Here is a 113,600-nt window from a genome sequence, read left to right on the forward strand (position 1 = left end):
CAAGGAGAGTCCAATAACCGCCCAGCCAGCATCATACGCGGCGGGTGAGAGCGCGACCAAGAGCACGCTGCCCAGGCCAACCAAGAGGCAGAGCCAGAGGAAGGATTTGCCCCTTACACGGTTCGCGAATGCTTCCATGGCCGCCTAACTACGGCTTCGCCGACGTCGGCTGGGTGTTCCTGATCGGCCTGCCGATCTCGGCGATCTGGGGCCTGGCGGCGCCGTCGACGCAGGCGCTGATCACGCGCCAGGTCGGCGCGGACGTGCAGGGCCGCATCCAGGGTGCGCTGATGAGCCTGGTCAGCCTGGCCGGGATCATCGGGCCGGCGGTGTTCGCCGGCAGCTTCGGCTACTTCATCGACGACCGCGCGCCGGTTCACCTGCCGGGCGCACCGTTCCTGATCGCTTCGGGCCTGCTGTGCGTCGCGGTGGTGATCGCGTGGCGCTATGCGCGGGTTCCGGTGCAAGCCACGCCGGTGGTGGCCGCGCAGGCGCGCTGAACTTTCAGTCTTCCAGCGCCGCCAGCTGTTCGGCGGGGAACGGCAGCAGCGCCCAGAACGCGGTGTTGTTGCCGGCCCAGCGGAAGGCGCTCTCGTTGAGGATGTCGAGCAGCGTGTCGAAATCCTCGCCGTGCCCGGCACGCCAGCCATCGGCGTGCTCGACCAGCAGCAGGTAGCCGGGGGCCGGCATCCATGACAGGTCGGCAAGACTGTCGGCCAGCGCATCCCAGTTGCCGCCGAACCAGTCGGGGAACCGCGCGGCGGCTGCGAATCGCTGCATCAGCGCCGCCTTGTCGCTGCAACCGGCCAGGTCGATGCGCAGCACCGCGTAGTCCAGGGCCGCGCCGGCCTGCGCCATCGATTCGGTATCGCGCGCATCGATGAAGTAGGCGCCGCTGTGGGCCGGATCGGCCAGGATCGAACGCAGGTCGGTCGCGCTCATCGGCGTGCCTCCATCGCTGGTGGTTCGAAGCGGCGGAAGCTGCGGTAGTGGTCGTCGCTGTACCAGAACTCGGCCGGTGGATCGCCGCCGGTGATGATGCGGCGCGCGCCGCGGTCATCCGAGCCAGGAGTCTCCACCGTGTACTCGCGGTAATAGCCGCGCGGTTGCGGGGGCAGGCGCTTCTCGCGGTTCTGGAACACGCTGCCATCCTGTCGGTGCGCGTAGGGGCCGCCCTGGGCGATGCGGCCCAGGACATTGCGGGCCTCGCGCGGCAGGAAAGCGGGGTATTGGCTGGCTTCAGCGCTGGAGGGCGCAGACAACGGCGCAGGAACCGGCCCGGACACCGGCTCGGACGTCGGCGCCGACACCTGGCCAGCAGGTGCGGTCACCGGCGCGTGCAGCTCACCGTATCCGGAATGCCGGGTCCACAGCCAAAGCCCGATCAGGACGATGGCGGCGAGCAGGCCGAGGTGGCGACGCTGCATCGATCAGCCGCAACGCAGGCCGGTGATCGCGCCGCGGTCGTTGACGTCGACGTTGATGCGGTCTTCGCGGAAATCCATGGTGGCCGCCTGGCCCGGGCGCAGCACGCGCGATTCGCGGCTGCCGGTATCGCGCAGGATGCGGTTGACGATGTCGTCGTTGACGCCCTGGCCGATGGCCCAGCGCGCGGCTTCGACGTTGCACACGCCAGACGGGGGAACGGCGCCACCCGCAGCGGGCGGTGCGGACGCGCAGCCGGCCAGGGTCAATGCAATCGCGGCGAAAGTAAGGCTGCGGAACATGGGGATTCTCCGTAAGGGTCTGCGTGGGTTGGGCGCACCGTGCGCCCGGTGCCGTGTGCGGGGCGTAAACGCGATGGAGGATAGCCGGTTGGCGTGACGACGCCCCCTGACGCGCGCCTGCGCTATAAATCGGCCATGACTGAGCGCCCCTACGCCCCCGCCTGTGACCGCAACCGCGATCCGATCCTCGACGTACTGCGTGAGCAGTTCGCCGACCGTCGCGATGTACTCGAAGTCGGCAGCGGCACCGGCCAGCACGCGGTGTACTTCGCCGCGGCGATGCCGTGGCTGCGATGGCAATGCAGCGACCAGGCGGCCTCGCTGCCCGGGATTGCGATGTGGCTGGACGAGGCGGCATTGGCCAACACGCCGGCCCCGGTCGAACTGGACGTGGCGGCCGGACCGTGGCCGCGCGCCGACAACGACGACGGCCGATTCGACGCGGTGTTCAGCGCCAACACGCTGCACATCATGGCCTGGCCGGAAGTGCGCGCATTCTTCGCCGGCCTGGCCACCGTGCTCACCGCGGGCGCGGTTGTCGTGGTGTACGGGCCCTTCAACTACGACGGCCAGTACAGCAGCGACAGCAATCGCGACTTCGACGGCTGGCTGAAGGCCCGCGACCCGCGCTCGGGCATACGCGACTCCGCAGAGGTGGATGCGCTGGCCCGTGCGATCGGCCTGCGCCTGGTGGCCGACGTGGCGATGCCGGCCAACAACCGCTGCCTGGTGTGGAAGCGGGACGCCGTGGCTGTGTCGCGCTGACGACGGAGACTTTGCCGAAGCTGGCGAACGTGCGCGTCGTCACGTCATCCGTGGCCTATGGCAGGGGTGCGCAGGCGCCAACCCCCGTAACGATGCGGGGTTGGCCGTCTTCCACAGGGGTTGGTAATGCTTCTTCGTTCTTCTGCGCCGCGCCTGCGCGCACTGCCGTTGCTGGTTTCCACGCTGCTCGCCGCACCCGTCACGCAGGCGCAGACCGCGCCCCCGCAGGACGTGGTCTATCCCGGCACGCTGGCGCTGACCATCGATGCCACCGACCTCAACCACCGCGTCTTCCGCGCCAGCCAGCAGATCCCGGTGCAGCCGGGCCCGCTGACGCTGCTGTACCCGCAGTGGATTCCGGGCAACCACTCGCCCAGCGGCCCGGTCAACCGCGTCGCTGGACTGAAGATCAGCGGCAACGGCCAGCGCATCCAGTGGCGCCGCGACCCGCTCGATGTCTATGCGTTCCAGCTGGTCGTGCCCGAAGGCGTCAGCAGCCTGGATGTCAGCTTCGACGTGCTCACGCCGACCGCCGGCGAACAGGGTCGCATCACCATGACCCAGGACATGCTCAACCTGCAGTGGAACCAGGTCGCGCTGTACCCGGCCGGCCACTACACGCGCCGCATCCAGATCGCCCCGGCGCTGAAGCTGCCCAGCGGCTGGCAGGCCGGCACCGCATTGGAAGTGGCGTCGAAGGAAGGCGACACGGTGCGCTACAAGCCGGTGCCGTTCGACACGCTGCTCGATTCGCCGGTCTACGCCGGCCGCTACTTCAAGCAGGTCGACCTCGACCCCGGCGCGAAGGTGCCGGTGCGGCTGAACATCGTCGCCGACGATCCGAAATACCTGGAGGCCAAGCCGGAGCAGATCGAGGCCCATCGCAAGCTGGTCGCGCAGGCCTACAAGCTCTATGGCGCGCGTCACTACGACCACTACGATTTCCTGTTCTCGCTGTCGGACCAGATGGGCGGCAATGGCCTGGAGCATCAGCGCTCCAGCGAAAATGGCGTCGGCCCGGAATACTTCACCGACTGGGCTGCCAACGCCGCCGACCGCGACCTGCTGCCGCACGAGTTCACGCATTCCTGGAACGGCAAGTACCGTCGCCCGGCCGACCTGACCACGCCCAACTTCAACGTGCCCATGAGCGACACGCTGCTGTGGGTGTACGAGGGCCAGACGCAGTACTGGGGTTACGTGCTGGCTGCGCGCTCGGGCCTGTGGACGCAGGATCAGGCGCGCGATGCGCTGGCGCTGGTCGCTTCGACCTACAGCACCGATCGCCCGGGTTTTGCCTGGCGCAACGTCCAGGACACCACGCTCGACCCGATCATCAATTCGCGCAAGCCGCAGGCGTATCGCAGCTGGCAGATGAGCGAGGACTACTACAGTGCGGGCCAGTTGATCTGGCTGGCGGTCGACAACAAGCTGCGCGACCTGACCGGCGGCAAGCGTTCGCTGGACGATTTCGCCAAGGCGTTCTTCGGGGTCAAGGACGGCGACTGGGACGTCAACACCTACGACTTCGATGAGGTCGCGCGCACGCTCAACGGTGTGGCGGCGTATGACTGGGCGACGTTCCTGCGCGAGCGGGTCGACGCCAATGCGGCGCCGCTCGACGGTCTGGCCGCCAGTGGCTGGAAGCTGGTCTACACCGATACGCCCAGTGCGTACCACAAGGCGATCGAAGCGGATCGCAAGTCGGCCGATTTCAGTGCTTCGCTGGGCATGTCGGTGTCGAGCAAGGATGCGACGGTCAGTGGGGTGCGTTGGGATGGTCCGGCCTTCGATGCGGGTATCGCGCCGGGTGCGACGCTGCTGGCCGTCAACGGTTACGCGTTCGAGAACGATCGGTTGAAGGATGCGGTCAAGGCCAATCGCGATGGGTCCCGGCCGATCGAGCTGGTGGTCAAGCACGGTGAGGTGGTACGGACCGTGCACCTGGACTATCGCGATGGGCTGAAGTATCCGCACCTGGAGCGGATTGCCGGCACGCAGGATCGTTTGTCGAAGATCTTCGCCCCGAAGTAGTTCCGGGCTGATTGCTTCGACGCTCGGGCGCTTCATTGCCCGGTCTTCGTTCGAAGGGCCGTCATCCCCGCGAAGGCGGGGACCCAGCGACGTGCCTTCCGGCACTTATGCGGTCCAGCACAAAGGCTTCGCATGGGTGCGGCTAATCTGGGCACCTGCTCGTGACCGCGGAGACGCGACATGGTGTTTCGACTGTCGGTCGCGCTGTTGACTCTGCTCGTCCTTGCCGGCGTGATCGCGCCCGAGGCCTTTGGCCACTGGAGCCAGCAGGTGCAGGCCATCACGCTGTCCGGCGCCGGCTGGTTGTACCTGGTGATCGTGTTCGGGGTGCTGGTGTTCCTCGGCTATGTCGCCTTCAGCCGTCTCGGCACGCTGCGCATCGGTGGCGAGAATGCCGAACCGGAGTTTTCGCGCGGGTCGTGGTTCGCCATGCTGTTCTCGGCCGGCATGGGCATCGGCCTGGTGTTCTGGGGCGCGGCCGAGCCGTTGTCGCACTACAGCAAGCCGCCCGAAGGCATTGCTCCGCTCAGCAGCGAGGCCGCGCGCGCGGCCGTGCGTTATGCGTTCTTCCATTGGGGCCTGCACCCGTGGGCGATCTACGCGCTGCTGGGGCTGGCGATGGCCTGGTTCCAGTTCAATCGCGGCGCTCGTGGGCTGGTGAGCGATCTGCTCGAGCCGCTGATCGGCAAGCATGTGCACGGCGTCGCCGGGCACGCTGTCGATGTGCTGGCGGTGGTGGCCACGGCCGTGGGTGTCGCCACCACGCTGGGCCTGGGCGCGACCCAGATCAGTGCGGGCCTGAACCATGTCACTGGTATCTCCAGTGGCTTCTCCACGCAGCTGGTGGTGATCGGCGTGGCATTCGTGCTGTACATGGCGTCCAGTGCGACGGGTCTGGATCGCGGCATCAAGTGGTTGTCGAACTTCAACATGGCCGTGGCGGCGCTGTTGCTTGCGCTGGTCATCGTGCTCGGGCCGACCGGCTTCATCTTCGAGACCTTCACCACCACGCTCGGGTCGTACCTCAACCAGTTGCCGGCGATGAGCCTGCGCATGGCGCCGTTCTCCCAGAGCTCTTGGGTGGGCGAGTGGACGATCTTCTACTGGGCCTGGTGGATTTCCTGGGCGCCGTTCGTGGGTGCGTTTTTCGCGCGCATTTCCTATGGGCGCACGTTGCGTGAGTTCGTCGTCGGCGTGGTGTTCGGCCCGGCGCTGGTGAGCTTCCTGTGGTTTGCCGCGTTCGGCGGAACCGCGTTGTTCCAGCAGATCTTCGGCAGCGTCGACCTGTTGGCGGTACTCGAGCACGGCTACCAGCACGTGCTCTTCGCGATGCTCGGGCAATTGCCGATGGCGACGCTGCTGGCCTGGGTTGCGATCGTGCTGCTGCTGAGCTTCTTCGTCACCTCGGCCGACTCGGCCACGCTGGTGCTGGCCAGCATGTCCAGTGACACCGCGGGGGATCCGCCGTTGTCGCGGCGCGTGGTCTGGGGCGTCATGCAGGCCGCCATAGCGGTCGCGCTGTTGGCCGCGGGCGGGCTGGATGCGCTGCAGGCAGTGGTGATCATCGCCGCGTTGCCGTTCGCGCTGCTGCTGGTGGCAGTAATGGTGTCGCTGCATCGCGTGCTCTCGCAGGATCTGCGCCGACGCGAACGCGAAGCGCGCGAACTGCACCGCGCGGAATTGCGCTGGCTGACGCAGGAGCGCGAGCGCAGCCTGGCCGGCGGCAACGATCAGGCGCCGCCCGGCGGAACGGCTTAGACATGCACAGCACCTATGTGCGACCCTCCCCCGCAACCCAGGACCGATGCAAGCCCAATGACGGACGCCCCCGGCACTGCCTCCGATACGTCGCTACGGGGGGAAGCTGCGCTGGTGCGCTCGCTGGGCTCGTTCCAGCTGGGTGCCTCGATCATCAACATCATCGTCGGCGCCGGCATCTTCATGCTGCCGGCCCTGCTGGTCGCGCGCATGGGCAAGGCCGCGCCGCTGGCCTTCGTCGCCGGTGCGGTGGCGATCATTCCCATCGCCCTGTGTTTCGCCGCGGTCGGTAGCCGCGCCTCGGCCACCGGCGGCCCGTACACCTATGTCACCGCCTGCTTCGGGCCGTTTGCCGGTTTCCTGACCGGGGCGCTGATGTGGATCTGCAACGTCGCCTCCAGCGCCGGCGTTGCCGCGGCGCTGACCAGCCAGGTCGCGCATGCCTATCCGCAGTTCGCGCTGGCCTCGCCGCGCGCGCTGCTCATCGCCGCGGTGTACAGCGCGCTGTTCGCCCTCAACGCATTCGGCGTCAAGCTCGGCGCGCGCATGATCGTGGTGCTGGCGGCGCTGAAGCTGACTCCGTTGTTCCTGCTGGCAACGCTGGGCCTGTTCTTCGTCGACTGGCAACAGGTCAGCTTTGCCTGGGCCGATGTGCCGTCGTGGTCGGCGCTGGGTTCGTCGCTGGTGCTGGTGGTGTTCGCCTATGCCGGCATGGAGACCGCGCTGGTGCCGTCGGGCGAAGTGCGCGATCCGGCCCGGCACGTGCCGCGCGCAACCATGAGCGCAATAGTGATCGTGGTGCTGCTCTACATCGGCATCCAGGCCGTGTGCCAGGGCATGGTCGGCGACAACCTGCCTGCCAGCACCGCCCCCATCGCTGACGCCGCCCACGCGCTGTGGTCACCGGGACGCACGCTGCTGCTGGTGACGGCCTGCGTGTCGATGCTCGGCTTCCTGATGGGCAATCTGTTCTCGTCGTCGCGGCTGCTGTTCGCGCTGGGCCGCGACGGTTTCCTTCCGCGCGCCTTCGGCCTGGTCGACGTGCGCCATCGCGTGCCGATGCTGGGCCTGTTCGCCCATGCCGCCGTCGCCATCGTGCTCGCCGTGGCCGGCAGCTTCGAGACCCTGGCGCTGATTTCCGGCGGTGCCATTTGCCTGGTGTTCGCCGCGGTCGCGGTGTCGGCGTGGTGGGCGCAGCGGATCAACCTGCGTGGCCAGGGCGAACCGCTGGTGCTTCCCGGCGGTCCGCTGGTGCCGGGCCTGGCGGTGCTGACCATGGCCGCGATCCTGGCCACGCTGACCGAGAACGAATGGGTGGCGATCGCGCTGTCGTTGACGGCGCTGGTGGTGGTCTACGCGGTGCTGGCGGCGATGCGCGGCCGCGGCGCGCGCAAGTCGGCGATCTGAGCAGTGTCCCCGGCATGACCGGGTGCCGCGGCTGCGTCGATCCTCAGCCGCGATGCTCCAGCGCCAGGTACTCCGCCGATTGCATTTCGATCAGGCGCGATGCGGTGCGCTCGAAGGCGTGGGCGAGCTTGTTGCCGGCATACAGCGCGGTCGGGACCACGGCCGCGGTGCAGACCAGGTTGACGTGACGGTCGTAGAGCTCGTCGATGAGGTGGACGAAACGTCGCGCCGGGTCGTCGTTGCTGCCGTCGAACAACGGGATGCCGCCGACCAGCACCGTGTGGCACTCGGTGGCGATCTCGATGTAATCGCTGGCCGCGCGCGGACCTTCGCACAGTGCGGCGAAATCGAACCAGGCGTGGCCCTCGGCCAGCGCGCGCACCGGGATCTGGCGGCCGTCGATCACCAGCGGCCCGTCTTCACGCGGGCAGGTCGCGGTGAGCTCGTGCCAGCGCTCGCCCAGCCAGGTGTCGGAGGCGGCATCGAGCGGGGCGCGGTACACCGGTGAGCGGGTCAGCGCGCGCAGGCGGTAGTCGTGGGCGCTGTCGAGATGAAGCACCCGGCAATAGCGCTCGAGCTGCGCGATCGCGGGGACGAAGCTGGCGCGTTGCAGCCCGTCCTTGTAGAGGTTGCGCGGCTCGGTATTGGACGTGGTGACCAGCACCACCCCCTCGGCGAACAGGCGTTCGAGCAGGCGGCCAAGCAGCATCGCGTCGCCGATGTCGTTGACGAAGAACTCGTCGAGCACCAGCACGCGCAATTGCTGGCCCCATTCGCGCGCGATCGACGCCAGTGGATCGCTCTCGCCGGCGTGCGCGTGCAACTGCGCGTGGACCTCGCGCATGAAGCGGTGGAAGTGCGTGCGGCGCTTGCCGATGGCGTCGTCGCCGGCCACGGGCAGCGAATCGAAGAAGAGGTCGATCAGGAAGGTCTTGCCGCGGCCGACACCGCCCCACAGGTACAGCCCCAGCGCAGCCTGCGGCTTGCGCCCGAGCAGGCCGTCGAGCAACCCGCGCCTGCGCGGCTCGCGCAGCGCGGCATGAATACGGTCGAGCTCGCGCAGCGCGGGATGCTGGGCCGGATCGTCGTTCCAGTCGCCCCGGGCGACACCGGCGGCATAGAGCGTGGACGGCGTTCCGGTCGGGGCCGCGTCCAGGACGACCGTGCTCATGCGTCTTGAGGCGCCTGTTCCGGCGGCAGGTAAGGCTTCACGCCGTGCTTGATCACGCCGCGCAGGTCGATCAGGCGGCGGTGGAAGAAGTGGCTGGTGTCGGGCATCTTCACCAGCTCCGGCGGCTGCCGCAGTTGCTTGAGGCTGTCGAGCCAGGCGTACACGGCCTGCGGGTCGACGATCTCGTCGGCTTCGCCCTGGATCACCAGCCACGGGCACTCCGGCGGCACGATCTTGCTGAAGTCCCAGTTGCGGCCGGCGGCCGGCGGCGCGATCGAGATCACCATGCCCGGCTTGAGTTCGGCCGCGCACTTGAGGGTGATGTAGGAGCCGAAGCTGAAACCGGCCAGCCACAGCTGCGCGTCCGGGCGCCGCGCGCGCACCCATGCAGCCACCGCGCGCAGGTCGTCGGCCTCGCCGTGGCCGTGGTCGAAGCTGCCGGTGGAGGCGCCAACGCCACGGAAGTTGAAGCGCACCGTGGCCGCGCCCGACTCGCGCAGTGCGCGCGCCGTCATCGTCACCACCTTGTTGTGCATCGTGCCGCCGTCGGTCGGCAGCGGGTGGCAGATGATCGCCACGACCGGCCGGGCTGGCGCCTCGGGCGCCTCGACGGTGAGTTCGAGCGCGCCGGCCGGACCATCCAGCAGCAACGTGGTGGCGGCGTCGGTGGGGAACGCGGGAGTGTTCATGCGCTCATGATACGGGGAGGCGGGTTCAGGCTCCGTAATCCGACGGCCCCGGGACCTTCCACCAGAACCGTCATCCCGGCGAACGCCGGGATCCATTGCTCGGCTTCAGCGCCCGCGCAGGTCGAAACCCAGCAACAGCGGGTCGTGGTCGGAGCTGCGCCACGGCCCGGCGCCGCCGCCGCGATAACCGGCGCTCTCGGGTTCATCGGCATTGCTGTGCCACTCGGCGGCGCCACGCAGGCGCTTCGCCAAGTCCGCGCTGAGCAGGGCATGGTCGAGCCGGCCGAGCTTGCCGTCGTAGACGTAGCTGTAGGGGGCCTCGCTGTTGGGGGCATCACTGTTGGATGCCGCGACAGCGAACGCGTCGCGCCAGCCATCCTCCTCGAAGGCGCGCAGCGGCGATTCGCGCGCATACGCGTTGAAGTCGCCCACCAGCAGGGTCAGCGAGCGGCCGTGACCGGTCGGGTTGGCGATGGCAAAGCTGGCGAGCAGGCGCGCCGACATGGTGCGCGTGGCGTTCCAGCAGCCGGCGCCATCGCCCTGGTCGCGATCGTCTCCTTCGGCGCCGCTGCAGCCCTTCGACTTGAAGTGGTTGGCGATGACGACGAGCGTCGCGCCATCGACGCGACCGTCCTTGATCGGCACGAACGCCTGCGCCATCGGCGCGCGGCTGTGCGGCCCGAACGGACCGCCTTCCATTGTCACCGGACGGCCCTGCGCGCGAACGCGGTCGCCGCGGTAGATCAGGCCGACCCGGATCGCGTTGTCGCCCGGGCCCTGGCGGGCATCGACGAAGCGCCAGCTCGCGCCGCCGGCGCCGGCGGCGTTGAGCGCATCGACCAGCGAGGCGATGCTGGAGTCGCGGCCGTAGCCATCGTTCTCCAGTTCCATCAGGGCGACGATGTCGGCATCCAGGGCGCTGATGATGGCGACGTGCTTGGCCAGCTGCGCCGACAGTTCCGCCGGGGTGCGTGCGCCGCGCGGGGTCGGGAAACCACCGCCGTGGCCATCGCCGTTGAAGAGGTTCTCCAGGTTCAGCGCCGCCACACGGACGTCGCCGGCCACCATCGGCGGCTGTGGCCGCGGGGCGGCTACCAGGCTCGGGCGCGACGTTAGCTGCAGGCGATAACCGGCGTCGGCCTGGTCGAGGATGCCGCTGACGCCGTCGAGGCGACTGCCGCTGCGCGCCTGCGCCAGGCCCTCGGGCCATGCGACCGCCAATTCGCCGTCGCCGTCGCCGGCTTCGAGCCAGAGCTGTCGGCGCGCGTTGTCCGCAATGATCGCGCGCGCGGCCTCGGTACCCGGCTCGGCGCGCTCGGTCGGCTGCCACAGGCGCGCACCGACGCTGGCCAGGACGCGGCCGCGCTTGCCCAGGTCGCCACTGTCTGCCAGCAACACCGGCGCCTGGATCCGCACCGCCATGCCTTCCAGCCGTTCCCAGTCCGCCACCGCTTCGGCCACGGCGACCGGCGTCACCGTCCCGTGCCCGAGGCGCTGCACCTGGGCCTGTTCGAGGGCGGTGCGGCTGGCGCGGCCACGGGCCTGTTCGACCACCACGCCGCGCACCCGCACGCGGTCGCCGGGCACGATCCGGTCGCCGGCATCGTTGCCCGCGACGAAAATCGCATCGGAGCTGGCCTCGTCGCCGTCGCCGTCGTCCTGCAGGAACCAGCCGCCCCCCTTGGCGCCTGCGCTGACCACGCCCTCGACGGTGACCGTCTGCCCCAGTAGCGGACTCTGCGCACCGGTGCCCTGCACGCGGCCGATCGCGATGGCATCGGCAGGGCTGGAAAGGGTGTTGCAGCCGGCCAGCAGGCACGGCACGAGCAGCAGGGCGAAAGCGGTCGGGCGGGTCGGGGTCATGGCGCGTTGGCAGCAGGGCGGTCGCGCATTATCACGACGAATGACGGCACTGGCTCGCCAGAAACGACAACGCCGCCCGGAGGCGGCGTCGTGCAAAGCGGGCGGCGATGCCGGCGCTTACTTCAGGTTGCCCAGCATCCAGTCGACCGTGGCCATGACCTGCTCGTCGGTCAGGGCCGGGTTGCCGCCCTTGGCCGGCATCACGCCGGACGTGCCGGTGAAGCCTTCGATGGCGTGCTTGTGCAGGGTGTCCTTGCCCTTGCCGATGCGCTCGGCCCAGTGGGCCTTGTCGAGCGTCGGCGCGCCGCCGGCGCCGGAGGTGTGGCAGCCGGTACACAGGTTGTTGAAGATCACCGAGCCGTCGGTGGTGCCGCCATAGGCGACCTGCGAGGCGGCCTGGGCAGCGGCAGCGGCCGAAGCGGCGGCCTGGGCCGCGGCGCCGGTGGTGCCGGCATAGACCGAGCCGACCGGCGCGATGCGTTCGGCGGTGCGCTTGGCCACGTCGGGGTTGATCTCCGGCGGCAGCTGGTCGTGCACGAAGCTCGCAGCCACCATCAGGCCCACGGTGACCAGCATGAGGAAGCCGATCACCATCGAGAATTTCTTAAGGAACTCAAGGTCGTAATTGCGCACAAACCCACCTATGGCACGCACCCTTGCCGGGCACGCGTAGCTTCGACGAATAGTGGCCAGTATAAAGCCCGCCCCCGTGCTCCAGGCCACAGCAGGCCTGGGACATGGAAGTGGCGCGCCCGGAGGGATTCGAACCCCCGACCAATGGCTTCGGAAGCCACTACTCTATCCGGCTGAGCTACGGGCGCCTGGCTAAGATCCTGCGCGAATGGCCTGACCGGATGAATCCGATCACAGTCGCTCCGCGCGGGGCTGGCATTCTATCTGCAAATGCCCGGTCACGGGCTGCCGCGGCCGCCTTCAAGCCGCATTTCGCGCCCTCCGGGCGCCAATCGACCATCATCAGTCGCTGGAATATGAGTTACGAACGCTTCGAAACCCCGCCCGTCGAGCCGTGGAAGGCGCGCCTGGCCCTGTACTGGAAGCTGGTCCGCGGCGACCGCCCGATCGGCTGGCTGCTGCTGCTGTGGCCGACCTGGTGGGGCCTGTGGCTGGCGGCCGAGGGCATGCCACCGCTGTGGACGCTGTTCGTTTTCAGCGCCGGCGTCTGGCTGACCCGCTCGGCCGGCTGCGTGATCAACGACTACGCCGACCGCTGGCTCGACCCCCACGTCGAACGCACCCGGGACCGCCCGCTGGCGACCGGCGAGGTGCGCGGGCGCGAGGCGCTGGCGCTGTTCGCTGTGCTGATGCTGGCGGCTTTCGCCCTGGTGCTGACGATGAACCGGCTCACCATCTGGATGAGCTTCATCGGCGTGCTGCTCGCGGCCAGTTATCCCTATCTCAAGCGCTACACCCACCTGCCGCAGGTCTACCTCGGCGTGGCCTTCGGCTGGGGCATTCCAATGGGCTTCGCCGCCGTACGCGGCGAGGTGCCGGCGCTGGCCTGGCTGCTGTACGCGGCCAACATCGTCTGGTCGACCGCCTATGACACCTGGTACGCGATGGTCGATCGCGACGACGACCTGCGCATGGGCAGCCGGTCGACGGCGATCCTGTTCGGCGAGATGGACCTGGTCGCGCAAGGCGTGCTGTACGCGCTGTTCTTCGGCGCACTGGTGCTGGTCGGCCAGCGCGCGGGCATGGGCGACTACTACTGGGCCGGCGTGGCGGTTGCTTTCGCGCTGGTCGTCTACGAGTTCGTCATCGCCCGCACCCGCGAACGCGCGGCCTGCTTCCGCGCGTTCCTGCACAACCACTGGGTCGGGCTGGCGGCGTTCGCCGGCATCGCGCTCGATTACGCGATGCGCGGGCCCACGGCCTGACGTGGACGACTGACGCGCCTGCCTAGACGTATCTGGCCAGCTTGCGCAGGCGGAAGCCGGCGATGATCTGCAGCACGCCGTAGAACAGCGCGACCACGCCGATCCACAGCGCCACCGTCACCAGCCCTGCCGCCGGGCGGGCGAAGAACATCACGCCCAGTGCGATCGCCAGCACGCCGCTCAGGGCGATCAGCCATTCGCCTTCGATCTCCTTGCGCACGCGGATGGCCAGGACGATGCGCCAGATGCCGGCGATCACCAGCCACACCGCCAGCAGGAGCAGGAGGATGCCGGCCACGGCCAGCGGGTGCATCACGGCCATCAGTCCGAACGCGATCGAGGCCACGGCATACAGCGCCAGCCAGCCCTTGGACACAGTGACGTCCTTGCGGAACAGGGCGAACACGCTGATCAAGCCTTCGGCCAGCGCCATCACGCCGAACGCCCAGGCCATCGCGATCGCGGTGCTGCCGGGCCAGACGAATGCGCTGATGCCGAACAGCACGGCGATCACGCCGTACACCACCAGCACCCACCAGCTGCGTCCCAGGCTTGCCAACAATCCACTGCGGCTCATCGCGATCTCCTTTGCGTCGATGGCGGGCAGGGTGAACGCGGGGCGGTTTGGAGCGCGTGAAGCCCAAATGCACGTTCGTGACTGGCAGCGGCCGGTCAATTGCGCTGCAATCGGCGTATCCCAGTGCCGGAGTCCGCCCATGCCTCGCCTGTGCCTGTCGTTGTTGTTGATCTGTGCCGCCACGTCCAGCCAGGCCCAGCAGGCGCCGGTGCGAGAGCATCTGGCACCCGCCGGCTGGGAAGATTCGTACCACGGCCTGCACTACAGCCCGGTGGTGCGCATCGGCGATCGCGTGATCATCTCGGGGATTCCCGCGGCCGAGGGCGATACCGAAGAGGACAAGATCCGTTGGGCGTTCGAGCAGATGAAGGCACACCTTGCGACGGTCGGTGCAACGATGGCCGACATCGTCGAGCTGCAGAGTTTTCACGTCGCGCGCGACCACGACGAATTTCGCCGCCGCATCGAGCCGGTGCTGAAGGTGCACCGCGAGTTCTTCAAGGATCACTACCCGGCGTGGACGGCGGTCGGCACCACGGCGCTGTACTCGAAAGACGCGCCGATGGAGATCCGCGCTGAGGCAATCATTGGTTCGGGCGCGAAGGCGAAGGCGGATATTCCGGTGCCGACTGCACCTTAGGCGTCTAGTGTTGGGTGTTGGGCGTTGGGCGTGAGGCTTGTGGCTTCCGAAGGGCGTCGTGCGCCGGGCCGGGGATTGCTCCGCCCCTTAGTCGAACATCCTGTCCGATGCGGGGCGCGGGACATCCATGTCCCGCTGCTGCGCAATCCCCGACCCGGCGGACGACGCTCCAGCGTTTCATTACCCGGTCTTCGTTCCTCAAGCCGTCATTCCCGCGAAGGCGGGAACCGATGGACGTTGCTTCGTGCGCTCCTATCCGCCATTGCGCGACGCTTGCCGCCGCAGCAGGCGCCATCCCAGCAGCAGTTGCACGACGCCATAAAGCAGCGCACCCACCGCGACCCACAAGGCGATCGTGTTCAGGCCGATGTCGGGCTTGGCCAGGAACAGCACGCCCAGGGCGATGGCCAATGCGCCGCTCAGTGCCAGCAGCCATTCGCCGCTGACCAGCTTGCGCAGCAGCGAGGCGAACACCAGGCGGGCGATTCCGGCGACGATCAGCCACAACGCCAGCAGCCACAACATTGCTTCGGCGAGCCACAGGGGTTGGTACAGGGCGAGCGCGCCCAGTCCGATCGATGCCGCTGCGTACGCGATCAGCAACCAGTTCGGCAGCGAGATGTCCTTGCGGAACACGCTGAGCAGGCTGACCGCACCGTCGATCAGGGCGAGCAGGCCAAAGGCCATCACCATCACCTGCACGGTCCGCTGCGGCCAGCACAGCATCGCGATGCCGAACGCCAGCGCGATCACGCCGTACAGCACGAACACCCAGCCACTGCGCGCGACCGATTCGTCCTCGATCCTGCCCATCACCTGCTCCAGTCGGTGAAAGTCGCTGCATGGATACGGCGCGGCCGCGGTCAGGTCAAGTCGCCGTCTGGTTTCCAGGCCCGCAACTAGGCTCGGACGAACTCCGCCAGCAGTGCGTACTGGCCACGGTCCGCTGCACGGATCGCTTCCAGGTAGGTCCGCCTAACGCGATCGGCCGGGACGCTTCGCGCGCCCCAGGTAAACCCGACGGCGCCGTTCTGGGTCAGCGTCAGAGGCCGCGGTCCGGAACGCGAATGAATACTTATAGGTAAACAAACGTCAAAACAAAGTTACCTCCAGGTATCCAAATGCGCTTCGGCCTACTCCTTGTGTGCCGGCTTCCACTCGCTCTGGCCAGCCGCCGCAGCGTGCGCCAGCCCCGTCACCACGCCGAGCGACGCGTCGCCGGTGACGATCGCGGCGTCCGGAAAGACGTCCCGCACGGCCACCGGCACGTACGGTGAACGCGACATGCCGCCGGTGAGGTACACGACCTCCGGTTCGTAGGGCAGCTCCGCCCTGGCGCGGCGCATCAGGTCGCAAAGGTGGCGCAGGAACGGGCTGGCCGCGTCCTCCAGCCGCGCCTTGTCGAGGCGCACCTGCAGGCCGTCTTCGATGTAGTCGAGTTCGAACTCGACCCGGTCCTCGTCGCTCAGGCGGATCTTGGCCTGCTCCACGGCACGGTTCAGGCGCACCGTGTGGCCGGGCAGCTTGAGCTGTTCCAGACGGGCGCCGAAAGGGGCCTCGACATGCTTGAACGAGGCGTGCTTGAACCTGTTCTGCCGCTCCAGGTCATGCACGGTCGATGCCTCGTAGTAGCGGTGCACCGCGGTCGGCGTCACGCCCTTGCCGAACAGCGCCATGACGCCGCGCATGCTCAGCTCGATGTCGACGTCGGTGCCGCCGACCGGGTCGCCCCACGAACCGTCGATGACCGGCGCCGCAGCCGGCCCGCCGACATTGGCGAGCGCGATATCGGTGGTGCCGCCGCCGATGTCCAGGATCAGCGTCCGGCGTGGCGTGGCCACGCCGCGGTGATAGCCGAAGGCCGCCGCCGCGGGTTCCTCGAGGAAATCGACCGAATCGAATCCGGCCGCGCAGGCCGCGTCCGTCAGGATCTCCAACGCCTGCGCGCCGCCTGCTTCCTTCATGCTGCTGCGAAATCGCACCGGCCGGCCCATGAGCGCCGATCGCACCTCGGTGCCAAGCTGCGCCGATGCCGAGGTGCGGATGTGCCGCAGCAACTGCGTGGCGATCCGCAGCAGCGCCTCGCGCGCATTGCCCTCGAGCTTGTAGCCCAGCATCGACTTGGGCGAGACCACGAGATGACCGCTGCCGCTGGCCATGTACGCCTTGACGGCTTCGTCTCCGTACAGCGCGTTCTGCACGTCCGCGCCGGCATCCATCGCCTTGCGGATCTCATTGGCCGCCCATTGCCGGCGCACCGCGACCACGGCGGCACGGTGGATCTCGTGATCCGATTGCCTGCGCGCTGTTGGCACCAGGGCAAGCGCCTGTGCGCGCTGGTGCTCCGGCCGCCGCATGGCTTCATCGCGCAGGCGCTGTACGCGCGCCTGGTCCTGGGTCTGGTCGCGGCGCGCCCCGGCGACGAGCGCCCCCACCTGATCTTCCAGTTCGGGCGTCAATTCGAACTGCGCGACATCGGGCATGCGCAGCGGGAAGAACACCGTCGTTCGAAACTGCCGGTCGTCGCCGAAACGGATCAGCTGCGGCTGGCCGTCGACGACCGCACCCGCGGCTGAATAACTCGTCCCGAAGTCGATTCCAATCCGCATGGCGCTGCTCTGTGTCGTGTTCTGCCGGTGTGACCTGTCAGTTTGACGCCAACGCTTCGAGCACGCCGACTAATCGCACCGACTAATCGCACCGACTGATCGCATCGACTGATCAGGCCACCCGCGCGCACACCCAGACATCGACCCGCGCCACGCCGGCGCGTTGCAGGGCCGTGGCCGCGGCGCGCGCCGTGGCGCCGGTGGTCATGACGTCGTCGATCACGGCGACGTGCGCCGGCAGAGCGGCACCCACGCGGGCCGCGAAGGCATCGCGCACGTTGCGGCGGCGATCATCGCCATCCAGCGTCGACTGCGGTGCGGTCGCCCGCCGGCGCAACAGCAGGTCATCGCGCAGCGGCAGCTGCAGTGCGCGCGCCAGGGGACGCGCCAGTTCCAGCGCCTGGTCGTATCCGCGGCGGCGCAACCGCGAGCGGTGCAGGGGCAGCGGCACCAGCGCCTGCGGCGGCTCGGCGCGGGCCAGGCTGCGCGCCATCAGCGCCGCCAGCAGTCGGGCGCTGGCGAGGTCGCCATGGAACTTCACCCGTGGCAGCAGCCGGTCCAGCGGCGGTGCATAGAGAAAGACCGCGCGGGCCGACGCTTGCGGCGGCGGCCGGCGCAGGCATCCGCCGCAGGTGGTCGCGGCGGTCGCCAGCGGCAGGGCGCAGCGTGCGCAGGCGCCCAGGTTGAAGGGCAGGTCGGCGTGGCAGGCCCGGCACAGATCCAGCCCGTCATCGCCCGGGTCGGCGCAGAGCAGGCAGCGTGGCGGCCACAGGGCCGCGCCGAGGCGCCGCAGCCAGCCTCCCGGCGCCCCGTCAACTTGATCGCCCCCTGTTTGGTTGACAGTGCCGGCCACGCTTTCCAGACTGCCGGCCCTGTCCCGCCGCAACTGTCGGAAAAGCCATATGTCAGCTGTAAGCGCTGCGCCTTCCCCTTCCTCGACCCCCGCCGCCGACCTCACCGCCCTGCGCCACGACTGGTCGCGCGCGGAAGTACGCGCCCTGTTCGACCTGCCGTTCCCGGAGCTGCTGCACCGCGCCGGCCAGGTCCACCGCGAGACCTTCGACCCGGCCGAAATCCAGGTCAGCACGCTGCTGTCGATCAAGACCGGCGGTTGCCCCGAGGATTGCGGCTACTGCCCGCAGGCCGCCCGCTACCACACGGGCGTCGAAGCCACGAAGCTGATGAGCACCGAGGCGGTGATCGAAAAGGCCCGCCAGGCCAAGGCCGCCGGCGCCAGCCGCTTCTGCATGGGCGCGGCCTGGCGCTCGCCGAAGGACCGCGACATCCCGAAGGTCGCGGCCATGATCTCGGAAGTGAAGGCGATGGGCCTGGAGACCTGCGCGACGCTGGGGATGCTCTCGGGCACGCAGGCGCAGGCGCTGCGCGAGGCCGGCCTGGACTACTACAACCACAACCTCGACACCGCGCCGGAGTTCTACAACCAGATCATCCACACCCGCGAGATGCAGGACCGGCTCGACACCCTGTCGCACGTCCGCGACGTCGGCATGAAGACCTGCTGCGGGGGCATCGTCGGCATGGGCGAGACGCGCGAACAGCGCGCCGGCCTGCTGCAGACCCTGGCCAACCTGCCGGCGCACCCGGACTCGGTGCCGATCAACCGCCTGGTCCAGGTCGAGGGCACGCCGCTGGCCGGGTCCGAGCAGCTGGACCCGTTCGAATTCGTCCGCACCGTGGCCGTGGCCCGGATCCTGATGCCGCGCTCGATGGTCCGCCTCTCGGCCGGCCGCGAGGCCATGAGCGACGAGCTGCAGGCCCTTTGCTTCCTCGCCGGGGCAAATTCCATCTTCTACGGTGAGAAATTGCTGACGACCGGTAATCCCGACACCGAGCGGGATATGGCATTGTTTGCCCGACTGGGCCTGCGACCGATGCAGGTCACTCAACAGGGGACCACCGTGCACGCCGATATCGTCGAACAAGTCGACGTCGATCCGTCGTCTTCGTCGTTCTGCCCGACCCGGGCGGCCTAGCCATGGGCCGGGAGACGTGGCGTGAGCGTATCGAGGCAGCGCGCGAACAGCGCGTGGCGAACGCGCGCGTTCGCGTCCGGCGCACGGTCACCCAGCGCGATGGTGCGCGCTGCGTGGTCGACGGCCGCTCCCTGCTGAACTTCTGCGGCAACGACTATCTCGGCCTGTCGCAGCACTTCGCCGTGGTTGGCGCGCTGCAGGACGCGGCCTCGCGCGAGGGCGCCGGTGGCGTCGCCTCGCACCTGGTCTGCGGCCACCACGCCATCCACGACGCGCTCGAGCGCGAACTCGCCGACTGGCTCGGCGCGCCGCGCGCGCTGCTGTTCGGCAGCGGCTACATGGCCAACCTGGCGGTGATCCAGTCGCTGCTGGGCGATGACGACGTCTGCGTCCAGGACCGGCTCAACCATGCCAGCCTGATCGACGCGGCGCGCCTGGCCGGTTGCCGCCTGCGCCGCTACCCGCATGCCGATGCCGAGGGCGCCATCCGCCAGCTGCGCGGCATGCCCGAAGGCATGGCGATGATCGCCACCGACGGCGTCTTCAGCATGGACGGCGACGTCGCCCCGCTGCGCGAGCTGGCCCTGGTCGCACGCGTGCAGAAGGCGCTGCTTTATGTCGACGATGCCCATGGCATCGGCGTGGCCGGCCCGGATGGCCGGGGCACCGTCGCCGCAGCCAAGCTCGGCACTGCCGACGTACCCCTGCAACTGGCGACGCTGGGCAAGGCCCTGGGCGGCTACGGCGCGGCGATCGTCGGCGACGCCGACCTGATCGGGCACCTGTCCGAGACCGCGCGCACCTACATCTACACCACCGCCTTGCCGCCGGCCCAGGCCGCGGCGACGCTGGCCGCGGTCAAGCTGGCACGCACCGAACATTGGCGCCGCAACAAGCTCGAGGAACTGACCGGTCGCTTCCGCGAACGCGCCCAGCGCCTCGGCCTCGACCTGCTCGACTCGCAAACGCCCATCCAGCCGGTCCTGTGCGGCGAAGACGACCGCGCACTGGCCATGGCGCAGGCGCTCGAACAGGCCGGTTACTGGGTCGCGGCGATCCGCCCGCCGACCGTGCCGGAAGGCCGCGCGCGTCTGCGCGTGACGCTCTCGGCACTGCATGGCGCCGGCGATGTCGACGGCCTGGTCGATGCCATCGCCAAGGCCCGCGACCGCCTCAACCTCGGCATGACCGGCCTGCCCGAGCGCAATCTCGCCCTGGTTCGATGAGGTGGCCGGTGAACGGTCACCGGTGAGCGGCGAGCGCGACCTCGCGCGCCTGCTCGCCAGCCTGCAGGTCACCGCGCGCGACGGCGAGTTTGTCTTCGTCAGCCGGCCCGTCGCAGATCCTGGCCTGGCGGCGCTGTCGGAGGCCAGCGTCCGCGAGGACGAAGGCGTCACCTACGTGCTGCCCCGCGCCAAGGCCGATGCCCTGCGCCTGTCCTACGATTTCCGCGCCGCCTGGCTCAGCCTGGGCGTGCATTCGGCGCTCGAAGCGGTCGGACTGACCGCAGCCGTCGCCACCGCGCTGGCGCGGCACCAGATCCCCTGCAACGTCCTGGCCGGCTTCCACCACGACCACCTGCTGGTCGCGGCGGAACGACGCGAGGAGGCGCTTGCAGTGCTTTCTGCGCTTTCAGCGCTTTCGGTGCAGGCGTCGGCGCGCTGAGCACGGATAATCGGCTGCCGGGATGATTCCCGGCACGGATGCCACCCCCACGCCGCAAGGCACCTGGTTCCAAGGCAACACAACATGTACATCGAGACGCGCGGGCAAGGTCCCGCGCTGGCAATGATTCACGGCTGGGCCATGCACGGCGGTCTGTTCGCACCGTTGGCCGACCGCCTGGCCGAGCGCTACACGCTGCACCTGGTCGACCTGCCCGGGCACGGCAACTCGCGCGACGACACTACCCCGCTGCAACCGCAGGCGCTGTCGGCGCAGCTGGTCGAACGCGTGCCCGGTGCGGTCTGGCTGGGCTGGTCGCTGGGCGGGCAGTTCGCATCGCGCGCCGCGCTCGATTTCCCGCAACGCGTGCGCGGACTGATCATGATCGCGTCGTCGCCGCGGTTCGTCGCCGACAACGGCTGGCCGCATGGCGTCACGCCGCAGTTGTTCCGCGATTTCGGCGATGCGCTCAGTCGCGATTTCCGCGGCACGCTCGAGGGCTTCCTAGCGCTGGAGGCGCTCGGCTCGCCGCATGCGCAGGAAGAGCTGCGCAGCCTCAAGGTGCAGGCGTTCGAGCGCGGCGAGCCGGCCGAGCGCGCGCTGCAGGAGGGGTTGGCGCTACTCGACGGTCTGGATCTGCGCGCGGAGCTGCCGCAGTTGCAGGTGCCGAGCCTGTGGATTTCCGGGCGTCGCGATCGCCTCGTGCCGGCCGGTGCGATGCCGGCCGCGGCCGCATTGGCGCCGAACGCGCGCAGCGTGGTGATCGCGCACGCGGGGCACGCGCCATTCCTCGGTGCGACGGATCAGGTGGCGAAGGAAATCGACGCGTTCATGGCCGACGAGGCCGCGCAGGTGCCGGCATGACCGACCTGTTCGACCACCGCCAGGTCCGCCGCGCCTTCTCGCGCGCCGCGCACGGCTACGACAATGCCGCCGCGTTGCAGCGCGAAGTCGCCTCGCGCCTGATGGAACAGCTGGACTACCTCGACGATCCCGCGCTCGACCGCGCGCCGCCGCAGGTCGTGCTCGACGTCGGGTGCGGCCCCGGCCATGCCAGCATCGCGATGCAGAAGCGCTGGCCGAAGGCCCAGGTGGTCGCGCTCGACCTCGCCCAGCCCATGCTGCGCGAGACTGCCCACAACGCCGGTGGCTGGCGGCCGCGATTCCTCGGCGGCGCGCGTCCGCACGCGGTCTGCGCCGACGCGCGCGCGCTGCCGCTGCGCGATGGCAGCGTCGACGTGCTGTTCTCCAACCTGTGCCTGCAGTGGGTCGAGGACCTGCCGTCGGTGTTCGCCGGGTTCCGCCGCGTGCTCAAGCCCGACGGTCTGATGCTCGTGTCTACCTTCGGTCCCGGCACGCTGCATGAACTGCGCGGCGCCTTTGCCGAAGCCGACAACGTCCAGCACGTCAGCGCATTCGCCACGATCGCCCAGTTCGGCGACGCCCTGATCGCCGCCGGTTTCAAGAACCCGGTGCTCGATCGCGACGAGTTCGTGCTCGGCCACGCCGACCTGGGCGAGCTGATGCGCGAGCTGCGCACGCTCGGTGCCACCAATGCCAACCTCGATCGCCGCCGCAGCCTGACCGGCCGCGCCCGGTTCGCCCGCGCCGCACAGGCTTACGAGCCCTGGCGTCGCGACGGCCGCCTGCCGGCGACCTGGGAAGTCATCTACGCCCACGCCTGGGGTCCGCAGCCGGGCACGCCGATCCGCGTCGGCGGCGTCGACGAAGTGCAGGTGCCGGTGAGCCGGATCCCGATCCGGAAACGCACGTGAGCGGGCGCCGACTGGCGCTGGCGGCGGTCGCCATCGCCCTGGCCTCGGCGTTCTTCTTCACCTGCACCTACGTGCTCAACCGCGCCGCCGCGGTGGACGGCGGGCACTGGGCATGGACCGCGTGCCTGCGCTACCTGATCACGCTGCCGCTGATGCTGCCGGTCATGCGCCTGCAGGGCGGCATGGCGCCAGTGTGGCGCGCGATCCGTGCGCACCCGGGGCCGTGGCTGTTGTGGAGCGGTATCGGCTTCGTCCTGTTCTATCTGTGCCTGAGTTTTGCGGCGTCCAGCGGCCCGTCGTGGCTGGTGGCCGGCACGTTCCAGCTGACCGTGATCGCCGGGATGCTGTGCGCGCCATTCCTCTATCGCGATGCGCGCGCGCGGATCCCGCTGCCGGCATTGCTGACCGGAATGCTGGTGGTGGTCGGCGTGCTGTTGATGCAGTTCGGCCACGGTGGCGGCGCTCTCGATCGCGATGGCTGGATCGCGCTGGTGCTGGTTGCCGTGTCGGCGTTCGCTTACCCGCTCGGCAACCGCGGGCTGCTCCTGCACCTGGAGAAAGCCGGCGTCGAACTCAATGCCACCCAGCGCGTGTTCGGCATGACCCTGGCAAGCCAGCCGATGTGGCTGGTGGTGGCCGCGTTTGCGTGGGCCGGCACGGGCCTGCCTTCGTCCGGACAGGTCTGGCTGGCCGGCGGTGTCGCGCTCGGCGCCGGCGTGATCGCGACCGTGCTGTTCTTCCAGGCCACCGGCATGGTCCGCAACGACCCGACCGCACTGGCCGCGGCCGAGGCGATGCAGGCGGCGGAGATCCTGTTCGCCACCGTGATCGGCGTGCTCTGGCTCGGCGAGCAGTGGCCGCAGGGGCGTGCGCTGGGCGGCGCGGTGCTGGTGGTGGTCGGCATCGTGGTCTTCAGCCTGGTTGCCGCACGCGCGGCCGCCGGCGACCGGCGTGCAACACAGGAACTGCGCGGCGATCGCGGCGCGTAGCCGCGACGGCCGTTGGCGGCGCGCCCGTCGTTCAGGCGGCTCTGGTTAGATTCGCACCATGCCGCGCACCCCACACTTCATCCGTCGCCCACTGCTGGCCTTGGCGTTGATCTGCAGCGCGACCGCCAGCGTGCCTGCCCTTGCCCAGGACCGGTTGCTCGAGCAATGGGGCATCGACGCCGGCGCCCTGGTCGGCGATGGCCGGCAGATGCTGCTGCGCGCACCCGATGCCAGCATCGACGGCCTGTTCCAGGCGATCCACGCAGGCGCGCAGTCGCCGCAGGACGCGCGGGTCATGTGTGAGCTGTTCGATCCCGGCGCCGAGCGCACGCTCGACGGCTACAACCAGATTGCCTCGCAATTGAGCCAGGTCAGCCGCGTGCGCTTCGCCAATGCCGTCGCCGATTTCTTCGTCGCCGCCGCCCAGAGTCCGCCGCAACCCTACGACCCAGCGCTGGCGATGCAGGCATTGAAGGCCGCGGGCGTTCGCGCGGCGATCCTCAACGACGGCTTCCTGGCCGGGCTCAACGGCAACGACCACCCGGCACGATGCCGCTCCGTGGGCGCACTGCTCGACTCGCTGCAGACGCGGCCGGTGGCCGAACGCGCCTCGGTGATGCGCCTGCTGCTGAGCCAGGGACTGGACTACCTGGCAGTCGCCGGCGGCGGGCGCTGATCGGCAACGTGCTCCACCTGGAACATCACCCGTTTCTGGTAGGGCGTTCCCAGCAGGCTGGCCCGGTAGCCATAAGAGGCGATGCGCGCCTGCACGACCGGCCAGTCGGCCTGCTTGCACACCCAGACCACGCCGGCTTCGTGTTCGCCCAGTTCGACGTCGAGCGGTTCGTCGTAGGCCGGGTTGAAGCGCGGCTGCGGTAACGCCTCCAACGAGATCTTTTCGACTTCCGTGCCGGTGCCCAGGTGCAGGTGCAGGCCATATCGGGCCATGTCCTCGACGAACACCACTTCGTGCACGTCGCCAGGCGCGCGTTCGCGGATGGCATCGGCCCAGGCCGACGCGTCCTTGTGGGTCGGCCACCACGCCAGCGCCAGCTTGAGCGAGAGCAACAGCGCCACCCAGGCCAGCAGCCACGGCCAGCGTGGCAGCGCGCGACCCTCGCGCTGCCATTGCAGGGCAACGATGCAGGCCATCGGCAAGAACAACGGCAGCAGATACAGCGGCATGCGCGAACGCGAGAGGCAGAACACCACCAGCGGCAGCAGCAGCCACAGCGCCGTCAGCAGCCAGGGCGCGTCGGCCTGGCGTTGTCCGGCATCGCCCCGCCATCGACGCGCGAAGGTGGGTATCGTGCGCGCCCAGCGCCACAGTGCCGGCGTCCACGGCAGCGTTCCGAGAACGACCGTTGGCAGGTAGATCTCGAGCCAGCCGTACCACTCGCCATGGCGGCCGAACTCGCCGGTGGCCACGCGGTTCACCACCTCGTCGCCGATGAAGTAGTGGAACAGTCCGGGATTGCCGTGGAAAACCGCGAGATACCACGGCAACGCCAGCACCACGAACAGCACGATCCCCGACCACTGCAGGGTCCGGTGCAGGCGTCGGCCGGGCATCAGGAAATCGAACAGCAGCACCACCGGCAGAGGCAACAGTCCGGCCGGACCCTTGGTGATGAAGGCCAGCGCGAAGCCGACCCACATCACCGCGATCCAGCGCCGCGGATGCCGCCCGGTGCCGAAGCGCGCCTCGACGAACGCCCACATCGCCAGCGCCTCGCAGGCGGCCAGCACATAGTCGGTGGTGATCAGCTGCGATGCGCCAACCGTGAACAGCATGGAGGAATAGGCAAGCGCCGCCGCCCGTTCGCTGCCAGGCGACAGCCTTCTGGCGATGCGCCAGGCAAACCAGACGCACAGCAGATACGACAGCGCCGCCGGCAGGCGCGCGGCCCAGGGATTGGCGCCGAACACGGCCACGCTGGAGGCAATGGCCCAGTAGGTCAGTGGCGGCTTGGTCCAGTGCCCGACTTCATGGTTGCGATGCGGATTGAGCCAGTCGCCGCTGTGCAGCATGTTCAGCGCGACGTTGGTGTAGCGGCCCTCGTCGGGATCCCAGATGCCGCGCGTGCCGAGAAAACACAGCGCCAGCACCACCGACATCGCGGCGATCCAGAGCGACGGGGAACGCAGAGCGTTGTGCATGCAGACTCGAAGACAGCCTTGGCTGCGACACTCTAGTGACGGAAACGTAAAGAGACTGTCGGAACGCGTGGCGCCTGGAGCCTTCCCGCCTGCGAGTCACACACGCAATCGGTCACACAGGCGAGAGCGGAACCGGGCGGATCAGCCTCCGACCTGGGCGATCCAGTCTTCGAGATTGTAGTAGTTGCTGACGCGCTGGATGCGGCCGTCGTGCACCTCGAAGAATGCACCGCCAGGCAGTACGTACTTCTGTCCACGCGCCTGCGGCAGGCCGGAATCGCTGGCCACGTACTCGCCGTGGACAATGTATTCGGCGGCGGCGCGGGCGCCGTCGGGGGAGACCATGACGACGATGTCGTGCAGTTGCTCGCGATAACTGCGCGCCATGCGCTGCAGGAACGAAGCGAAGGCCTCGCGACCGATCTCGCGCGGGCCCTGGTTGAGATCGTGGATGATGCCGTCGCCCAGCAGTGCCAGCATCGCGTCCCAGTCGGCACGGTTGAACGCGGCGTAGTACGCCAGGATCAGCTCCGTGGCGCGGTCGTGACTGCGCGTGCCGTCGATCTTCATCATCGCGTGTCCTTGCGGGGATCTGGCGCCGTCGAGGGTGGCCGGCATGGCGATGATAGCGGTGCAGCGGGTGCCGGCGAATGTGATCCCTGCCGCCAAAGCCCGAAAGGGCGCGCCTTCGCACGGCCGCCAGACCGTGTTAACGCGGCTCCGACACGCGTGACCTGCCCCGGGTGCTCGGCCGCAGGCGCCGTCAGCCGCGCGCGAACAGCTCCGGCAGCGCATCCGGGTCGACGTTGCCCCCGGAAAGAATGATGCCCACGCGCAGGCCGGCGAACAGGTCCTTTCGGGTCAGCACCGTGGCCAGGGCCAGGGCCGAGGACGGTTCGATGGTCTGCTTGGTGCGCTGCCACAGCAGGCGCATGGCAGCGACGGTGTCGCGATCGTCCGCCGTCAGGACCTCGGCGCCGTGCCGCTTCAGCAGGGCGAAGTTGGGCTCGCCAACGAGCGTGCGCAGGCCATCGCAGATGGTGTCGGGGGTGAACTGGGCGATGCGCTCGCCGCGCTGCATCGACTCCCACGTGTCGGCCGCGCCGGCGGGCTCGGCCAGGTACAGCTTCGTCCGTGGCGACAGGGCGGCAACGCTGAGCGCCGTGCCCGATGCCAGGCCACCACCGCCGACGGGGACGATCAGCGCATCGAACGAAACATCGCCCGACAGCAACTCCAGCGCCGCCGTGCCCTGGCCGGCGATGACGCGGGCATCGGCATACGGGTGCACCAGCTCCGCGCCGGTCTCGGCCTGGATCTGCGCGCACTTGGCTTCGCGGGCCGCGGTGTTCGCCGCGCAGCGATGCAGCACCGCGCCATAGGCCTGGATCGCCGCGACCTTGGCCGCGACCGCGCCCTCGGGCACGACCACGTGGCAGGCGATGCCACGGGTACCTGCGGCCAATGCCAGTGCCGCGCCGTGGTTGCCGGAGGAATGGGTGACCACGCCGCGCGAAGCGTCGGCCTCGCTCAGCGACCAGATCGCATTGCAGGCGCCTCGAAACTTGAAGGCGCCGGCACGCTGCAGGTGTTCGGCCTTGAAATGCAGCTCACAGCCGGCGATCGCATCCAGGCTGCGCGAGCGCAGCACCGGGGTGACATGGGCGTGCGGTGCGATGCGTGCGGCGGCGGCCAGCACGGCATCGAAATCGGGCGCGACAAAAGCGCGCTGCGCGGTCTGCGCGGGGGCGGCGTTGTTCATGCGCAGATGCTAGCGCGACGACGGCCGATTGAGCAGGCTGACCGCCGCCGACCCGGCGACCACCAGGGCCGCGCCGATCCAGCCCAGCGTGGTGATCCGCTCCGGCGCCAGCCATTGCGGCCACAGCGCGTGCACCGCCGCGGCGGCGGCAATGCACAGCAGCGGCGTGGTGGCGAGGATCGCTGACACTCGCGATGCCTCCCAGTGCGCCAGCGCTTCGGCGAATGCGCCATAGGCGCCAATCGTGTTGAAGGCGCAGTACATCAGCATTGCCCAGTGCACCGCGTCCAGGCGCAGCAGGGTAGCCGGATGGGCGAACGGCAGCAGGGCCACGCTGGCGAAGGCGTAGATGAACAGCAATACCTGCATCGAGCCCAGGCGCATCAGCAACTGCTTCTGCAGCAGCGCATAGACCGCCCAGACGATCGCGCCGACCACCACCAGCGCCGAGCCCAGCACATAGCCGGGTGCCCGCGCGCTGGCGGCCAGCTGGTCGGCAAAGAACAAGCCCATGCCGGCCACGAGCAGGCCCAGGCCGAGCCACTGCGCTGCGCGGAAACGCTCGCCGAACACCCACACCCCGCCCAGCGCCATCAGCAGCGGCGCCAGCTGGATCAGCAGCTGGGCGTTGGCCGGCGTGGTGTGCTGGACGCCGAGCAGATAGAAGACGTAGTTGCCGACCAGCATCACCGCCGCCAGCGCCAGCATCGCGCCGCCACGGCGGCCGAGCTGGCCATACCCGCCAAGCTTGCCGCGAGCGCCGAGCCAGGCCGCGGTGACCACGGCCGCCACCAGGAACCGGAACCAGGTCAGGGTGATCGGGTCGAGGACCTCCAGGACCAGCTTCAGCGCAACCGGCAGCGTCGCCCAGCACAGTGCGGTGACAAGGGTGAGCAGCAGTCCCAGCCGCCACTGGCCGGACGCACGGTGCAGGGTCATCGGGCTCTCGCAGACATGGGGCTCTCGCCGAAACAAAGCGTGGCATGCTGGCAGCTGGCTGCGGGCACGGCAATGCGGTTGGATGGAATGCCGGGTTCCGCGGCGCAGCTGAACGCCGGTGCGGTCGCCGCCGTGCAGCGGAAAAAATTAAGGCCGAGTTCAATTCCGCGGCCTGATGCTGACGGCCTGCCCTGGGGGGTTCCGCATCATGATCCGCAAACTCGTTCTTCCAGTACTCGCCACGCTGCTGCTGGCGGGTTGCTATACCGACTACGCCTATCGCGGCCATGGCGGCGCGGGCGACTATTACTACGGCCAGCCCAGCGTCCAGTACCGCTACTACGGCGGCTACGGTGGCGGTTACGGCGGCTACTACGGTGGCTGGGGTGGCTACTACGGCAATCCGTATGGCTACGGCTACCCCTATCGCTACGCCTATCCGTATCGATACGGCTACGGCCCGTACGGCTACCCGGGTGGCCGCTATCCGGGCTACGGCTACGGTTACCCGGGCTACTACGGCCATGGACATGGCCACGGCAACTACCCGAACCGTCCGGGCCGACCTTCGTGGAGTGGTCAGATGCCCCAGCCGGGCACGCAGCCCGGTCCGCGTCCGGGCGGCCAGCCCGGCGTCCGCCCCGGCGGACGGCCGCCCAATGCGAGCAACGAACCGCGCCCGATGCCGCGCCAGGACGCGCCCAGGACACCGACGCGCGGTCGCGAACACGCACCGCGCCAGGAACCGTGACCACGCCACGTTTGGGCTTGCGCAAGCTAGCGGCAATTCACATTTTTCTGCTTGCGTCACGGCGCAACTGACGGCAATCTGCGGACATTGACCGATTGCGTCGCTTTTGGACGTAAATCGCAAAGCGGCTCCGCTTCTATGTCGGCGCCCGGCGAGGAACCACGGATCCCCCCTGTTCCGTCCCCGTCGGGCGTCGGCGCCTAATCCGGCCCAGCGCGCACCGCGCGGCCCTGCAAATCGCAAGCCGACACCAGGCCCGCCAACGCGGGCCTTCGTCTTGTCCGGATATCAAAGAAAGGCCCCTCGGCCCCACTGAGCCCCCACTGGAGGCCCAGCCCCCTTGGTAAGGGGGCGCGGCGGCAGCCGCAGGGATTGGTAAGGGCATCCACGGGGCCCAAGGTTTGCACAGCGAACTTTGGGTTTTTATTGCCTGCGGCAATAAAAAAAGGGGGCCGAACGTCCCCCGACATTCGGCCCCCCGGCTTCCCCCGCGAGCGCTTGGCCAGCCCCTGTTCCAATTCCGGCCGGCGATGAGCGCCTGCCCCGCTGGGTGCATTAGATACAAAGCACGAACCGTGCCAAGTTTCACGTTGGATTCAGGCTGACCGGCAGGGCAAAGCCATGTGGCCTAAAATTCACCAGCGGCCCGAGTTGCCCACCCGCATTGCCCCCAGGATTCGATGAGCCAGAACTTCTACCAGTACGACGTGATCGTGATCGGCGGCGGCCATGCCGGCACCGAGGCCGCGCTCGCGTCGGCCCGCGCCGGCGCCCGCACGCTGCTGCTGACGCACTCGGTGGAGACGGTGGGCGCGATGAGCTGCAACCCGGCCATCGGCGGCATCGGCAAAGGCCACCTGGTCAAGGAAATCGACGCACTGGGCGGCATCATGGCGCGCGCTGCCGACGCGGCCGGCATCCAGTGGCGCCGGCTCAATGCCTCCAAGGGCCCGGCCGTACGCGCCACCCGTTGCCAGGCCGACCGCTCGCTCTATCGCGCCTTCATCCGGCGCGCGGTCGAGAGCCAGCCCAACCTGACCCTGTTCCAGGCCGCGGTCGACGACATCGTCTTCGCCGGCGGCCGCGTCGCCGGTGCGGTCACCCAGACCGGGCTGCGTTTCGAAGCGCCTGCGGTCATCCTCACCGCCGGCACCTTCCTCGCCGGCAAGGTCCACGTCGGCCAGACCACCTATGCCGCCGGCCGTGCCGGCGACCCGCCCGCCGTCGCCCTGGCCGCGCGCCTGCGCGAAGGGCCGTTCGTGGTCGACCGCCTCAAGACCGGTACGCCGCCGCGCATCGACGGCCGCAGCCTCGACTACTCGGTGATGGAAGAGCAGCCCGGCGACGACCCGCGCCCGGTCATGTCCTTCATGGGCAGCCATGCCGACCAGCCGCGCCAGGTCTCGTGCTGGATCACCCATACCAGCGAGCAGACCCACGAGATCATCCGCGGCGCGCTCGACCGTTCACCGCTCTACACCGGCCAGATCGAAGGCATCGGCCCGCGCTACTGCCCCTCGATCGAGGACAAGGTGGTGCGCTTCGCCGAGAAGCCCAGCCACCAGATCTTCGTCGAGCCCGAGGGCCTGGACGTCGCCGAGATCTACCCCAATGGCATCTCGACCTCGCTGCCGTTCGACGTGCAGCTGGCGCTGGTGCGGTCGATCCGCGGTTTCGAGAACGCCCACATCACCCGCCCGGGTTACGCGATCGAGTACGACTTCTTCGATCCTCGCGGGCTCAAGTCGACGCTCGAGACCAAGGCCATGGCGGGCCTGTTCTTCGCCGGCCAGATCAACGGCACCACCGGCTACGAGGAGGCTGCCGCGCAGGGCCTGCTCGCCGGCGTCAACGCCGCGCGTTTCGTGAAAGGCCATGAGGGCTGGTCGCCGCGTCGCGACGAGGCCTATCTGGGCGTGCTCGTCGACGACCTGATCACCCACGGCACCAGCGAGCCCTACCGCATGTTCACCTCGCGCGCCGAATACCGCCTGCAGCTGCGCGAGGACAACGCCGACGCGCGCCTGACCCCGGTTGGACGCGAACTCGGCCTGGTCGACGACGCCCGCTTCGCCCGCTTCGACGCCAAGCGCGAAGCCGTGGCCCGCGAGAACACGCGCCTGGGCGCGGTCTGGGCCGCGCCGGGCAACGCGCTTGGCCGCGAGGCGATGAGCGCGCTGGGCATCGAGATCAGCCGCGAAACCAGCGCGCTGGATCTGCTCAAGCGTCCTGAACTCGATTACGCGAAGTTGATGCAGGTGCCGTCGCTCGGCCCTGCGGTGGACGACGCCGAAGTGGCCGAGCAGGTAGAGATCGGCGTGAAGTACGCCGGCTACCTCGACCGCCAGCGCGAGGAGATCGCCCGCCAGCAGCGCCACGAGACCACGGCGATCCCGCACGACTTCGACTACGCCGCCGTGCGCGGCCTGTCGGCGGAAGTGCAGGGCAAGCTCGAGCGCGTGCGTCCGCAGACCATCGGCCAGGCGCAGCGCATCCCGGGCATGACGCCGGCGGCGATCTCGTTGTTGCTGGTGCACCTGACCCGCGCCCGCCGCGCCCGCGTGGCCTGATCGCGTCGTCGCCCGGCAGTCAGTAGGTGCGCAGTCAGTAGGCGCGCAGTCAGGCCGAATGCTGGCGCCGGAACTCGCCCGGCGAACAACCGGCATCGCGCTTGAAGAACTTGATGAAGTTGGCCGCCTCGCCGAAGCCGAGCTGCTCGGCGATGGTGGCGACCGGCAGTCCGGTCTGTGCGAGCAGGCGCTTGGCCTCCAGGTTGATGCGCGCGGCGATGAAGGCCTTGGCCTGCACGCCCGCCACTTCCAGCGTGGTCCGCGTCAGGCTCCGCTCCGAGCACCCCAGCGCCTTGGCGTACGCGCTCACCTGGTGCTGACTGGCGAAGTTGCCCTCCAGCACCTGCTGGAAGCGGCGGAACCGCTGCAGGCTCACCGTCGATGCCCCCGTCTGCGATGCCTGCCGGCCGTGACTCAGGTGCAGCCGCAACAGCAGTGAATACAGCTGATGGCGAAGCAGCGGGTGCAGTGTTTCGCTGGGCCAGCCCGAGAGCGAGTCGCTGTGCATCTGCATGATCGTGTTCTGCACCGCGTACATCTCGCCGCCATCGAGCGGCGTGTGCGCCGGCAGCGCCTGCAGGCTGGTGTGGGCCCTGAGTTCGTCGATCCGAACCGTGCTCTGCAGCGGCGCCAGGAACTCGGGCCGGAAGATCACCACCCAGCCATTCCATCCGGCCTGCATGTTGAAGTGCAGCGCCTGGCCCGGCCGCAGCGCGAGCAACGATCCCGGCCTGCACGGCACCGGCGAGAAATCGACGGTGAAGTCGAACCCGCCGTCGGTCACGCAGACCAGCATGTGGAAATCGATGCGCTGGGTGGCACGGAAATGGGCATCGTCGACTCGACCGCGCAGGTCGGCCACAGAGAACACCTCCACGTCCAGCCGGTAACCGCCCGCAGGCAGGTAGGCGACGCGCATGATGCTGGCGGCTTGCCGTTTCCGCATTCCAATCTGTCCGGAACTGACTGTTGGCTGTCGCCCGTTGACCTGTGAATCATAGACCGGGTGCGGACAATGACCACCATTCCAGACCGCATGAGAGACACGATCATGACCATGTCGCCGAAAGCGCAGGTGGTGCAGCTGCTCAAGAGCATCGAGACGGGCGATGCCCATCCCGTCGCTTACATCCATCCGGGCCGCTACGTGCAGCACAACCTCGCGGTGGCCGATGGCCTGGCCGGTTTCGGCGACCTGCTGCAGCAACTGCCAAAGGGCAGTGCAAGGGTAAACACCGTGCGCGCGTTCCAGGACGGCGATTTCGTTTTCACGCACACCGACTACGACTTCTTCGGTCCCAGGATCGGCTTCGACATCTTCCGCTTCGACGAGGGCAGGATCGTCGAGCACTGGGACAACCTGCAGGACACGCCAGAGGCGCCGAATCCAGGCGGCCACAGCATGATCGACGGCACGGTGCTGGTCGCCGATCTGGACCGTACGAACGACAACAAGGCGCTGGCGGGCAGGTTCCTCGACGACATCCTCATCCACGGCCGGATGGAGCGGCTGTCGGGCTACTTCGACGGCGACCGCTACATCCAGCACAACCCGCACATCGGCGACGGCCTGGCCGCGCTTGGCAGCGCCTTGTACGCGATGGCCCAGCAGGGCAGGGCGATGAAGTACGACCGCGTCCACCGCCTTCTCGGCGAAGGCAACTTCGTCCTTTCCGTCAGCGAGGGCCACCTGGGCAGCGAGCACGTCGCCTTCTACGACCTGTGGCGGATCGACAACGGCAAGATCGCCGAGCACTGGGACACGATCGAGGCGATCCCGCCACGCGCGCAGTGGAAGAACGGCAACGGCAAGTTCTGACCACGGGTATCCCCCTCGCCGGCGCGACGGGTTAGGCTTGCGCCGATGAAACCCAGCCTGCTCCTGCCCCTGCTGTTCTTGCTGCCGGTCGCCTGCGATCGGACGGCCACGCCCGCCAACGAAACGGCCACCGCGAGCACCGCCGCGACACCAGCATCGGCGAAGCCCGAGGCGCCAAATGCGGCCATAGCCACACCGTGGACACTGCCGTCGGGCCTGACTCCGGCGGCGCAGCCCGACCTGATGCGCGCCCCCGACGGTTCGCTCGTGCTGTCCTGGATCGAGGCCGACGGCGACGCGCATGCGTTGAAGTTCGCGCGCCAGGTGAACGGCAAGTGGAGCGATACAGGGCAGATCGCGCGCGGCGACGACTGGTTCGTAAACTGGGCCGACACGCCGCATATTGCAGTGACGGCCGATGGCGCGCTGTGGGCGCATTGGTTGAAGAAATCGGGCAAGGCGCCGTATGCATACGACGTCGCACTGGTGAGGTCCGGCGACCAGGGACGCACCTGGTCGAAACCGGTGCTGGTGAACGACGACGGCATGCCCTCCGATCATGGCTTCGTATCGCTGTGGCCGGCGGGCCCCGACCGTATCGGCGTGGCCTGGCTCGACGGCCGCAACAGCGGCGGCGGCGATGGCGGACACGGAGGGCATGAAGGCCACCACGGCGGTGCGATGACGTTGCGCGTCGCGTTCTTCGACGCATTGCTGCAGCGGGCCGACGAACGCGAACTCGATGCAATGACCTGCGACTGCTGCCAGACCGACGTTGCTCTCGGCGGCCGCGGCCCGCTGCTGGTGTATCGCGACCGAACGCCCGACGAGATCCGCGACATCGCCGTCACCCGTTTGCAGGACGGCGCGTGGACACCCGCGCACGTGGTCCACGCCGACGGCTGGAAGATGCCCGCCTGCCCGGTCAACGGCCCGGCGGTCGTCGCCGACGGCGATACCGCGCTGGTCGCGTGGTACACCGCGGCCGGCGACATGCCGGCCCTGAAGATCGCGCGCAGCAACGATGCCGGCGACACCTTTGCCGCACCTGTGACGGTAGACCAGGGCGTGCCGGTGCAGGGAAGGGTCGACCTCGCACTCGACAAGAACGTCGCCTGGGTGCTCTGGATGCGCGAAGACGCCGGCGTGCAGTCGCTGCAGCTGGCGCGATACGCACCCGACCTCGGGCGCGAACTGCAGCGCGTCGAAGTGGCGCGGCTGCAGGGTCGCGGCCGCGCCACCGGTTTCGCCCAGCTCGCATTGGCCGATGATGGCGCCTATGTCGTGTGGACCGAAGTCGTTGACGGTAAGCCGCGGCTGCAGGGCCAGCGCTACCGGCTGGCACCGTGAGCCCGGTCATCCACGCCAGTTGCCATTGCCGGCGCCTGGCCGTGGAGGCCACGCTGACCCGGCCATTGCACGACTACGCCCCGCGCGCGTGCGACTGTGAGTTCTGTACCCGGCATGGCGCGGCATGGCTGACCGATCCGGCGGGACGGTTGCGAATGCGCCAGCAAGACGGCAACGCCGCGCTGCACTACCGCCACGGATCGGATCAGGCCGAGTTCATTGCCTGCGCAAGCTGCGCCGTGCTGGTGCTGGCGACCTACCAGAACGATGGTCGTCTATACGCAGCGCTCAACGCCAGAACAGTCGAGGGTGCTCCGGGTTTCGCACCCGAACAGACCGCGCAACCGCGATTGCTGCCGGCCGCGGAGAAGGCGACCCGCTGGCAACAGCTGTGGTTTGGCGACGTCAGGATCGAGACTGCGTAGGCGAGTGGCCCGTCGAACGCAACGCCAGATCAGGTCATTCTGCCGGTTCGGTGGAAGTTATAGAGTCTTCGGACGTTCCCATCCGAGGGTATCGAATTGAAGACGCAGTACTACACCTCCTCCAGTCTTGACGGCTTCCTCGCCACGGAAGACGACTCCCTCGAATGGCTGTTCCCGCTGGCCGATATCGAGCAGACGAGCTATCCATCGTTCATTCAGGGCGTCGGTGCGATCGCCATGGGATCGGCCACTTATGAGTGGATCCTGCGCAACGCCCAGGCGGTTTCGGAGCAGACGGGATCGGCCTGGCCCTACGCACAGCCAACCTGGGTTTTCACCCGTCGAAAGCTTGCGACGGTCGCCGGCGCAAACGTCCATTTCGTCGAGGGCGATGTGAAAGCGGCCCATCAGCAGATGCTCATGGCTGCTGGCGGAAGGAATGTCTGGGTGATGGGAGGCGGAGATCTCGCCGGGCAGTTCCATGACGCCGATCTGCTGGACGAGATCATCGTCCAGATCGGCTCGGTAACGCTGGGACAGGGAAAGCCGCTTTTCCCGCGTCGGGTTCTGAGTCCGCGCCTGTCCCTTGAATCGGTGGCTCAGGTCGGAACGGGGTTTGCCGAGCTGACGTATCGCGTGTCGAAGACCAGGTAGACGTCTCGCCAGAACCAATGGCGCGGCGTTCCAACGAGCACCCCTTCGACGTATTTTCCGCCTTCGCACATGTAGGTGATGCTGCCGTTGAGCGCACCACTTGCATCGAAGTGGCCGATCTCAACTTCATACGCCCGCCGAGCTGACGCAATAGTGCTGGTTGCAAGCAGCGTGACCGCGAGCGAAGACCAGAACAGAACGCGACGACTTCCTTTCATGGCAAATCCCTTCATAGGCCGCCTCATGCGTTCGCGCGCTATTCCGCTTGCCTGCGCCGACGACGCCAGGAGCAAGAGAGATATGCATACCAGTCGCATCGCCGGCTCCTGATGTGGAATGGGTGGTATCCGACCACCGCCCGGCAACCTTACGTACCGTCCGGGTCCAGTGCCAGGTCCCACTGCCTCTGGTACGAGCGCAGCGGACCACCGAAGGGATACGGCGCGCAGGCGCAGCCCCGGACAAACCGGCCCCAGCGCGTCGGCGGCGGCGGGTCGCTGCAAACCATCAGGCGGTCCGGCTGTGAAGGCTCGCCGGCCTCGGTGTCCATGCGGAACAGCAGGGTGTTCCCCGTGTCGACCCACAGCGCGCGGCCCTGTTCGAAATCGTCGACCTGCTCGGCCGTGACCGGCCGCCCCGAGGTTGGAAGATGCTTGAGCCACAGGCGCTTGCGCAGCTCGCGCACCCAGCCGCGCGCCGGGGCCTGCGTGTCCACCACGCCCACGCCCAGCTCGCCGTCGTGCGAGAGACCGCGACGATTGAAGTTGGCCGAGCCGATGACGGCCATGGTGTCGTCGAAGATCCACATCTTCGAGTGCAGCCAGTAGCAGCGGTCCTGTCCGCCCTTGTAAGCCCACAGCGAGATCTTGTCCGGGAAGCGCGCGGCGATGCGGCGCACCAGGTCGCGGCGGCGCTGGTTGGTCTGGAACAGTTCGCCCTGCACCGTGCCCACGCCCGTCGTCAGCACCAGCATGTGCTTGAAGCTCGGCCGGGCGATGGCTTCGGCAAGCGCCTGCAGCAGTTCTTCCTGGCCGCCCATGGCGGCAGAGGCGACGAAGTACTGCTCTTCGACATAGATCGACTCGCGCGTCGCGCGGATGGCCTGGACCAGCAGATCGTGGATCGACGACTCGCCCTTGGGCGCGAAGCTGAACTCGCTGCCGTTCTCGACATCGCGCATGACCTGGGCCATCGACGCGCGCGCATTCTCCGGGCGCAGCACGGTCAGCGGGATGCCGGTGCACGGGTTGCCATAGGTGCGTACCACCTGCACCGCCCGCGCCGTACCCGCACGCGCGTTCACCACGGCGCGCGGCGTTCCAGGAATCGGAGTGCTGCGCTGGCTGGCGTGGCTCCCCCAGCGCGCTGCGAGCGTGGCGTACACGTCGTGGGCGGCCGGTCCGCGCAGTTTCACCTGCACGTCGTGCCACGGCGCCCGCTTGCTCACGGGATCGGCCAGTCGGTCGCGACCGATGTCCATGCCGCCGACGAAGGCGGTCACGCCGTCCGGGGTCAGCACCGCGGCGGCCTTCTGGTGGAAGCAGCCGGGCAGTCGCGTCCGGTCGTCGAGGATGGCGGCGCAACCCGGTTGCCGCCGCAGCCAGTCGGCCGCGGGCGGACTGGGATTGCCGTGATGGCCCGACAGGAGCACGCAGACGCGGGCGCGGGCGGCGCCGGCCTGCTTGAGCAACTCACCCACCGTCTGCTTCGGATCGTCTCCGAGCGGCGTGTCCAGATCGATGCTCCAGCCGGCAAGCAGCACCACGTTGCCTTCACCGGCCGTGCGAAGTGCGTCGCCGAGCGCGCGGTAGTAGTCGACGTAGTGGATGTAGGCGGTGACCTCGTTGTTCTCGCAGGCCGCAGGCGGCTGCCCGCGGCGCGCCTTGGCGATGAACCAGCGGTCCAGCAACTCGCTCATGGCTGCCGCCCTGGGCTAGGCGATGTCGACCGGCTTGGTGTCGACCTCGAGGTCGATGCCACTGGTGGGCGTGTATTCGAACCAGCTTGCGACGAGCGACGCGCCTGCCGCCGAGGAGATGTCGGCATCCAGCTCATCGCCGCCCGCGGCTGCGTCCGCGCCGAAGGAGATGAGGTCGTAGTCGTTGCCGCTGCCCGGGATGTCGTAGACAAGGTCGTTGCCCCAGGCATCGGGATCGGGCGCACCGCCCGGCAGGTCGGCGAGCGTCGCGGGATAGTGACCCTCGTCGACGCGGAACTGCTCGATCTGCGCGATGACCGTTTCCATGTTCTCCCAGGTCCGCCGTTGCTGCGGGTATAGCAGCGGGCGCGCGTGCTTTTCCGGATTGGCCGGCGGGATCCCCATGTAGTTGGTGCGCGCGAAATTTGCGATCTCCTGCGCGATGGGCAGGTACGGCGAAGTGCCCGGACCCTGCAGCGAGCCCGTCTCGACCAGGCGCGTGAAGTCTTCTTCGTAGCCGGGCCGGATGGTCAGCACCACGCGCATGTAGCCGGCACGCAGGAAGCGCTGGTGCTCCGGGTCCGCGCACTCGAACAGCAACTTGTCGCGGCCCTGGTTCTCCGAACCCCAGAAATAGGCATAAGGAAAGTAGAGCAGGTTCTCCCACTCCACCGCCTGCTGCACGAACTTGACCAGCTCGCCAAACAGCAGCGCCTCCGCCCAGTCGGCTTCGACGATGCCGGTGAAGGTGGGGGAGTCTGCGACCGGCCCCGGATTGCCGGTCATGTGGAACTGCTCGTTGGTGAGCAGTCGATCGATGGTCTTCTGCACGCTGCCGGGCGCGTTGGAGTAGCCGCTGGACGGACCCAGCAGCCACAGCATGATCAGGCGCAACATCTCTTCGCGCTCGATGCGGCGCAGCGAAAGCGTGTCCTTGGCAGTGAGGTCGCGCCAGAGACGGTCGCGCTCGACCTGCAGCCGGCTCATCCGATCCTGGTACTGGGCGCGTGCCGCGGCGTGGATGGCGTCCCACACCCGTCGCCGCCAGTCCACGTAGACCGCATGCGTGCGCGAGTAGGTGACATCGAGCACCAGCGCGGCCGACAGGATGGTCTGGTACATGCATACGCCGGTGAGATGGCCGGTGGCGCCCTTGAAGTGGTTGAAGTCGCCGATCGCTTCGTTCAGCGGGAACGCCGGCGGCTTGTGAAAGATGGTGTTGCCGCTGTACCAGCGGAAGTGCCACGCTTCGCCGGTCCAGCGGTTGATGTGCGCGGTGGCGGTGGCGGCAAGGAACTCGTAACCCGCGGGTACATCGAACTCGAACTTGAAGTAGCCGACGTTGTGCCGGTCGTCCTCGGCGATCGGCCCGATCGTATTGCTCAGGCTCTGCTTGACCTGCTCGTCGGGGAGGTCGGGCAAGCCCAGCGCGCCGACCTTTTCGCCCTCGTCCACGTAGTTGAGCGTGGTGAGGTCCTCCGGCTGCAGCGCGAAGACAAACGGAACCTGCAGTTCGGCATCAATCGCGGCCAGTCGCCGCCAGCGCGCCCACAGCCGTACTCCGGGGGTCGGGATGGCGACGTCGTAGGTCATCCGCAGGCCATAGCGGAAGAGGTCGGTCTTCCACTTGCGCATCATCTTGTAATAGTCGATGCGCCGCGCATTGGCAGTGGGGTTGGTGATCGTGCGGAAGCTCCTGTCCTCGGTGCCCTTGCTGCTCTCGAGCTTGATGGAGACCTTGTGCTCCTGGCGCGAGCGGGCCGAGGCCTTCTCCGTCACTTCCTTGATCTGGTGCATCGAACTGCTCAACGAGTCGTGGGTCTCGTTGTTGTTGTTCAGGCCAAGGGTGGTGGTCAGCGACACCGGGCCATAGCTGCCGGTGAGCGTGGAACCGAAGCTGAGCGCATCGGCATGCCGGGCCTCGTTCTGGGTCGACATCGAGGCGTCCGTCTTCTCGGCGACGCCACGCTCGCTGTAGCTCTCGAAGGCGTCCTGGACGATGTCTTCGTAGGTCTGGGAAGACGTCGACCACTCCTTGTGCGAAACCGTCACTGTCTCGCCGGGCGCCATCGGCACGGTGAAGACGAGTTCGCCGCGTTCCACGCCCGCCGGGTACATCTCCAGGCGCTCCAGGTGCAGGCGGCCGACCGGAGACACCTTGATCTGCTGCGCGAAGGCCTCCCGCACCATGTCGAAGGCGCCGGTGCGCTGGGTGCCGCGCAGTGCGGCCACCTGGTCGGCGATCGCGACCAGGCGCTCGGCCGGCACGCGCGCGAGGCCGGCGGCGGCCTCGAGGTGCGAAGCCGTCTCGAGCTGAGCCACGGCGTGCAGCGTCTCGCGAACACCGGGATCGTGCGCAGTCGAGTGTTCCCGCAGGCGCTGCAACTCCGGCGACGTGACCCGCAGGGCGCGCACGAACGCCAGCTTGCGCAGCGCGCCTTCAGGCTGCGCCGCGGCCGCTTCCTGGTCGTTGGCCGTCAGCTTGGTGGTGACGTGGTTGGCGGTGAACAGAAGCCGCTTGCTGTTGGTCCGTTCCATCGAATCGCTCCTTTGCCATCCGTGGAATGAACACGGCCATTGGGATCGAACGCGATGGCGCGGACGCACAGGCCACCTGTGCGGACCCGCCGACGGGCGGTTGCGGCAGCCCTATTTCTGCGCGATATCCAGATGCGTCAGGTAGAGCCGCAGATCGAACTCCAGCTGGTGGTAGTCCGGTTCCATGTGCGCGCACAGCTGATAGAAGGCCTTGTTGTGTTCGGCTTCCTTCATGTGCGCCAGTTCATGCACGACGATCATCTTCAGGAACTGCGCGGGCGCATCACGGAACACCGTGGCGATGCGGATCTCGCGGCTGGCCTTGAGCTTGCCTCCGTGTATCCGCGAGATCGCAGTGTGGGTTCCGAGCGCGTGCTTCATCACCTGCAGCTTGCTGTCATAGATCACCTTGCCCAGCGGCACCGACTTGCGCAGGTGGCGGTCCTTGAGCGCCTGCACGTATTCATAAAGCTGGCCGTCGCTGCGCACGGCGTGCGGCTGGGGGTACTTGCCGGACAGCACCGTGCCCAGTCGATCGTGTTCGATCAGTTCGCGCACCCGCGCCTGCAGGTGCTGCGGATAGCCGGCGAGGTACTTCAGGTCTTCCATCGGCGGGGATCGAGGCGGGAGGCGGGGTCGGTGGGTATGATGGGCCGGAAATCCACGGCAAGAAACCGCGACATGGCAAAGGCGAATCCGCTCCAGGAACAGCTGCTCAAGGCCGGACTGGTCAAGAAGTCCAAGCTGGCCGAGGTGGCGCGCGAGCAGAACAAGGCCCGGCACGCCAAAGGCCCGTCTGGGCCGAGCGAGATCCAGCTGGAAGCCGAGCGGGCGCGCGCCGAGAAGGCCGAGCGCGACCGCGCACTGGCGGCAGAACGCAAGGCGCAGGCGCGCATCACCGAGCTTCGTGCCCAGGCGCGACAGATCATCGAGGACCGCAAGGTGCCGCGCTCGGGCGAGAGCGAGTACCGCTTCACCGCGGACGGCGCCATTCGCACGTTGCTGATCGACGGCGACCTGCGCAAGAAGCTGTCGTCCGGCGTGCTGGTGATCGCCCGCATCGACGAACGTTACGAGCTGCTGCCACGCGCGGCCGCCGACAAGGTGCGCGAACGTGATGACAGCATGATCGTGCTCGATCATGGCCAGGACGCCAGCGCCGAGCCCACCGCGGCTTCGTCTGAAGACGACGAGTACTACGCGCAGTTCAAGGTGCCGGACGACCTGATCTGGTGATCGCGCGCCCTGCAAGCTGAACCATTAAGGGACGTGTAGACCCGTTTTGCATTTCACGCACGGTCCGCTTACGCGCGGACGGCGACCCTGCCAGTCCGGCAGCGTCAATGCCAACCGCGAGGAATGCGTCCATGACCCATGCGTCGACCCATACGTCCGAACCGTCCACCGCACCTGCAGTCGATCTGAGCCGCTATCTGGGCACGTGGTACGAGATCGCCCGCCTGCCCATGCGGTACGAGCCGGAGGACTACAGCAACATCACCGCGACCTACTCGTTGAACCCCGATGGCACGGTCAAGGTCGACAATCGCGCCGTCAATGGCAAAGGCGAGGGCGAGCAGTCGGTGGGTGAAGCGGTCGTGGTCGACGGCAGCGGCAACGCGAAACTGGAAGTGAGCTTCATGCCCGACGGCCTGAAGTGGGTGCCCTTCACCAAGGGCGATTACTGGATCCTGCGCGTGGACGATGCGTATCGAACCGCGCTGGTCGGCTCCCCCGATCGCAAGTACCTGTGGCTGCTCGCGCGCGAACCTGCCTTGCCCGAAGCCGAGCAGCAGGACTTCCTGGCCACCGCACGCCAGCAGGGATTCGAACTCGACAAGCTGATCCGCACGCCGCAACGCGCAGCGCCGCATTACTCCCCTTGAGGGGAGGGCGGCGCATCGCCTCTCCCGACGCGCCGCTTCAGGCCTCGACGGCGTAGAGCTTCAGCTGCTCGGCATCGGCGGCCAGCTGCACGGTGTCGCGGAAGTTGAAGCCAATGCGTTCGAGTACCTTGATCGAAGCGTTGTTGCCGGGCGCGACAATGGCCAGGAGCTGCGGCATCGCCAGCGTGCGAAGCGCGTGGTCGCGCACGGCCTGGCAGGCCTCCAGCGCATAGCCCTGACCCCAGTGCCGCGGCAGGAAGGCATAGCCGATGTCGGCGGCCGGAAGGGTGTCGCGGCGGATGATCCCGCACGTACCCACCGGGATGCGCGAGTCCTTGAGTTCGACCAGCCACAGGCCGTAGCCATTGCGCGCATAGCTGTCGCCTGGACCGGTTCGGATGTAGTTCACCGCGCTGGCCAGGTCGCTGACGCCGCGGTCACCGATGTTCTCCAGGAACGAGGGATCCGTCAGCAATTCGAGGATGAAGGGCGCATCGGATTCGTCGATCTCGCGAATGTTCAGTCGTGCGGTCTGCAGTACCTGGGTCATGCGTTCCTACTTCTCCTTTCGCCAGTTCAACGACGCCCGGTTCTCCAGCGTGCTTGATTCGATCTGCACGTCGAAACCCTTGCGCAGCAGGTATTTCAGCATCACCACCTGGCCGGTGCCAAGCAGCGACACGCCGTAGCCGACATACAGTCGCGGCGAGATGTGCTTGCCCACGCCGAGCACGCTGCCGCCCAGCGCGCGGCTGTCGCTCACACCGGCATCGTCCAGGCCGAGTTTGGCGCCGAGCTGCGAGGCGATCAGGCTGCCGCCGGCCGACAGCGCGGCGCTGGCAGCGTTGAGCTGCTTGCTCTCATCGCTGCTGGCGCTTGCCAGCGGCCGCCCCAGGGTCAGGTAGGCCAGGGCCTCGGACTGCGAGCTGGCCGGGTCCGACCACACCAGCGCAGTCGGCGCGCTGGCGCGGCCGCGGATGTCGACGCCGGCGGTGACATCGCCGACCACGCGCTCGGCGCGGATGTTGAGGATCGGGTCGGCAACCGGCCCGTTCGACCACGACAGTTCGCCACGGGTGATGTCGAGTTTCTGGCCATAGGCCTTGTACCGGCCCTGCACCTGCAGCTGGCCGCTGGCGGTCATCTCGCGCCCGGGGTGCGAGCGCACGCGCATCTTGCCGCCGAGGCTGCCGTCCAGGCCGAAACCGTTGAGGCGGACGTCGTCGCCCAGGGCCAGGGTCAGGTCGAGTTCGAGCGGCGTATCGCCGGTGTCCTCGGGGTCTTCCGGATCGAGCACCACCACGTCCGGCGACGCCGACACGCCCTGGTCGAGCCGCTCGAGGTCGATCTTGGCCGACGGCACGGTAACGGTGCCGGTGACCTGCAGCGGCTGCTTGGCGGCGTAGCGCACTTCGATGTCGGGACTGGCCACGGCATGCAGGTCGCGCGTGTCCGACACCAGCACGTTCTGCCCGCGCAGCGTCAGCGTCAGCGGCGCGTCCATGTTCTGCCAGTTCAGCGAGCCGTCGATGTTGAGGATGCCTTCGCCCGAGCGCACCTGGCCGTCGATGCGCGCGCTGCCGTCGGCGAGCGCGTTGAGACGCACGTCACCATCCTCCAGCACGATGGCCAGCGACGGCAGCTCGGTGGTGAACTGGGACAACCGCGCCTGGCCACCCAGCTGCGGGCGCGCGCGCGTGCCGGCCAGGCTGATCCGCGCATCGAGCCGGCCCTTGGGCTCGACGATGTCCGGTGAGAACAGCTCCATCCACACCAGTTCGTCGGTATTGACCGAGACCTCGCCGGCGATGGGCGCGAAGTCGTCCCAGCCGGTGGCGATGCGTGCATCGATGTGGCCGCCGCTGTTGAAGGCGGTGGACAGTTCGGCATGGATCCGTTTGGGATCGAAGGTCGCGTTGAGCACGAGGTTGTCGTAACTCAGCATCTCGCGCCGCGCACGCTCGCTGTTCTTCAGGCCGCCACCGGCCGAGCGCAGATTGAACTGGCCGCGCCAGGCATTGCCGAGCGGTCGCAGCTGGCCTTCGAACGAGACATCGCCGCGCAGCAGCCAGGGCCGGCGTTCCTCACGCTCGGGCAGGTACGGCACCAGCAGGCTCAGCGGCAGCGACTGGCCGCGCAGGTCCAGCCCGCGTCGCGGCCAGTCGGCATTCGCGCACAAAGAGCCGCCGCCGGTGGAGGTGAAGCAGCTGTTGCTCAGCGCGCCGTTGCGGCCGTCCCAGCGGAAGCGCGCGGCCTGCTGCAGGCGCCATGACGCGCCCTTGGCCGGCGTCAGCTGGAACGAGGCAAGCGCGCCTTCCCAGGTCGTGCCGCGCTTGAGCGTGTTGCCCGACAGCGTCAACGTGCCGATATCGCCGCGTGCCTCGCCCTGCAGCTGCAGGGCTTCGACCGCGCCGCGCGCGTCGACCGTCAGCGACGACAGCGGCAGGCCGACGTCGAGACCGCTGGCGCGCACCGCGATCGCACCGCTGCCGCGCTGCCACGGCAGCCGGCCCTTGGCGCTGAACATGTCGGCGCGGTAATCGCCGTACTTCAGGCCGCTGCCGGTGAGGTCGGCGACCACATCCGGCGCGGTGCGCGGGCCGCCGAGCTTGAGCGTGCCGCGCAGCGTGCCGGCACCCTCAGGCAGAAGGTCGCTGAGCACGAGCGGGCTGAACTTCGCATCGATGTCGAGATTGCTGGCTACCTTCCCCTTCGCGTCGATGCGGCTTCCGCCGAGCGAGAGCGCAACATCGCCTTCGTAGGCGGTCTCGCCGCCTGCGGTGCCGGCGCCGTGCATGGCAAAGCGGCCTTGCCCCTTCAACGGACGGTTACGCAGGCGGCCGCCCAGGTCGGTGGCATCCGCGCCGATCTCGAGGCCGCCGTCGGCGCGCGTGCTGCCCCTGGTCGCCAGCTTGCCGTTGATCGAGCCCTTCCAGTCCGGCGCGAAGTAACCCGGGTCGAAACCGGCGAGTCGGGCATTGATGTCCCAACCCAGTGCCGGCGCCCAGGCGATGTCGCCGCTGCCGTCGAGCGTACCGCTGGGCATCGTCGCCTTGAGCGTCTTGAGCGTCATGCCCTCGTCGTTGCCGCGGCCGTCGAACTGCACCACCGCCTTCTCGCCATCGCGGGTGAGCGTGGCGTTGCCGATCGCCGCCCACGCCTTGAGCGTGCCGGCGAAGCCGAGGTCGGCGTCGGCGCCGATCGTCGGCGACGCTTCGGCGCCGCCGCCAGCGGTCTGCGCGGCGCCCTTCTCGCCGCCCCAGCGCAGGTCGCGTGCGTTGATGGCGAAACGGAAGCTGGCGTTCTCCGCGTCCTTGAAATCGGCATGGCCGCGCAGCGTGGCGGTGCCGTCGAACACGCGCAGCGCCAGCGGCTGCACATCGAGCACCTGGTTCTCCAGGCGCACCTTCGATGGCAGCACCGTCGCCACCAGGTCGCCCTGGCGGAATTCGCCACGCAGGTTGGCGTTGCCGCCGACGCCATCGGCGCTGAAGCTGCCGATCACCAGCTGGTCGGTATCGGCCTTCTCCGCGCCGGTCACCAGGCCCAGGTCGAGGCCTTCGGCGTCGACCACCACGTTCCAGCGCGGATCTTCCTTGCCGCGCAGCACCAGGCTGGCGTGCAACGGCGCGGGAACATGGCCGGCAACGGCGACGTTCATCCGCGACAGGTCGCCGCGCGCAACCAGGCCGATGCGCGCCGGCGTGCGGCCGTCGGCGGCGGCGAGCAGGCCGCTCGCGGTGAGGCTGGTGCGGTAGTCCTCGCGCGGGACGTAGTCGCCGTTGAGGTTGAAGCGACCGTAGTCGCTGTCCAGGTACAGGTGCTCGACGTGCAACTTGCCCTGCTGCGCGTCCAGTCCGGTGCGCAGCGTGCGCACGTTGATCAGCTTCTCGCCCTCCTGGGTCACCAGGAAGCGGTCGACGCGAACGTCATCGGCCTGCAGCTCCAGCGGCGGCGCGATCTCCGGCAGCACCTCCGGCCAGCGTGGAAGCTCGAAGGGCTCGTCGCTCTTGGGCAACTCCAGGTGCGCGTTGGCGATCTGCAGCGCGTCCAGTCGCAGGCGCTTGCGGATCAACGGCCGGATCGCAGGGTCCAGGTGCACGCGGTCGGCGGTGAAGACGATGCGGTCGTAGGTGAAGCGCACGCCGTTCATGGTCAGCGGGCCCGACAGCGGGCCATCCACCGATCGCCACGACAGCGCTGCGTTCTCGGGCAAGCGCGCAACGATCTGCGCCAGCAGCAGGTCGCGGCCGCCGATGCTGGTCAGCAGCCAGTAGACGAACGCGGCCAGCAGCAGCGTCAACACGCCGGCGAGCAGGCTGCCGCGGATCGCCAGCCACCGCAGCCGCGCGCGCCGGCGCTGGCGCAGCTCGGCGATGCGCTCCTCGTGCCGATCCGAAGGCATTGGGGCGGGAGGGGTCTGGCTGGAGCCTTGTGGCGTCTTTTCGCTCATGCGTACCTCCTCACCAGTCCGCGCCGATGTTGAGGTAGATCTCGTAGTTCGAATCGGGATCCTTCAGGCCGTGCGCGATGTCGAAGCGCACAGGCCCCACCGGCGACTTCCAGCGTACGCCGAAGCCGACGCCGGTGTGTATGTCGGGCGTGTCGTCGAACGCATCGCCGGCATCGACGAAGCCCGCAGCGCCCCAGGTGTCGTTGAAATAGTGCTCGAACTCGACCGAACCGGTGAGCACGTTCTTCGCACCCAGTGCGTACTTCTTGCCGTCGCTGCCGATCGTGGTGGGGCCTACTTCACGATAGGCGTAGCCACGGATGCTGCGGTCGCCACCGGCGAAGAAGCGCAGGCTCGGCGGCATGTCGACCAGGGCATTGGTGAACGTGCCACCGGCTTCGCCGCGCACGATCAGGCGATTGAATGCGCCCATGCCGTGATACCAGCGCGCCACCCCCCAGGTCTGCAGGAAGTTGGCATCGGAGCCGACACCTTCAAGCCCGCCGCGAACCTCCACGGTGATGCCGACCGCCTTGCGCGGGAAGATCCGGTCATCGGCGTCGATGTAATCCGCGCGCAGCGACGGATACAGGAACGTCGCGCTGCGGTACTGCACCGGCGTGGAGGCGTCGCCATCGTCGTCGGCCACGTACGCCCAGCGCTCGCGCAGCGCATGTATCGAGGCGATCGCGTTGAGTCGGCGGCTGATCTGGCCGCTGCGGCTGGCGACCAGCTCGACCTTGCGCGTGTCGATGTAGTCGCTCTGCTCGTCGTAATACTGGGCACTGAAGGTGTACCAGCCATCGAGCCAGGCGAAGGCGGGGATGCGGTACTGCGCGGTCGCGGTCTTGCGCTCCTCGTTCCAGTCGATCTGCCCCAGGGCCTTGTGGCCGCGGTCGTTGACGTAGCGGCGCTCCATGCCCAGGCGCACGCCGGCGCCGCTGTCGGTGCCGTAGCTGACGCCGGCGGTGTAGACGGTGCGCTTGGCAGGCGTCAGCGTCACCAGCACCGGCACTTCGTTGTCGACCGCCTTGTCGGGGTCGGGCTCGATCTCGATGCTGGAGAAATAGTCCAGGCGCGCCAGCGACTCGCGGAAGCGGTCGAGCTTGCCCTGGTGGTAGTAGCTGCCCTGTTCCCAGTACACCAGGCGCTCGAGCAGGCTGTCGCGGATGATGTGCTGCGGCGTCTGCACGAACGTGATCGGGCCCATGTCGTAGCGGCCGCCGCTGGTCCAGACCAGGTCGATGTCGGCGGCATGCTCGGCGCGCGTGACCTCGACGCGGCGCGAAGAGAAGTCGGCGTCGAAGTAGCCGCGCTCGGCCAGGCGCCGGGTGATCTTGGTCTTGCTGGCTTCGTACTGCGCGTGATCGAAAATGTCGCCCTTCTGCGGGCGGAACACCGACAGGTCTTCCTTCAGGTAACGGTCCTCGCTGCCCTCGCCGATGATGGCGATATCGGCGCGGCGCACGCGCACCGGCTCGTCGAGCGACACCGTCACGATGACCCTGGTGTTGTCGCCGCTGCCCTCGCGCGTGACCTCGATCTTGGGCGAGTAATAGCCGAACGGCTCCAGCGCCTCGCGCGTTTCGTCGTCGGCCTCGCGGACCAGGTAACCCAGGCGCCGCCCCGACAGCTCCTTGTCGATTGCCTGCACCAGCGACAGCGCGCCGCGCACGTTCAGCGTCTTCGCTTCGTCGAGGCCGCGAATGTCCACGGCCGTGACCTTCGCCGCCTGGGCGGTGCCGGCTGCGGCGATCGTCAACACGGCGGTGGCCAACAAGCGGTACGTGGGGCGCATCGATGCAGGATAACCGGGCTTCATCCGTCAGCCAGTGAACAATCCGTGATCAGACCGCGGCGGTCCGGCCGCGGCTGCGGTCACATCGACAGGTGTTCGATCGCGGCGACGCTGCCGAGGCGATCGGACAGGCGCTTGAGCAGTGCGAGCCGGTTGTTGCGGATGCGCTCGTCGTCGACGTTCACCATCACGCCATCGAAGAATGCATCGACCTGCGGACGCAGCCGCGCCAGGCGTCCGAGCACGGCCACGTAATCGCGCTGGTCGAGCAGCGGGCCGGTGTCGGCCACGGCGCTGTCGACGGCTTCGCCGAGTTCGCGCTCGGCCGGCTCGAGGTACAGGGCAGGGTCGATGGCGTCGGGCACCGCGCCTTCGACCTTGCGCAGGATGTTGCGGATGCGCTTGTTGGCCGCGGCCAGTGCTTCGGCCTCGGGCAACTTGGCGAACTCGCCGATCGCGTTGAGGCGGCGGTCGAAGTCGGGCAGCGAATCGTGGGCGACATTCTCGACCGCGTCGAACTGCGTGCCCGCCACGCCACGGTCGGCGTAGTAGCCGCGCAGGCGGTCATAGACGAACGAGGTGATGTCATAGCTGCCGATGTCCTTGGTGGCCGCCGGCTGCAGCGACAGTGCGCGCTCGACGAGATCGTGCAGGACCACGTCATGGCCGCCTTCCAGCAGCGTGCGCGCAAGGCCCAGCGCGTTGCGGCGCAGCGCGAACGGGTCCTTGTTGCCCGTGGGCTTCAGGCCTGCGGCGAAACCGCCGGCCAGCGTGTCCAGGCGCTCGGCGACCGCGAGCACCTGGCCCAGCGGGCTCGGCGCGATCGCATCGCCGGCGAAGCGCGGCATGTAGGCCTCGTCGATGGCGTTCGCCACTTCCAGCGGCTGGTTCTCGACCGCGGCGTAGTAGCGGCCGGCGATGCCCTGCAGTTCCGGGAACTCGCCGACCAGGCGCGATTGCAGGTCAGCCTTGGCCAGCAACGCAGCCTCGCGCGCCTGCTGCGGGTCGACGCCGGCCTGCGCCGCCACCATCTCGGCCAGCGTCGCCACACGCGCGACCTTGTCGGCGATGGAGCCGAGCTTGTCCTGGTACTTCACCGTCTTCAGGCCGTCGTTCATCGCCGTCAGGCCCTGCTTCATGTCCTCGACGAAGAAGAACTTCGCGTCGGAGAAGCGCGGCCGGATCACGCGCTCGTAGCCCTTGCGGACTTCGCTTTCGTCGCGCGACTCGATGTTGGCGATGCCGATGAAATGCTCGCTGAGCTTGCCTTCGGCGTCTAGCACCGGGAAGAACTTCTGGTTGGTTTCCATTGTTGCGATCAGCGCTTCCTGCGGCACCGCCAGGAACTGCCGCTCGAAGCTGCACGACACCGCCTTGGGCCACTCGGTGAGGCCGTTGACCTCTTCGAGGATGCCGCTGTCGATGCGCGCGCTGCCGCCGGCCGCGGTCGCGGCGGCGTTCACCTCCAGCACGATGCGCTCGCGGCGCTCGTCGGGATCGGCCAGCACCTTGGCGCCGCGCAGGAACTCGACATAGTCATTGGGCGTGCTGAACCACACCGGCTTGTCGTGCATGAAGCGGTGGCCGCGGCTCATGCGGTCGCTGGTCACGCCGAAGATCTGCGCGTCGACGACATCCTTGCCGTGCAGCACCACCAGCCAGTGCACCGGGCGGGCGAAACCGTAGTCGTGATCGCTCCAGCGCATCGGCTTGGGGATCGGCATCGCCGCGACGGCTTCGCGCAGGATTTCCGGCAGCAGCTCGGTGGTGCGCGCGCCCGGCTTCACCGCGCGGTGGACGAAGCGTTCGCCCTTGGCGTCGCTGGTCCTCTCGAGCGCGGTCCACTCGATGCCGGCCTTGGCGGCGAACCCCTGCAGGGCCTTGGTCGGCTGGCCATCGGCGTCCAGCGCGATGTTCAGGTACGGCCCGAGCACCTCGGATTTCTGCTCCGGCTGTTCGTCGGCGACACCGGGCAGCAGCACGGCCAGGCGGCGCGGCGTGTACAGCGGCTTGGCCTCGCCACGCGCTAAGGCGACGCCGCGCTTGCGCAGGCCATCGATCACGCCATCGAAGAATGCCTGGGCCAGGCCGGGCAGCGCCTTGACGGGAAGTTCTTCGGTACCCAGTTCGATCAGCAGCGGTTTCATGTCGTCACTTTTCTCTTGAATCACGCAGCCGGCGTCTTCTTCAGCACCGGAAAGCCCAGTTTCTCGCGCTGCGCGTAATAGGCCTCGGCCACGCCCTGGGCGATGCGGCGCACGCGCAGGATGTAGCGCTGGCGCTCGGTCACGCTGATCGCGCGACGTGCATCGAGCAGGTTGAAGCTGTGGCTGGCCTTGCAGACCTGGTCGTAGGCCGGCAACGGCAGGCCCAGTTCGATCAGCTTCAGCGCCTCGGCCTCGCAGGCGTCGAAGCGGTGGAAGAGCTCCGCGACGTCGGCATGCTCGAAGTTGTAGGCGCTCTGCTCGACTTCGTTCTGGTGGTAGACGTCGCCGTAGGTCACCGGCGTGCCGTCCGGTCCGTGTGTCCAGACCAGGTCGAAGACGTTGTCGACGTTCTGCAGGTACATGCACAGGCGCTCGAGACCGTAGGTGATCTCGCCCAGCACCGGTCGGCACTCCATGCCGCCGGCCTGCTGGAAGTAGGTGAACTGGGTCACCTCCATGCCGTTGAGCCAGACTTCCCAGCCCAGGCCCCAGGCGCCGAGCGTCGGCGATTCCCAGTTGTCCTCGACCAGGCGCAGGTCATGCACCAGCGGGTCCACGCCGAGCGCCTTGAGCGAATCGAAGTACAGCTCGACGATGTTGTCGGGGCTGGGCTTCATCGCCACCTGGTACTGGTAGTAGCGCTGCAGGCGGTTGGGGTTCTCGCCGTAGCGGCCGTCGGTGGGTCGGCGGCACGGCTGCACGTAGGCCGCGTTCCACGGCTCCGGGCCCAGCGAGCGCAGGAAGGTGGCCGGGTGGAAGGTGCCGGCGCCGACCTCCAGGTCGAGCGGCTGGATCAGCACGCAGCCCTGGTCCGCCCAGAAGGCGTTCAGACGCAGGATGAGTTCCTGGAAGGTAGGTGCGGCCATGGTTCCCGATTGGCGTGCTGCAAAGCGCGCTAGTATAGCCACGGGCCTTGATGCCGCTGGATTTTTTGCCCTTCCGGGTTGTGCAGAGCCTTGCCGCCGGAAGTCGTTTCACCCTTCACTCTGCAGTCCCCAGTACCGTGACCCATCGCCACAAGCGGCCTTTCCTGATCGTCGAAACCGGCCAGCCCGTCGCCTCGATGCGCCGCCATCGCGGCTTTCCCCACTGGATTCGCGTCGCCGCCGGCCTGGAGGCCGACGAAGCGGTCGTGGTCAATGTCGAGGACGGCCAGGCGCTGCCGGGCCGGGAAGGGTTCGCCGGCACGATCATCACCGGTTCCGCGGCGATGGTGACCGAGCGCCGCGAATGGAGCGAACGCAGCGCGGTCTGGTTGCGCGAGGCCGCGCAGGCCGGGATGCCGCTGTTTGGCATCTGCTATGGGCATCAGTTGCTGGCGCATGCGCTGGGCGGCGAGGTTGGCGACAACCCGGCCGGCCGCGAGATGGGCACGATCGGACTGCAATTGCACCCGCACGCCGAGCACGATCCGCTGTTTGCCGGCCTGCCGCCGCAGTTCGCGGCCCAGGCCACGCACCTGCAGACCGTGCTGCGCGCGCCTGAAGGCGCGACCGTGCTGGCGCGTTCGTCGCAGGACGATTGCCATGCCTTCCGCTGGGGCGAGCGCACCTGGGGCGTACAGTTCCACCCGGAATTCAGCGCCACGCACATGCGCGGCTACGTCCAGGCCAGGCAGGATGCGCTGCATCGCGAAGGTCGCTGCGCCAAGGCGCTGGCCCGCGACATCAGCGCAACGCCGCACGCACGGCGGGTGCTGCGCCGGTTCGTCCGGCACGCCCGCAACCTGCACGAACATTGAGCCGGCGGTCCTTGCGACCGCCACGGCGAACACAACACCACCTTTGAAAGACGGAATGGGGACAGCGATGACGCAGATTCGCAAAGTGCCGGCGAGTGCCGGTGCGGAATGGTTGCTTGGCGGATTCGCTCTGCTGCGCAAGGCGCCGATGGCGCTGGGCCTGCTCGGCCTGATCTGGGGCGGCCTGTCGGCACTGGCCTCGGAAACCGGGCAACTGTGGCTGAGTTTCCTGATCGCGGTGCTGGGACCGATCCTGTTTGGCGGCGTGATCCATGCCGCACGCGAAGTCGACCTGGGCCGCAGCGCGCAGCCGATGCACCTGCTCAAGGGCCTGCAATCAGGCAAGTTGCCGCGCCTGCTGGCGATGCTGCTGCCGCAGCTGGCGGCCTTGCTGGTGCTGGCGTTGCTGCTGATGGTGATGATCGGTGGCGAGCAGTTGCAGCACATTGCCCAGGTGATCCATCAGATGCAGACCAACCCCGACCCGGAACTGGCCAAGACGCTGCCGGCGGGCCGCATTTTCGGTTGGCTGGTGCTGGCGCTGGTGGTCGGCGTGGTGGCGGGCTTTTTCACGTTCATCGCCATCCCTGACGTGATGTTCACCGAGCGTGGTGCGTTCGCGGCGATGTCGATCAGTTTCCGTGCCTGCCTGCGCAACCTGGGTGCGCTGGTGGTGATGATGCTGCTGGTGTTCATCGCGATGTTCGCGATGAGCATCGTCGCCAACATCCTGATCGCGCTTCTGGCCTTCGCGATCGGCCAGCAGGCGGCCTTCTTCATCGGCCAGTTGCTGCTGATGGCGGTGCTGTTGCCGGTAATGGGCGGGACGATTTACTACGCTTGGCGCGGCATGCTCGGCGAGGCTCCGCCGGCCGTGCCGGTGGCGGCGGCGGCAGGTGGCATCGAGGTTTGACACCCATAAAAAAGCCCCGCCTAAGCGGGGCTTTTCTTTTGCGGCCTCAGGCCTCGCTTTCGGCCTTCTGCGGCACCAGCCAGCGCGCCGCCACGATCCCGACCTCGTAGAGCAGGCACATCGGGATGGCCAGCATCAGTTGCGAGACCACGTCGGGCGGGGTGATCACCGCGGCGATCACGAACACGCCGACCACCGCGTAGCCGCGAGAATCCTTCAGCTGCTGCGGCGTGACCCAGCCCAGCAGCACCAGAATCACCAGCGCCACCGGCAGCTCGAAGCTGGCGCCGAAGGCCAGGAAGATCACCAGGACGAAATCGAGGTACTTGCCGATGTCGGGCATCATCGCCACCACGTCCGGCGTGAACCTGGCCAGGAAGCCGAACACCGTCGGCAGCACCAGGAAGAACGCGAACGCGCAGCCGAGGTAGAACAGCGCCACCGCCGATACCAGCAGCGGCACGGCCAGGCGCTTCTCGCGCTGGTACAGGCCCGGCGCGACGAAGGCCCAGGCCTGGTAGAGCAGCCAGGGCATCGCCAGCAGCAATGCGGCGAAGAAGGCCAGCTTGATCGGCACGAAGAAACCGCCGGCCGGGTCGTTGGCGACCAGTTGCCCCGACGCCGGCAGGTTCGCCAGCAGCGGGGCGGCGAGCAGGCCATAGATGTCGGCGGCAAATGGCATCAAGGCCAGGAACACGACGAGCAGGCCAACCACCGCACGCAACAGGCGTGCGCGCAGTTCGATCAGATGGTCGATCAGGCGCGGCTCGATGCCGGCGTCACTGTCGGAGCCAGCGTCGGCGTGCGGGTGTGCGGGGTCGTGGTTCATGGGGGCGGCGGATTCATGGGAGCGCGGATCATTTGCGCTCGGTCGCGTCGGCGGCCGGGGTCGGGTCATTCGGCTCGACGGCCGCCGTGCTGCCTTCGACATCAACGGCCGGCCCGGACGAAACCGGGGCCTCGGCGTTCTCGGCGGAATCGCTGGCCGTGGCTGGCGAGCGCAACTCGGCGTCGATCTCGTCGACGCCGCGGCGCAGGGCGTCGCCCTCGCGCTGGATGCGGTTGCGCGCTTCATTGAAGCCGGACTTGATCTCGTCGTGGGCCTCGCGCAGCGACTGTTCGGTGTCGCGCAGGTTGCGCTTGAGCTCCTCGGCGGCCAGTTCGTGTTCGAGCTCGGACTTCACCGAGTGCCACTGCGCACGCGCGCGCCTCACCCACAGTCCGGCGAAGCGCGCCGCCTTGGGCAGGCGCTCCGGGCCCAGCACCAGCAGGGCGACGATCGCTATGACGAACAGCTCGGAAAAGCCGATATCGAACATGGCCGGCTACCGACGCAGGTCAGGACACACGCCGCGTCAGCGCGGCGTGTGGTCGTCTTGCTTGGTGTTGGCCGTTTCGCTGGACTGCTGTCCGGCGTCGCGCGAATCGTCGCGCAGCTGCGCCGCCGGCTTGTCGTCGTCGTCGCGCATGCCCTTCTTGAAGCCCTTCACGGCCTCGCCGAGGTCCTTGCCGACGTTGCCCAGGCGCTTGGTGCCAAACACCAGCACCACGATCACCAGCACGATCAGCCAGTGCCAAAGACTCAAACCGCCCATGAGATTGTCCGCAGGAAATGGATGCTCAGGATACCCCAGCGCCGTTGCCGGCGCTGTTGTTCCGGTGTGCGAAGTCCCGCCTGATCAGCCTGATCAGCGCGGCGACCCGTTCAGGGCAGCGGTTCGGCCTTGACCGGGCTCTCGACCGTCTCGAACTGGCTGGGCTTGGCCTGCGCCGGACCGGCCTGCTGGATCGGCGCGGTGGTGGCGGCAGGAGTGACCGGTGCGGCCGGCGCGGCTGCGCGCGGCGCCGGCGCGCCGCTGCGGGCACGTTCGTCGGCGCTGGCGTTGCTGCGGGCGGTGCGCGCGATCGAGCTGGCCTCCTCCAGGCGGTCGCGGAAATCGACCACCGCCGTCGACGGCTGGCCGTTCGCGCGGCCTTCGAAGATCATCCGCGGCGTCGTGTCGTTGCCGTAGACGGCCTCGTTGGCGGCGTCGTCGATCGACAGCACGGCGCCATCGAGGGCGATGCCGGCGAACAGGCCGCGGGCGCGCGACCACGACCAGATCTCGGCCTTGAGCTGGCCGTCGGTGGCGGTGGAGGCATTGCGGCCGACCGGACCGGCGGCGACGCCGGCATCGGCGCCGAGGGTGACCTTGCCGTTGACGATGTTGTCCAGGCCGCGGTCGCTGCGGAACACCAGCACGATGTCGGCCGACTGCACGCCGGCCTGGAAGCCGATGCTGCCGCCGGTGAGCTTGACGAAGCTGGGGTTGGACCAGGTGCCGTCGGGGTTCTTCACCGACAGCAGGCCATGGCCGCGACGGCCGCCCAGGACCAGGCCGACCTTGAGCGAATCGGGCACCACGACAATGCCGCGGGCTTCATCGAGCAGCTTGTCGGGAATGCCGGACTCGGGAATCTGCTGGATCTGCGTGAGCACGCGAACCGCGTCGACGGCGCGCTGGTCCTCGGTCGGGCCAGCCACCGCGGTGACCGCGAGGCTGAGGCTGAGCATCAGGACAGCAAGGCGCGGCAGGCGGTGGGACGGCAGACGGCGGGACATGGCGGACTCCAGGGGATATTTGGATTCGACCGCCAAAACGGCAGTCGGTTCAGGCTAGTTAAGCGGCGATGAATCCTCACCCAATCAGCGAAAACTGCAAGCGACCCAAACGGGCGTGCGTCGCATAAGCTGAAAGATCCCGCCGGGGCGCGGCGCGTATGCCCATCCGCAGGTGCAGCTGTCATCCTATGCACCATGCAAGCCCCCGCCAGCATTGCCGCCACCGGCGAATCCAAAGCCACTGACACCCGCCAGGTCGCCGACACCGCCGTGGTCCTGGTCAACCTGGGCACGCCCGACGCGGCCACGCCCGCTGCGGTGCGCCGCTACCTGGCCGAATTCCTCTCCGATCGCCGCGTCGTCTCGCTGCCGCGCGCGCTGTGGCTGCCGCTGCTGCACCTGGTAATCCTGCCGCTGCGCGCGAAGGTGGTATCGCGCAAGTACGCCAGCATCTGGGTCGCCGGCGATGACGGTGGATCGCCGCTGGCGGTGTACACGCGCAGGCTGGCCAGGGCGCTGCAGGACGAGCTCCCGCACCTGCGCGTGATCGATGCCATGCGTTACGGCACGCCGTCGCTTGCCTCGCGCCTGCGCCAGCTGCGCGCCGAAGGCGTGCGCCGCGCCGTGGTGCTGCCGCTGTACCCGCAATACTCCACCACGACGACGGCCTCGGTCGGTGACGTCCTGGCGGGCGCCGAGGATGGGCCGCAGACGCGCCTGATCGACGACTACCACCTCGATCCGGGCTGGGTCGAAACCGTGGCTGCCTCGATTCGCGACTACCGCTCCAGGCACGGCAGTGGCGAGCACCTGCTGTTCTCGTTCCACGGCTTGCCGCAGCGGCTGGTCGATGCCGGCGATCCGTACGCCGACCAGTGCCAGGCCAGCGCGCGCGCGATCGCCCGGTGCCTGGGCCTTGCCGATGACGCCTGGACGCTGAGCTACCAGTCGCGCTTCGGCCGCGACCGCTGGCTTGAACCCAGCACGCAGGGCACCTTGCGCGCACTGGCCGGACGTGGCGTGCGCAAGGTCGACGTGGTCGCCCCGGGCTTTCCGGTCGACTGCATCGAGACGCTGGAAGAAGTGGCGATGATGCTGGCGGAGGATTTCGCCGCGCATGCCGGCGACGCAGGTGCCGCGCTGCGTTACATCCCGTGCCTCAACGACAGTCGCGCGCATGCGCGCGTGCTGGCCGCCCTCGCAAACCATCGCCTCGAGACCTGGCACTGATGGCCTTACACCCGCTGCACGAATTCGTACTCGATACCCCGCTGGGCCGCATCGCCGGACTGCGCGGTGGCCAGGCCGGTGCGCCGCGCGTGCTGGCCCTGCACGGCTGGCTGGACAATGCCGCCAGCTTCGTGCCGCTGGCCGCGCATCTGCACGGTATCGAGCTGGTCGCGCCGGACCTGCCCGGCCACGGCGCCAGCGCGCACCTGGCGCCAGGTGCGGATTATTCGTTCGCCGCCGCCGTGAACGCCGTGCTCGATGTCGCCGACGCGCTGGGCTGGGATCGCTTTTCCCTGCTGGGCCACTCGATGGGCGCGGGCATCTCCAGCCTCGTTGCCGCGGCGTGCCCGGAGCGCGTCGAACGCCTGGTTGCGATCGAAGCGCTTGGGGCCCTGGCGGAGCGGCCCGAGCGTACGGTGGCGCGCCTGCGCGAGGCGGTCGCGGCGATGCGCGCGCTGCCCGGGAAGTCGTTGCGGGTGTTTCCCGATCCGATGGTTGCGGTGCGCGCGCGCATGGCGGCCGGCGCGCAGGTCGGCAGCCGCCTCAGTGAGTCGGCTGCACGCTTGCTGGTTGAACGCGGTGTGGCGCCGGTCGAGGGTGGTTTTGTCTGGTCGAGCGATCCGCGCCTGACGCTGCCATCGATGCAGCGCCTGACCGAGCCGCAGATCCGCGACCTGGTCGCCGGCATCGAATGCCCGACGCGGGTGATCTTCGCCAATCCGGCCCAGTCGTACCTGCCCGATGCGCTCCGGCGCGAGCGTGCGGGCCTGTTGCCCCATGGCGAGCTGGTGGTGCTGGAAGGCGGGCACCATCTGCACATGGAGGATCCGGCGCTGGTGGCGGCCACGATCGGCGATTTCCTGACGGGCTAGCCCGCTCGCCGGTGGCTTCGGAAGGGCGTCGTCCACCGCGCCGGCAATTCACTGCCCGGTCTTCGTTTGAAAAGCCGTCATTCCCGCGAAGGCGGGAACCCAGGGACGTTGCTTCTGCCCGTCATTCCCGCGAAGGCGGGAACCCAGGGACGTTGCCGGCTACGCCGCCGTCTTCCCGCACAGCGCGCGCAGCGTCGCCTTCAGGCGACGGCCTTCGCCGTGGAAATACTCGCGTTCCTCGCGCCAGTGCGGGCAGCGGGCTTCGACTTCGCGCCAGAACGAGCGCGAGTGGTCGGCGTGGATGAGGTGACACAGTTCATGCACCACCACGTATTCGAATGCGCTCGGGCGAGCCAGCACCAGCGACAGGTCCAGCGCCATCGAGCCGTCCGGCGCCAGCGAGCCCCATTGCGACGACATCATCTTGAACGTCACCCGTCGCGGCGCCCGCGGCAGTGACGGCAGGTAGCGCGGCAACCAGCGGCCGACGTCGGTGCGCGCCTGCCCTTCATAGAAGTCGCGCGCGGCACGACGGATCGCGACCTCGCCGGCACGGTCGGGCAGGGTGAACAGAAGTGCGGGCTCGGCGCTGGCAGTGTCGGCTTCCAGGCGGGTGAAGCGGCCTGGCTGCCATTGCAGCGGAAGCATCGCACCGCGCAGCGGAAGTTCGGCGGTGAGGTCGCGTTCGAGCGGCGGCACGCCGTCGATGCCGTAGCGGTCGAGCTGTACGCCCAACCATTGCCGGTGTTCGTCGACGAAGCGCTCGGCGGCGGCAATGCTGCAGCGCGTGGGCATCGTCAGCCGCGCGCCGCGCTCGTCCACCGACAGCTTGAGCCGGCGCGCGCGCGGGTCGCGCACGCGCTGCAGGACGATGGTGCGGCCATCGTCCAGCTCGACGTCGAGCGCTTCACGCTCGATCGTGCGTGGCTTCGGCGCGAGCAGGCGACCGAACATTCGAAACTGGGAAGGCATGGCGGACGGCTCGGTGGGAGTGCGAACACGTGGCACGAGACCGATCATACGTGCTTGCGCCTGCTCCTGGTTTCGCCGCGATGACAGCTGTGGTGCGCCCCGTTTGTCAGAGTTGTGCGCGGTCAGAGTTCGGCGCGTGACAGCTTGAGCGCGGCTTCGAGCACCGTGAACAGGCGCTTGAACTCGCCGGCCATCAGCACGAAGCGTGCGTCGAGCTCGGCACGCAGGTCTTCGCGCTCGGTCGACTCGAGGCCGTCGACGGCGCCATCGAGCAGCTTGAACTTGCGCACCACCAGGTCCTCGCCGAGCACGAACGACACGTGGTCATCCAGGGTCAGGGCCAGGCGCGTGACCTGCTTGCCCGATTCCAGGTGCTTGGCGATCTCGTCGCTCTGCAGTTCCATGCGCTGCACCTTGACCACCGCGCCCTGGTCGATCGGGTCGCGCAGCTCGCATTCATCGCCCAGCGACAGGCCCTCGGGCATCTCCTCGCCCGCGACCCAGCCGGTCAGTACCGTGCGCGGCGCGATCTCGGCATTGAGCGGCAGCGCCGGGAAACTGCCCAGGGCGCGGCGGATCTCGCTGACCACGTTCTCGCCGCTCTTGCGGCTGGAGGTGTCAACGGCGACCACGCCGTGGCCCATGTCGATCAGGGCGTCGGTGCGGCTGGGCTTCACAAACGCGCGCGGCAGCAGGTCGGTGATCAGCTCGTCCTTGATGCGCTTGCGGGTGCGGCCGCCGGGCTTGCGGCCTTCCTTCTGCTCGATCTCGGCCAGCTTCTTGGCGAGCATGTCGTTGACGACCGAGCCGGGCAGGATCTTGTCCTCGCCGCCGACCGCGAGCCAGGTGGCATCGCTGCGGGTGTGGGAAAGCTCGTCGTCGCCGCGGCCGAACGGGGAGATGAAGCCACGGCTGGACAGTTCCAGCGGGCCGACCGGCTTGAGCAGGCATTCGCCCAGGCCGGTATTGAGTTCATCGAGTTTGGTGGTGGTGGGGAAGCGGAACAGCGTCAGGTTGCGGAAGAACATCGAGGATCCTGGAAAGAGAGGTATAGACCGTCATTCCCGCGAAGGCGGGAACCCAGTGTCTTTCGCTTGCGCGATGCGAAGGGAAGTCGCTGGGTTCCCGCCTTCGCGGGAATGACGGTGAGTGTCGTGCGATGCATCAAGTCTGGCTGTCTTCGTCGCGTGCCGGCTCCCCTGCCAGCCACGCGTGGGCATCCGGCAACGGCGCATCGCCATGTCGGCCGAGTGCAAGGAAGTCGAACAGGTTCGGATCTGACAGCTTCGACGGGCGGACGTCGCCGAGTGCGCGGGCGATGGATTCAATCCGTCCCGGGGTCTCGCGCTCCCAGGCATCCATCATCCGCTTTACCTGCTTGCGCTGCAGGTTTTCCTGCGAACCGCACAGGTTGCACGGAATGATCGGGAACTGCCTGGCCTCGGCGTAGGCGGCGATGTCATCCTCGCGCACGTAGGCGAGGGGGCGGATCACCACGTGCCGGCCGTCGTCGGACAGCAGCTTGGGCGGCATGCCACCGAGCTTGGCGTGGAAGAACAGGTTCAGGAAGAACGTCGATACCAGATCGTCACGATGATGGCCCAGCGCGATCTTGGTGAAGCCGTGCTCGGCCGCGTACGCATACAGCGCGCCACGGCGCAGGCGCGAGCACAGCGAGCACAGGGTCTTGCCTTCGGGCACCACGCGCGTGACCACCGAGTAGGTGTCCTGCTCGAGGATCCGGTAGTCCACCCCGATCGATTCGAGGTAGCCCGGCAACACGTGGGCGGGGAAATCCGGCTGCTTCTGGTCGAGGTTGACGGCGACCAGCTCGAACTTCACCGGAGCCCTGGCCTGCAACTGCCGCAGGATGTCGAGCATCGTGTAGCTGTCCTTGCCGCCCGACAGGCACACCATGACCTTGTCGCCGTCCTCGATCATGCCGAAGTCGGCGATCGCGCGGCCCACCTGGTGGCGCAGGCGCTTGGCCAGCTTGTTGTTCTCGTGCGCGCGGCGCTGGACGGCGCGCACGCGGGGCGCAGGTTCGAGAAGGGGCAGGACGGTGCTCATCGGACCGCCATTCTACCGGGCAGGGATTCTGGCCGGGCACAGATCCTGCCGGCTGCGGCAGCGGTGACGCCTGCAACGCGGCCGCGTTAAGCTTCGCCGATGATCGAAAGCGACGATCCCGCCGTCCTCGCGCGCCAGCTGGCCGAGCTGCGTCTGGAGCACCGCGACCTCGACGTGGCGATCGAGCGCCTGGCGCGCGAACCCGACACCGACGAGCTCACCGTCAAGCGCCTGAAAAAGCGCAAGCTGTGGTTGAAGGACTGCATCTCGCGGATCGAGAGCGCACTGATTCCCGACGAACCGGCCTGAAGGCCGCGGCACCAGCGGCGCCTGCGGCAACCCTGGCTCAGCTTGCCGGTGTCGCCGGCTCGACCGGGGCGGCCTTGGCCGTCTCCGGGCTGATCTTCTCGATGGTGTGGCGCAACTCGCGGCCGAGGATGACCTTGGCGTCCTTGGCCCAGGCGTCCAGCCGCGCGTCGAACGCCAGCTTGCCGTTCCCGTCCGGCCACACCAGCTTCATCTCGCGCAGCTTCTGGATGAAGCCGCGGAACAGGGTCTTGTCGAAGAACTCCGGCGCCGCCGGTGCGTACAGCAACGACAACCGCTGCGCCGCCAGCTGGCACATGCTTTCCAGCTCGGACGCGGTGAGCGTGCCGGCGCCGTTCTTCACCAGCACCGAAATGGCGATGTAGTAGCGCTCGAATGCCTGTTGCAGCGAATGGCCGATTGCGCGCAGGCGGAACACCTCGTCGGTCTGGCCGGCGTTGCGGGCGAGGATGCCGCCTTCTTCCTCGTTGATGCGCTCGAGCAGGCCTTCGCGGATGAACACCTCGATGGTGTCCGACAGGCGCTGCGCGAACTGCTCCTCGCTCCACGGCAGGAACAGCTCGGCCTGCAGAAACGGATAGACATTGCGGCCCAGGCGCAGCACGCCGGCCTGGCTCATGCGGCGGTTGTTCTGGAAGCAGCAGGCGATCCACGACGCCGCGGTGAACAGATGCAGCACGTTGTTGCGGAAGTAGCTCAGCAGCACCGCGTTGTCGCCGCTCACCCCGAGCACGTCGCCGAGCGGGTGCGCGGTCCGGCTGAGGACGTTGATCTCCTCGCCGTGGGCCACGATCTCCTGCGGCGAGTGCGGCGTGACGGTGACGCGGTCGGAATACGGCAGCGTCGCCAGCAGTGTCTTGCTCAGGGTGATCTGCGCCAGCAGGTCGGCTTCGCCCATCGCGTGCTTGGGCGTCGACAGCAGGGCCAGGGCCAGCAGGTTGATCGGATTGACGTCGGCGGCGCGGTTGACGTTGACCTGGATGTGTTCGGCCAGCGCATCGACGGCGCCGGACAGCCACGCCGGCTTTTCCTCGTCGCCGACCGGCGCGCCATCCCAGTCCGGCGCATGCTCGGCGAGCACGTCGTTGAGGCGGATCGGTTCGCCGAAATTCACCACGACCTGGCCGTAGTTGCTGCGCAGCACCTTGGGGATGCCCCACAGCAGCGCCCAGATCGATTCCTTCTCCTTCGGCTTGCCCGAGAGCTCGTCGAGGTAGCTGTTGCCTTCCATCAGCTTTTCGTAGCCGATGTAGACCGGCTGGAACAGCACCGGGCGCGTGGGCTGGCGCAGGTACGCGCGCAGCGTCATCGCCACCATGCCGCCCTTGGGCTGCAGCAAGCGGCCGGTGCGCGAGCGGCCGCCTTCGACGAAGTACTCGATCGAATAGCCACCCGACACCAGCTGGGCCACGTACTCGCCCAGCACCGCCGAATACAGCGCGCTGCCGCGGATGCTGCGGCGGATGAAGAACGCGCCGCCCTTGCGAAGCAGGGTGCCGACGACGGGCAGGTTGAGGTTGATGCCGGCCACGATGTGCGGCGGCACGATGCCGCGCGTGTACAGCAGGTAGCTCAGCAGCAGGTAGTCCATGTGGCTGCGGTGGCAGGGCACGTAGACCACTTCGTGGCCGGGCGCGTCTTCCTTGAGCTGGTCGAGGTGGTGCACCAGCACGCCGCGGTAGATGCGGTTCCACACCGGCGCCAGCAGGAAGCTGACCGAACGCACCACCGGGTGCGAGTAATCGGCGGCGATCTCGTAGGCGTAGGTGTGGGCTTTCTTCCAGGCGTCGGCGAGCTTGGAACTGTCGCGACGCGCCTGGTCGGCGATGGCGTCGCGCACCGTGGCCGAGGTCAGCACCTGGTCCACCAGCAGGCGCCGGGTCGACAGGTCCGGGCCGATCACGGCCGCGCGGATGCGACGGAAGTGCGCGCGCAGCACGCGCGACAGCTTGCGCACCGTGCGCTCGGCCGGCAGGCCTTCGTCGACGATGGCGCGCAGGCCGATCGGCGGGGCGAAGCGCACCAGGGTGTCGCGGCCGTTGAGGGCGATGGCCAGCAGGCGGCGGAAGCGGCCGACCAGCGTCCAGTTTTCCGAGAACAGCACCGAGAACCAGCCGCTGTTCTTGTCCGGCGCGCGGCCGACGAAGATCGACACCGGCACCAGCTGCACGTCCAGGGTGGGGTCGTTGCGGTGCGCGTCGAGCAGGCGCGCCAGCGAGCTGGAGTGGCTCTTGGTGGTCGGCTCGGCGGTGCCAGCCAGGGCCTGCAGCTGCGCCAGGGTGTTGACGTTGCGGCGCGACAGCGCGAGGTAGGCGCGCTTTCTCCGCAGCGGATCGCCGGGCAGCGGCTGCAGCGGCGAGGGCAGTCCGGATTCGCGGCAGGCGCGTTCCAGGATCAGCGCGTTGCTCAGGCCGTAGTCCTCGAGCACGTAGCAGACCGGGCGGCCGCTCCATTCCTCGGGGATCTCGGCGGTCGGGTTGCGCGGCTCGATGGTCAGCTGCACCCACGGCGCCATCATCCGGCCGAGCAGCTTGGCCCACCATGGGCGGCGCGGTGCGCCCGATGGGCGACGGCGCTCGGGACGGACGGTCGAGCCGGCGGGCTGGACAACGGCCGGCATTGGCAGTTCCGGCTGGGCCGGATCGGGCTCGGGCTGCGGCTGCGTGTCCGGCTCGGGCGACGTCCCGGCAGCTCCGTCGGCGATGGCTTCGGGCGCGGCCTCGGGCGCGTACTCCAGCGCGTGCTCCGGCGCGGCCTCGGGCACAGTTTCGGGCGCGGTTTCGGGCACAGTCTCGGACCCGGCGGTCGGGCTGGCGGCGGTGGCCGGCGCGTCCTTGGCCGGTTCCGGGAATGGCAGGGGAGTCTGATTCGGCATCGCGGGCATTATGCCTATCGCGGTCGAAAGCGCGTTCAGCGGTTCGGCTTGGCCACCGGGTCCATGGCCGCCGGGGCGGCCGCAGGTGCCGATGCAGGTGCCGCCGCAGGCGCCGACGCAGGTGCCGCCGCAGGCGCCGCCTCGGTCTCGGCATGGCGCAATGCATCGCTGAGATACCAGTGGCCATCGCGGCGCTCGACCGCCAGCTGCGCCCGTATCTTCTGCCCGGCCAGCGTGTAGTCCAGGGCGACGCGGGCGTGGTCCCCGTCGCGCTCGATCAGGGTCGCCCTGGCGCTGCCCAGGTCAGCGTCGACATCGAGGCCGTACGTGGCCAGGACCTGTTTGAAGCGGCCGAAGAACGGGCCAAAACGCTCCAGGCTGCGCTGCATGCCCAGCTGGCGGAACCTGTCCGGGCCGCCGGCCAGGCCGGTCTGGCGCGCCGCCGCGACCAGTTGCGGGATTGCCCGGCGCGCACGCTGCGGGTCGCCCAGGGGCGCCTTCTGGCCCCAGCGGCTGACCGCGGCGACGAGTTGCGCGTAATGGGCGCGCTCGTCGGTGCTGTAGTCGCCTTCCTTGTGCAGGTACTGGGTCGCGAACAGGCCCAGGGTCGACGCCGCCGAGCGTAATTCGGCGCCGGCACCGGAGAACTGGCGGTTGTAGGTGGCCAGCAGGTGCTGCTCGGCGCCCGGCTCGGCCAGCGCGGTGATGAAGGCCGGCAGGCGGTCGTCGAGCGGCAGCTCGGTCAACGGCCAGCGCGTGCGGCCCTCGTTCCAGGCCAGGTCCAGGCGCGCGTACAGCGCCGGCGGAACGGAATGGCGGGCGTAGGTGGCGAAGTCGTTGCTGCGGAGGTCCGCGATCAACTGCTCGACCGCCTGGGCCGGCTCGGTCGGGGTGGGCGCGGCCGCCGGCGCAGGCGCGCGCTCGCAACCGGCCCCGGCCACCGCGGCAACCAGGAGCAGCGCGGCGGTGGCGCGTTGGATCAATGGCATGCGGTGCGGTTCCCCTGTCGCTGGGTCCGAATCTTGGCCGTGGGCCGGGTCGGCGGCAAGCCGACACCGTCGCGAAACGGTGCTCCGCCGGGATTCCGCCGGAAATTTCCCCGTTCAGAAATACAGGTGACACAACGTGACAGCGATTGTCACCTTTGGACCTTTAGGACAAAAGTGTGATGGAAATCTCGTTCAGCTTTGTCAAATCTGGCGGACTTAACGCTCGTTTCACGTCCTGAAACCGGTTTTGCGACGGTTGGCACACTTCCTGCTTTCTACGAATAACCCGGCATTTCCGCCGGCACGTCAAAGCGCAGATCGCGCCCCCGGAGAATCTGGAAATGAACCTGCTCAAGTCGTCGCTGCTCGCAGTTGCCCTCCTTGCCACCGCCCCGCTGGCGATGGCCGCTACCGCCACCGCTTCCATGAACGTCACCCTGACGCTCAACAACAGCTGCACCGTTGCCGCCAATCCGCTGAACTTCAACACGCAGACGACGCTGGCTGCCGCCATCGACGCACAGACCACGATGACCGTCACCTGCGTCTCGGCCGGTCCGTACACCGTCGCCATCGGCGCCGGCGGCGGCACGGGCGCCTCCTTTGCCTCGCGCAAGATGACCGGTCCGTCCGCGAACACCGTCAACTACTCGCTGTACGCTGAAACCGGCCGCACCAACGTCATCGGCGACGGCACCAGCGGCAACGTCACCCTGGCCGGCAGCGCCTCGGGCGTCACCACGTTCGATGTCTACGGTCGCGTGTTCGGTTCGCAGAACCCGAAGCCGGTTGGCGTCTACACCGACACCGTCACTGCTACCGTCTCGTTCTGATGAACCTGCGCCTCCCACTTGCGGCGTTCGTGGCCCTTACCCTGATGGGTGGGGTCGCGCATGCCCGCGGCCAGTTGCAAGCCCGACAGACCAGTGTCGACATGGCGCCCGGTGTTCGCGGTGGCCGGTTGCTGCTGGGCAACGGCGGCGACAGCCCGGTGGCGGCGCAGATCCGTGTATATGCGTGGACGCAGGACGGTGACCAGGATGTCCTGGAACCCAGCAACGATCTGACGGTCAGCCCGCCGGTGGTGGAAATCGCCGGTGGCGCAGACCAGCTGATCCGTCTCGTCCGCAACGCAGAGGCAGCGCCCCGGCAGGAATTGGCTTACCGGGTCGTCGTCGATGAGTTGCCCGGCGATCCCACCGCCTCGACCCAGAGCGCGGTGAACGTCCGGATGCGCTATCTCATTCCTGTGTTCGTCCGCGTTGCCGATCCGGCACCGGTCGCCCTCAAGTGCCGTCTGGAAGCGGCAGTGCTGGCCTGTTCCAACTCGGGCGGTGTCGCTGCCCAGTTGGGCGCAAGCCGCCTGCTGTCGGCCGACGGAAAGAGTCTGGAACTGACCCCTGGCCTCATGGGCTACGTACTGGCGGGCAGCTCCCGGCGCTTCACGCTTGAAAGCGACAAGCTCGGGTCCGGTCAAGCATGGAAGACGCTCGAGGTCCGGCTGAACGGTCAGCCGGCAAGCATTGAACTGTCGTCCGGGCGTTAGGAACCATCGCCTCGCGCAAGCGCTGGCGATCGCATTGTTCGCGATCTGCGCACCGTCCACCTGGGCGGCGGCGGGCTTGCCCGCGGGCCTGGATGAAGAGGCCCCGACGGCGGCCTCCCAGCGCGCGCTGATCGCCGCGCCGCAGGCACTTTTCCTCGACATCGTCATGGACGGCCAGATCGTGCGGCCGCTGGTGCGATTCGAAATGTTCGAAGGCCGACTGTCGGTCGATCCGGCCGATCTGGATGCGATCGGCCTGGTCATGCCCGACAACGTGACTGCAGACCCGAACGGCCGTGTCTCGCTCGACGCGATCGAAGGCCTCAGCGCGATCTACGACGCATCGATGCAGCAGGTGACGCTCATTCCTGCCGCCAACATGCGCCGCGCCAACCGCTTGGGCTACCAGGCGCCGGCGCCGATCTCGGTCAATCGCGACCAGGGACTGGTGCTGGACTGGGATGCCTATGGCCGTCACTCCGACGACAGCGACACCGCGTCGCTGGGCACCGGCCTGCGCTGGTTTGGCCGGTTCGGCAGCCTGCAGAGCTACGGCGTCAGCCGCAGCGGCGACCAGGACGACGGCTACCTGCGCCTGGACACGCGCTGGACGATTTCCGACCCGCAGCGCATGACGACCTGGACCGCCGGCGACCTGATTTCCGGTGGCCTGGCGTGGAGCCGGCCGGTGCGCATGGGCGGCCTGCAATGGCGCCGCAACTTCAGCGTCCGCCCCGACCTGATCATCTACCCGCTGCCGGAGTTCAGTGCCAGCGCGGCGGTGCCGTCGGCGGTGGATCTCTACGTCAACAACGTCCGCCAGTACAGCGGCCAGGTCGATCCGGGCCCGTTCGTGCTCAGCGACTTCCCGCGCCTGGCCGGCGCCGGACAGGCCGTGGTGGTGGTGACCGATGCGCTGGGGCGCACCACCCAGACCAGCGTCCCGCTGTATGTCGACTATCAGCGCCTGGCCCGTGGCCTGAGCGATTTCTCGCTCGAAGCCGGCCTGCTCCGGCGCAACTACAGCCTGGAGTCAGACGATTACGGGCAGCACCCGGTCGCCAGCGCCAGCATGCGCCACGGCATCACCGACAACTTCACCGGCGAGTTCCATGCCGAGTACGGCGAGCGGTTGAGCCTGGGCGGCATCGGCTTTGCCTGGTCGCCGCTGGGCCGCTATGGCGTGTTCACCGGCAACTACGCACACAGCTCCAACTGGCACAGCGGCCACCAGTACGGCGGCGGCTACCAGTGGTTCGGCCAGCGCGTCGGCTTCGACGTCTACAGCCAGCGCGCGACCGAGGAATACCGCGACCTGGGCTCGCTCGAAGAGGGCGGCTTGCCGTTGCTGCGGCAGGACCGTGCATCGGCCTGGGTATCGATCCCGCGCGGCTCGATCTCGCTTTCGTGGATCCGTTACCAGGACCACGACAATCCGACCAGCCGCACCAAGGGCATCGGGTTCAACCAGAGTTACCGCAACTTCGCCTGGACCGTCAGCGCCTTCGACGACGATCGTTCGGGGCACGGCGTTTCGTTGTCCATCAACGTGCCGCTGGGCCGCGACATCGATGCCTCGCTGTCGGTCGACCGGCAGAACGGCGACACCGACGCCGTCGCGGCGCTGCGACGTCCGTTGCCCTATGGCGGCGGCCTGGGCTGGGAAGTGCAGGCGCGCGACGGTGGCGATGGCGTGCTTGGCGTCGGCTGGCGCGGTCGCGCCGGCGACGTCTGGGGCGGCGTGGACAGCTTCGGCGGACAGCAGAGCGTCTACGGCCAGGGCAACGGCAGCGTGGTGCTGATGGGCGGCGAACTGTTCACCAGCCGCGCCGTCACCGACTCGTTCGCGGTCGTCTCGACCAACGGCATCGCCGACGTGCCGATCCTTTATGAGAACCGCGTCGCCGGCCGCACCAATGCCAACGGCTTCCTGCTGCTGCCCGAGCTGCGTGGCTGGCAGCGCAACCGCATCGCCATCGACCCCGATGGCCTCGCGCCCGACCTGGAAGTGCTGTCGGTGGAACGGCTGGTAACGCCGCCCGATCGCAGCGGCGTGCACGTGCCGTTCCCGATCCGGCAGGTACACAGCGCCAACCTCGAACTGCTCGACCGCGAGGGCAAGCAGGTGGAGGCCGGCACCCGCGTGGTCCGTCAGGACGGAAGTCCGGCCATCGTCGGTTTCGACGGCACCCTCTGGCTCGATCGATACACTCCCGGCGAAAGCCTCACCTGGACCCGCGCGGGCATCACGTGTTCCGCGGTGGCCCCGGCGCTGCCCAGCAATTCGGCACAGGACAAACTGACGGTGAAATGCCGCAGCGAGGACACACCATGATGCGTCGCTACACCATTGCGTTGGCCCTGCTCGGCTTGCTCGCGTCGTTGCTGATGCCGGGCACGGCCTCGGCGGCGATCACTTGCCGCATCGACAACGCCACCGACCTGAACTTCGGCACGCTGACACTGCCGGTGGGGGCGACGACATCGACGGTGACGGTCAACGCCAGCTGCCAGGGAACCGCCAATGCGGACGTTGGCGACGATGTCCTGGTGTGCGCCGGCACCAACAACGGCGGCACGCCCCGCTCGATGACGCGCGCCGCCCCGGTGGCGTCGTTCTACTACGACATCTACACCGACGCGACCTATTCCCAGCCCGCCAATTACACCTACAACGCCCAGACCACGATCACGATCACCTCGCGAAACACGTGGATCACGCGGCCCATCACGTTGTACGGACGGGTATCGACCGTGCAGCCCACGGCGCCCGCGCCGACGCCGGGCACATACACCGAATCGATCAGTGCCGTCTGGGGTTACTCGACGGCGGCCAATGCCAACTGCGCGAGCAACGTCTCGCCGGCGACACCCAACTACACCTTCACCTCGCGCGCCACGCTCCAGGGCAGCTGCCTGATCGCCGCGCAGAACATGCCGTTCGGCAGCTACACCTCGCTGGCCGTGGCCCGCGATGCGCAGGCCAACCTGACGGTCACCTGCACCAACGGCACCGCCTACACGGTCAAGCTCGACGGCGGCCGCTCGGGCAACGTCGCCACCCGCCGCATGTACCTCAACGGCGTCGGGCCACAAACGGTCAACTACAACCTCTATACGACCGCCGCGCGCAACGTCATCTGGGGTACCGGCACGACCGGCTCCACCGTGATTGGCACCGGCACCGGCGCGGGACAGGGCACGGGGCAGACGCTTACCGTCTACGGTCGCGTGCCGATCACGCCGACCTTCACCGCCGGCACCTACAGCGACGTGGTCACGGCGACCGTCGAGTTCTGACTGACGCGCCAGAAAAGAAAAAGGAGGCCGTGGGCCTCCTTCAAATCCGGCTCGCACCGGATGGACGTCGAGTTGTGGCATGGCTCCGGCTCGCGCCGGACGGAGGGCAGACTAACCGCCCTCCGGAGTTAATGCAACACCTGAAGTAGTGTTGCGTAACCTATTGAATCTAATGGCATGAAACATGCCGACCAGTGGGTCTGCGTTTACGGCGCCACATCCAGCGCCTCGCGCTTGGCGGCGCGGCGCGCCTCCAGCGGCTGCGCCCAGTCGTTGTTGAACGTCGCCGGCTCCCACGAGCCATAGCTCGGGTTGGGCAGCATCCACCAGCGTTCGCCGAACCAGTCGCCGTATTCGTCGAGCAACTGCGTGCGGCCCTCGCGGGTGTTGGCCACGACCTGGACGAAGTCGCCGAGCTGGTCGCCGAACTGCATCAGCACACGGTACTGCTGGCCGGCCAGCTGCCGGCGGCAGTTCTTTTCGCTGCCGTTCTGTTCACAGCCATCGAGGAGGGTGCCCAGGCCGAGGAACACGCTGTCGTCCTTGACCGGCATGCCGACCGCCTTGAGGTTGGCGATGGTCGCGTCCTTCAGGTGCACGGCGCGGTTGGACAAGTAGAGGATGGTCACGCCCTTGGCCGTTGCGGCCTTGGCGAACTCGACCACGCCCGGAACCGGCTTGGCCTTCTTCTCGGCCACCCAGGCGTCCCAGCTGACCTCGTCGTAGGCCTTGCCGTCGCGGATCAGGCGCGCCTGGTAGGGCGAGTTGTCGAGGACGGTCTCATCGACGTCCATGATCACGGCCGGCTTCAGGCCGGTGGCGGCGTTGCCGCGCTCATCGGGGACCAGCGCGTCCCAGTTCTTCTCGGCCAGCGCCACGCCGAGCTTGTCGGCGGCGGCGCGATAGACGGTGGTGGTGGCGGCCTGGTACTCGGCCGAGGCCCGCATCCACAGCACGGCGTTGAGGTTGTCGTCGGCGGCCACCGCGGCCGGCTTGGCGGCAGCTGCGGCCGTCGCGGCGGCTACGGGTGCGGCGGCGTCCTGCGTCGCGGGCTCGGGCGCCGGCGCGCGCTGGCAGGCGGCCAGCATCAGGGCGCCGGCGAGAACGGACAGGGTGAGGGGGCGCGGCATGAAGGAGCGTGGTCGCATCGCAATGGCTGGTGTCGGGTCGGGCGGCGAGTGTAGCCGAGCCCGGCGCACACGCCATGACAGACCGCCTCAGAGCGTGGCGGCCTGCAGCGAGACCTGCTTGCGCCCGTCGGCGACCCATTGCTGCCCGACCTCGCGAAAACCGAAACCGGCATGGAAGCGTCGCGAGGCCTCGTTCGGCGGCCGCGTGTAGAACTCGCAGGTCACCGCCTCGACGGCGCTGGCGCGGGCGAATTCGAACAGGTCGCGATACAGGCGCGCGCCGAGCCCGCGCCCCTGGTGCGATGCCGCGACCACGACCCGGTCGATGTAGAGGAAGCGCGGGTAGCGGCCGGCGAACCAGAGATAGTTCGGGCTGTCGTACTGCGCACCCTCGCGGAACGCCAGCAGGAAGGCGACGACGCGGTCGCCTTCGCAAAGCACTCGGTGATAGGCCGACTGTGAATCCAGCTGCAGCAGGCGCGCCGCATCGAGCGGGCTCAGCATCTCTTCCTCGGCGAGGTTCAGCGCCAGGATCGCCGGATGATCGGTGGCTTGCGCCGGACGCAGGACGAGATCCATGCGGATGCTCAGGGGGCAGGGAACTGCATGGTGCCAAAGCAGCACCCGAGTCGAAAGCGGGAGTTAGTCGCGCGGCCTGCCAAAGGCGAGCCAGGCCAGCAGCACGGTCAGGACCACGAGGGTCACCACGATCACGGCAAAGCCATGCCCCATCTGCAGCGGAATGCCACCGACATTCATGCCGAACAGGCCGGCGATCATGTTGACCGGCAACGCCAGCACGGTCACCACCGTCAGCACGAACAAAGTGCGGCCGGTCTGCTCGTTGACCAGCGCGGCCAGTTCTTCCTGGATCAGCTTGACCCGTTCGACCAGGGCGGCCGAATCGCCGATCGCGGTGGAGAACTCCTCGGCGGCCTGCTGCAGGTCCTCCAGGTCGTCCCCGCTGAACCACTCCGGCGGCCGGTTGAGCAAGCGGAACAGCGCCGTCGGCTCAGGCGCCAGCAAGCGCTGCAGGCGCACCAGCGAACGTCGCAGGGTGCCCAGCTCGGTGCGGTCGGTGGCGATGCGGTTGGCGAGCAGGCGGTCCTCGATGCGGTCCACGCGTGCGGTCGACTTGCGCAGGATGTCGCCGAGCACACTGGCCTGGTCGCGCAACAGGTGGGCGAGCAGTTCGACCGGCGAGCGGAACACCTGGCCGGTGCGTACCGCCGATCGCAACTGGTCGACCGAGCGCAGTGGCCGCAGGCGCGCGCTGACCAGAACGCGCGGACCGATGCAGATGCTGGTGGTGCCGACCTCGGACGCATCGAACGTCGAATCGAACAGGACGTCGTGGATGACCGCGACCAGGAAACCGGCATCCTGCTCGAGGCGGGTCGAGCCGACCTCGCTGCGCAGCGAGTCGTAGAACCCGTCGGGCAGGTCGAGGTGGCGGCGCAGGTAGCGTTCCGAGCCGGTGTTCGACAGCGAGAAGTGCAGCCAGATGAACGCCTCTTCCGGATCGTCGCCTTCCTGGGCGAGGAACGCGGCCGCCGCATCGGTACTGATCGACTGGGCCGCTTGCCCCGGCGCAAACCTGTAGCCCCAGATCAGTCCGTGTTCGTTCGAGCCGTAGCTGGTGTCGGTGATGCGCATCGTCGCGGGCCCATTGGAGTTGAAGCGGATGCGCCGGCATCCGGACGCTGAATGAGGCCAGAGACAGGTTGCAGCAGATCAGTCGCCGCTGCTGGTGGCCGATGCTACGCGCCTGTGCCGGCGCCGCGCCAACGATCAGGACGCTTCGTACAGTTCGATCGGCAGGCCGTCGGGGTCGGCGAAGAAGGTGAAGCGGCGGCCGGTGTACTCGTCGATGCGCAACGGCTCGACGGCGATGCCCTGTGCCTGCAGCTCCTCCGCCGAGGCGGCGACATCGACCACCTCGAACGCCAGGTGGCGCAGGCCCCGGGCTTCGGGGTAGGACGGCCGCGGCGGTGGCGAAGGAAACGAGAACAGTTCGAGCTGGCCGCCGTCGGGCAGGGCCAGGTCGAGCTTCCACGAGTCGCGCGCCTGGCGGTGCACTTCGGCCAGCACGCGCAGGCCCAGCACCTGCGTGTAGAAGTGCTTCGAGCGCACGTAGTCGGCGCAGATGATGGCGACGTGGTGGATGCGGGTGAGCTGCACGGCGCTACTCGTCCAGCAGCGCCCGGATCGCCGCGAAACCCGCCACCGCTCGCTCCTGCTTGCGCGCCGCGTCGGCGACCGGGTCGGCGCCGTCGCGCTGGATCTCCGCCACCGGTAGCTCGTCGAAGAAGCGGCTCGGTTTCAGGCGGATCTTGTCGCCCCAGCGCTGGGTCTCGCGCGAGTGCGACAGCCAAAGCTGTTCCTTGGCGCGGGTGATGCCGACGTAGAGCAGGCGCCGCTCTTCCTCCAGGCTGCCCTCTTCCAGCGCCATTTCGTGCGGCAACGTGCCGTCCTCCATGCCGACGATGAAGACGTAGCGGAATTCCAGTCCCTTGGCGCCGTGCAGCGACATCAGCCGCACCTGGTTGCCGGCATCGCCCTTGTCGGCATGCGACAGCAGCGCCAGCTGCGCGGCCAGTTCGCCGGGGCCGGAGTTCTTGCCGCCGTCGAACCAGTCGGCCAGTTCCTCCAGGTTCTCCTTGCGGCGCTGGAAGCTGGCCTCGTCCTTGCACTGCGCGCGGATCGCCGCGAGCAGGCCGCTCTTCTCGGCGAGCACGCGCACCAGTTCCGACGGCGGGATCTTGTACGCCTCGCCACGCAGGTGGCGGATGATGTTGACGAAACCGTCGAGCGCGTTGCCGGCACGCGGTGCCAGCTGCTTGAGCATGCCGATCTGCTCGGCCGCGCGCGACATCGGCATGCCGGCGTGCTGCGCCATTTCGGCGAGCTTGGACAGCGTGGTCGCGCCGACCTCGCGCTTGGGCGACTGCACCGCGCGCAGGAACGCCGCATCGTCATCGGGATTGGCGATCAACCTCAACCACGACAGCGCGTCCTTCACTTCACCGCGCTCGAGGAAGGCGGTGCCGCCCGACAGGTGATAGGGCACGCGCAGCAGCTGCAGCGCCTTCTCCAGCGCGCGGCTCTGGTGGTTGCCGCGGAACAGGATGCAGAAGTCGCTCCACGGCGCCTGCTTGGCGGCGGCGAGGAAATGGATCTCGGCGGCAACCTTTTCCGCTTCGTGCGCGTTGTCGCGGCACTCCCACACGCGGATGCGCTCGCCGTCGGCCTGGTCGCTCCACAGGGTCTTGGGGTGCTCGTGCGGGTTGTGCGCGATCAGCGTGTTGGCCGTGCGCAGGACGCGGTTGGAGCAGCGGTAGTTCTGCTCGAGCTTGATGATCTCCAGCGCCGGGTAGTCCGTGCCCAGGTTGAGCAGGTTGTCCGGGTTGGCGCCGCGCCAGGCATAGATCGACTGGTCGTCGTCGCCCACGCAGGTGAACAGGCCCTTGTCCCCGGCCAGCCCCTTGAGCAGGCGGTACTGGGCGTCGTTGGTGTCCTGGCACTCGTCGACGAGCAGGTAGCCGATGCGCTCGCGCCAAGCCAGGCGCACGTCCTCGTCGCCTTCCAGGATCTGCACCGGCAGGCGGATCAGGTCGTCGAAGTCGACCGCATTGAACGTCGACAGCCGCGCCTGGTAGCGCTGGTACAGCAGCGCCGCTTCCATCTCGCGCGGGCTCTGCGATGCAGCCAGCGCCTCCTCGGGCGAGAGACCGGCGTTCTTCGCGCGCGAGATGAGGTTGCGTGCGTTATCGATCACGTCGTTCTTGCTGCCCGGCGGCAGCAGGTCCTTGATCTGCGCGGCGCTGTCGTCGCTGTCGAACACCGAGAAGCCGCGACGCAATCCGACCTTGGCATGGTCGATCTGCAGGAAACGCAGCCCCAGCGCGTGGAAGGTGCACACGGTGAGGCCTTCGGCGGCGTCGCCCTTGATGCGCTTGGCGACGCGCTCCTTCATCTCCTTCGCCGACTTGTTGGTGAAGGTGATGGCCGCGATTCGCTTGGCCGGCATCCGCCCGGATGCGATCAGGTGCGCGATCTTCTCGACGATGACGCGGGTCTTGCCGCTGCCCGCTCCGGCGAGCACCAGCAAGGGGCCGTCGGTGTGCAGGACGGCAGCGCGTTGGGGAGGGTTTAGACCGTGCATTGAAGGCTGTTTGCTGCCGCGGTTGCGGCGGCGTATTGTGCCGCAATATCCCCCCCGACCTGGCGATTTGTGCCGTCGATGCGCTGATTTCGTCACCGCGGGGAGTGCGCCGGCACCCGCGATACCATGCCAGCGACAACATGGGACGCGCCGCATTTGACGGCCCCGGCGGCACCGCCCCTTCCTGCACCCACGGTATGGAGGAATCGCCATGGCAAACGTCTCCGCTCGCGGCAAGGCCTGGTTGGCAGGCGCCGCGCTTTCATTGCTTGCGGCCCCGGCCCTCGCCGAAGAGCCGCTCAAGCTGGTCACCGCCAGCTACATGCAGGTCGATGCCCAGCTCAAGGGCGCACAGGGGCATCCCAACGAGACCTGGCGCCTGAACGGGCTGAAGTCGTACCTGGCCGGGCATTACGACGAAGCCGAAATGCGCTTCGAGAACGCCGCGTCGTACGCCGACAAGTATTCGCAGCACTACCTCAGTCTCATGTACTGGTATGGGCAGGGCATGCCTGCCGATCCGGTGCGCGCCTACATCTGGAGCGACCTGGCCGCTGAACGCGGCGTGCCCCGCCTGCTGGTGATCCGCGAGAAGATGTGGGAAGGCCTGACGCCGGCGCAGCGCGAGCAGGTCGGGCAGCTCGGCCCCGACTACTACGCCCGCTTCGGCGACGAGTCTGCGCGGCCGCGTGCCGATGTCGAGATTCGCCGCTTCGCGCGCACCATGACCGGCAGCCGCATCGGCTACCGCAACCAGGCCATCGACATCACCCAGGGTGGGCCGATCAACGGCTCGTTCGGCAATGCCACCGCGGGCATGCTGGCGGCCTCCAAGCAGGTGGTCGGCAGCACCACCGGCGACGAGTACTACGCCGATGAACGCGCCCAGGCGCTGTCGTACTGGCAGGCGCAGGATGCCGAGCTCGGCAGCGGCTTGGGCAATGTCGGCGTGGGCCCGATGGTGCCGGCGCGGGACAAGCCGCCGCACTGAACATGGCAACCAGAGCAAGGGCACTGATCGCGGCGAGGTGGTGCAAAACCCCCTAATGTAGGAGTCACTTGCCACGACTCCACACATCAGGGGGAACCACATGCGCCTGGGCCTGGCGGCCAACCGCCTGCACCATCTGAGCGAAGACGCCGCATTGTTCCGCTGGCTGCGCGCCTGCGAGTCGGGGATCCGCGAGCTGCAGATCAGCCTGCATGTGGTGGGTCGCACATTCGATGCCATCGCCGCCGCCGGCATGCTGGCCGGTTACCCGGGCCTGCGCCGCTATCCGTACGGGCGCGAGGGCGGGCTGATGAAGCTGGTCGCGGAAGTGGTCGGCGTCGACCACGACGAACGCACCCTGGACGGCGCGATCTACCTGATCGACCCGGTCGATCCGTCGTCGGTGTTCCCCGAGGCGGCCGCGCTCAAGCGCCAGTGCGTGATCCACGGCAAGCCCTTCATCACCACGGTGGCCTCGGCGCGCGACTGGATCGAGACGGAGCGCATTCGCACCGGTCTGCTCGCCGACGTTTCGGCCGATCGCCTGCACGACTTCGAGTCGCAGACGCTTGCGTTGATCGCCCACGACGCCATGAAGCCGCAGATGCTGGCCTTTGCCGCCGAACACTTCGACCTGCTCTCGCGTTTCGCCCGCCGCGTCGCCACCGGCACCACCGGGCAGCGCCTGAACGAGCTGGCCTGGAGCCGCGGCTGGCCGCAGGGACGCCCGTGGGTGCACCGCTACCAGAGCGGCCCGATGGGCGGCGACGCCCAGATCGCCGACCTCGTGCTGGAGCGCCGCTGCCAGCGCGCAATCTTCTTCGAGGACCCGCACGTGGCGCGCCAGCACGAGGCCGATATCCAGCTGCTGGAGCGGGCCGTGACCACGGTGACCGACGAGGCGGTGTGCATCACCGCCCCGGCCGTTGCCCAGCGCTGGGCGAGTGCGGCAGCCGATCGCGCCAGGCGGCGCTGACGCCGGGCGCCGCCAGCACCGGCGCAGCCACTAAACTGTGCGCATGGCCAAGCTCTATTTCTATTATTCGGCGATGAACGCCGGCAAGACCACGACGTTGCTGCAGTCGGCGCACAACTACCGCGAGCGCGGCATGCGCGTGGCGATCCTCACCCCGCGCCTGGACGACCGCGCCGGCACCGGCACGGTCGCCTCGCGCATCGGCCTGCGGTCCGACGGCATCGCCTTCGAGCGCGACGACGACCTGGAGCGCATCGTCCGCGCCGACATCCTCGCCCACGGCCCGCTGCATTGCGTGCTGGTCGACGAGGCGCAGTTCCTGAATCGTTCCCAGGTCTGGCAGCTGAGCGAAGTGGTCGATGCGCTGCGCATCCCGGTGCTTTGCTATGGCCTTCGCACCGACTTCCGCGGCGAGCTGTTCGAGGGCAGCCAGTACCTGCTGGCATGGGCCGATGAACTGACCGAGATCAAGACCATCTGCCACAGCGGCAAGAAGGCGACGATGGTGGTGCGCGTCGATGCCCAGGGCCGCGCGGTGCACGAAGGCCCGCAGGTGGAGATCGGCGGCAACGACCGCTACATCTCGGTGTCGCGCGCCGAGTACAAGAAGATCATGCGCGGCGAGGGCACGATCGAGCCGGCGCAGACGTCGCTGCAGTTGAAGTAGGTCACCCGCAGCCGCGCACGATCGCGCCGACCTCGCGCGGGATCGCGCCGCCGTCGGGCTGCGCCGTCTTCAGCTGCTCCTGCAGGTTGTCCAGTCGCGCCAGGGCCGGTTCGCGGTCGGGCCCGTGGCAGCGCAACTGCGCGGCGTAGGCCTGCGCGCGCCACGCGGTGCGGCGCAGGTCGAGGTCGCCATGTGGCATCCCGGCAAGCGCGTCCAGGCGCAGCAGTGCGCTGTCGTCGCCATCGAGCGCCTGCTGCCGTGCCAGTACCAGCTCGGCCTCGCGGGTGTGCGGATGGGTGGCTCCGTAGCCGCTGCGGGTCAGCGTGACCGCCTGCGCCAGGTGCGCCATGCCTTGTTCGTTCTGGCCCAGCGCCAGTTCGACCTGGCCCTGCACGCGGTAGGTATCGCCCAGCAACGGGTGGCGTGGGCCAAGCTGGGCCAGGCGCAGGGCACTGGATTCCTCGATCACCTTCTGTGCGGCGCGGTCGCGGCCCATCGCGTGCAGCACACGCGCATAGTCGAACAGCGCATCGCCCAGGTGGGCGTTGTCCTGCTGCTTGCGCGCGATCACCACCGCTCGCTGCATCGCCGTCAGCGCGGTCGCGGTTTCGCCGCGCTCCCAGGCGACCTGGCCCAGGCGCCGCTGCAGGCCGCCCAGTTCGACCATGCCGCGCCGGGTCTCGGCCGGGTCGGCGCTTTCCGGCGTCAGGCGGCGTTGCAGCACCGCGATCGCGCCGCGCAATTCGGTCTCGGCCTGGCGGTACTGGCCCTGGTCGATATGCAGCATCGCCATCTGCCGGCGCAGCGACAGCGTGACCGGGTGCTGGGCGCCATAGACCTCCAGCGCGATCGCGAATGCTTCGCTGGCCTCGCGTTCGGCCGCATCGATCTGGCCCTGTCCCTGGCGCAGCGAGGCGACGCGGCTGCCGATCTCGGCCAGCAGGGCATGGCGCTCGCCGACCTTCTGCCGCAACTGCGCGCGCGCCTGGCCATAGCCCTGCAACGCGGCGCCGGTCTGGCCGGCATCGGCCTGCAGGTTGGCCAGGTCGATCAGGTTCTCGACCGTGCCGACTTCGTCGCGGTCGTCGCGGCGCAGCGACAGCGAACGTTCGAACAACAGCCGCGCTCCCTGCAGCTCGCCATTGTCGCGGCGGCAGCGACCGAACTGCGAATAGAACTCGCTGGCCTGCGGCGGCAGCTGCGCCTGTTCGCGCCGTGCGGTGGTCAGCGCCGGCGCCATCAGGTCGATGCAGCGGCGCGGTTCGCCGAGCAGGCGCAGCGCCTGGCCGCGCTGGGTCAGCGATTCCAGCTGCAGGCTGACCGGTATGTCGCTGGTGCTGGCCAGCACGCCGGCCTGGCGGTTGAGCAGCATCAGCGCCTCGCGATAGTCGCCCAGGCCCATCCGCAGCCGCGCGATCACACCGAGCAGTTCGGCGCGCGCGCGTGGCTGTCGCGCCAGCTCGCGGTTGCCGCGCGCCAGCGATCCATCGAGCAGGCCACGCAGGTCGAGCGCCTGGCCTTCGGGCGTGCCGCGCGCGCTTTCGAACACGCCGACCATGAAGTCCTGCATCGCCTGCGCGCGGCCGGCCTCGGCGACGGCCTGCCGGCCCTGCCAGGCCACGATCGCCAGCGCGGCGCTCAGCACCACCGCGATCAGGCCGCCGGTGGCCAGCGACCAGCGGTGGCGACGCAGGTATTTTCCGAAGCGGTATCCCACGCTTTGCGGCCGGGCCTGAACCGGGCGACCGGCTTCGTAGCGGGTCAGGTCCAGCGCCAGCGCTTCGACCGAGGGGTAGCGTTGCTCCGGACGCTTGGAGAGGGTCTTGAGGACGATGTTGTCGAGATCGCCGGCCAGCATCCGCGCGAGCCGACGCAGCGCATGCACGTCGGCGCCGCTGTCCTCGGTGCGGTGCAGCAGCGTCTGCGAAGGCCGTTGCGGGTCGGCGGCGAGGATCGCCTCTTCCCACTCGGCATCGGTCTGGCGCTTGAGGCGGTAGGGCTTGGTGTCGGTGAGCAGCTCGAACAGCACCACGCCCAGCGCGTACACGTCGGTCATGGTGGTGACCGGCTCGCCGCGGACCTGTTCGGGCGCGGCGTAGTGCAGGGTGAAGGCGCGCACGCCGGTGCGGGTCTGTTCGACCCTCGGCGCGTCGGAGTCGAGCAGCTTGGCGATGCCGAAGTCGAGCAGGCGCACGTCGCCGCTGGGCGTGACCAGGATGTTGGACGGCTTGAGGTCGCGGTGGACGATCAGGTTGGCGTGGGCGTGGCTGACCGCATCGCAGATCTGGTGGAACATCCTCAGCCGCTGCTCGATCGGCAGCAGGTGGTTGCGGCAGTAGTCGGTGATGGGTTCGCCTTCGACGAACTCCAGCGCCAGGTAGGGAAGTCCGTCGGTGGTGACGCCGGCATCGAGCAGGCGCGCGATGTGCGGGTGCGCCAGGCGCGCGAGGATCTGCCGTTCGCGCGAGAAGCGCACGCGCAGATTGCTGTCGGCCAGTCCCGGGCGCAGCAGTTTCAGCGCGACGCGGCGCTGGTAGAGGCCGTCGGCGCGCGCGGCCAGCCAGACCTGGCCCATGCCGCCTTCGCCGAGCAGGCGCTCGAGCTTGTACGGCCCCACCTCGCCGCCGGCGCGCAGGCCGGCGAGCGGGGCGATCAGGGGCTCGGAGAGGAAATCCTCGTGGTGCTCGTCGAGAGTGATGAGCGTCTGCAGCTCGTCGGCCAGCGCCGGGTCTTCCTCGCGCAGGCGCTGCAGGCGCTGTTCGCGCGCCTCGTCATCGAGCTCGAACAGCGCATCGAGCAGCGGTGATATCCGTTGCCAGCGCTCGGTGTCCACGGGTCGCCCCTGCCGGTGGCCTCAGGAGTCTTTCAGAGATGCCAGCAGGAACAGCCGCGCCTTTTGCCAGTCGCGACGGATGCTGCGTTCGGAACGTTCCAGCAGCGCCGCGATCTCCAACTCCGACAGGCCGGCGAAATAGCGCAGCTCGACCACCTGCGCCAGGCGCGGGTCGACCGCACCGAGCTTGGTCAGGGCGGTGTCCAGGCCCAGCGTGTCCTCGTCCAGGCGCAGGCCGCCTTCGACATCGTCGGGGAGTTCGGTGACGCGGTGCAGGTCGCCGCCGCGCTTCTGCGCGAGGCGCTGGCGGGCATAGTCGACCACCACCGAGCGCATCGCCGATGCAGCGTAGGCGAAGAAATGCGCGCGGTCGTCGAACTGCGCTTCACGACGGCCGATCAGCTTGAGGTACGCCTCGTGGACGAGTGCGGTGGCATCGAGCGTCTGGCCGTGCTGGCCGGCGAGCTGGCGCCGCGCCATGGTGTGAAGTTCCTGGTAGAGGGTGGCCAGGACGCGGTCCAACGCGCCACGGTCGCCTTCACGTGCAGCATCCAGCAGCAATGTGATATCGGCAGTTTCGGCCATAGGGAGCCCCCTCCACAGTGGCCGGACTATAGCGCGTTTGCGTGTTTTTCCCTGTGCACGGGCTTGCCCTACCTCTGGCAACTTGCGCACCACACCGTCGCGCGCTGTCCGATCGCCGCCTGTTTCAGCGGCCGGCCGCAGCGCGGGCAGGGCTCGCCGCCACGCCCATAGGCCGACAATTCCTGTTCGAAATATCCCGGCGCGCCATCGGGACTGATGAAGTCGCGCAGGGTCGTGCCGCCGCGATCGATGGCGTGGCCGAGGATGCGGCGGATCTGCGCGGCCAGCTGCTGGTAGCGCTCCCTCGATACCTTGCCGGCCGCCCGCAGCGGCGACACCCCGGCGGCGAAAAGTGCTTCGGCGACGTAGATGTTGCCCACGCCGACCACCACCTTCTGGTCCATCAGGAAGGTCTTTACCGGCGCGCTGCGGCCGCGACTGAGCGCGAACAGGTAATCGCCGTCGAAGTCGTCCGACAGCGGCTCCGGCCCGAGCCCGGCGAGCAGTTCGTGGGTTTCGCCCGGCCCCTGCCAGAGCAGGCTGCCGAACCGGCGCGGGTCGTTGAAGCGCAGGACCTGGCCCGAATCCAGGGCCAGGTCGACATGGTCATGCGCGCGCACCGGGGTATCGGCCGGCAGCACCCGCAGGCTGCCGGACATGCCCAGGTGCAACAGGGCGCTTCCGGCGGTGGTGTCGAGCAGCAGGTACTTGGCGCGGCGGCGGACCTGGTCGATGCGCTGGCCCGGCAGGACCTGGCGGATCTCGTCCGGGATCGGCCAGCGCAGGTCGGGCCGGCGCAACGTGGCGGTCACCACGCGACGGCCTTCGACGTGCGGCGCCAGGCCGCGACGGGTGGTCTCTACTTCGGGCAACTCGGGCATGGGCTGAGCGTACTATCGCGACATCCGATGCGTGGGGTCTGGGAGCGCGATGGGCAAGAGCGCGACGCCGTCCACCCTTGCCGGCGACCTCCCGGTCGCCGCGGTGCACGTGTTGCCGATGCCCTCGCCGGGGCCGGCCCTGCGCGACTATGCGCGTGGCGAACTCGAGGCCGCGCTCGACGCACTGGCGCAGACCGGCGATGACCTCCACGAAGGGGTGCACAGGGCCCGCAAGGGCCTGCGCCGCGTGCGCGCGACGCTGGCGCTGGGCGACGGCATCCTCGGGCCGGGCGTTGGCCTTGTCGATCGTGAGATCAAGCACCTCAACACCGGCCTGTCCCTGCTGCGCGACGCGCACGCGCTGGTGGAAACACTGGCACGGCTGCACAAGCGCTCGCGCAAGGGCGCCACCCGGGAATTGCTGGCCCAGGCCCGTGCCGACGCAGTCGTCGCCCGCGAAGCCACTGCCGGCGCCGAAGTCTCCATGGACCCGGCAATGGGACAGCGACGCGGCTTGATCGAAGTGCTCGCCGCAGCGCTGCCGGCGCTCGACTGGGAACGGCTGACACCCTCGGCGGCACGCATGGCGCTGGCCGACAGCGATGAGCGCAGCCAGCGTGCCCGCGACATCGCCCTGGGCAAGGGCGGCGACAGCGACTGGCACCGCTGGCGCCGTCGTGCCCGTCGCGCCTCGCAGCAGCGTCGCGCGCTCGAAGCGGTCGGCGTGGCGGTCCCGGCCACCGCGCCCGAGGTCTTCGACAAGCGCACCACCGAACGCCTCGGCGAAGCGCAGGACCTGACCCTGCTGCTGGATCATTGCGGCAAGGGATCCCCGTTCAGCAAAACGGAACGCCAGGCCCTGCGCGCCTACGCCGAACCTGCATTGGCCCGACTGCGAAAGCGCATCACGACCGCTCGTCGCTGAGCGCCCGCGCCGGCCTTGCGGGCCGATGTGAACGTCCCCATCACATCTGCGGCCCATACCGGCGCGAAGGGTGGGCCGCAGCTGGCATCATCCACCTACGACTGTGCCTGTTTGCCGGTCTGCCTGTGCGTCTGCGGAGTCTTTCAATGTTCGTTTCATCCCTGCTCGATTTCCTTGCCGGTGGTGTGGTCCAGGCCACCTGGGTCGAGTTGCTCGTTTACCTCCTGGTCGTCACCCAGCTGACGATCTTCTCGGTCACGCTCTACCTGCACCGCTCGATGGCGCATCGATCCGTCGATTTCCATCCGGTGCTGGCGCATTTCTTCCGCTTCTGGACGTGGCTGACCACCTCGATGATCACGCGCGAGTGGGCGGCGATCCATCGCAAGCACCACGCCAAGTGCGAGACCGAGGACGACCCGCACAGCCCGCAGTTCAAGGGCATCGACACGGTGATGTGGCGCGGCGTCGAGCTCTACCGCGAAGCGCGCGGTCATCGCGAGGACATCGAGAAGTACGGCAAGGGCTGCCCGGACGACTGGATCGAGCGCAACCTCTACACGCGCCACGCGACGATGGGCCCGGTGCTGATGTTGTTCATCAGCTTCGCCCTGTTCGGTTTCGCCGGCGTCGCCGTGTGGGCGATCCAGATGCTGTGGATCCCGTTCTGGGCCGCGGGTGTTGTCAACGGCCTGGGTCACTGGTGGGGCTACCGCAACTTCGAGACGACCGACACCGCGACCAACCTCACCCCGTGGGGCTTCTGGATCGGCGGCGAAGAGCTGCACAACAACCACCATGCGTTCCCGAGCTCGGCCAAGTTCGCGCTGCGCAAGTTCGAGTTCGACATCGGCTGGAGCGCGATCAAGCTGTTCGAGAAGGTCGGCCTGGCCAAGGTCCTGCGCGTCGCGCCGACCCTGGACGTGCGCCCGAACATCGCCATGCCCGACGGTGAAACACTGAAGGCATTGCTGGCGATCCGCTTCCAGGCGATGACCGACTACTACCGCAACGTCACGCTGCCGGCACTGCGCGAAGCCAAGTTCAAGTTGCCGCGCAGCCTGCGCCAGGGCCTGGCCGACGATGGCCGTTGGCTCGACGACGACAAGCGCGCCAAGCTGCAGGCCTGGCTGGCGGAACGCCCGAGCATGGCCACGCTGGCCGAGTACCGCCAGCGCCTGGCGCAGGTGCTGGACGAGCGTTCGCACGATGCCCAGGCCACCCTGGCCAAGCTGCAGGCGTGGTGCGCCGAGGCCGAGGCCAGCGGCAACCAGGCGTTGCAGGCATTCTCCGCGCGCCTGAAGGGCTACGCCCTCGCGCCGGCACACGCCTGAGCGCCACGCGCGTGATGCCCACGGTGTCGCGCAATGACCGGCCCGCGCTGCAATGCGCGGGCTTTTCTTTTGCGTTGCTGGTTGCCCTGGCGATGCCGTCGATGCCGTCGTGGGCGCAAGTGCAGGCGGCCGGCGATTACCTCTCGCGCATGGACAGCGACGGCGATGGCCGCATCGCCCTGCCCGAATTCCAGGACTGGATGAGCTACGCGTTCAATCGCATGGACGTGGATGGCGACGGCGTGCTGACGCCCGCCGAACTCCCCGGCGGACGCGGCAAGCCGGTCACCCTTGCCGAACATCGGCAGACGCTGGCCACGACCTTCGCCCGCCAGGACCGCAACAAGGACGGCTACCTGGACGCGCGCGAACTGGCATCACCCCCGCAGTAAGCCGCCCCCCACCGTTCATCAGCGCAGCGCAGCGAAGTCGAAGGACCACGCACGGTCCGGCCCCAGGTCGCCCCCCCACCGTTCGTCCTGAGCGTAGCGCAGCGAAGTCGAAGGACCACGCACGGTCCGGCCCCAGGTCGCCCCCCACCGTTCGTCCTGAGCGTAGCGCAGCGAAGTCGAAGGACCACGCAGCGCCGGGCCGTGCCGACCCCCCGACTTCGCACCTGCGGCGCTACGCTCAGGACGAACGGTGCAGTTCACCCAGGCGCATACAGTGCAGGTGCACATCCGTGTAAGCGGCGAACCGTGCCTGCACCGCGCCGAGCCGTTGCCAGTCCCCTGCCTGTACAGGCGTAGCATCGTGGTTGTGTACCGCCCGAACGCTGCGCCCATGGCCATCGCTGCATCGCACCCGCTCGACCTGCCCCGGCAGCACCTGTTCTGGCTGCTTCATATCGGCGGCTGGGCCGCCTATTTCTCGCTGGGTTACCTCTCCGCCATCGCCCACGACAAGCCGTCGGGCTACTGGATCGTGCCGCTGACCGCGGCCTCGACCGGCGCCGTCGCCACCCTCGGCCTGCGTTACCTGCTGCGCGCCTGCTGGGGCCTGACGCCGCGGCGGCTGATGATGGTGATGGTGCTGCCGATCCTGGCCAGTTCGGCGGTGATGGACCTGGCCACGCGCACGGTGCTGGTCGACTTCTGCGACACCTGCGTGCCGGAAAACCGCGCCGCCTACATCGCCTATGCACTGAGCTACATCTACGTGGTGCTGGCCTGGGTCGGCCTGTACCTGGGGGTGAAGTACTACGGCCAGCTGCAGGACGAAACCCGGCGCGCGCTGGCGGCACGCACCATGGCCCACCAGGCGCAGCTGAAGATGCTGCGCTACCAGCTCAACCCGCACTTCCTGTTCAACACGCTCAATGCCATTTCCACGCTGATCCTCGACCGCGACAACGCCACCGCCAACCGCATGGTGCAGGGCCTGTCGGCGTTCCTGCGCCACTCGCTCGACAACGACCCGATGCAGCGGGTAACGCTGCGCCAGGAGCTCGATGCGCTGACGCTGTACCTGGACATCGAGAAGATCCGCTTCGCCGAGCGCCTGCGCATCGAGACCGCCATCGACGAGGATTGCTGGCGCGCGCTTCTGCCGAGCCTGCTGCTGCAGCCGCTGGTGGAGAACGCCATCAAGTACGCCGTCGCCAAGCAGATCGCCGGTGGCATGTTGCGGATCGAAGCAGAACGCGAAGGTGTGCAACTGGTCCTGCGCGTGATCGACGACGGCCCCGGCTGCGATTGCCTCGAGGGCGGGCAGGTGCCGGCAGGCAAGGGCGTGGGCCTGCGCAACACGCGCGAGCGCCTCAGCGTGCTGTACGGCGAGGCCAGCGGCTTCGGCGTGCGCAACCGCGAGCGCGGCATCGAAGTCACGCTGCGCCTTCCCTTCGAAACCTCCCAGACCATCGGAGAGTGAGCATGGACCGGGCAACGACGGGGCGCAGTCACCGCGGCAACGGCGTCAACGCCGCACACGGCACGACGACCAAGCTGCGCGTGATCGTGGTCGACGACGAACCGCTGGCGCGCCGTGGCCTGGAGATCCGCCTTGGCGACCACCCCGACATCGAGCTCGTCGGCCAGTACGGCGACGGTGCCGCTGCGATCCAGGGGCTGCGCGTGCATCGCCCCGACCTGATGTTCCTCGATGTGCAGATGCCGGGCATGGACGGCTTCGAGACGCTGCGCAGCATCCCGGCGGTGGAGATGCCGCTGGTCGTGTTCGTCACCGCCTACGACCACTACGCGATCCGCGCCTTCGAGGCGTCCGCCACCGACTACCTGCTCAAGCCGGTCGATGACGCCCGCCTGCACCAGGCACTGGCGCGCGTGCGGCAGGCGCATGCGCAACGCGAAGCCAGCGGCCACTGCGCGCACCTGCTGGGATTGCTGAGCGAACTCAGCGGGCACCCGACGCTCGATCTGGACGAAGCCCTCAAGCCCGACGCGATCGAGCAACTGCGTCGCGACGACAAGCTCGCCGTGCGCGATGGCGGGCGCACGGTGCGCGTGGACCTGGCCAGCATCCGCTGGATCGATGCCGCCGGCGACTACATGTGCATCCATACCGACAGCGAGACGCTGGTGCTGCGCGCAACCATGCGCGATCTGGAGAAGCAGCTGGACCCGCAGCGATTCCCGCGCATCCACCGTTCGACGATAGTCAACGCCCGCCGCGTCGTGGAGCTGCGACCGCACACCAATGGCGAAGGCTACCTGCGCCTGGACTGCGGCCAGGAGCTGAAGCTGTCGCGCAGCCATCGCGACAAGCTCGACCTGCTGCTGTAGGGGCGGCGGCAAGAAACCGGCCACCTCCGGGCCTTCTGTGCCCGCTCAACGCTTCATCGCGCCCAAACCACCATTCAACGCAAAGCCCGTGAACGCGTGACTTACGGGCCATCTTCGCAGCGAGTGCCACGGCGCATCGTGCCCACCGCACCCCCTGCGGACCACGCCGATGAAGCTCACCGACGCCTCGCTACGAAACCCGGCCGCGGTCGCGGTGATCGTGGCCATGGTCTGCGCCTTCGGGCTGATGAGCCTGTTCAAGCTGCCGCTGCAACTGTTCCCCGATATCGAGCGCCCGCAGATGTCGGTGCAGACCAGCTGGCGCGCGGCGTCGCCGCAGGAAATGGAGTCGGAGATCGTCGAGCCGATCGAGGCGGTGATGCAGGGCCTGCCCGGGCTGGAGGAGATCGAGTCCAACGTCAACGCCGGCAACAGCTTCATCAACCTGACCTTCGCCGTCGGCAGCGACATGGACGCGATGCTGGTGGAGGTGCTGTCGCGGATGAACCGCCTGCAGCCGCTGCCGCGCGACGCAACGCCGCCGGTGGTGCAGAGCGGCGCCGACAACGCCAACAACTCACTCACCTATTTCTTCGTGCAGAAGCTGCCCGGTACTCCTGGCGACATCCTCGACTTCCGGCAGATGATCGAGGACCGGATCGTGCCGAAGATCGAGGCGGTCGAAGGCGTGGCCGGCGTCGAGATCAACGGCGGCTCGCCGGAAGAGCTGACCATCAGCCTCAACCTGGAACGCGCCGCGGCGATGGGCATCCAGATCCCGGAAGTGGCCGCGGTTGCCGCGCGCGCCACCGATGTATCGGGCGGCGTGGTCGAGGCCGGCCGCCGCGAGTACGTGCTGCGATTCGCCGGCCGCTATTCGCCCGAGGCGATGGGCAACCTGATCCTGGCCTGGCGCGACGGCCGTCCGGTGCGATTGGCCGACGTCGCCAAAGTCGAAGTGAAGCGCCCCGGACAGCGCTTCTTCGCCTACCAGAACGGCAATCCGGCGATCGGCCTGCGCATCATTCGCGAGACCGGTGCCAATGTGCTCGACACGCTCGACGAAGTGAAGCGCGTCGTGGCAGAAGTGCGCGAGCAGGACCTGAAGCCGCTTGGCCTCGATATCGCCCAGAGCTTCGACGCCTCGGTTTTCATCAACCGCGCGATCAGCCTGCTCTCGGGCAGCCTGGGTGCCGGCGTGTTGCTGGCGGTGGGCTGCCTGTGGTGGTTCCTGCGTGACGTGCGCGCCACCGCGCTGATCGCCTGTGCAATTCCAATCTCGCTGCTGGCCACGTTCATCGTGCTGCAGCTCACCGGCCGCAGCCTCAACGTGATCTCGCTGGCCGGTCTGGCGTTCGCTGTCGGGATGGTCATGGATGCGGCGGTCGTGGTCGCGGAGAACATCGTGCGCCTGCGCGAGGAGGGCATGCCCGCGCGCCAGGCCGCGCTGGAAGGCACCAGCCAGGTCGCCGTCGCCCTGGTGGCATCGACCATCACGACGGTCGCGGTGTTCGTGCCGGTGATCTTCATGGAGGACGTCGAGGGGCAGCTGTTCGCCGATCTCGCCTTGACCATCTCCATAGCCGTTGCCATCTCCCTCGTGGTTGCCGTGACCGTGCTGCCGGCCGCCGCGAGCAGCTGGCTGCGCGAGCGCAAGGACGCGCGCGAACAGCATCGCACCTGGTCGCGCATCAGCGACTGGGCCATGCGCGTGACCGAAGGTCGCAAGCGCCAGCTGGCATGGGTGGGTGGACTGGTACTCGCGCCCGCGCTGCTGGCCGCGCTGCTGATGCCCAAGATCGACTACCTGCCGCCGGTGAAGCGCGCGGCCGTGGATGCGATCTTCAACTTCCCTCCCGGCATGGGGCCCGAGCGCGTCGACCGCGAGATCGCGCCGACCGTGCTCGAACGGATGCGCCCGTACATGGAAGGCAACAAGGCGCCGCAGCTGAGCAACTGGTACCTGCTGCTGTGGCCCGGCGGCGGCACGATTGGCGCGCGCGTGGTCGACCCGGACCAGATCGGCGAACTCGAGCGCGTCGTCCGCGACGAAGTGGTCACGGGCTTCCCCGACACGCGCGCATTCGCCAGCGAAGGTGAACTGTTCGGCAGCTTCGGCGGCTCTGCGCGCGCGATCGCGATCCACCTGCAGCATTCCGATGGCGATGCCCTGGCCCGCGCCGCCGAAGCCGGACGCAAGTTGCTGTCGGAGCGCTTCCCTGGCGCCAACGTGCAGGCATGGCCGAGCGCGGACGCCGGCACGCCGGAACTGCGCATCAACCCCGACGACCGCCGCCTGGCCGAAGTCGGCTGGCGCCGTCCCGAGCTGGGCACGGTCGTGCGTACGCTCGGCGATGGCCAATGGCTGGGCGAACACTTCGATGGCGACCGCCGTCTGGCGATCATCCTGCGCACCGACCGCGACAGCAGCATTGAGCGGCTGGGCGCTGCGCCCCTGGCAACGCCGCAGGGTGGTGTGCTCAGCCTGGGCGAGCTGGCGCAGGTCGATACGGTTCTGGCGCCGAACCAGCTGCGTCGCATGGACCGCCGTCGCACGGTGACCCTGACTGTCGACCCGCCCGCGGCAATGTCGCTGGAAGAAGCCCTCGACATCGTCGATGCCGATGTCGTCCCGGCGTTGCGCAAGGACCTGCCGGCAGACGCCGAGATCCGCGTCTCCGGCAGCGCCGACCGGCTCGACGAAGTCGTCCACAGCATGGGCATGAACTTCGCGATGGCGCTGGCGGTGCTGTTCATGCTGATGGCGGCGATGTTCCGCTCGCTGCGCGACAGCGCCTTCGTCATGGCGACCTTGCCGATGGCGGTGCTCGGCGGCGTGCTCGGCCTGCGCGTGCTCGATCTCATCGCCGGGCAGACGCTGGACCTGCTGTCGATGATCGGTTTCATCATGCTGCTGGGCATGGTCATCAACAACGCGATCCTGCTGGTGGCGCAGACGCGCGACGCGCAGGCCGCCGGCGCCTCGCTCGACACGGCACTGCATCAGGCGCTCGACCAGCGCCTGCGCCCGATCCTGATCGGTGCACTGACCGGCGTGCTCGGTGCGTTGCCGATGGCGATCAATCCCGGTCCCGGCGCGGTGATCTACCGCGGCCTGGCTGCGGTATCGGTCGGCGGCGTCGCCCTGAGCCTGGTGTTCCTGGTCGTGCTGATTCCCGCCCTGCTGCGGCTGGCCGAGTCACGGCGCAAGGTCGCCACCGCCGCCGATGACGCCGGCGCGGCTGTGCCGCTCCCGAATCCTTCCCCCTGAATGCTTCTCCTCCCCCGGAGCTCGTCATGCGCACCTTGCACAAGATCCTGATTGCCGCGGCGCTGGCTGCGGTGCTGACCGTCCCGCTCATCGACCTGGATGCCGGCGCCAGCGCACCTCCCCCCGAGGCGCCGCCCGCGATCGTCAGCGTGGCCGCCGCGGTCAGGACCGAGCTGGCGCCGCGGCACTGGGCCCCGGGCAGCGTGATCAGCCGGCAGGACGCGCACGTCGCCAGCGAGCAGGATGGCCGCGTGATCAAGGTGGCCGAGGTCGGCCAGAACGTGCGCGCGGGCGAAGCCATCGCCGTGCTCGACGACACCACGCTGCGCCTGCGCGAACGCGAGGCGCAGGCCGACCTGGCGCGGATCCAGGCCCAGCTGGACATGGCCACGCGCCAGGAGCAGCGCTACGCGCAGTTGGCGCAGCAGCAGAACATCGCCCGTGCCCAGTACGAGCAACTGCAGGCCGACCGCGACATGCTCGTGCAGGAACGCGCGCGGGCACAGGCGCTGCTCGAGCAGACCCGTCACCAGCGCACGCAGATGCAGGTGCGGGCGCCGTTCGACGGTGTCGTCGCCGAGCGCGAGGTCGAGCTGGGTGAGTTCGTCACTACCGGCGATGCCGTGGCACGGGTAGTGGACACCGCCGAACAGGAGGTGCGCGTGCGCGCCCCGGTGGATCTGGCCCGGCACCTGGCAGTCGGCACGCCGGTGCAGGTGCGCGTTGGCGGCAGCGAGCGCGCGCACGCGGTCAGCGCGCTCGTTCCGGTCGGCGACGAAGCCTCGCGCCAGCTGGAGCTGCGCATACGGATGGACGCCAGCGAATTCCCGGTCGGCACCGCGGTGGATGTGGGCATGCCCAGCGCGGCCCGGCGCGCCGTCGTCGCGGTGCCGCGCGACGCGGTGATGCTGCGCCGCGAAGGCGACTTCGTGCTGCGCGTCGGCGCTGACCGCAAGGCCGAGCGGCTGCCAGTGAAGACCGGGACCGAAGTCGGTGACCTCGTCGAGATCAGTGGAAATGTGAAAGCGGGCGACCGCCTGATCGTGCGCGGCGGCGAGCGCGTCGAGCCGGGCCAGGCGGTTGCCATCCAGGATCTGTCGCGGGCGGTCTCGGTGCGCTGATCATGAAACGACTGCCCCTGATCGCGCTGGCGCTGCTGTTGCGCACGAATGCTTCGACCGCCGTGGAGGCGCCCATGCCGTGCAGTGATCCCGCTTATCGCCAGTTCGATTTCTGGATCGGGCAGTGGCAGGTGTTCAAGCCCGAAGCGCCGGTGCCGACGGCGCCTCCACCCGTCACCGCATCACCTGGACGCCGAATCCCGACGGAAGCGTGCGCCAGTTCTGGGAGTCCACCGACGCCAGCGGCCAATGGACCGTTGCGTTCGACGGCGTTTACCGCAAGCAGGCGCCCTGGCTGACCATTGCCCCGGTTCCGACGCCGGTGTAGCGTCGCGACGTTCGTAATTGTTTCGTCGGCAGGGCAGTGTCCTGCCGTCGCCATCCAACGCGCGGGGGCGTGCATGAGGGGAGATTTCTTATTTGCGGTGCTCTGCCTGCTGGCGGGCACGGCCGTGGCCGGTCCGAAGGCGTCGGCGGAGACCGATGAGGCCAAGTTCGTCCGCCTCACGCACCAGCTCGAGCAGCGCCCGCTTTCCGACCCGGACAAGCGCATTCGCGGATGGCTGATGAAGTGGACCGTGGACAGCCCTGACGTGCTGGTGATGGTCTGCGATCTTCTCGGGCCTGGCGAGGATGCGCCGCACGCGCCCGAGCTGATGATGCAGATGATGTTCGGCAACGCCGCCTTCCAGATCCAGCACCCGGACCTCAAGGACGATCCTGTCGCCCCGCAGGTGGCAGGCGTGCGCAGCGCGCTGGCGGCGTACTCGTCCTTCCTGGCCGCCTCGCCGCAGTCGCGGATCGAGGAGCTGGACGAACTGCTTGAACAGGATCAGGATGGCGAGCTGGAGGCCACGCTCGAGCCGGTCATCGAGGAGGAGTGCAGCGACGAGGAAGGCACGTATTCCGTCGATGTGCCGCGACCATCGCGAGCGCTGGCCGGGACTCCGTAACGGACGAGCGTCTCAGCAGTCGTCCGACTTCCGGATCGCGTAGCTCAGACCCCGTCGCAGCTGTTCCAGGAAGTTCGGATCGGCATAGACCACATCGTCATGCCCCAGGCCCGTGTACCAGCTGCGCCCGCCCTCGAAGGCATGGCACCAGCTGATCGGATGGTCCTTGCCCATGGTGCCGCCTTCGTACAGCGATTCGTCGACGGTGGCCAGGACGTGCATCTGGTCGCGCGGGTTGTGGTCGTAGTTGTACAGCTCGTCGGTGACCGGCCACGGCGTGCCGCTCGCCTTGCCGTCCAGTTCCGGCCGCACCAGTGTCGACTGCAATCCCTTCGGGTGTGACTTGAACCCGGCGCCGACCAGTTGCCCGTACCAGGGCCAGTCGTGCTCGGTATCGGCGGCCGCGTGCACGCCGACGAAGCCGCCACCGCCGCGCACGAAGGCCTGCAGCGCCGCCTGCTGGCCGGGGTCGAGGATGTCCCCGGTAGTGCTGGCGAAAACGACAACCTTGTAACGCGCAAGGTTGGCCGCGTTGAAGTCGCCGGCATCCTCGCTGTGGTCGACCTCGAGTCCCTGGTCGGCGGCCAGCTTCTGCAGCGTCGCCACCGCGTTCGGAATCGACGTGTGGCGCCAGCCGGCGGTCCTGGTGAACACCAGTGCGCGGTCGGGCGTCGCGGCGGACGCCAGACCGGCTAGCAGGAGGGTGGACGAGCACAACCAGGCGAGGGCATGTCGGCGCATGCGCGGATTCTGCCACGCCCCGGTAAAACCGCGCTGGCGGCCATTCAGCACCATCCCCGCCACGAACGCACTCCAGCGCCGCCCTGTCAACGGGTTACGCGCCAGCGCCGGCATTGCGACAATCGCCTTCTCCCCCGGAACTCCGGGTTTTCACGATTGGATGCAATGCAGGACCACAAGCAAGTCGCCGCCCAGGTTGCGGGCAAGATCGCCCGTCTCATCGCCGAGGAAATCGGCGCCCAGACCCAACAGGCCCAATCCGCCATCGCCCTGCTCGATGAAGGCGCGACCGTGCCGTTCATCGCGCGCTACCGCAAGGAAGTCACCGGCGGCCTCGACGACACCCAGCTGCGCAACCTTGAGACGCGTCTGACCTACCTGCGCGAACTCGAAGATCGCCGCGCCGCGGTGCTGGCCAGCATCGATGAGCAGGGCAAGCTGAGCGACGAACTGCGTGGCGAGATCGAGGCGGCCGACAGCAAGTCGCGCCTGGAAGACCTGTACCTGCCCTACAAGCCCAAGCGCCGCACCAAGGCGCAGATCGCGCGCGAAGCCGGCCTCGAGCCGCTCGCCGAAGGCCTGCTGGCCGATCCGATGCGGGTGCCGGAAGAATTCGCCGCCAGTTTCGTCGATGCCGAGAAGGGCGTGGCCGACACCAAGGCCGCGCTCGACGGTGCCCGCGCGATCCTGATGGAGCGCTGGGGCGAGGACGCGGCACTGGTCGGCGAACTGCGCGGCTGGCTGCATGAGGTCGGCGTGATCCGCGCCAAGGTCGCCGAGGGCAAGGAGCTGGCCGGCGAAAAGTTCCGCGATTACTTCGACCATGCCGAACCGCTCTCGAAGATTCCGTCGCATCGGCTGCTCGCACTGTTCCGCGGCCGCCGCGAGGAGTTCCTGTTCCTCGACCTCGATCCGGGCACTGATGCCGCCGCCGGTCACCTGCAGGCCGAAGGCCGCGTTGCCGTGCATGCCGGCATCAGGGCCCAGGGCCGTCCCGCCGACAAGTGGCTGCTCGACTGCTGCCGCCTGACCTGGAAGGCAAAGCTGCACCTGCACCTGCTGCTCGACCTGTTCGCGCAGGCGCGCGAGAAGGCCGAGGCGGAAGCGATCGATGTGTTCGGCGACAACCTTAAGGACCTGATGCTGGCCGCGCCCGCCGGCGCCAAGGCCGTGCTTGGCCTCGATCCGGGCCTGCGCACCGGCGTGAAGGTCGCCGTGGTCGACAGCACCGGCAAGTTCGTCGACCACGCGACGATCTATCCGCACGAACCCAAGCGCCAGTGGGACCAGTCGCTGGCTGTGCTGCGCCAGCTGTGCATCAAGCACCAGGTCGAACTGATCGCGATCGGCAACGGTACCGCTTCGCGCGAGACCGACAAGCTCGCCGGCGACCTCATGAAGCTGGCGCCGACGCTGTCGATGCAGAAGATCGTGGTCAGCGAAGCCGGTGCGTCGGTGTACTCGGCGTCGGAATTCGCAGCGAAGGAATTCCCGAACCTCGACGTCTCGATCCGTGGCGCGGTGTCCATCGCGCGACGCCTGCAGGATCCGCTGGCCGAGCTGGTCAAGATCGAGCCCAAGGCCATCGGCGTCGGCCAGTACCAGCACGACGTCGACCAGTTCCGCCTGGCGCGCACGCTCGATGCACGCGTCGAGGACTGCGTGAACGCGGTTGGCGTCGACGTGAATACCGCTTCGGCCGCGCTGCTGACGCGCGTGTCGGGCCTGTCGTCGACGGTGGCCGAGAACATCGTCGTCTACCGCGACAGCAACGGCGCCTTCAAGAGCCGCAAGGAACTGCTGAAGGTACCGCGCCTGGGCGACAAGACGTTCGAGCAGTGCGCCGGCTTCCTGCGCATCAGCGACGGCGACCAGCCGCTGGACGCCTCGTCGGTGCACCCGGAGGCCTATCCGGTGGTCGAGCGCATCCTCAAGCAGTGCGGTCGCGAAGTGAAGCAGCTGATCGGCGACGCCCCGCTGCTGCGCGGCCTGAAAGCCGAGCAGTTCACCGACGATCGCTTCGGCGTGCCGACGGTGCGCGACATCCTCAAGGAACTCGAGAAGCCCGGCCGCGATCCGCGCCCCGAGTTCAAGGCCGCGCGCTTCGCCGATGGCGTCGAGGACATCAAGGACCTGCGCGAGGGCATGATCCTGGAAGGCGTTGTCAGCAATGTCGCCGCGTTCGGCGCGTTCGTCGACATCGGCGTGCACCAGGACGGCCTGATCCACATCTCGGCGCTGTCGGACAAGTACGTCAAGGATCCGCGCGACGTGGTGAAGGCCGGCGACATCGTCAAGGTGAAGGTGCTGGAGGTCGATGTCGCGCGCAAGCGCATCGCATTGACGCGCCGCCTGGACGACAGCGCCCCGGCCCCGCGCGGCCCGCGCGAGGAACGCGATGCGCGTCCGAACGGGAACCGTGGTGGCCGCGACGGTGGCCGCGCCGCAGCGGTGCCGAAGCAGGCGCCGGCGCCGGCGAACAACGCGCTGGCGGCAGCGTTCGCGCGCGCGAAAAAGAGCTAGAAGTCCGTCATTCCCGCCTGCGCGGGAATGACGAAGCAAAACAACAACGCCGGCCCAAGGCCGGCGTTGTCATTACCGCACCACGACGAGTCGGCAGTTACTGCGTGATATCCACGTCCTTCGTCTCGCGCAGGAACAGCGAACCGATCACGAAGGTCATCAGCGCGATCACGATCGGGTACCACAGGCCGTAGTACATGTTGCCGGTGGCCGCGACCAGGGCGAAGGCGATCGTCGGCAGGAAGCCGCCGAACCAGCCATTACCGATGTGATACGGCAGCGACATCGAGGTGTAGCGGATGCGGGTCGGGAACAGCTCGACCAGCCATGCCGCGATCGGGCCGTAGACCATCGTCACGTACAGCACCAGGATGGTCAGGATCAGCAGCACCATCGGCTTGTTGATGCGTGCGTCGTCGGCCTTCTCGGGATAGCCGCCGGCCTTGAGGGCCGTCTTCAGCTCGCCGGTGAACGCATCGCCCTTGGCCTTGCCGTCTTCCTTGCTCAGGCCCGCGCCTTCATAGCCGCCCACTTCGGTCGCACCGACGGTGACCTTGGCGACGCTGCCTGCCGGAGCGGCCTCGATGGTGTACGGCACGCCCGCCTTGGCCAGCGCCGCGGTGGCGATGTCGCACGAGTTGGAGAACACCTTCTTGCCGACCGGGTCGAACTGGAACGAGCACGTGCTCGGGTCGGCATGGACCACCGCCGGCGCATTGGTGCTGGCTTCGGCGATGGCCGGGTTGGCGTAGTGGGTCAGCGCCTTGAACAGCGGGAAGTAGGTCAGCGCGGCGATCAGGCAGCCGGCCATGACGATCTTCTTGCGCCCGATCTTGTCCGACAGCCAGCCGAAGAACACGAAGAACGGCGTGCCGATCGCCAGTGCCGCGGCAATCAGCAACCACGTCGTGGTCGCGTCGACCTTCAGCGATTGCGTCAGGAAGTACATCGCGTAGAACTGGCCGGCGTACCAGACCACGGCCTGGCCGGCAGTGGCGCCGAGCAGGGCGAGCAGCACGATGCGGCCGTTGCGGGTGAAGAAGCTCTCGGTGATCGGCGCCTTGGAGGTCTTGCCCTCGGCCTTCATCTGCTGGAACAGCGGCGACTCGTGCAGCTGCATGCGGATCCACACCGACACGCCGAGCAGGATGATCGACAGCAGGAACGGAATGCGCCAGCCCCAGGCTTCGAATGCTTCGGTGCCCAGGTAGGTGCGCACGCCCAGGATCACCAGCAGCGACAGGAACAGGCCGATCGTGGCGGTGGTCTGGATGAAGCTGGTGTAGAGGCCACGCTTGCCGTGCGGCGCGTGTTCGGCGACGTAGGTCGCCGCGCCACCGTACTCGCCGCCCAGAGCCAGGCCCTGCAGCAACCGCAGCAGGATCAGGATTGCGGGAGCGGCGAAACCGATGCTGGCGTAGTTGGGCAGGATGCCGACCAGGAACGTCGACAGGCCCATGATCACGATCGTGACCAGGAACGTGTACTTGCGACCGATCATGTCGCCGATGCGGCCGAAGATGATCGCGCCGAACGGACGCACGGCGAAGCCGGCGGCGAAGGCGAGCAGGGCGAAGATGAAGGCGCTGGTGTCGTTGAGGCCGGAGAAGAACTGCTTGGCGATGATCGCCGCGAGCGAGCCGTACAGGTAGAAGTCGTACCACTCGAACACGGTGCCGAGGCTGGAGGCGAAGATGACCTTCTTGTGCCCCTGCGTCAGCGATGCGGCAGGCTTGCCGGAATTAGCGGTGATGGTGGACATGCGTTCGTCGCCCCTTAGAAGTTGTACTTCACGTGCGTCTGCAGGCGATTGAGGTCGCCGCGGTCGCCGTTCTCGAGTTCACGCTGGCCCCAGATCAGCTCGGCACCGAGGTCGAGCTTGGGCAGCGGCGTATAGATCACGTTGACGTGCCCGGACTGCGCCCCCTTGGTGATGAGAAGCCCGGTCAGCGCGGTGTCCTGGTCGTAGTCGGCGCGCGAGTAGAAGATGTTCGTGCGCAGCTTCGGGCTGAACACGTGGCGCCAGCCGACGAAGCCGGCGATCATGTCGATGTTGTCCAGGTCGCCGGTGGAATCGAGCACCGCATCGTTGTTGAGAGCCAGGCCGATATAGCGGCTGATGCCGCTGCCGCCGGTGACCATGTAGCGGATGTCGTCGTTCTTGCCGAGGTTGAACTTGCCCGACACGCTCAAGCCGTAGCCCATGCTGTCGGAGTCCTGGTTGAGCGGTCCGTTCTGGTACGCCAGCTGGCGAATCAGGCCCGCGGTGCTGAAGTGACCCCAGTCGCCCTTGAAGGTGTAGCGGGCGGTGAAGTCGGGCATTGCGCCGTCGTCACCCTGCACCTGCGCCATGTTGCCGCGGAAGGGCGTGTAGACCGTCTCCGGGTTTTCCATCGAGAACGACCATGGGCCGCTGGTGTAACGCAGCTGGGCCTGGCGAACGAACACCGTGCCCTCGGTTGGGCCGAGGAAGTCGACCGTATCGGGCAGCGCCACGATGTCCTGGAAGTTGGTCCAGGTCTGGCCGGCCAGCCACTTGTTCCACTGCACGTAGGCCTGGCGCAGGGTGAGGGCATAGGTGTTGGTGGCGATTTCGTTGCCGGTGAAAGCAGTGCTGCCGCCACCGAACAGATCGAACTCCAGGTAGGCCTTGAGCTTGTCGCCGCTTTCAAGGTCGGTGTCGGCACCGAACCAGAAGCGCGAGAAGTTCACGCCCATGTCCGTGTCCGATCCGCCCTCGTCGGTGTGACCGCCGCCGACCGGGATGGTCTTTGGCACGTAGAACAGGCGCCCGACGGTGCCGTCGGGAATATCGCCGTCGTTGGTCTGGGTCACCGAGGCGTCGAGCTTGATGAAGCCGCCGTAGCTGAAGCGCGTGCCCGGGTTGGCCGTGGCCATGATCGGCGCGGTCTGGATGGTCGGTTTGGCCGGTGCCGGCGGATTCCCGGCGACAGCACCCGCGGTAACGGGCGCGGCGGGGGCCGCTGCAACGGGCGCGGCCGGTGCCGTGGCCTGCGCCGTCTTCACTTCACTGATCTGGCTCTGCTGCTGTTGCTGCTGCGAGACCAGCTGCTTGACCATGGCTTCGAGCTGGGCGACGCGCGCCTCGAGCTCCTTCTCCTTCGCCGTTTGTGCGAATGCCATCCCCGGCAACGCCAGCGCGACCAGCAGGGCGGCGGCGAGCGGGCGGCGGCGCGGGGTCGCGGCCTTGCTCGTCGGCGACGCAATGATTGCGGACATGATTCCCTCCCAACGGAACGCCGCACCCAATGCGCGGCTGCGGCCAGCCTGCTGGCCCATCGCGCTGCACAACCATTCCCCATTGGTCGTAGGAAAGGGCCTCTGGAGCCCGTTTACGACTATCGTCTACACCCGGCGGGATGAGGCTTTAACAGTGAATGCGGCACACTGGAACGCTCGCCAGACACCCCGACAGAACCTTGTCCCGGAGCACGCCATGAACCACCCCGCCACCGTCCATCCCGTCGATCCCGGATTCGCCGCCAAGTCGCGGGTCACGCGCGAGGCGTACGAGCGCATGTATGCCGAATCGGTGGCGCAGCCGGACGCGTTCTGGGGCAAGGTCGGGCAGCGCCTGGACTGGTTCCGGGCACCGACCAGGGTCAAGGACGTCAGCTACCAGCTCGACGACTTCCATATCCGCTGGTACGAGGACGGCGAGCTCAATGCCAGCGTCAACTGCCTCGATCGCCACCTGGCGGAAAAGGGCGACAAGACCGCGCTTATCTTTGAACACGACGATCCGTCCAGGCCGGCCGAGCACATCACCTACCGCGACCTGCATGCGCGCGTGTGCAAGCTCGCCAACGCCCTGCGTTCGCTCGGCGTGCGCAAGGGCGACCGCATCACCATCTACCTGCCGATGATCCCGGAGGCGATCGTCTCGATGCTCGCCTGCGCCCGCGTCGGCGCGATCCACTCGGTGGTGTTCGGCGGCTTCGCCCCGAACTCGATCGCCGACCGCGTCGCCGACTGCACCAGCAAGCTGATCATCACCGCCGACGAAGGCCTGCGCGGTGGCAAGAAGGTGCCGCTGAAGGCCAACGTCGACGCGGCGCTGAAGATGCCGGGCACCAACACGGTGGAGACGGTGCTGGTGGTTCGCCACACCGGTTCGGCCGTCGACATGCAGATGCCGCGCGACCGCTGGTACGACGCCATCGTGGAAGGTCAGCCGGAGGACTGCGCGCCCGAGCGTATGAACGCCGAGGACCCGCTGTTCATCCTCTACACCTCCGGTTCGACCGGAAAGCCCAAGGGCGTGCTGCACACCACCGCCGGTTACCTGGTCTACGCCAGCTACACCCACGAGATGGTGTTCGACCTGCGCGACGACGACATCTACTGGTGCACCGCCGACGTCGGCTGGGTCACCGGCCACAGCTACATCGTCTACGGTCCGCTGGCCAACGGTTCGACTGCCGTGGTGTTCGAAGGCGTGCCGAACTACCCGAGCGTGTCGCGTTTCTGGGAAGTGATCGACAAGCACAAGGTCACCATCTTCTACACCGCACCGACCGCGATCCGCGCGCTGATGCGCGACGGCGACGAGCCGGTGCAGAAGACCTCGCGCGCCTCGCTGCGCCTGCTCGGCACGGTCGGCGAACCGATCAACCCCGAGGCCTGGCGCTGGTACTACGAAGTGGTCGGCGACTCGCGTTGCCCAATCGTCGACACGTGGTGGCAGACCGAGACCGGCGGCATCCTGATCACCCCGCTGGCCGGCGCGATCGACCTCAAGCCCGGCTCGGCGACCAAGCCCTTCTTCGGCGTGCAGCCGGCGCTGGTCGATGCCAACGGCAAGCTGCTCGACGGCGAGGCCGAGGGCAACCTGGTCCTGCTCGATTCCTGGCCCGGCCAGATGCGCACCGTTTACGGCGACCACCAGCGCTTCATCGACACCTATTTCCGCACCTACCCGGGCATGTATTTCACCGGCGACGGTTGCCGCCGCGATGCCGATGGCTATTACTGGATCACCGGCCGCGTCGACGACGTGATCAACGTCAGCGGCCACCGCATCGGCACGGCCGAAGTCGAAAGCGCACTGGTCTCGCACCCGAAGGTGGCCGAAGCGGCGGTGGTCGGCTTCCCGCACGACATCAAGGGCCAGGGCATCTATGCCTACGTCACGCTGATTGCCGGCGAGCCCGCCACCGAGGCCCTGCACAAGGAGCTGATCGCGCACGTGCGCAAGGAGATCGGCCCGATCGCCACGCCCGATCACCTGCAATGGGCGCCGGGCCTGCCGAAGACGCGCTCGGGCAAGATCATGCGCCGGATCCTGCGCAAGATCGCCGAGAACGCGCCCGACCAGCTCGGCGACACCAGCACGCTGGCCGATCCCAGCGTGGTCGAGAGCCTGGTCAACGAACGTCGCGTACCCTGACCCACGCCAATGCCCACCCTGCTGATCGCCGACGACCACCCGCTGTTCCGCGAAGCCCTGCGCGGCGCGGTCGCACGGGTACTGCCGGAAGCGGAGCTGCGCGAGGCCGACAGTGTCGAGGCCCTGTACACCCTGGTCGAGGCCGAGCCCGACGCCGACCTGCTCCTGCTCGACCTGAACATGCCGGGCGCGCAGGGCTTCAGCGCGCTGGTGCACCTGCGCGCGCTGCACCCGCAGTTGCCCATCGTGGTCGTGTCGGCGCGCGAAGAACCCAGCGTGATGCGGCGCGCGCTGGACCATGGCGCGGTGGGTTTCATCCCCAAGTCTGCCGACGCTGCCACGCTCGGCGAAGCGATCACGCGCGTGCTCGATGGCGACCGCTGGGCGCCGGCCGTGGCGTTGTCCGCCCCTGCCGCGCACGCCGACGAGCACGACGCCGCGCAGCGCCTGCGCGAACTGACCCCACAGCAGTTCCGCGTGCTGCAGATGCTCGGCGCCGGCCTGCTCAACAAGCAGGTCGGCTACGAGCTGGGCGTGTCCGAGGCCACGGTCAAGGCCCACGTCACCGCGATCCTGCGCAAGCTCGGCGCCAGCAACCGCACCCAGGCCGTGCTGATCGCCGGCCGTCTCGCGCTCGACCCCAGCGCGATCGTGCCGCCGCCGGAAGAAGTCGAGTAGTCGGGTCCGGTCATTCCCGCGCGGGTGTACTCTCCGCCCCATGAGCCTGCGCCGTCCGCTGCCAGCACTGCGACCGTTCGTCGAAGCGGTCTGGGCCAGTGCCGCGCCCGCGCAATCTGCCGCACCGCGCGAACACGTGCTGCCGTGCAACCGCATGCATATTGCGATCCGCCTCGATGGGCCGCTGCGGCTGTACCGCGATGCCGGCGACCTGCGCGGCGACACCGTCGCCAACGCCGTCGTGGCCGGCGCCCGCGCCGGCTTCTACGCCAAGGACACCACGCAGTCGTCGCGTTCGGTCGGCGTGATCCTTCGCCCGGGTGCGACCCAGGCATTGTTCGGCTGCGACGCCGACGAGCTTGCCGCCAGCCACACCCCGCTCGACGCACTCTGGGGCGCTTCGGCCCCGCGCCTGCACCAGCAGTTGCTGGAAAGCGACGACGAATCACAGCAGATGCTGCTGTTGCAGCAGGCGCTGCTCGCGCGCCTGCGCCCGGTGCGCGCGATGCATCCGGCGATCGCGCAGGCGATGCAGGGGCTGGAACAGGGCAGTGCGGTCGCATCGCTGGCACAGGCCAGCGGTTGCAGTCATCGGATCCTGCTGGCGCGCTTTCGCGCCGCCACCGGCCTTGCACCCAAGGCGTATGCGCGCGTGCTGCGCTTCCGTCACGCGCTCAAGCTGCTCGCGCACGGCCGGCGCCTGGCCGACATTGCCTTCGACGCCGGCTACAGCGACCAGGCCCACTTCAGCCGCGAGTTTCGCCAGTTGTCCGGCATGACGCCTCAGTCATACCGGCGAGCGCCCGTGCGCGGCGAGTCCCATGTTGCGATGGTCAATTTCCTTCAAGACGCGGGTGCCACGCGGATCTAAGGTCCACGCACACCCACTGCCGCGAGACCGCCATGTCCACCCGCGAACTGTTTGCCTATCTGTGTGTCCGCGATGCCCAGTCGGCGATCGATTTCTACCGTGACGTCTTCGGCGCCAGCGAAACCCTGCGCCTGGTCGACGCCGGCGGCCGCATCGGCCACGCCGAAGTGTCGATTGCCGGCACCACGTTGATGCTGTGCGAGGAATATCCCGAGTACGGCATCCTCGCCCCGGATCCGGATGCATCCAGCAGCGTGACCCTGCATGTGCACGTCGACAACGCCGACGCGGTGATCGCCCAGGCGGTGGCCACCGGTGCAACGCTGGTGATGCCGGCGCGCGACCAGTTCTACGGCGAGCGTTCCGGCGTCGTGCGCGACCCGTTCGGCCATCGCTGGAACATCGGCCACAGCATCGAGGACGTGACGCCGCAGGAGATGCAGCGACGTTTCATGGAGTTGACCGCCGGCTCGACCGCTGGCCCCTGCGATTGAAAACCTCCACGCCCTCTCGACGGTTCTGAACCGCACCTGCCTCACCCCGCCTGCGATCACGCCGGTTCTACGACCGCCGGCGTACTGCTGGCGCCGTACCGTCCATCCGCACATCCATCCGCACACAAGCAACGGAGCCTGCATGTACGCATCACTGCGTTGTGCGATCTGCCTGTCGATCATCACCGCGCTGGCGGGCTGCGCCGGCCAGGCCTCGCTCGCCAACGGCGAGGACACCGGTCCGGACCCGGTAATCGCCGAACCTGCGCCGTCGGCAATCCCGACGGTCAACATCGCGCCCGCCGAGGGCTGGCCGGCCAACCTCACCCCAACGGCCGCGAGTGGACTGTCGGTAAAGGCCTTTGCCACCGGCCTGGATCACCCGCGCTGGCTGTACGTGCTGCCCAACGGCGATGTCCTCGTCGCCGAATCGAACGGCCCCGGCAAGCCGGGCATCGGCGGCATCAAGGGCAAGATCATGGGTTCGGTGATGAAGCGTGCCGGTGCCGGCACACCGAGCCCCAACCGCATCACCCTGTTGCGTGACCGCGACGGCGACGGGGTGGCCGAGACCCGCAGCGTGTTCGCCAGCGGCCTGAGTTCGCCGTTCGGCATGGCCCTGGTCGGAGACACGTTCTACATCGCCAACGCCGACTCGCTCGTGCGCGCCCGCTACCACGACGGCGACCTGCGCCTGGCCGCCGCGCCGACCAGGGTCGCCGACCTGCCGGGCAAGCAGGGCGACAAGTTCAACCATCACTGGACCAAGAGCCTGCTGCCCAGCGCGGACGGAAGCCGCTTCTACATCGGCGTCGGATCCAACAGCAACATCGCCGAGAACGGCATCGACGTGGAGGCAGACCGCGCCGCCGTGCTGGAACTCGATCCCGCCAGCGGCAGCCAGCGCATCTACGCCAGCGGCCTGCGCAATCCGGTCGGGCTGGCCTGGGAGCCGCACAGCCAGCAGCTGTGGGCGGTAGTCAACGAGCGAGACGAACTCGGCAACGACCTGGTGCCCGACTATCTGACCCGCGTCGATCGCGGCGCGTTCTATGGCTGGCCCTACAGCTACTACGGCCAGCACGTCGACACCCGGGTCAAACCGCAGCGTCCCGACCTCGTGGCAAGCGCACGGCGGCCGGACTACGCACTGGGCTCGCACGTCGCGCCGCTGGGCCTGGCCTTCGCCAGCGGTGGCGGACTGGGTGGCGACTACGCCGAAGGCGCGTTCGTCGGTCTGCACGGCTCGTGGAACCGCAAGCCGCTCAACGGCTACAAGGTGGTGTTCGTGCCGTTCCGCGCAGGGTCGCCAGTGGGGCAGATGCGCGACGTGCTTACCGGCTTCCTCGACGACGCCGGCAATGCGCACGGTCGCCCCGTTGGCGTAGTGCTCGACCGCAAAGGTGCGCTGCTGGTCGCCGACGATGTCGGCAACGTCGTATGGCGCGTGAGTGCGGCCGCTCCGGGACAGTGATGTCCGGTCACGCCTGCACCACTTGCCGCTGGGCGGCCAGGAACGCGCGCAGCGACGCCGGCTTCACCGGCTTGGTCAGTACGCGACAACCGCGCTCGCGCGCCGCCAGCTTGAGCGCGTCGCTGCCGTCGCCGGTCAGCAACGCCGCAGGCAGGTTGCGCCCGCATTGCGCGCGCAACTCGTCGATCACGCCCAGGCCATCGAGGCGATCGTGCAGGTGGTAGTCGACCAGGGCCACGTCCGGGCACTCGCCCAGCAACGCCAGCGCCTCGTCGGCGTTGGCCGCGGTCAGCGCCACCACGCCCCAGCGCTGCAGCAGGCTGCGCATGCCGTCGAGGATCTCGCGGTCGTTGTCAACGCACAGGACGCGCAGGCCCGCCAGCGAATCGCCGCCGACCATCAGGTGCGGTTCCGGCAGTGGCGCGGCATAGATCGCGCGGCCAAACGGCACCGTGATCGAGAACACGCTGCCGACCCTGATCCTGGAACGCACCCGCAGCGGATGTTCGAGCGTGCGCGCGATGCGCTGGCAGATCGACAGGCCCAGGCCGAGTCCGCGTTCGCCACCGACACCCGGGGTATCGAAGCGGCGGAACTCGTCGAAGATCTGCCCAAGGTGATGCTCGGAGATGCCCGGGCCGGTGTCCCAGACCTGCAACTCGACCGCGCCTTCGCGCACGCGCGCGGCGATCAGCACGCCGCCCTCGCGGGTGTAGCGCAGGGCGTTGGCAAGAAAGTTCTGCAACGCCCGGCGCAGCAGGCGGCGGTCGCTGCGCACCGGCCGGGGCCGGTCGGGCGCGCGCACGCGCAACTGCAGGCCACGCCCGGAGGCCACTGGCGCGTACTGCGCCACCAGCTCCCGCAGCAGCTCGTTGACGTCGAAGTCGACGATCTCGATGCGCAGGGCGCCGGCGTCCAGGCGCGAAATATCCAGCAAGCCATCGAGCAGGTCTTCGGCGGCGCGCAGTGACGCATCGACGCGCTCGGCCAGGCGCGCCTGCTCGACCGGGTCTGGCGTCTCGCGCAGCGCACTGGCAAACAGCCGCGCCGCGTTCAACGGCTGCAGCACGTCATGGCTGATCGCCGCGAGGAAGCGCGTCTTTGATTGCTGCGCCGACTCGGCTTCACGCGTGCGCAGCTCGACGCGCTGTTCGAGCGTCTCGTTGACCTCGCGCAGGCCCTGCTCGGCGCGCTTGTAATCGGTGACGTCGCTATAGGTGGTGACGTAGCCGCCCGGCAGCGGCCGACCGCGCATCTCGATGACCTGGCCATTGCTGCGCACACGTTCGAACACGTGCGGCGCACCGGCACGCAGGTGCGACAGTCGCCGTTGCACCTGCGCCTCGACCATGGCTTCCGAATTCGCGCCCGGGCCCATCTCGCCGCGCTCGGCGTTCCAGCGGATCAGGTCGCTGACGGGGCGGCCGACATAGAGCATGCCGTCGGGGTAGTCGAACAGTTCCTGGTAGCGACGGTTCCACGCCACCAGGCGCATCTGGTCATCGACCACGCTGACGCCCTGGCTGATGTTCTCCAGCGTCGTCGACAGGATCTGGCGGTTGAAGCGCAGTTCCTGGTTGGCTTCGTCGAGCAGCGCGACCACCTCGCCCAGCTCCATGCCCGAGCCGCGCAACGCGGTGGTCAGGGTCAGTCGCGCCGAGGCCGCGCCAATGGCCGAAGCCAGCAGGCGCTCGGTGAACTGCGCCAGCGCGCGGTCGGCGGGCTGCTCCGGCAGCCACGGATGGCCCTGCTGTTGCGCGTACTCCTCGAAGGCGCGACGGGCATGGCGCTCACCGACGATGCGCTCTGCCAGCGCCAGCAGCTCGCTGCCGCGGACGCTGCCGGCCCAGCCGCCGGGGCCGAGCGCGGGCCGCTGCACGTAGGGGTCGAGGTAAGGCGAAGCGAGCAGCTGCTCCTGCAAGCGCGGCCGCTGCCGCACCGACACGAACAGGAACACGCCGACATTGAACAACAGCGACCAGAACGTGCCGTGGGTCAGCCGATCCCAACCATGCAGGCCGAACAGCTGCTCCGGCTGCAGCCAGTCCACGCCCAGCGGGCCGTGGTCCAGCCAGTCCGAGCCCAGCCAGCCACCACGGGCCAGCGCCGGCAGCAACAGCGTGTACAGCCACAGCACGGTGCCGGCGAACAGGCCGGCAAATGCGCCGGAACGGCTGGCGCCACGCCAGTACAGGCCGCCGATCAACGCCGGCGCGAACTGCGCGACCGCGGCGAAGGCGAGCAGGCCGTGCTGGGCGAGCGTGTCCTCGCCGGAGCGGCTGTAGTAGGCCGAGCCGCGGTGGTAGGCATAGGCCATCATCGCCAGCGCGACGATGGTGATGCGGCGTACCCACAGTACCTGGCGGTCGATGCCCTGGCCTTCGTGCAATGCACCGCTGCGCAACAGCAGCGGCATGATCAGGTCGTTGCTGACCATGGTCGCCAGCGCGACGCTGGCGACGATGACCATGCCGGTGGCGGCGGAGAAACCGCCGACGTAGACGATCAGCGCCAGCGATTCCTGCTTCAACGCCAGCGGCAATGCCAGCACATAGGTATCCGGCGACGCGCCGGTGCCGGCGAGCAGGGCCTGGCCGGTCAGCGTGATCGGCACCACCAGCAGCGAGATCAGGACCAGGTAACCACCGAACATCCAGCGCGCCGAACGAAGATCGGACGGGTCCTGGCACTCGACCACGGCGACATGAAACTGGCGCGGCAGGCAGACGATCGCGGCGAAGGCGAGCAGGGTCTGTGCGACAAACCCCGCTGGCACGCCCGGTGCGGTGACGATGCTGGCCGCCTGCACCATCCGCGCCGGCAGCGAACCCACGCCAGGCAGGTGGAACAGCGCGAACAGGCCGATGGCGAGGAAGGCCAGCAGCTTCACCAGCGATTCCAGCGCAACCGCCAGCACCATGCCGCGATGGTGCTCGGTGGCATCGATCTGGCGCGTGCCGAACAGGATCGCGAACACCGCCAGCAACAGCGCGACGTAGAACGCCGGATCCTGCAGCAGCCCGGCATCGCTGGGCACGTCGGCCAGCACCTCCACGCTCATCGCCACTGCCTTGAACTGCAGCGCGACGTAGGGCACCGCTGCGGTCAGCGCCACCGCCGCGACCAGTGCCGCCAGGCCGGGTGCACGGCCGTAGCGCGAGGACAGGAAGTCGGCGATGGAGACGATGCGGTTCTGGCCCGAGATCAGCACCAGCCGTTCGAGGATGCGCCAGCCGAAGGCGAGCATCAGCAGCGGGCCAAGATAGATCGGCAGGAAGCCCAGGCCGGTGCGCGCGGCCGTGCCGACCGCGCCGTAGAACGTCCACGACGAGCAGTAGACCGCCAGCGCCAGCGAGTACACGGCGGGGCGCATCCACCGCGATTTGGGCGTGTCGATGTCGCGCTGGTCGCCGTAGTAGGCCACCACGAACAGCACGCCGACGTAGCCCGCCGATACCAGCAGCAGAATCCAGCCAGGGATCATCGGCGCCCGCCCTTTCCAGCCATGGCCGCAGTGTAGACCGCGGCGGCGGCAGTGGCTCTACGACCAAAGCCCGGCGGGGCCAGCCGGGTCAGATCAGCGAATCGGCCAGCCGTGCGATCCCCTCGACGCTGCGTCGCCAGCGCGGGCGGGCGCGCCAGCTGTCCAGCGCCAGCACTTCGGCATCGGCCAGGTAGTCGCGCTCGATGCCTTGCAGCCGCGCGACCACACCGCGGTCGTAGCAGAGCAGGCCGGCCTCCGCGTTGAGGGCGAACGAGCGGATGTCGAGGTTGATCGAGCCGATCAGGGCGATGTCGTCATCGACGCTCAGGTGCTTGGCGTGGAGGAAGTGTGGTCGGTACAGGGCAATGCGGACCCCGGCCTCCAGCAGTTCCTCGTAGTAGGAGCGCTGTGCCCAGCGGGTGAGGTTCTGGTTGTTGCTCTGCGACAGCACAAGCTGCACCTCCACCCCCGACAGCGCGGCCAGCTGCAGCGCGCCGAGGGTGACATCGTCGGGGACGAAATAGGGCGTGGTCAGCACCACCCGCCGGCGCGCGTGCTGGATCAGCGCGACCACGACGTTGCGCGCATTCTGGAACGGATACGCCGGGCCACCGGGCAGCAATTGCGCCGGCACGGCGCCGGTGCCGATGTAGTCGCCGTCCGCAGCCAGCCGCTCGCCGGTCTCGATCAGCCAGTCGCTGGCGAACAGTCCGGCCAGCTGACGCACCGCTGGACCCTGCACGCGGGCGACCAGCTCGCGATTGGGCCGGCCGGGCACGAACTGCGGCGCCGCCAGGTTCTGCGAGCCGATGTAGCCGGTCTGGCGATCGATGACCGCCAGCTTGCGGTGGTTGCGCAGATCCATGCGCGACAGACTGCGCCAGGCCAGTCCGCCGGCCAGCATCGCGTGCACTTCCACGCCGGCATCGCGCAGCGGCCGGGCAAACGCGCGCAGTCCCGGCTTGGCCCCGACCGCATCGAGCAGCACGCGGCAGCGCACGCCGCGCGCGGCGGCACGTTGCAGCGCGCCGGCAACTTCGGCGCCGACGCCGTCGTCGAACATCAGGTAGTAGAGAAGGTGCACTTCACTGCGCGCGCCTTCGATATCCGACAGCAGCCGAGCAAGCGACTGCGCGTAGTCATCGAGCAGCTCGACGCCATTGCCGCGCGTGGGCATGAAGTCGCCCAATCGCTCGGCCAGGCCCGGGATGTCGGCGCTGGCCTCACCCACGCCACCGGGCGGCAGCCAGCGAACTTCACGTAGCAAGCCCTGCCGTTCGCGGATCACCTGCGACGCCAGCGCCTGGCGCTCGCGCCGTTGCCGGGCCAGCCACGGATGGCCCAGCACCAGGTACAACGGAAGGCCCAACAGCGGCACAAAGCCGACCAGCAGCAACCAGCTGCGCGCCGCCGCCGGCGGGCTGTGCACCGGTATCCAGGCGAGCGCCGCCAGCCGGATCAGCCAATCCAGGAAGAACAGCCAGTAGCCGGCATGCAGGTCGATGGGCATGGCCGACATTGGAGCACGGCCTCGCGTGATGGCCGCATGCGCATCCACTTTGAGACGGTTCTTATGTACTCGTTGACCGCGCGGCGTGAGCCTGAATGCCCTCACACGTAAGTCATCTCCTATGGAACGAGCAAAGTGGGCGGACCGGGGTCAACTATTGCAAGTTGGCCCGGCCGAAGAACAAATGGCCAGATGTTTTGGCGCATCGCGCCTTGGCAGCGTCGAACTATCCAGTCACGACCTGTCGTTCTGGGTGCAGATGCGCGGCGGCTCCTGGGTGGAAGCCAAGGAAGGACGCTTCTACCTGCGCACGGGCGACTGGATCGCATTCGCGAAGGACTCGATGCCGCTCATCCAGCCCGACCAGGACGGCATCTGCATCGGCCTCACCATCGCCGAGGACGCGCTGCGCGCAATGGGGCGTTTCTCCGACTTCGGCCTCTACGTCGGGCGTGGTCGACTCAGGCCGGAACAGGCACGGGAAGTCGCGCGCATGTGGTACCGGGCTTCGCGCAACATGGACAAGGACGGCAGAACCACGCGCATCCAGGCCCCGCTGCGATCGATGCTGCTGTTCCTGGAAGAAATGCAGTGCGAATACAGGACGCGCCTCGGGCTGTGCCCGGGTGCCTCGCTCGGCCGCAAGCGCCAGGTGTTCGAGCGGATGCAGCGCGCAAGCCTCTACCTGGAAGGGCATTGCCACCGCATCGTGCGCATCAGCGAACTGGCCGAACGCACGCGTTTCTCGACGTGGTACTTCTCCAAGCTGTTCCACAAGCTTTACGGCGAGAGTCCGCTGGCAGCGTCGGCGAGGATGCGACTGGACCACGCCGCCAACCTGCTCGCGTCGACCGTGATGACCATCGGCGAAGTCGGCGCCTCCAGCGGGTTCGACAACAGTTGCAGCTTCGCCCGCAGCTTCCGCGCGCGATTTGGCATGACCGCATCGGAGTACCGGGCCGCACGGCGAGATGCTGAGCTGATCCTGCAAAGGCGGCGAATTGGAGCCGCAAAAGATGCGGGCGCAAGTCGAGATTCGCTCAGGTACGCACGGAAAAACGTAATCAGGAACTCCGGAATAAGGTTGGCAGGCGCTTAACGCGCAACTAACAGTTCTCCGGAGAGTTACCACATGGATCACCGCAACACGCGCACTGCGGTGCGCGTCGGCACGCTGCCGGCATGCATCGCGATCGCCCTGGCGCCGGCACTCGCCGGCGCACAGGAAAAGGCCGAAAAGGGCGCCACGACGCTGGATCGACTCGAGGTCACCGGCTCACGCATCAAGCGCGCCGACATCGAGACGTCGCAGCCCATCTTCTCGCTGAGTCGCGAGGACATCAGTGCCCAGGGCTTGACCTCGATCGGCGACGTCATCCAAAACCTGACCGCAGGCGGCTCGTCGCTCAACAGCACCTTCAACAACGGCGGCAACGGCGAGACCCAGGTCGACCTGCGCAACCTGGGTTCGCAACGCACGCTGGTGCTGGTCAATGGCAAGCGCTGGGTTGGTGGCACCGGCCTGGGCGGCGCGGTCGACCTGAACACCATCCCCACCGCGGCGGTGGAGCGCATCGAGATCCTGAAGGACGGCGCCTCCACCATCTACGGCTCCGACGCCATTGCCGGCGTGGTCAACGTCATCCTGCGCCAGAACTTCGAAGGCGCTGAAGCCAACGCCTACCTCGGCCAGTTCGACAAGGGCGACGGCGCCAAGCAGTCCTATGACTTCATCATCGGCACGGCCGGCGAGCGCTACTCGGCGATGGTCGGCTTCGGTTACGTCAAGGAAGACCCGGTCCTCGCGGGCGACCGCTACATCTCGAAGGAGCCGACCTACACCACCGGCAACTTCTACGGCAGCGGTACCAGCCCGAACGGACGCTTCGCGTTGTGCCCGGGCGGGTACGACCCGGCAGCCGGGTCGTGCAAGGGCCCCCAGACCAGCTTCACCGGGCGACCGGGCACCTTTACCTATGACGGCAAGGGTTCCGCCCCGCGACCGTATGTCCCCGGCGTCGATGCCTACAATTTCGCGCCCGAGAACTACCTGCTGACCCCGCAGGAACGCCGCTCGGTGTTCGGCAACGCCTCGGTCGACATCACCGACGACGTCCGCTTCAAGACCACCTTCACCTATAACCAGCGCGAATCGGAGCAGCTGCTTGCCGCTTCGCCGGTGACGCTGGGCACGACCCCCAACATTCCCGACCTGGCCGAGCACGTCTTCATCAGCAGGGACAGCGTCTACAACCCGTTCGGCTTCGACGTCTCGCGCATCAACCGTCGCATCAACGAGACCGGCGGGCGCGTGTTCAAGCAGGACGTGCGGACGTTCGCCATTGATGCGGCGTTCGACGGTGTACTGCATGCGGGCGAGAAGGCCTTCGACTGGCAGGTCGGCACCTTCTATGGCGAGAACAAGGCCAACAACACCACAGAAGGCCTGTTCAATCTGATCGCGCTGGGACAGGCACTCGGCCCGTCGTTCCGCGATGCGAACGGCGTCGCGCAGTGCGGCACCTCGACCCAGCCGATCCACGGCTGCGTACCGCTGAACCTGCTGGGCGGAGTCGGCGGAATCACGCCGGAGATGCTCGCGTTCTCGGGCTTCACCGCACACGACGAATACAAGTACACCCAGAAGACCTACTACGCCAACATCGGCGGCGACCTGTTCGAACTGCCGGCCGGCGCGCTGGGTTTCTCGTTTGGTGTGGAGCATCGCGAGGAGGCCGGTTATGACTCGCCCGACGCACTGATCAATTCGGGCAACACCACCGGAAACGCACGCCGGGCGACGTCCGGCAGCTACGACCTCGACGAGGCCTACCTCGAGCTGGCCGTGCCGGTGCTGGCCGACGTGCCGTTCGCAAAGTTGCTGGATTTCTCCCTGGCCACGCGCTATTCGGACTACAGCAACTTCGGCGACACCCTCAACAGCAAGTTCGGCTTCCGCTGGAAGCCCGTTGATGACCTGCTGGTCCGCGGCAACTGGTCGCAGGGCTTCCGTGCGCCGTCGATCGACGAGCTCTTCGCCGGTCGCGGCGACTCCTTCCCGAGCCTGAGTGACCCGTGCAACACGACCAGCTTCCCAGTGCAGAGCTCGATCGCCAAACAGACCTGTGTCGCCCAGGGCGTGCCGCAGGGAGGCTATGTCCAGGATGGAGACCAGATCCGCACGACTGTCGGCGGCAATACGCAACTGAAGCCGGAAACGTCGGAATCGACGACCTTCGGTTTCGTTTATAGCCCCGGCTATGCCGAGGGCCTGGACATCGCGCTGGACTGGTGGCAGATCAAGATCGAGAACGCCATCACCACCATCGGCGCCGAAGCGATCATCCAGCAATGCATCAACTCCGGCGGCGTGGGCCCGACCTGTGACCTGTACTCGCGCCAGCGAGGCGGCACCATCGGTCGGCTGGTCGACACCACGACCAACATCGGCGGCACCCGTGCCGAAGGCTACGACCTGACCTTGGGTTACCGCCTGCCGGAGACCTCGCTCGGCAAGTTCACCCTGACCTGGGATACCACCTACCTGGCCGAGCGTGTCGACGATCTCGATGGTGACGGTCGGTATGGCGAAGACGTGCAGCTTCAACCGGCAA

97 protein-coding genes, 1 tRNA gene and 1 pseudogene (1 of these 99 running past the window's edge) are annotated in these 113,600 nt (G+C 68.3%); 51 read left to right on the forward strand and 48 right to left on the reverse strand.

Features of this window, described 5'->3' with window-relative positions:
* Positions 1-149: 149 nt before the first annotated feature.
* Positions 150-500: pseudogene (locus tag AC1DER_RS09625) on the forward strand (tetracycline resistance MFS efflux pump); the annotation flags it as partial.
* A gap of 4 nt (positions 501-504) precedes the next feature.
* Here AC1DER_RS09625 and AC1DER_RS09630 read toward each other — a convergent pair.
* Genes AC1DER_RS09630 through AC1DER_RS09640 form a run of 3 tightly spaced genes read right to left on the reverse strand, consistent with a single transcriptional unit; the run spans position 505 to position 1,727 of the window.
* On the reverse strand, positions 505-942 hold the full coding sequence (locus AC1DER_RS09630) for a barstar family protein (RefSeq protein ID WP_477248101.1): 438 nt from the start codon (positions 940-942) through the stop codon (positions 505-507).
* Complete coding sequence (locus tag AC1DER_RS09635; RefSeq protein ID WP_477248099.1) at positions 939-1,427, reverse strand: guanyl-specific ribonuclease; 489 nt, start codon at positions 1,425-1,427, stop codon at positions 939-941. The genes AC1DER_RS09630 and AC1DER_RS09635 overlap by 4 nt, the downstream gene beginning before the upstream one ends.
* Positions 1,428-1,430: 3 nt before the next feature.
* Positions 1,431-1,727 (reverse strand): I78 family peptidase inhibitor, encoded by a 297-nt coding sequence (locus AC1DER_RS09640; protein WP_477248097.1) that lies wholly within the window; start codon positions 1,725-1,727, stop codon positions 1,431-1,433.
* 135 nt (positions 1,728-1,862) lie between these two features.
* On the opposite strand from AC1DER_RS09640, the gene AC1DER_RS09645 reads away from it, so the two are divergent.
* The 4 genes from AC1DER_RS09645 to AC1DER_RS09660 all read left to right on the forward strand — a co-directional run bounded on the left by AC1DER_RS09645 (position 1,863) and on the right by AC1DER_RS09660 (position 7,691).
* The gene (locus AC1DER_RS09645) at positions 1,863-2,492 is read left to right on the forward strand and encodes a DUF938 domain-containing protein (protein WP_477248095.1); all 630 of its coding nucleotides are present in this window, start codon (positions 1,863-1,865) and stop codon (positions 2,490-2,492) included.
* A gap of 126 nt (positions 2,493-2,618) precedes the next feature.
* Positions 2,619-4,526, forward strand: a complete 1,908-nt coding sequence (locus AC1DER_RS09650) for a M61 family metallopeptidase (protein WP_477248093.1) — start codon at positions 2,619-2,621, stop codon at positions 4,524-4,526.
* 180 nt (positions 4,527-4,706) lie between these two features.
* A complete protein-coding gene (locus AC1DER_RS09655; protein ID WP_477248091.1) occupies positions 4,707-6,284 on the forward strand; it encodes a BCCT family transporter in 1,578 nt (525 codons plus the stop codon).
* Positions 6,285-6,341: 57 nt separating this feature from the next.
* Positions 6,342-7,691: an APC family permease gene (locus AC1DER_RS09660; protein WP_477248089.1), complete on the forward strand. Its 1,350-nt coding sequence runs from the start codon at positions 6,342-6,344 to the stop codon at positions 7,689-7,691.
* Positions 7,692-7,734: 43 nt separating this feature from the next.
* Here the strand turns inward: AC1DER_RS09660 and zapE are convergent, their stop codons facing one another.
* The 5 genes from zapE to AC1DER_RS09685 all read right to left on the reverse strand — a co-directional run bounded on the left by zapE (position 7,735) and on the right by AC1DER_RS09685 (position 12,235).
* A complete protein-coding gene (zapE, locus tag AC1DER_RS09665; RefSeq protein ID WP_477248087.1) occupies positions 7,735-8,862 on the reverse strand; it encodes a cell division protein ZapE in 1,128 nt (375 codons plus the stop codon).
* Positions 8,859-9,551, reverse strand: coding sequence for an alpha/beta hydrolase (locus tag AC1DER_RS09670; protein WP_477248085.1), 693 nt, complete (start codon positions 9,549-9,551; stop codon positions 8,859-8,861). The genes zapE and AC1DER_RS09670 overlap by 4 nt, the downstream gene beginning before the upstream one ends.
* Before the next feature lie 105 nt (positions 9,552-9,656).
* Entirely contained in the window at positions 9,657-11,414 is a 1,758-nt protein-coding gene (locus AC1DER_RS09675) for an ExeM/NucH family extracellular endonuclease (RefSeq protein ID WP_477248083.1), read from the reverse strand.
* Positions 11,415-11,531: 117 nt separating this feature from the next.
* Positions 11,532-12,047 carry a c-type cytochrome gene (locus tag AC1DER_RS09680; protein WP_441815588.1) on the reverse strand — a complete coding sequence of 172 codons (516 nt, stop codon included), beginning with the start codon at positions 12,045-12,047 and terminating at the stop codon, positions 11,532-11,534.
* A 111-nt stretch (positions 12,048-12,158) separates the two neighbouring features.
* Positions 12,159-12,235, reverse strand: a tRNA-Arg gene (locus tag AC1DER_RS09685).
* A 168-nt stretch (positions 12,236-12,403) separates the two neighbouring features.
* Here AC1DER_RS09685 and ubiA point away from each other — a divergent pair.
* Positions 12,404-13,312 carry a 4-hydroxybenzoate octaprenyltransferase gene (gene ubiA / locus AC1DER_RS09690; protein WP_477248080.1) on the forward strand — a complete coding sequence of 303 codons (909 nt, stop codon included), beginning with the start codon at positions 12,404-12,406 and terminating at the stop codon, positions 13,310-13,312.
* Between the two features lie 22 nt (positions 13,313-13,334).
* On the opposite strand, the gene AC1DER_RS09695 is transcribed toward ubiA, so the two are convergent.
* Positions 13,335-13,889: an HdeD family acid-resistance protein gene (locus AC1DER_RS09695; protein WP_477248078.1), complete on the reverse strand. Its 555-nt coding sequence runs from the start codon at positions 13,887-13,889 to the stop codon at positions 13,335-13,337.
* 67 nt (positions 13,890-13,956) lie between these two features.
* Between AC1DER_RS09695 and AC1DER_RS09700 the strand changes: the two genes are divergently transcribed.
* Entirely contained in the window at positions 13,957-14,529 is a 573-nt protein-coding gene (locus tag AC1DER_RS09700; RefSeq protein ID WP_477248076.1) for a Rid family hydrolase, read from the forward strand.
* Between the two features lie 252 nt (positions 14,530-14,781).
* On the opposite strand, the gene AC1DER_RS09705 is transcribed toward AC1DER_RS09700, so the two are convergent.
* The 3 genes from AC1DER_RS09705 to AC1DER_RS09715 all read right to left on the reverse strand — a co-directional run bounded on the left by AC1DER_RS09705 (position 14,782) and on the right by AC1DER_RS09715 (position 17,991).
* Complete coding sequence (locus tag AC1DER_RS09705) at positions 14,782-15,342, reverse strand: HdeD family acid-resistance protein (protein WP_477248074.1); 561 nt, start codon at positions 15,340-15,342, stop codon at positions 14,782-14,784.
* Between the two features lie 320 nt (positions 15,343-15,662).
* Positions 15,663-17,138, reverse strand: coding sequence for an Hsp70 family protein (locus AC1DER_RS09710; RefSeq protein ID WP_477248073.1), 1,476 nt, complete (start codon positions 17,136-17,138; stop codon positions 15,663-15,665).
* Between the two features lie 112 nt (positions 17,139-17,250).
* Positions 17,251-17,991 (reverse strand): ComF family protein, encoded by a 741-nt coding sequence (locus AC1DER_RS09715; RefSeq protein ID WP_477357911.1) that lies wholly within the window; start codon positions 17,989-17,991, stop codon positions 17,251-17,253.
* 49 nt (positions 17,992-18,040) lie between these two features.
* Between AC1DER_RS09715 and bioB the strand changes: the two genes are divergently transcribed.
* The 7 genes from bioB (at position 18,041) to AC1DER_RS09750 (ending at position 24,237) form a co-directional block, all read left to right on the forward strand.
* Positions 18,041-19,132 (forward strand): biotin synthase BioB, encoded by a 1,092-nt coding sequence (gene bioB / locus AC1DER_RS09720; RefSeq protein ID WP_477247432.1) that lies wholly within the window; start codon positions 18,041-18,043, stop codon positions 19,130-19,132.
* Positions 19,133-19,134: 2 nt separating this feature from the next.
* Positions 19,135-20,358 carry an 8-amino-7-oxononanoate synthase gene (bioF, locus tag AC1DER_RS09725; protein WP_441815580.1) on the forward strand — a complete coding sequence of 408 codons (1,224 nt, stop codon included), beginning with the start codon at positions 19,135-19,137 and terminating at the stop codon, positions 20,356-20,358.
* 22 nt (positions 20,359-20,380) lie between these two features.
* Entirely contained in the window at positions 20,381-20,797 is a 417-nt protein-coding gene (locus AC1DER_RS09730) for an ACT domain-containing protein (RefSeq protein ID WP_477247429.1), read from the forward strand.
* An 84-nt stretch (positions 20,798-20,881) separates the two neighbouring features.
* Entirely contained in the window at positions 20,882-21,661 is a 780-nt protein-coding gene (bioH, locus tag AC1DER_RS09735) for a pimeloyl-ACP methyl ester esterase BioH (protein WP_477247427.1), read from the forward strand.
* Complete coding sequence (bioC, locus tag AC1DER_RS09740) at positions 21,658-22,572, forward strand: malonyl-ACP O-methyltransferase BioC (RefSeq protein ID WP_441815577.1); 915 nt, start codon at positions 21,658-21,660, stop codon at positions 22,570-22,572. Before bioH ends, bioC begins: the two co-directional genes overlap by 4 nt.
* Complete coding sequence (locus tag AC1DER_RS09745) at positions 22,569-23,561, forward strand: multidrug resistance efflux transporter family protein (protein WP_477247423.1); 993 nt, start codon at positions 22,569-22,571, stop codon at positions 23,559-23,561. The genes bioC and AC1DER_RS09745 overlap by 4 nt, the downstream gene beginning before the upstream one ends.
* 58 nt (positions 23,562-23,619) lie before the next feature.
* Positions 23,620-24,237 (forward strand): hypothetical protein, encoded by a 618-nt coding sequence (locus AC1DER_RS09750; protein ID WP_477247421.1) that lies wholly within the window; start codon positions 23,620-23,622, stop codon positions 24,235-24,237.
* Here AC1DER_RS09750 and AC1DER_RS09755 read toward each other — a convergent pair.
* From AC1DER_RS09755 to AC1DER_RS09770, 4 genes are all read right to left on the reverse strand, one after another.
* On the reverse strand, positions 24,207-25,721 hold the full coding sequence (locus AC1DER_RS09755; protein WP_477357914.1) for an ArnT family glycosyltransferase: 1,515 nt from the start codon (positions 25,719-25,721) through the stop codon (positions 24,207-24,209). The two genes, AC1DER_RS09750 and AC1DER_RS09755, sit on opposite strands and share 31 nt — an antisense overlap.
* Before the next feature lie 141 nt (positions 25,722-25,862).
* On the reverse strand, positions 25,863-26,291 hold the full coding sequence (locus AC1DER_RS09760) for a ketosteroid isomerase-related protein (RefSeq protein WP_441815850.1): 429 nt from the start codon (positions 26,289-26,291) through the stop codon (positions 25,863-25,865).
* 193 nt (positions 26,292-26,484) lie between these two features.
* Positions 26,485-27,483, reverse strand: a complete 999-nt coding sequence (locus AC1DER_RS09765) for a threonine ammonia-lyase (RefSeq protein WP_477247417.1) — start codon at positions 27,481-27,483, stop codon at positions 26,485-26,487.
* A 9-nt stretch (positions 27,484-27,492) separates the two neighbouring features.
* Positions 27,493-28,422, reverse strand: coding sequence for a DMT family transporter (locus AC1DER_RS09770; protein WP_477247415.1), 930 nt, complete (start codon positions 28,420-28,422; stop codon positions 27,493-27,495).
* A 208-nt stretch (positions 28,423-28,630) separates the two neighbouring features.
* On the opposite strand from AC1DER_RS09770, the gene AC1DER_RS09775 reads away from it, so the two are divergent.
* Positions 28,631-29,173: a hypothetical protein gene (locus AC1DER_RS09775; RefSeq protein WP_477247413.1), complete on the forward strand. Its 543-nt coding sequence runs from the start codon at positions 28,631-28,633 to the stop codon at positions 29,171-29,173.
* 680 nt (positions 29,174-29,853) lie between these two features.
* Positions 29,854-31,743 (forward strand): tRNA uridine-5-carboxymethylaminomethyl(34) synthesis enzyme MnmG, encoded by a 1,890-nt coding sequence (gene mnmG, locus AC1DER_RS09780; protein ID WP_477247411.1) that lies wholly within the window; start codon positions 29,854-29,856, stop codon positions 31,741-31,743.
* A gap of 49 nt (positions 31,744-31,792) precedes the next feature.
* Here mnmG and AC1DER_RS09785 read toward each other — a convergent pair whose 3' ends face one another.
* Positions 31,793-32,689 (reverse strand): AraC family transcriptional regulator, encoded by an 897-nt coding sequence (locus AC1DER_RS09785; RefSeq protein WP_477247409.1) that lies wholly within the window; start codon positions 32,687-32,689, stop codon positions 31,793-31,795.
* A 90-nt stretch (positions 32,690-32,779) separates the two neighbouring features.
* Between AC1DER_RS09785 and AC1DER_RS09790 the strand changes: the two genes are divergently transcribed.
* From AC1DER_RS09790 to AC1DER_RS09805, 4 genes are all read left to right on the forward strand, one after another.
* Positions 32,780-33,562, forward strand: coding sequence for a nuclear transport factor 2 family protein (locus tag AC1DER_RS09790; RefSeq protein WP_477357917.1), 783 nt, complete (start codon positions 32,780-32,782; stop codon positions 33,560-33,562).
* A gap of 45 nt (positions 33,563-33,607) precedes the next feature.
* Entirely contained in the window at positions 33,608-34,912 is a 1,305-nt protein-coding gene (locus AC1DER_RS09795) for a sialidase family protein (protein ID WP_477247405.1), read from the forward strand.
* Entirely contained in the window at positions 34,909-35,337 is a 429-nt protein-coding gene (locus AC1DER_RS09800; protein ID WP_477247403.1) for a GFA family protein, read from the forward strand. The genes AC1DER_RS09795 and AC1DER_RS09800 overlap by 4 nt, the downstream gene beginning before the upstream one ends.
* Positions 35,338-35,433: 96 nt before the next feature.
* Positions 35,434-35,991, forward strand: coding sequence for a dihydrofolate reductase family protein (locus AC1DER_RS09805; RefSeq protein ID WP_477247401.1), 558 nt, complete (start codon positions 35,434-35,436; stop codon positions 35,989-35,991).
* Here the strand turns inward: AC1DER_RS09805 and AC1DER_RS09810 are convergent.
* The 4 genes from AC1DER_RS09810 to AC1DER_RS09825 form a co-directional block, all read right to left on the reverse strand.
* Positions 35,937-36,224 (reverse strand): hypothetical protein, encoded by a 288-nt coding sequence (locus AC1DER_RS09810; protein ID WP_477247399.1) that lies wholly within the window; start codon positions 36,222-36,224, stop codon positions 35,937-35,939. The two genes, AC1DER_RS09805 and AC1DER_RS09810, sit on opposite strands and share 55 nt — an antisense overlap.
* Before the next feature lie 134 nt (positions 36,225-36,358).
* Entirely contained in the window at positions 36,359-37,909 is a 1,551-nt protein-coding gene (locus AC1DER_RS09815) for a phospholipase D-like domain-containing protein (protein ID WP_477247397.1), read from the reverse strand.
* 15 nt (positions 37,910-37,924) lie between these two features.
* A complete protein-coding gene (locus AC1DER_RS09820) occupies positions 37,925-40,447 on the reverse strand; it encodes a type II secretion system protein GspG (protein WP_441815565.1) in 2,523 nt (840 codons plus the stop codon).
* A 111-nt stretch (positions 40,448-40,558) separates the two neighbouring features.
* A complete protein-coding gene (locus AC1DER_RS09825; RefSeq protein WP_477247395.1) occupies positions 40,559-41,056 on the reverse strand; it encodes a M48 metallopeptidase family protein in 498 nt (165 codons plus the stop codon).
* A gap of 72 nt (positions 41,057-41,128) precedes the next feature.
* Here AC1DER_RS09825 and AC1DER_RS09830 point away from each other — a divergent pair, with 72 nt between their 5' ends.
* Positions 41,129-41,683 carry a DUF2058 domain-containing protein gene (locus AC1DER_RS09830; RefSeq protein ID WP_441815563.1) on the forward strand — a complete coding sequence of 185 codons (555 nt, stop codon included), beginning with the start codon at positions 41,129-41,131 and terminating at the stop codon, positions 41,681-41,683.
* 131 nt (positions 41,684-41,814) lie between these two features.
* A complete protein-coding gene (locus tag AC1DER_RS09835) occupies positions 41,815-42,333 on the forward strand; it encodes a lipocalin family protein (protein ID WP_477247392.1) in 519 nt (172 codons plus the stop codon).
* A gap of 37 nt (positions 42,334-42,370) precedes the next feature.
* On the opposite strand, the gene AC1DER_RS09840 is transcribed toward AC1DER_RS09835, so the two are convergent.
* From AC1DER_RS09840 to glyQ, 5 genes are all read right to left on the reverse strand, one after another.
* The gene (locus AC1DER_RS09840; protein WP_477247390.1) at positions 42,371-42,883 is read right to left on the reverse strand and encodes a GNAT family N-acetyltransferase; all 513 of its coding nucleotides are present in this window, start codon (positions 42,881-42,883) and stop codon (positions 42,371-42,373) included.
* Positions 42,884-42,889: 6 nt separating this feature from the next.
* Positions 42,890-46,786, reverse strand: coding sequence for a translocation/assembly module TamB domain-containing protein (locus AC1DER_RS09845; RefSeq protein ID WP_477247388.1), 3,897 nt, complete (start codon positions 46,784-46,786; stop codon positions 42,890-42,892).
* A gap of 10 nt (positions 46,787-46,796) precedes the next feature.
* The gene (locus AC1DER_RS09850; protein WP_477247386.1) at positions 46,797-48,584 is read right to left on the reverse strand and encodes an autotransporter assembly complex protein TamA; all 1,788 of its coding nucleotides are present in this window, start codon (positions 48,582-48,584) and stop codon (positions 46,797-46,799) included.
* Between the two features lie 80 nt (positions 48,585-48,664).
* A complete protein-coding gene (glyS, locus tag AC1DER_RS09855; protein WP_477247384.1) occupies positions 48,665-50,731 on the reverse strand; it encodes a glycine--tRNA ligase subunit beta in 2,067 nt (688 codons plus the stop codon).
* 20 nt (positions 50,732-50,751) lie between these two features.
* A complete protein-coding gene (gene glyQ, locus AC1DER_RS09860) occupies positions 50,752-51,657 on the reverse strand; it encodes a glycine--tRNA ligase subunit alpha (protein WP_441815557.1) in 906 nt (301 codons plus the stop codon).
* A gap of 137 nt (positions 51,658-51,794) precedes the next feature.
* Between glyQ and AC1DER_RS09865 the strand changes: the two genes are divergently transcribed.
* A complete protein-coding gene (locus tag AC1DER_RS09865) occupies positions 51,795-52,532 on the forward strand; it encodes a glutamine amidotransferase (protein WP_477247382.1) in 738 nt (245 codons plus the stop codon).
* Between the two features lie 67 nt (positions 52,533-52,599).
* On the forward strand, positions 52,600-53,445 hold the full coding sequence (locus AC1DER_RS09870) for a BPSS1780 family membrane protein (RefSeq protein ID WP_477247380.1): 846 nt from the start codon (positions 52,600-52,602) through the stop codon (positions 53,443-53,445).
* 46 nt (positions 53,446-53,491) lie between these two features.
* Here AC1DER_RS09870 and tatC read toward each other — a convergent pair whose 3' ends face one another.
* From tatC to AC1DER_RS09890, 4 genes are all read right to left on the reverse strand, one after another.
* Positions 53,492-54,274: a twin-arginine translocase subunit TatC gene (tatC, locus tag AC1DER_RS09875; protein WP_441815554.1), complete on the reverse strand. Its 783-nt coding sequence runs from the start codon at positions 54,272-54,274 to the stop codon at positions 53,492-53,494.
* Between the two features lie 28 nt (positions 54,275-54,302).
* Positions 54,303-54,764 (reverse strand): Sec-independent protein translocase protein TatB, encoded by a 462-nt coding sequence (gene tatB, locus AC1DER_RS09880; protein WP_477247377.1) that lies wholly within the window; start codon positions 54,762-54,764, stop codon positions 54,303-54,305.
* 36 nt (positions 54,765-54,800) lie between these two features.
* A complete protein-coding gene (tatA, locus tag AC1DER_RS09885) occupies positions 54,801-55,040 on the reverse strand; it encodes a Sec-independent protein translocase subunit TatA (protein ID WP_477247375.1) in 240 nt (79 codons plus the stop codon).
* 110 nt (positions 55,041-55,150) lie between these two features.
* Positions 55,151-56,047: a lipid-binding SYLF domain-containing protein gene (locus AC1DER_RS09890; RefSeq protein WP_477357920.1), complete on the reverse strand. Its 897-nt coding sequence runs from the start codon at positions 56,045-56,047 to the stop codon at positions 55,151-55,153.
* A gap of 195 nt (positions 56,048-56,242) precedes the next feature.
* Here AC1DER_RS09890 and hemH point away from each other — a divergent pair, with 195 nt between their 5' ends.
* Together hemH and AC1DER_RS09900 are read left to right on the forward strand one after the other, a co-directional pair.
* Complete coding sequence (gene hemH / locus AC1DER_RS09895; RefSeq protein ID WP_477248249.1) at positions 56,243-57,277, forward strand: ferrochelatase; 1,035 nt, start codon at positions 56,243-56,245, stop codon at positions 57,275-57,277.
* Positions 57,277-58,149: an alpha/beta fold hydrolase gene (locus AC1DER_RS09900; protein ID WP_477248251.1), complete on the forward strand. Its 873-nt coding sequence runs from the start codon at positions 57,277-57,279 to the stop codon at positions 58,147-58,149. Before hemH ends, AC1DER_RS09900 begins: the two co-directional genes overlap by 1 nt.
* A gap of 159 nt (positions 58,150-58,308) precedes the next feature.
* On the opposite strand, the gene AC1DER_RS09905 is transcribed toward AC1DER_RS09900, so the two are convergent.
* The 3 genes from AC1DER_RS09905 to ttcA form a co-directional block, all read right to left on the reverse strand.
* Positions 58,309-59,121 (reverse strand): M48 family metallopeptidase, encoded by an 813-nt coding sequence (locus AC1DER_RS09905; RefSeq protein ID WP_441815548.1) that lies wholly within the window; start codon positions 59,119-59,121, stop codon positions 58,309-58,311.
* 122 nt (positions 59,122-59,243) lie between these two features.
* The gene (locus tag AC1DER_RS09910) at positions 59,244-60,149 is read right to left on the reverse strand and encodes a recombination-associated protein RdgC (RefSeq protein WP_477248254.1); all 906 of its coding nucleotides are present in this window, start codon (positions 60,147-60,149) and stop codon (positions 59,244-59,246) included.
* A gap of 136 nt (positions 60,150-60,285) precedes the next feature.
* Positions 60,286-61,191 (reverse strand): tRNA 2-thiocytidine(32) synthetase TtcA, encoded by a 906-nt coding sequence (gene ttcA / locus AC1DER_RS09915; RefSeq protein WP_477357923.1) that lies wholly within the window; start codon positions 61,189-61,191, stop codon positions 60,286-60,288.
* A gap of 99 nt (positions 61,192-61,290) precedes the next feature.
* On the opposite strand from ttcA, the gene AC1DER_RS09920 reads away from it, so the two are divergent.
* Complete coding sequence (locus tag AC1DER_RS09920; protein WP_477248258.1) at positions 61,291-61,500, forward strand: YdcH family protein; 210 nt, start codon at positions 61,291-61,293, stop codon at positions 61,498-61,500.
* Positions 61,501-61,537: 37 nt separating this feature from the next.
* On the opposite strand, the gene plsB is transcribed toward AC1DER_RS09920, so the two are convergent.
* Positions 61,538-64,402: a glycerol-3-phosphate 1-O-acyltransferase PlsB gene (plsB, locus tag AC1DER_RS09925; RefSeq protein WP_477248260.1), complete on the reverse strand. Its 2,865-nt coding sequence runs from the start codon at positions 64,400-64,402 to the stop codon at positions 61,538-61,540.
* 26 nt (positions 64,403-64,428) lie between these two features.
* Positions 64,429-65,382 carry a hypothetical protein gene (locus tag AC1DER_RS09930; RefSeq protein ID WP_477248262.1) on the reverse strand — a complete coding sequence of 318 codons (954 nt, stop codon included), beginning with the start codon at positions 65,380-65,382 and terminating at the stop codon, positions 64,429-64,431.
* Positions 65,383-65,723: 341 nt separating this feature from the next.
* On the opposite strand from AC1DER_RS09930, the gene AC1DER_RS09935 reads away from it, so the two are divergent.
* From AC1DER_RS09935 to AC1DER_RS09950, 4 genes are all read left to right on the forward strand, one after another.
* The gene (locus tag AC1DER_RS09935; RefSeq protein ID WP_477248264.1) at positions 65,724-66,215 is read left to right on the forward strand and encodes a Csu type fimbrial protein; all 492 of its coding nucleotides are present in this window, start codon (positions 65,724-65,726) and stop codon (positions 66,213-66,215) included.
* Positions 66,215-66,928, forward strand: coding sequence for a fimbrial biogenesis chaperone (locus tag AC1DER_RS09940; protein ID WP_477248266.1), 714 nt, complete (start codon positions 66,215-66,217; stop codon positions 66,926-66,928). The genes AC1DER_RS09935 and AC1DER_RS09940 overlap by 1 nt, the downstream gene beginning before the upstream one ends.
* 76 nt (positions 66,929-67,004) lie before the next feature.
* Positions 67,005-69,263: a fimbria/pilus outer membrane usher protein gene (locus AC1DER_RS09945; protein WP_441815540.1), complete on the forward strand. Its 2,259-nt coding sequence runs from the start codon at positions 67,005-67,007 to the stop codon at positions 69,261-69,263.
* On the forward strand, positions 69,263-70,228 hold the full coding sequence (locus AC1DER_RS09950) for a Csu type fimbrial protein (RefSeq protein ID WP_477248270.1): 966 nt from the start codon (positions 69,263-69,265) through the stop codon (positions 70,226-70,228). The genes AC1DER_RS09945 and AC1DER_RS09950 overlap by 1 nt, the downstream gene beginning before the upstream one ends.
* Before the next feature lie 206 nt (positions 70,229-70,434).
* Here AC1DER_RS09950 and AC1DER_RS09955 read toward each other — a convergent pair whose 3' ends face one another.
* The 5 genes from AC1DER_RS09955 to AC1DER_RS09975 form a co-directional block, all read right to left on the reverse strand.
* Positions 70,435-71,358 (reverse strand): 5'-nucleotidase, lipoprotein e(P4) family, encoded by a 924-nt coding sequence (locus tag AC1DER_RS09955; RefSeq protein ID WP_477357926.1) that lies wholly within the window; start codon positions 71,356-71,358, stop codon positions 70,435-70,437.
* 87 nt (positions 71,359-71,445) lie between these two features.
* Positions 71,446-71,937, reverse strand: a complete 492-nt coding sequence (locus tag AC1DER_RS09960) for a GNAT family N-acetyltransferase (RefSeq protein ID WP_477248291.1) — start codon at positions 71,935-71,937, stop codon at positions 71,446-71,448.
* 63 nt (positions 71,938-72,000) lie between these two features.
* Entirely contained in the window at positions 72,001-73,014 is a 1,014-nt protein-coding gene (locus AC1DER_RS09965) for a transporter (protein ID WP_477248293.1), read from the reverse strand.
* A gap of 135 nt (positions 73,015-73,149) precedes the next feature.
* A complete protein-coding gene (gene gloA2 / locus AC1DER_RS09970) occupies positions 73,150-73,539 on the reverse strand; it encodes an SMU1112c/YaeR family gloxylase I-like metalloprotein (RefSeq protein WP_477248295.1) in 390 nt (129 codons plus the stop codon).
* 4 nt (positions 73,540-73,543) lie between these two features.
* Complete coding sequence (locus tag AC1DER_RS09975; protein WP_441815535.1) at positions 73,544-75,523, reverse strand: UvrD-helicase domain-containing protein; 1,980 nt, start codon at positions 75,521-75,523, stop codon at positions 73,544-73,546.
* A gap of 211 nt (positions 75,524-75,734) precedes the next feature.
* Between AC1DER_RS09975 and AC1DER_RS09980 the strand changes: the two genes are divergently transcribed.
* The 3 genes from AC1DER_RS09980 (at position 75,735) to AC1DER_RS09990 (ending at position 78,157) form a co-directional block, all read left to right on the forward strand.
* Entirely contained in the window at positions 75,735-76,514 is a 780-nt protein-coding gene (locus AC1DER_RS09980) for a hypothetical protein (RefSeq protein WP_477248297.1), read from the forward strand.
* A 100-nt stretch (positions 76,515-76,614) separates the two neighbouring features.
* Positions 76,615-77,490 carry a methylglyoxal synthase gene (locus AC1DER_RS09985; RefSeq protein ID WP_477248299.1) on the forward strand — a complete coding sequence of 292 codons (876 nt, stop codon included), beginning with the start codon at positions 76,615-76,617 and terminating at the stop codon, positions 77,488-77,490.
* Positions 77,491-77,533: 43 nt separating this feature from the next.
* Positions 77,534-78,157, forward strand: coding sequence for a thymidine kinase (locus AC1DER_RS09990; RefSeq protein ID WP_441815532.1), 624 nt, complete (start codon positions 77,534-77,536; stop codon positions 78,155-78,157).
* 1 nt (position 78,158) lies between these two features.
* On the opposite strand, the gene AC1DER_RS09995 is transcribed toward AC1DER_RS09990, so the two are convergent.
* The 3 genes from AC1DER_RS09995 to mutM form a co-directional block, all read right to left on the reverse strand.
* The gene (locus AC1DER_RS09995; RefSeq protein WP_477248301.1) at positions 78,159-80,990 is read right to left on the reverse strand and encodes a serine/threonine-protein kinase; all 2,832 of its coding nucleotides are present in this window, start codon (positions 80,988-80,990) and stop codon (positions 78,159-78,161) included.
* Between the two features lie 21 nt (positions 80,991-81,011).
* Positions 81,012-81,575, reverse strand: a complete 564-nt coding sequence (locus AC1DER_RS10000) for an ECF-type sigma factor (RefSeq protein ID WP_441815530.1) — start codon at positions 81,573-81,575, stop codon at positions 81,012-81,014.
* Positions 81,576-81,643: 68 nt separating this feature from the next.
* A complete protein-coding gene (gene mutM / locus AC1DER_RS10005) occupies positions 81,644-82,456 on the reverse strand; it encodes a bifunctional DNA-formamidopyrimidine glycosylase/DNA-(apurinic or apyrimidinic site) lyase (protein ID WP_477248303.1) in 813 nt (270 codons plus the stop codon).
* A 49-nt stretch (positions 82,457-82,505) separates the two neighbouring features.
* Between mutM and AC1DER_RS10010 the strand changes: the two genes are divergently transcribed.
* From AC1DER_RS10010 to AC1DER_RS10050, 9 genes are all read left to right on the forward strand, one after another.
* The gene (locus tag AC1DER_RS10010) at positions 82,506-83,381 is read left to right on the forward strand and encodes a CHAD domain-containing protein (RefSeq protein WP_477248305.1); all 876 of its coding nucleotides are present in this window, start codon (positions 82,506-82,508) and stop codon (positions 83,379-83,381) included.
* Between the two features lie 146 nt (positions 83,382-83,527).
* Positions 83,528-84,715 carry a DesA family fatty acid desaturase gene (locus AC1DER_RS10015; RefSeq protein WP_477248307.1) on the forward strand — a complete coding sequence of 396 codons (1,188 nt, stop codon included), beginning with the start codon at positions 83,528-83,530 and terminating at the stop codon, positions 84,713-84,715.
* A gap of 92 nt (positions 84,716-84,807) precedes the next feature.
* Entirely contained in the window at positions 84,808-85,107 is a 300-nt protein-coding gene (locus tag AC1DER_RS10020) for an EF-hand domain-containing protein (protein WP_477248324.1), read from the forward strand.
* Positions 85,108-85,498: 391 nt separating this feature from the next.
* Positions 85,499-86,584, forward strand: a complete 1,086-nt coding sequence (locus AC1DER_RS10025) for a sensor histidine kinase (protein WP_477248309.1) — start codon at positions 85,499-85,501, stop codon at positions 86,582-86,584.
* 2 nt (positions 86,585-86,586) lie between these two features.
* The gene (locus AC1DER_RS10030) at positions 86,587-87,456 is read left to right on the forward strand and encodes a LytR/AlgR family response regulator transcription factor (protein ID WP_477248311.1); all 870 of its coding nucleotides are present in this window, start codon (positions 86,587-86,589) and stop codon (positions 87,454-87,456) included.
* A gap of 169 nt (positions 87,457-87,625) precedes the next feature.
* The gene (locus AC1DER_RS10035) at positions 87,626-90,727 is read left to right on the forward strand and encodes an efflux RND transporter permease subunit (protein WP_477248312.1); all 3,102 of its coding nucleotides are present in this window, start codon (positions 87,626-87,628) and stop codon (positions 90,725-90,727) included.
* Between the two features lie 26 nt (positions 90,728-90,753).
* Positions 90,754-91,848, forward strand: coding sequence for an efflux RND transporter periplasmic adaptor subunit (locus AC1DER_RS10040; RefSeq protein ID WP_477248314.1), 1,095 nt, complete (start codon positions 90,754-90,756; stop codon positions 91,846-91,848).
* 124 nt (positions 91,849-91,972) lie between these two features.
* Positions 91,973-92,176, forward strand: a complete 204-nt coding sequence (locus AC1DER_RS10045) for a hypothetical protein (protein ID WP_477248316.1) — start codon at positions 91,973-91,975, stop codon at positions 92,174-92,176.
* 73 nt (positions 92,177-92,249) lie between these two features.
* Positions 92,250-92,801 (forward strand): hypothetical protein, encoded by a 552-nt coding sequence (locus AC1DER_RS10050; RefSeq protein WP_477248318.1) that lies wholly within the window; start codon positions 92,250-92,252, stop codon positions 92,799-92,801.
* Between the two features lie 12 nt (positions 92,802-92,813).
* Here the strand turns inward: AC1DER_RS10050 and AC1DER_RS10055 are convergent, their stop codons facing one another.
* Entirely contained in the window at positions 92,814-93,542 is a 729-nt protein-coding gene (locus AC1DER_RS10055) for a ThuA domain-containing protein (protein ID WP_477248320.1), read from the reverse strand.
* Between the two features lie 165 nt (positions 93,543-93,707).
* Here AC1DER_RS10055 and AC1DER_RS10060 point away from each other — a divergent pair, with 165 nt between their 5' ends.
* Positions 93,708-96,065, forward strand: coding sequence for a Tex family protein (locus AC1DER_RS10060; protein ID WP_477357929.1), 2,358 nt, complete (start codon positions 93,708-93,710; stop codon positions 96,063-96,065).
* A gap of 97 nt (positions 96,066-96,162) precedes the next feature.
* On the opposite strand, the gene AC1DER_RS10065 is transcribed toward AC1DER_RS10060, so the two are convergent.
* On the reverse strand, positions 96,163-97,827 hold the full coding sequence (locus AC1DER_RS10065; protein ID WP_477246747.1) for an MFS transporter: 1,665 nt from the start codon (positions 97,825-97,827) through the stop codon (positions 96,163-96,165).
* Positions 97,828-97,841: 14 nt separating this feature from the next.
* Positions 97,842-99,305 (reverse strand): DcaP family trimeric outer membrane transporter, encoded by a 1,464-nt coding sequence (locus AC1DER_RS10070; RefSeq protein WP_477246745.1) that lies wholly within the window; start codon positions 99,303-99,305, stop codon positions 97,842-97,844.
* A gap of 217 nt (positions 99,306-99,522) precedes the next feature.
* On the opposite strand from AC1DER_RS10070, the gene acs reads away from it, so the two are divergent.
* The 5 genes from acs (at position 99,523) to AC1DER_RS10095 (ending at position 104,992) form a co-directional block, all read left to right on the forward strand.
* Entirely contained in the window at positions 99,523-101,475 is a 1,953-nt protein-coding gene (gene acs, locus AC1DER_RS10075; protein ID WP_477246743.1) for an acetate--CoA ligase, read from the forward strand.
* A gap of 9 nt (positions 101,476-101,484) precedes the next feature.
* Positions 101,485-102,153: a response regulator gene (locus AC1DER_RS10080; RefSeq protein ID WP_477246742.1), complete on the forward strand. Its 669-nt coding sequence runs from the start codon at positions 101,485-101,487 to the stop codon at positions 102,151-102,153.
* Between the two features lie 40 nt (positions 102,154-102,193).
* Positions 102,194-103,024, forward strand: a complete 831-nt coding sequence (locus AC1DER_RS10085; protein ID WP_477246740.1) for a helix-turn-helix domain-containing protein — start codon at positions 102,194-102,196, stop codon at positions 103,022-103,024.
* A 32-nt stretch (positions 103,025-103,056) separates the two neighbouring features.
* Positions 103,057-103,518: a VOC family protein gene (locus AC1DER_RS10090; protein WP_477246738.1), complete on the forward strand. Its 462-nt coding sequence runs from the start codon at positions 103,057-103,059 to the stop codon at positions 103,516-103,518.
* A gap of 142 nt (positions 103,519-103,660) precedes the next feature.
* Positions 103,661-104,992, forward strand: a complete 1,332-nt coding sequence (locus tag AC1DER_RS10095; protein ID WP_477246736.1) for a PQQ-dependent sugar dehydrogenase — start codon at positions 103,661-103,663, stop codon at positions 104,990-104,992.
* A 7-nt stretch (positions 104,993-104,999) separates the two neighbouring features.
* Here AC1DER_RS10095 and AC1DER_RS10100 read toward each other — a convergent pair whose 3' ends face one another.
* Positions 105,000-108,476, reverse strand: coding sequence for a PAS domain-containing hybrid sensor histidine kinase/response regulator (locus tag AC1DER_RS10100; RefSeq protein ID WP_441815509.1), 3,477 nt, complete (start codon positions 108,474-108,476; stop codon positions 105,000-105,002).
* An 88-nt stretch (positions 108,477-108,564) separates the two neighbouring features.
* On the reverse strand, positions 108,565-109,986 hold the full coding sequence (cls, locus tag AC1DER_RS10105; RefSeq protein ID WP_477246734.1) for a cardiolipin synthase: 1,422 nt from the start codon (positions 109,984-109,986) through the stop codon (positions 108,565-108,567).
* A gap of 85 nt (positions 109,987-110,071) precedes the next feature.
* On the opposite strand from cls, the gene AC1DER_RS10110 reads away from it, so the two are divergent.
* On the forward strand, positions 110,072-111,085 hold the full coding sequence (locus tag AC1DER_RS10110) for a helix-turn-helix transcriptional regulator (RefSeq protein WP_477246732.1): 1,014 nt from the start codon (positions 110,072-110,074) through the stop codon (positions 111,083-111,085).
* 33 nt (positions 111,086-111,118) lie between these two features.
* A protein-coding gene (locus tag AC1DER_RS10115) for a TonB-dependent receptor domain-containing protein (protein WP_477246730.1) crosses the window boundary here: on the forward strand, positions 111,119-113,600 show its 5' portion. Its footprint extends 506 nt past the window's final position; only the first 2,482 of its 2,988 coding nucleotides appear in the window; it begins with the start codon at positions 111,119-111,121; its stop codon lies beyond the right edge, outside the window.

Source organism: Lysobacter sp. 05T417 (genome assembly GCF_056396405.1).

What these genes read in the sequence shown, in the direction of transcription:
- AC1DER_RS09820 (WP_441815565.1), bottom strand. Translation starts at nt 40,447, where the DNA reads ATGGAACGGACCAACAGCAAGCGGCTTCTGTTCACCGCCAACCACGTC.
- tatC (WP_441815554.1), bottom strand. Translation starts at nt 54,274, where the DNA reads ATGAACCACGACCCCGCACACCCGCACGCCGACGCTGGCTCCGACAGT.
- AC1DER_RS09955 (WP_477357926.1), bottom strand. Translation starts at nt 71,358, where the DNA reads ATGCCGCGCCCCCTCACCCTGTCCGTTCTCGCCGGCGCCCTGATGCTG.
- AC1DER_RS09815 (WP_477247397.1), bottom strand. Translation starts at nt 37,909, where the DNA reads ATGAGCGAGTTGCTGGACCGCTGGTTCATCGCCAAGGCGCGCCGCGGG.
- tatA (WP_477247375.1), bottom strand. Translation starts at nt 55,040, where the DNA reads ATGGGCGGTTTGAGTCTTTGGCACTGGCTGATCGTGCTGGTGATCGTG.
- AC1DER_RS09950 (WP_477248270.1), top strand. Translation starts at nt 69,263, where the DNA reads ATGCGTCGCTACACCATTGCGTTGGCCCTGCTCGGCTTGCTCGCGTCG.
- AC1DER_RS10080 (WP_477246742.1), top strand. Translation starts at nt 101,485, where the DNA reads ATGCCCACCCTGCTGATCGCCGACGACCACCCGCTGTTCCGCGAAGCC.
- AC1DER_RS09890 (WP_477357920.1), bottom strand. Translation starts at nt 56,047, where the DNA reads ATGTCCCGCCGTCTGCCGTCCCACCGCCTGCCGCGCCTTGCTGTCCTG.
- glyQ (WP_441815557.1), bottom strand. Translation starts at nt 51,657, where the DNA reads ATGGCCGCACCTACCTTCCAGGAACTCATCCTGCGTCTGAACGCCTTC.
- AC1DER_RS10000 (WP_441815530.1), bottom strand. Translation starts at nt 81,575, where the DNA reads ATGGCCGAAACTGCCGATATCACATTGCTGCTGGATGCTGCACGTGAA.
- mnmG (WP_477247411.1), top strand. Translation starts at nt 29,854, where the DNA reads ATGAGCCAGAACTTCTACCAGTACGACGTGATCGTGATCGGCGGCGGC.
- AC1DER_RS09960 (WP_477248291.1), bottom strand. Translation starts at nt 71,937, where the DNA reads ATGGATCTCGTCCTGCGTCCGGCGCAAGCCACCGATCATCCGGCGATC.
- AC1DER_RS09990 (WP_441815532.1), top strand. Translation starts at nt 77,534, where the DNA reads ATGGCCAAGCTCTATTTCTATTATTCGGCGATGAACGCCGGCAAGACC.
- AC1DER_RS09850 (WP_477247386.1), bottom strand. Translation starts at nt 48,584, where the DNA reads ATGCGCCCCACGTACCGCTTGTTGGCCACCGCCGTGTTGACGATCGCC.
- AC1DER_RS09775 (WP_477247413.1), top strand. Translation starts at nt 28,631, where the DNA reads ATGATCCGCAAACTCGTTCTTCCAGTACTCGCCACGCTGCTGCTGGCG.
- AC1DER_RS09655 (WP_477248091.1), top strand. Translation starts at nt 4,707, where the DNA reads ATGGTGTTTCGACTGTCGGTCGCGCTGTTGACTCTGCTCGTCCTTGCC.
- AC1DER_RS10035 (WP_477248312.1), top strand. Translation starts at nt 87,626, where the DNA reads ATGAAGCTCACCGACGCCTCGCTACGAAACCCGGCCGCGGTCGCGGTG.
- AC1DER_RS09675 (WP_477248083.1), bottom strand. Translation starts at nt 11,414, where the DNA reads ATGACCCCGACCCGCCCGACCGCTTTCGCCCTGCTGCTCGTGCCGTGC.
- acs (WP_477246743.1), top strand. Translation starts at nt 99,523, where the DNA reads ATGAACCACCCCGCCACCGTCCATCCCGTCGATCCCGGATTCGCCGCC.
- AC1DER_RS09980 (WP_477248297.1), top strand. Translation starts at nt 75,735, where the DNA reads ATGGCAAACGTCTCCGCTCGCGGCAAGGCCTGGTTGGCAGGCGCCGCG.
- AC1DER_RS09920 (WP_477248258.1), top strand. Translation starts at nt 61,291, where the DNA reads ATGATCGAAAGCGACGATCCCGCCGTCCTCGCGCGCCAGCTGGCCGAG.
- AC1DER_RS09750 (WP_477247421.1), top strand. Translation starts at nt 23,620, where the DNA reads ATGCCGCGCACCCCACACTTCATCCGTCGCCCACTGCTGGCCTTGGCG.
- AC1DER_RS09810 (WP_477247399.1), bottom strand. Translation starts at nt 36,224, where the DNA reads ATGAAGGGATTTGCCATGAAAGGAAGTCGTCGCGTTCTGTTCTGGTCT.
- AC1DER_RS09670 (WP_477248085.1), bottom strand. Translation starts at nt 9,551, where the DNA reads ATGAACACTCCCGCGTTCCCCACCGACGCCGCCACCACGTTGCTGCTG.
- zapE (WP_477248087.1), bottom strand. Translation starts at nt 8,862, where the DNA reads ATGAGCACGGTCGTCCTGGACGCGGCCCCGACCGGAACGCCGTCCACG.
- ubiA (WP_477248080.1), top strand. Translation starts at nt 12,404, where the DNA reads ATGAGTTACGAACGCTTCGAAACCCCGCCCGTCGAGCCGTGGAAGGCG.
- AC1DER_RS09755 (WP_477357914.1), bottom strand. Translation starts at nt 25,721, where the DNA reads ATGCACAACGCTCTGCGTTCCCCGTCGCTCTGGATCGCCGCGATGTCG.
- plsB (WP_477248260.1), bottom strand. Translation starts at nt 64,402, where the DNA reads ATGCCCGCGATGCCGAATCAGACTCCCCTGCCATTCCCGGAACCGGCC.
- AC1DER_RS09765 (WP_477247417.1), bottom strand. Translation starts at nt 27,483, where the DNA reads ATGAACAACGCCGCCCCCGCGCAGACCGCGCAGCGCGCTTTTGTCGCG.
- AC1DER_RS09985 (WP_477248299.1), top strand. Translation starts at nt 76,615, where the DNA reads ATGCGCCTGGGCCTGGCGGCCAACCGCCTGCACCATCTGAGCGAAGAC.
- AC1DER_RS10070 (WP_477246745.1), bottom strand. Translation starts at nt 99,305, where the DNA reads ATGTCCGCAATCATTGCGTCGCCGACGAGCAAGGCCGCGACCCCGCGC.
- bioC (WP_441815577.1), top strand. Translation starts at nt 21,658, where the DNA reads ATGACCGACCTGTTCGACCACCGCCAGGTCCGCCGCGCCTTCTCGCGC.
- tatB (WP_477247377.1), bottom strand. Translation starts at nt 54,764, where the DNA reads ATGTTCGATATCGGCTTTTCCGAGCTGTTCGTCATAGCGATCGTCGCC.
- bioH (WP_477247427.1), top strand. Translation starts at nt 20,882, where the DNA reads ATGTACATCGAGACGCGCGGGCAAGGTCCCGCGCTGGCAATGATTCAC.
- AC1DER_RS09840 (WP_477247390.1), bottom strand. Translation starts at nt 42,883, where the DNA reads ATGACCCAGGTACTGCAGACCGCACGACTGAACATTCGCGAGATCGAC.
- AC1DER_RS09845 (WP_477247388.1), bottom strand. Translation starts at nt 46,786, where the DNA reads ATGAGCGAAAAGACGCCACAAGGCTCCAGCCAGACCCCTCCCGCCCCA.
- AC1DER_RS10040 (WP_477248314.1), top strand. Translation starts at nt 90,754, where the DNA reads ATGCGCACCTTGCACAAGATCCTGATTGCCGCGGCGCTGGCTGCGGTG.
- mutM (WP_477248303.1), bottom strand. Translation starts at nt 82,456, where the DNA reads ATGCCCGAGTTGCCCGAAGTAGAGACCACCCGTCGCGGCCTGGCGCCG.
- AC1DER_RS09640 (WP_477248097.1), bottom strand. Translation starts at nt 1,727, where the DNA reads ATGTTCCGCAGCCTTACTTTCGCCGCGATTGCATTGACCCTGGCCGGC.
- AC1DER_RS09940 (WP_477248266.1), top strand. Translation starts at nt 66,215, where the DNA reads ATGAACCTGCGCCTCCCACTTGCGGCGTTCGTGGCCCTTACCCTGATG.
- AC1DER_RS09770 (WP_477247415.1), bottom strand. Translation starts at nt 28,422, where the DNA reads ATGACCCTGCACCGTGCGTCCGGCCAGTGGCGGCTGGGACTGCTGCTC.
- AC1DER_RS10095 (WP_477246736.1), top strand. Translation starts at nt 103,661, where the DNA reads ATGTACGCATCACTGCGTTGTGCGATCTGCCTGTCGATCATCACCGCG.
- AC1DER_RS10010 (WP_477248305.1), top strand. Translation starts at nt 82,506, where the DNA reads ATGGGCAAGAGCGCGACGCCGTCCACCCTTGCCGGCGACCTCCCGGTC.
- AC1DER_RS10025 (WP_477248309.1), top strand. Translation starts at nt 85,499, where the DNA reads ATGGCCATCGCTGCATCGCACCCGCTCGACCTGCCCCGGCAGCACCTG.
- AC1DER_RS09870 (WP_477247380.1), top strand. Translation starts at nt 52,600, where the DNA reads ATGACGCAGATTCGCAAAGTGCCGGCGAGTGCCGGTGCGGAATGGTTG.
- AC1DER_RS09710 (WP_477248073.1), bottom strand. Translation starts at nt 17,138, where the DNA reads ATGCGGATTGGAATCGACTTCGGGACGAGTTATTCAGCCGCGGGTGCG.
- ttcA (WP_477357923.1), bottom strand. Translation starts at nt 61,191, where the DNA reads ATGAGCACCGTCCTGCCCCTTCTCGAACCTGCGCCCCGCGTGCGCGCC.
- AC1DER_RS09910 (WP_477248254.1), bottom strand. Translation starts at nt 60,149, where the DNA reads ATGTTCTTCCGCAACCTGACGCTGTTCCGCTTCCCCACCACCACCAAA.
- AC1DER_RS10100 (WP_441815509.1), bottom strand. Translation starts at nt 108,476, where the DNA reads ATGATCCCTGGCTGGATTCTGCTGCTGGTATCGGCGGGCTACGTCGGC.
- AC1DER_RS10085 (WP_477246740.1), top strand. Translation starts at nt 102,194, where the DNA reads ATGAGCCTGCGCCGTCCGCTGCCAGCACTGCGACCGTTCGTCGAAGCG.
- AC1DER_RS09760 (WP_441815850.1), bottom strand. Translation starts at nt 26,291, where the DNA reads ATGAAGATCGACGGCACGCGCAGTCACGACCGCGCCACGGAGCTGATC.
- AC1DER_RS10060 (WP_477357929.1), top strand. Translation starts at nt 93,708, where the DNA reads ATGCAGGACCACAAGCAAGTCGCCGCCCAGGTTGCGGGCAAGATCGCC.
- AC1DER_RS09630 (WP_477248101.1), bottom strand. Translation starts at nt 942, where the DNA reads ATGAGCGCGACCGACCTGCGTTCGATCCTGGCCGATCCGGCCCACAGC.
- AC1DER_RS10020 (WP_477248324.1), top strand. Translation starts at nt 84,808, where the DNA reads ATGCCGTCGATGCCGTCGTGGGCGCAAGTGCAGGCGGCCGGCGATTAC.
- AC1DER_RS10030 (WP_477248311.1), top strand. Translation starts at nt 86,587, where the DNA reads ATGGACCGGGCAACGACGGGGCGCAGTCACCGCGGCAACGGCGTCAAC.
- bioF (WP_441815580.1), top strand. Translation starts at nt 19,135, where the DNA reads ATGGGCCGGGAGACGTGGCGTGAGCGTATCGAGGCAGCGCGCGAACAG.
- hemH (WP_477248249.1), top strand. Translation starts at nt 56,243, where the DNA reads ATGCAAGCCCCCGCCAGCATTGCCGCCACCGGCGAATCCAAAGCCACT.
- AC1DER_RS09650 (WP_477248093.1), top strand. Translation starts at nt 2,619, where the DNA reads ATGCTTCTTCGTTCTTCTGCGCCGCGCCTGCGCGCACTGCCGTTGCTG.
- AC1DER_RS09905 (WP_441815548.1), bottom strand. Translation starts at nt 59,121, where the DNA reads ATGCCTTCCCAGTTTCGAATGTTCGGTCGCCTGCTCGCGCCGAAGCCA.
- AC1DER_RS09830 (WP_441815563.1), top strand. Translation starts at nt 41,129, where the DNA reads ATGGCAAAGGCGAATCCGCTCCAGGAACAGCTGCTCAAGGCCGGACTG.
- AC1DER_RS09695 (WP_477248078.1), bottom strand. Translation starts at nt 13,889, where the DNA reads ATGAGCCGCAGTGGATTGTTGGCAAGCCTGGGACGCAGCTGGTGGGTG.
- AC1DER_RS09930 (WP_477248262.1), bottom strand. Translation starts at nt 65,382, where the DNA reads ATGCCATTGATCCAACGCGCCACCGCCGCGCTGCTCCTGGTTGCCGCG.
- AC1DER_RS09705 (WP_477248074.1), bottom strand. Translation starts at nt 15,342, where the DNA reads ATGGGCAGGATCGAGGACGAATCGGTCGCGCGCAGTGGCTGGGTGTTC.
- AC1DER_RS09700 (WP_477248076.1), top strand. Translation starts at nt 13,957, where the DNA reads ATGCACGTTCGTGACTGGCAGCGGCCGGTCAATTGCGCTGCAATCGGC.
- AC1DER_RS09790 (WP_477357917.1), top strand. Translation starts at nt 32,780, where the DNA reads ATGAGAGACACGATCATGACCATGTCGCCGAAAGCGCAGGTGGTGCAG.
- AC1DER_RS10050 (WP_477248318.1), top strand. Translation starts at nt 92,250, where the DNA reads ATGAGGGGAGATTTCTTATTTGCGGTGCTCTGCCTGCTGGCGGGCACG.
- AC1DER_RS10015 (WP_477248307.1), top strand. Translation starts at nt 83,528, where the DNA reads ATGTTCGTTTCATCCCTGCTCGATTTCCTTGCCGGTGGTGTGGTCCAG.
- AC1DER_RS10055 (WP_477248320.1), bottom strand. Translation starts at nt 93,542, where the DNA reads ATGCGCCGACATGCCCTCGCCTGGTTGTGCTCGTCCACCCTCCTGCTA.
- glyS (WP_477247384.1), bottom strand. Translation starts at nt 50,731, where the DNA reads ATGAAACCGCTGCTGATCGAACTGGGTACCGAAGAACTTCCCGTCAAG.
- AC1DER_RS09825 (WP_477247395.1), bottom strand. Translation starts at nt 41,056, where the DNA reads ATGGAAGACCTGAAGTACCTCGCCGGCTATCCGCAGCACCTGCAGGCG.
- AC1DER_RS09835 (WP_477247392.1), top strand. Translation starts at nt 41,815, where the DNA reads ATGACCCATGCGTCGACCCATACGTCCGAACCGTCCACCGCACCTGCA.
- AC1DER_RS09975 (WP_441815535.1), bottom strand. Translation starts at nt 75,523, where the DNA reads ATGCACGGTCTAAACCCTCCCCAACGCGCTGCCGTCCTGCACACCGAC.
- AC1DER_RS10090 (WP_477246738.1), top strand. Translation starts at nt 103,057, where the DNA reads ATGTCCACCCGCGAACTGTTTGCCTATCTGTGTGTCCGCGATGCCCAG.
- AC1DER_RS09660 (WP_477248089.1), top strand. Translation starts at nt 6,342, where the DNA reads ATGACGGACGCCCCCGGCACTGCCTCCGATACGTCGCTACGGGGGGAA.
- AC1DER_RS09785 (WP_477247409.1), bottom strand. Translation starts at nt 32,689, where the DNA reads ATGCGGAAACGGCAAGCCGCCAGCATCATGCGCGTCGCCTACCTGCCT.
- AC1DER_RS09635 (WP_477248099.1), bottom strand. Translation starts at nt 1,427, where the DNA reads ATGCAGCGTCGCCACCTCGGCCTGCTCGCCGCCATCGTCCTGATCGGG.
- AC1DER_RS09965 (WP_477248293.1), bottom strand. Translation starts at nt 73,014, where the DNA reads ATGCGCATCACCGACACCAGCTACGGCTCGAACGAACACGGACTGATC.
- AC1DER_RS09935 (WP_477248264.1), top strand. Translation starts at nt 65,724, where the DNA reads ATGAACCTGCTCAAGTCGTCGCTGCTCGCAGTTGCCCTCCTTGCCACC.
- AC1DER_RS09795 (WP_477247405.1), top strand. Translation starts at nt 33,608, where the DNA reads ATGAAACCCAGCCTGCTCCTGCCCCTGCTGTTCTTGCTGCCGGTCGCC.
- cls (WP_477246734.1), bottom strand. Translation starts at nt 109,986, where the DNA reads ATGCCCATCGACCTGCATGCCGGCTACTGGCTGTTCTTCCTGGATTGG.
- AC1DER_RS09645 (WP_477248095.1), top strand. Translation starts at nt 1,863, where the DNA reads ATGACTGAGCGCCCCTACGCCCCCGCCTGTGACCGCAACCGCGATCCG.
- bioB (WP_477247432.1), top strand. Translation starts at nt 18,041, where the DNA reads ATGTCAGCTGTAAGCGCTGCGCCTTCCCCTTCCTCGACCCCCGCCGCC.
- AC1DER_RS10065 (WP_477246747.1), bottom strand. Translation starts at nt 97,827, where the DNA reads ATGTCCACCATCACCGCTAATTCCGGCAAGCCTGCCGCATCGCTGACG.
- AC1DER_RS09900 (WP_477248251.1), top strand. Translation starts at nt 57,277, where the DNA reads ATGGCCTTACACCCGCTGCACGAATTCGTACTCGATACCCCGCTGGGC.